The following is a 110,382-nucleotide window of genomic DNA, read 5'->3' on the forward strand; positions in this document are numbered from 1 at the left end:
ATACACCGTGGCGGAGAGGGCGTCCTCCTCGTCGCGGCGCTCCTTGAAGCTGAGCACCTCGGTATCACAGGCCGAATGGTCCAGTGCGTCGCACAGGCCGTCGAGGCTGGTTTTCCATGGGGGAACGGGGTTTTCGACGCCCCACTTGGCGGCCATGCGTGACCAGACCTGGTCGCGCGCCACGATGTCCCGCAGCGGGGCGATGTCGCTCATCCGGCCGTCCCCGGGTGCATGGCCGGCCGCGTCGTCACGATTGCGTTGGTGGTGACGCCCGGCTTGGGCAGTGCCACGCCGATCAGGCAGTCGCGCGTGATGATCTCGGCCAGTTGATCTTCGGTCCACCCATCGGTGCCCTCCGGGCGCATCGGCATCACCATGAAGCGGTGCTTCTGGTTGGAGTCCTCGACGCGGACCTCGATGTCGTCGGGGAGGTAGAGCCCGAACTCGGCCAGCACCTGACGGGGCCAACGCACCAGGCGCCGCCGGTAATTGGGCGTGCGGTACCACTCCGGTGAGTTCCCCAGGATCGGCCGGGGATAGCACGAGCACAGCGCGCAGACGATGACGTGATGCACCGTCGGGGTATCGGCGAGGATCTGGAACGCCACGAAATCGCTTGGCGTGCCGAAGCCGGTGGGTTCCAGCCAGTCGACGCCGACGGCCTTGCTGGCGGCCAGTGAATCATTGACGGCGAGTTCGGCGAACTCGGGATCGAGCCACGCCCGTGCGACGAGCCGGGCCGCCGGGGTGGGCCCGATCTGCTCGGCGAACTCGGTGAACCGCCGATGCTCCTCGGCGGTGAAAATGCCTTTCTCGATGCACAATTCGCGCAACGCGATCTCGAGGACCTCGAAGTCGGTGATCTCGTCGACCATGGGCTTCACGGTGCGGGCGTGATCGTGGTCATGATCGTGGTGGTGATCGGAGCCCTGATCAGACATGCAAATCCTTTCTGGCAAGGGTGATTCGAGCTAGGTGGCCGCTTCCAGCCAGCGTTCGGGGATTTCGGTGCGCAAGGTGTCCTGCTTGGTGCCGGTGTAGTCGTGCCACAGCTCGGACTGGTTGAACTCGACGACGTAGAACCACTCGGGCGGCGCCTCGGGGATGTCCCAGGTTTCGTCCTCTGGCGCCGGGCTCTCGTAGGCGAGTACGGCGATCTTGCCGGTCGCGCCGCGCACGTACTCCGGGGTGCGGGTGTAGAAGATCACCGGCAACTCGAGCACCCGCACGGCGTCACCGACTTTGAACTTCGGTGTCCCGGCCTTGCCGGCGTAGATCTGCGGATCGCCGATGCCGACGGCTTCGATGTGGTGCTTGTTGCGCTTGATGTTCGCGCCGTCGCCTTCGGATCTGGGCGTGGCTTCGAGGGTCTTGCCGTCGAGTCCGCCCTCGTAGCGCGCCTTGACCTCGGCCATTCGCTCCATGAGTTCGCCGAGGCTGATGTGGTGCTTCTCGACCAGGACCCGGGCGACCGACAGCAGCCAGCGGCCGTAATAGGGAAGACCGAGGTATTCCGCGCGGCCGACGTCGACGTTGCCGATGCGGCGCCGCTCCTCCGACAGCCAGATGCCGCGCCAGGCCAGCACCTCGCAGATGACGTACGTCATGTGTTCCCACAGTTCGTACTGCTTGTTGACGTACTCCATGGGCGCATCGGGCTCACCGCCGACGTCGTGCACGGGCTTGAGGTACGCCTGGATGCGGGCGGGGTCCAGCATGTCGGGGTAGGGAGCGTCGGGCAGCTCGGGATAGGACGATTTCAGGCGGGACACCAAGCCCAGTTGGGCTGCGCGCTCGGCCGCTGTGCTCATGGCAGCTCCTCGGGTTGTGCAGACGCCACAAACTGACGCGAGGGCCGGTCCGGCATCCAACACGTATCGAGGAACGAACGCACCCCCGCGTCCTGGCTCACATGACTACGTTTCGACCATATCCCCGCTTCGGCAGTTGCGTGCCGGTTTGCGCGCATTCGCCAAACGTATTGCCGCATAAACCGATTCACGCACCTTCGCGGGCGTGTGCAGGCGGCGCCGGCGACGACCGGTCCGTCGGTCGGTGTCCCCGGGTCCGGCCGGCACCGGCCGGACGAGTTCACCGAGATGAATGCCAGCAAATCATCTCTTTCCCCAACCGGCCTGACGTGTGATGCTGTGCTCGGCAGCCGCAGAGGAAGGCCGGGAGATGGACGTCAGCACGATCAGCGACGAGATGCGGGAACTGTTGGAGCGCGCGCTGGGCCCCCTGCCCGATCCGTGCGACCTACCCCTGCCACCCATGGGCCTCTCGGTCGAGGAGGAACGCGAGCAGCGTAAGCGCGACCTCGCCATCGCGTTCCGGGTGTTCGGCAAGTTGGGATTCTCCGAGGGCGTCGCCGGCCACATGACCGCCCGCGACCCGGAAAACCCGGATCTGTTCTGGGTCAACCCGTTTGGCATGAGCTTCAACCACATTCGCGTCAGCGACCTCATCTGCGTCGACCATCAGGGCCACGTCGTGCACGGCACGCGGCCGGTCAACGCAGCCGCGTTCACGATCCACGCGCAGGTGCACAACGCCCGGCCCGATGCGGTCGCCGCCGCCCACACGCACTCGCTGTACGGCAAGTCGTTCTCGGCCCTCGGCATCCCGCTCGAGCCCCTCACACAGGACGCCTGTCCCTTCTACGAAGACCACGGCCTGTATCTCGATTACCGTGGCGTGGTTCTCGCGGAAGAAGAGGGCAAGAACATCGCCGCGGCAATCGGCGGCAACAAGGCGGCCATCCTGCGCAACCACGGATTGATCACCGTCGGCACCTCGGTCTCGGCGGCCGCCTGGTGGTTCGTCACGATGGAGCGGTCGTGTCAGGCACAACTGCTGGCGATGGCTGCCGGGACGCCGACCGTCATCGACCACGACACCGCCAAACTGGTACACAGCCAGATCGGCAGCGACATGGTCGCCTGGTTCCAGTTCCGGCCGCTGTGGGAGCAGATCGTCGCGAGCCAGCCGGACGTCTTCGACTGATGGGATTCTTCCCGGGATTCACCGACGAGCGGCTGGCCGTCAACGGCGTCGAAATCCAGGCCGTCATCGGCGGCTCGGGTCCGCCGCTGCTGCTGCTCCACGGCGCACCGCAGTCGCACGTGATGTGGCACCACCTCGCGCCCCGATTGGCCGAGCGCTTCACCGTCGTCGCGACGGACCTGCGCGGGTACGGCGACAGCTCGAAACCACCCGGCGGCGGTGACCACGCCGACTACAGCTTCCGGACGATGGCGGCCGACCAGGTCGCGGTCATGAACCAGTTGGGGCACAACACCTTCGACGTGGTCGCCCACGATCGCGGTGCGCGCGTGACGCACCGGATGGTGCTCGACCATCCCGCGGCCGTCACCCGGGCCGCGCTGCTCGACATCGTCCCCACCAAGTACGTCTACGACCATGCCGACCGGGCCCTGGCCACCGCGTACTTCCACTGGTTCTTCTTCATCCAGCCCGCGCCACTTCCCGAGCTGATGATCGAGCCGACCGCCGCGGTGCTGCTCAAGGCCTTCCTCGGGGCTTTCGGCGGCGGCGAATTCTACGACCCCGCGGCCATGGCCGAGTACGAGCGCTGCTTCGCCACCCCGGAAGCCATTCACGCCATGTGCGAGGACTACCGGGCCGCGGCGAGCATCGATCTGGTGCACGACACCGCCGACGAAGGACGAAAGGTCGAGTGCCCGTTGCTGATCCTGTGGGGCGCACGCGGCGTCGTCGGTCAGCTGTACGAACCGGTCGAAGTGTGGCGGCAGTACGCCAGGGACGTTCGCGGCCAGGGCATCGACGCCGGCCACTACCTCGCGGAGGAGAACCCCGGCGACACGTTCGCCGCATTGGACGCATTCCTGACCTGACCGCGCGCCCAGCATCTTCATAACAAGATCTGAGCTGGTTCATTGCTGGGCCGGTCACTGTGGGCTCATGTCCACTACGTCTCGTACCCGGCGCTGCGGCGTCGTCGCCCTCGCGGGATTCGCCGCGCTGTCCCTGGCCGCCTGCGGATCCTCGAGCACACCGTCGGCCGGCTCGACCACCGCCAGTTCGTCGCCGTCGTCCGCCGCCCCCGCACCCGCAGGCGCGGGCGGCAAAGACCGCCTGTCAGGCCTGGTCAACTCGGTGTCCGGCGGCGCCGTGTCGATCACCGGGAAGGACGGGCCGGGCACCGTGGACATCACGTCTTCGACCCGCATCACGCAGCTCAGCCCCGGTCAGCTGACGGACGTCACGGCCGGCGACTGCGTCGCGGTCCGCCCGGTGAAGGGCAACGACAGCGGTTCCGCGGTGACGGCCGCCAACATCCTCGTCGGCCGGCCGGGCAACGCCCAGTGCGGCGAGAAGGGCGGAAAGCGCGAGCACGGCATCAACGGCACGGTCGCCGCGGTGAACGGCAACACCATCCAGGTCACCGACGCCGACAACGCCCAGATCACCGTGACGGTGACACCCGATACCCGCTACACCAAGACCGCCGGCGCGGACGCGAAGGCGATCGCCGCCGGGATGTGTCTGGGTGCGCGCGGCACCAAGGACGGCAACGGCGCCCTGCAGGCCACGTTCGCGATGGTGCGGCCCGCCGTCAACGGCGCGTGTGGCGGGGGCGGCGGGCACGAGCACCACTGAGTCATTCCGCGATCACCCCGGCGGCGCGAAGAACTCCAGGGCGATGCCGTCGGGGTCGCGGAAGCTCAGGCCCGAGCCGTAGGGCGCGTCGACCACGCCGCCGTGGGTGATGCCCTGCGCTTCGAGCTTGGCGGCCCAGTCGACGAGCTCGTCCCGCGAGGCGCAGCCGAAACCGACGTGGTCGAGGCCGGCCCGGAACTCGCTGAACGGGCCCGGCTCGATGGCGCGGTCGTGCTCGTGGATGCCGAACAACGTGCCGCCGGGCAAGGCCCACACCAGATGTCGGTAGCCGGCGTCGGTGTGTTCGTCGAGCACCGGATCCTCGCCGATCAGGGCGCGATACCAGGGACCGCTGACCGCCATGTCGCTGACCGTGACCGCGACATGGTTCAGAGCTGCGAACGCCATGAGATGCCTCCTGATCGTGAATGTTGCGTCATACCAACGGTTTTCCGCGCCGGGCGCGCGACCGCATGTCCCACAGGTACAGCTGGTAGCCGAACAGCCACACGTCGCGCGGAATCACCCGGTCGGCCAGGCGCAGCGCCGTCAGCAGCCGGCCGAACCAGCGCTCCTGGCTCGGTGTCCACGCCAGTTTCATGTGGGTGCGGAATTCGGCGGGCAGGAAACCCGTCGTCGCGAACAGGTTGATTGGCCCCGCCAGTTGCCGCAGCGGGGTGGGCAGGAACGCCAGCGACGCCACGCCGTGCAGGTGCGCGCGGACGGGCTCGTCGATCTGCAGCTCGTCGAGCGTGCGTTTCCAGTACTCGTCGAAGGCGACGCGGTCGGCCGGCCACATGCCGTCGCGGACCTGCAGCGTGGTGCCCAGCGTGCGGGCGTCCTGATAGACGGCGTCCGCGGCCTCGGGGCTGAGCGGTCCGTAGAGGAACTCGTGCTGGTCGACGTAGTAGCGGTAGAGGCACGACGCCACCCACAGCTGCAGCTTCGGGTCGAACGCGTGGTATTTCACCGGGCTGGACGCCGTCGACCGCACCAGCGCGTGCACCCGGTCCACCTCGCGGCGGATCAGCGCGCGGTCGTCGTCGGTGCCGTACACCGCGGCCGCCAGATAGGTACCGGTGGTGCGGGCGCGCTTGAACGGGTGCTTGTAGACGTTGCCGCTGTCCACGGGGCTCTCCAGCACGCCGTAGCCCACCCCGGGCAGGGCCAGTTGCATGATCACGTTGGCCGCCGGTGCGAGCGCCGCCGCGGGGTTGATGAGGTCGACAACCCGCTTCGGGTGCCGAGGTGGACCGAGCCGCATGCTGCCGAGTAAACACACTGTGAGACGCTGCCCGGCGTGTTTGACAGAAGCGCCCCGAGGGCGGCCGGTCTGGCGCTCGGCTACCTGGCGGATGTGTGCTGGGGCGATCCGCAGCGCGGTCATCCGGTAGCGCTCTTCGGTACGGCCGCGGCCGCCCTGGAACGCCGCACGTACCGCGACAACCGGCCGGCCGGGGCCGGTCACACGGCCGCGCTGCTGGTCGGTCTGGGGGCGCTGGGTTTCGGGCTGGAACGCGTCGCGCGCGGCCCGGTGGCGAAGACATTGGTCACTGCCGCGGCGACCTACACGGTGCTGGGGGGCACGTCGCTGGCCCGCACCGGCGCCGACATGGCGGCGCGACTGGACCGCGGCGACGTGGCCTCGGCCCGTGAGCTACTGCCGTCCCTGTGCGGCCGGGATCCGTCGGCGCTCGATGCGGACGGGCTGGCCCGCGCCGCGCTGGAATCGGTTGCGGAGAACACGTCCGACGCGCAGGTCGCGCCGATCCTGTGGGGCGCGGTCGCCGGGGTGCCGGGGCTGCTGGTGTACCGCGGCGCCAACACCCTCGACGCGATGATCGGTCACCGCAACCCGCGCTACACCCGGTTCGGTTGGGCGGCAGCACGATTCGACGACGTCCTCAACTACGTGCCGGCGCGCGTGACGGGGCTGTGCGTCATGGCGGCCTCCGGTCGGCCCGCCGCGGCGTGGCGCGCCTGGCGTGCCGACGCGCACAAACATCCGAGCCCCAATGCCGGTGTCGCGGAAGCGTCGTTCGCCGGTGCCCTGGGTGTGCGGCTCGGGGGCGCAACGCAGTACGCGCACCGGCTCGAGATGCGGCCGACGCTGGGCGTCGGGCCCGCGCCCGTGCCCGCCGATCTGCGCCGGGCGGTGCGACTGACCCGCCGGGTGCAGGCGCTGGCGGCCGTGCTGGCCGTCGGGATCAGCGGCGCCGGCCGTAGCGGTCGGCGAGTTTCCGCTCGGTCTTCTGCTCGGCGGTGAGCGGGGCGGCCGGTTCCTCAGCGTTCGGGCCGGGGTCGGGGCCGCCGGAAGTCTCGGTGCTCGAACCGGATTGGGCCTTCTCCAGGCGGCGCTGCCGGATTTCGGCCATCACGAAGTAGCCCAGCCCGATGGGTGCGACGATGCCGAACGCGATCCACTGGATGCCGTACGACAGGAACGGGCCGGCATCCAGATGGGGGAGCGCGATGACCCCGAGACCGCCCGGCTGGCCGTCGACGAGCTGCAGGTACTCCGCCGTCAGCGGCACCCCGGTCAGCTGCGAGATCTGCGTCGGGGCGATCGAATAGACCTGCTGGATGCCGTCCTGCTTGAACGGTTCCTTGCCCGACATGATCGGCTCGGCGTCGCGTAGGCGCCCGGTGATCGTGACCGTTCCCGTCGGCGGCGCGGCGAACGGCGGCACGCCCGGCCCGTCGCCCTGCTTGACGTAGCCGCGGTTCACCAGCACCGTCGGGCCACCGTCGACCGCGAACGGGGTCAGCACTTCGTACGACGGGTCGCCGTCGTCGGTCCGCAGCCGGACCAGCACCTGCGCCTCGGGGCGGTAGTGGCCCGTCGCCGTCAGCCGCCGCCACTGCGCGTCCGGGGCCGACGAATCCTGGTGTGGCAGGACCGAGATGAGGGGCGCGGGTTCGGTGTTCAGCGACGACGCGATCTGGTTGTTCTCCCGCGAGGTGCGGGTGTTCTTGCCCAGCTGCCACGGCGCGAGCACCGTGAAGCACAGGTAGGCGAACGCGATCACCGCGACGAACAGCGCCAGCCACTGCGGCCGGAGCAGGAACCCGAGCCGGCGCATCAGTCGCCTCGCTCCGCGAGTTGCTTGTCGACCCAGTCGTGCAGGCCCGGCAGCGCGGCCTCGATGACCGCGAAGGTCTCCTCGAAATCGTCGATGCCGCCGTAGTACGGGTCTTCGACGTCGAGCGCGTGGGCGCCCGACCGCGGGTCGAACGAGCGCATCATCCGGACCCGGTCCGGGTCGGCACCCAGGTCGCTCAGGATGCGGGTGTGGTTGCGGCCCATGGGAACGATCATGTCGGCGGCGAGATGGTCGTCGTCGATCGCCGCGGCGGCGTGCGCGGTGGGGTAGCCGTGCGCGCGCAGCACCCGCTCGGCGCGGCTGTCGGCCGGGTCACCCGCGTGCCAGCCGCCGGTGCCGGCGCTGGTCACCCGGACCAGGTCGGCCAGCCCGCGCTCGTTGATCTGGTGGGCGAACATCTTCTCGGCCATCGGCGACCGGCAGATGTTGCCCGAACAGATGAACGTCACGTGCACGGGGTCAGACACCCAGCACCTCCCGTAGCTCGGCGACGGTGGCGACCCGCCGGACCGTCGAATCGTCGGCGAAATCGGTTGCGCCGTAACCCCAGTCGACGACGACGGTGTCGATGCCGTGGTGCGCGGCGCCATGCACGTCGTGCGACCGGTCGCCGACCATCAGCACCTGTTCGGGTACCGGGGCCAGCTGGGCGAGGGCATGGGCGACGACATCGGCCTTGGCTGACCGGGTGCCGTCCACGCTGGCGCCGGCGACGACCTCGAAGTGCTCGTGGATACCGAAGTGCTCGACGATGCGCCGGGCGGTCGGTTCGGCCTTCGACGTCGCGACGGCCAGGCGTACTCCCGCGGCCCGCAGATCCGCCAGGAGATCCTCGATGCCGTCGAACATGCGGTTCATGGACCAGCCGCGGGTGGTGTAGTCGGCGCGGTAGGCGGCGATGGCGTCGGCGGCCTTCTCGCCGAGGCCCAGCGAGCCCAGCGTCACGTGCATCGGCGGGCCGACGATCCGTTCCACGAGGTCACCGTCGGGGATGTCGGCGCCGACAGCGCCGAGCGCATGACGGAAGCTGGCGACGATGCCCTCGGCGGAGTCGGTCAGCGTCCCGTCGAGGTCGAATAGCACCAACTGCGGGGTCACGGTGTCATTGTCCCTGATGTGTCTGGCCGCCTGCGCCGCGCATTAGGGTCTACCTGTGGAACTCGGGGCGCGCTATCACGGCGATCAGGCGGTGGCGCCCGGCATGCTCGACTTCGCGGTGAACGTCCGCGGCGCCGGTCCGCCGCAGTGGCTGGCCGACCGGCTCGCGGCCCGGCTGGCCGACCTGGGCAGTTATCCGGCCTCGTCCGACGTGGCCGCGGCCCGCGCAGCCGTGGCGGCCCGGCACGGCCGTGACCTCGACGAAGTGGCGCTGCTGGCGGGCGGCGCCGAGGGTTTTGCGCTGCTCCCGTTGCTGCAGCCCAGCCTGGCGGCGCTCATCGCGCCGTCGTTCACCGAGCCGCAAGCCGTCTTCGACGCCGCCGGAGTGCCCGTCACGCACGTGGTGCTGGCCGCGCCGTTCCGGCTGTCCGGCGCGGCGGTGCCGGCGGACGCGGACCTCGTGGTTGTGGGCAATCCCACCAATCCGACCGGCGTCCTGCACTGCCGCGACGAGATTCTGGCGCTGCGGGCACCGGGTCGCATCGTCGTCGTCGACGAGGCCTTCGCCGACGCGGTGCCCGGTGAACCGGAGTCGCTGGCCGGGCGGTCGCTGCCCGACGTCGTGGTGCTGCGCAGCCTGACCAAGACGTGGTCGCTGGCCGGGCTGCGGGTCGGCTACGCGCTGGGCGCGCCCGAGGTGCTGGCGCGGCTGACGGCGCAGCGGCCGCACTGGCCGCTGGGCACGCTGCAGTTGGAGGCGTTGACGGCGTGCAGCACGCCGGCCGCGGTCGCCGAGGCCGGGGCCGGGGCGCGCCGGTTGGCCGACCTGCGGGCCGAGATGGCGGCGGGTCTGACGGCGGCGGGGTTCGCGGTGGCCGACGGTGCCGCACCCTTCGTGTTGTTCTCGGTGCCGGACGCCGAGCTGGCCCGGAAGCACCTGGCGGAGAAGGGGATTGCGGTGCGCCGCTGCGACACGTTCGTCGGCCTGCCCGACGGCTACCTGCGCGCCGCGGTCCGCCCGGAATGGCCGGTCCTCGTCGAAGCCCTACAGGAGGTGCCCGGGTGAGTGTGCCGCTGCGTGACGTCATCGCCGCGCTGGACCGCGCCTACCCGCCGGCGCTCGCGCACAGCTGGGACTCGGTGGGCCTGGTGTGCGGTGACCCGTCGGAGGTCGTGGAGTCGGTGACCGTCGCGGTCGACGCCACCGCGGCCGTCGCCGCGTCGGTGCCCGACGGCGGACTGCTGCTGGCGCACCATCCGCTGCTGCTGCGCGGCGTCGACACCGTGGCCGCCGACACCGGTAAGGGCGCCCTGATCCACTCGCTGATCCGCCGCGGCGCGGCGCTGTTCAGCGCGCACACCAATGCCGATGCGGCCGCGCCCGGGGTGTCGGACGCCCTCGCCGAGGCGCTGGGCCTGCAGGTCGAGGGTGTGCTCGACCCCGCCGAGGCGCGCGCTGACCTGGACAAATGGGTCGTGTTCGTGCCGCACGTGAATGCCGACGCGGTCCGGGACGCGATGTTCGCCGCCGGTGGCGGCCAGATCGGCGACTACTCGCACTGCAGCTGGGCGACCATGGGCGTAGGCCAGTTCCTGCCGCACGAGGGCGCGACACCGACCATCGGCATGGTCGGCGCCATCGAGCAGGTCGCCGAGGACCGCGTCGAGGTGATCGCGCCGTCCCGGCTGCGGCGGGCGGTGCTGACGGCGATGCGCGCGGCGCACCCCTATGAGGAACCGGCGTTCGACGTGCTCACGCTGGCGCCGCTGCCGTCGGACGTCGGGATCGGGCGCATCTGCTCGTTGCCGGAGCCGGAACCGTTGTCGGCCTTCGCGTCCCGCGTCGCGCGCGGTCTGCCCACCACATCGTGGGGGGTGCGGGCAGCGGGCGATCCGGACGCCCTGGTGTCACGCGTCGCGGTATGCGGGGGCGCCGGCGACTCGCTGCTGGGGGCGGTGACGCGGTCGGGCGTCGATGTCTACGTGACGTCCGATCTGCGGCATCATCCCGCCGACGAGTACCGCCGCGCATCGGACGTGGCGCTGGTCGATGTGGCGCATTGGGCGAGTGAATTTCCGTGGTGCGAGCAGGCCGCCGGGGTCTTGCGTGCACAATTCGGTGATGCGTTGCCGGTGCGGGTCAGCCAGATCCGTACCGACCCCTGGAACGTCGAGATAACCTGCTGAGAGACGTGAAGATGAAAGCTGAAGTGTCGCAACAACGTTTGTTGCTCGAGGTGGCCGAAGTGGACGCCGCGCTGACCCGCCTGACGCACCGGTCGACGCACCTGGTCGAGCAGCAGCGCTTCGACGCCGTGCAGGCAGAGCACCGCGAGGCCAACGATCGGTTGGCGGCGCTGAGCATCGCCGTCGAGGATTTGGACGCGCAGATCGCCAAGTTCGAGTCCGAGATCGACGCCGTGCGTCAGCGTGAGGCCCGTGACCAGAAGCTGATGGACAGTGGTTCGGTCGGCGCCAAGCAGGTGGCCGAACTGCAGCACGAGCTCGAGACGCTGCAGCGCCGGCAGGCCGCTCTCGAGGAGCAGCAGCTGGAGATCATGGAGCGTCGGGAAGAGCTGCAGGGTGAGCGGAACGAGGAACTGGCCCTGATCGACGCGCTGCAGGGGGATCTGACCTCGGCGCAGGTCGAGCGCGACCAGGCGCTGGTGTCCATCGACGAGTCCCGCAAGGTGGCGGCCGACCGGCGCAAAGCGCTGCTGGACTCGGTGTCCCCGGAACTTGCCGAGATGTACGAGAAACAGCGCAAGCTGGGCGGCCCCGGCGCGGGGCTGCTCCAGGGCAGCCGCTGCGGCGCCTGCCGCATCGACCTGGATCGTGGTGAGCTGTCCCGGGTTTCGGCGGCCGCCCCCGACGACGTGCTGCGCTGCCCCGAGTGCGGGGCGATCCTGGTGCGGGTCAAGGACTTCCGTGCGGGAGAAACCGGTCTGTGAGAGTTCTGGTCGAGGCCGACGGTGGGTCGCGCGGCAACCCGGGACCCGCAGGCTATGGCGCCGTGGTGTTTTCGGCCGACCGGGCCGAGGTGCTCGCGGAGAGCAGTGCCTCGATCGGGGTGGCGACCAACAACGTCGCCGAATACCGGGGCCTGATCGCCGGTCTGGAGGCCGCGGCCGCCCTGGACGCCGATGACGTTGCGGTGTCGATGGATTCGAAGCTGGTGGTCGAGCAGATGTCGGGCCGCTGGCAGGTCAAGCATCCGGACCTGATCCCGTTGAACCGCGAGGCGGTGGCGCTCGCCCGGCGGTTCGGCCGGGTGAGCTACACGTGGATTCCGCGGGCCCAGAACTCCCACGCCGACCGGTTGGCCAACGAGGCCATGGATGCTGCGGCGGCGTCGGTGTCGGCGCCGTCGGTGCCGGCTGCCCAGCCGGAGCCGAAAGCTGCTGCGGCACAACCATCCGCGCCCGGTTGGACCGGTGCCGTCGGCGCGCCGACCCGGTTCCTGCTGCTGCGGCACGGGCAGACCGAATTGTCGGTGCACCGGCGCTACTCGGGCCGGGGTAACCCGCCGCTGACCGAACTGGGACGCGAGCAGGCCGCGGCGGCCGCGGCGTATATCGCTGGCATCGACGGCATCTCGGCGGTGATCAGCTCGCCGCTGCAACGGGCGCTGGACACCGCGAAGGCGGCGGCGAGTGCGCTGGGCCTCGATGTCACCGTCGACGACGACCTGATCGAGACCGACTTCGGTGCCTGGGAAGGCCTGACCTTCCGCGAAGCGGCCGAACGGGATCCGGAATTGCACCGCAGCTGGCTGGGGGACACCAGCGTAGCGCCGCCGGATGGGGAGAGCTTCGATACGGTGACGCACCGGATTCGCCGCGCCCGCAACCGGATCATCGCCGAGCACGGTGCGACGACGGTACTCGTGGTCTCGCATGTCACGCCGATCAAGACGATCCTGCGGCAGGCGCTCGATGCGGGGCCCGGCATCCTGTACCGCCTGCACCTGGATCTGGCGTCGCTGAGCATCGCGGAGTTCTTCGGCGACGGCGGTTCCGCGGTCCGGTTGGTCAATCAGACCGCTTATCTCTAAGCCGGTCTGTAGCTCCGGCGGTTTGCTGACTCACAGATTTGTCGTGTCAGGACAGAGCAGAGCGGGCGACGCTGGTTTTTTCGTCGGTTGCGGACATAGGTCGAAAGCTGTCGCCCACGCAGAATCTGCGTAGCAACATTTCAAACGGTTGTTGAACGCGCATCGGTCGCAGCTGGGCAGAGCTGCCGCGGGTCCGACCCGTCTGGCCGCGCACACCGCGGAACATGTTGGCACCAGTCCCGTTTTCGACCTCGAGGCAGGGGAGTGAATGGCCACGCTCATCGCCGGGCACGCTGCGACGACGACGGGAGCGGACCGCCTGCACTCGCTGGGCCGCAATCTTCGCGATCCCGGCGCATACCACGAGCTGGACCGGCAACTCGACCGCTTCCGCCGCCGCCTCGAACGCCAGCGCAGTGCCGGCACCGCGACCGAAGACGTGTTGGCCGGCGTCCAGCGGCTCCGTCGTGAGCTGAGCCGTCGCGCGGTGGCCCATGGTGCCGGGCGCGTGACTGCCATTCGCCACGCCGTCGATTCGTTGCGCGGCACCTCGTCGCGGGAGACCATCAAGGCCGCCATGACACTGCTGTGCCGGGACTTCGGATTCAGCCGCGTCATGGTCTCCACGGTCCGCGAGCACGATTGGCTGCCGCGGCATCTGCATGGCCGCGGTGCGACATCGCTGTCCTTCCATGGGTTCTCGGTGGGCGTGCCCGTCCGGTTCGAGGAAACCGAGGCAGAGGCCGCCCTGATCCGCGGGCGACACGGCGTCGTCGTGTCCCGCCCGACCGCGTCGGCCCGGCTGGACTACCTCGCGGCACCGATCACCGTCGGCGGCGCGGTGATCGGGATGCTGCACGCCGATTTCCCCGAAGCCCCCGGCACCACGGTCATGGATCAGTTCGATCTGCTCGAGGCATTCGCCGAATGCCTGGCCGTGGTGTACGAGCGGGCCGTTCTGGCAGAGAAGGTTTCGCAGCAGCGCGTCGAGGTCGACAAACTCTGCGCCACAATGGATCACCTCATGACGCGGCCCGCACCGGGTGGCGCTGTCGTGTCGGATGCAGGCGAGTGCGAGCCGGATGTCCAGCCGACGAGCGCGCCCGTCGTCGCGGCCGAGCTGACCCCGCGTGAGCGGGAGGTCATGTCCTACGTGGCGACCGGAGCCACCAATCGCGACATCGCGCGCTGTCTGGAGATCTCCGAGGGCACCGTCAAATCCCATCTCAAGCGCATCGCCGAGAAGTTCGGCACCACCAACCGCGCGGCCGCCCTCGCGATGTATCTGGCGATGGACGCCGGCGTGGGGAGCGGACCGTCGCGATGACGCGCCGTGCGATGGTGACCAGGCTCAATCAGATCGACGGACACCTGCGCAGCGTGCTCAACCTGCCGAGAGCGGACAAGGCGACCACTCTCGAGGAGGCCATTGCCAACTCGGCGGCGACCACGGAGGAAGTGCTGTTCGGCGACGACGGCGAGGGCATCGCACTGATGCCCGCCGTGGCGCAGCGGCTGCTGATGGCGTCGTTGCAGGCGCAGGTCGAGGCGCGCCTGATCAGCGGTGACGACTCCGGTGCCACCGCGCGCTCGGTGATCGACAGCATCCGGCGGTTGAAAGCGGCGCCGTCGCTGCAGGCACTCGAGCGCCAGGTGTGCGCCGAGCTCTGCCACACCATCGGGTTGAGCAGTGCGGTGCTGTCGTCCATCGCTCCCGACAAGTTCATCCCCGTGACATCGCACGGCACGCGCGGGACCGGAAAACCGGTGCCGCGCAATGCCGCTGCCGCCGAACAGGACTGCGTGCGGTTCCGGCGGGTCATCCACGCCGGCGGCGATGAGGCGCCGGCCAGCGAGGGCTTCTGCGACATACTGGGCGCTGCGGACTATCTGGTCGCCCCCATTGTCGTCGAGTCGAAAGTGGTGGCACTGGTCCACATGTTCCGCGCGCGGGGTGCCATCGCCGACGGTGACGTCGATACGCTGGGACTGCTGCTGGCGGTGTATTCGTTCGTCTACGAGCGGCTGTTGAATTCGGCGCGGGTCGAACAACTCCGGGTATCGATCATCGGAGCCGCCGCCCGCTTGGCTGAGGAAGCCGACCGCATCGCCGGAACCGCCGTCAGCCTGGACGCCGGCGGTGACGACGACGCGTTCGCGACGGACGCGGCGGTCGATGCGGTCACGGCGGCGTTGTCCAACCGCGAGCGTGAGGTGTTCGCCAGGATGGTGCGGGGCGACTCCAATGCGGAGATCGCCGAGGGGTTGGTCGTGTCGGTGGAAACCGTCAAGACGCACGTGAAACGCATCCTGCGCAAGATCGGTGCGGCCAATCGGTTGGAGGCGATCACGCTCTACATGGACGCGCAGTCCAGATTCGGTGAACAGGCGCGATAGCCGTGCGTGCTTTCGGCCTCCGTCGGGTTTTCGGGGCGCTTTCGATATTGCCGCTGTGGTGAATTAAAAAACTGGCCTGCATTTCTGTTCTGGTGCGAATTCAGCAATTATCTGATATGGCTTGACTGTGCTATTGCTGTGGAATTCCGGTTCCTCCGGCGCTGTGTGATGTAGAACACAATAATCACCCCGGTGGGGGACAACTCACAGGCCTGAATCCCTCCATCTGGAGGTGGCTGATGGCTGACCTGCATTGATAGCGTCTCCACCCATGTTGGCCGCAGCGATCGCTTATCGACCATACGTAGTGGATTCGGCGCAATGGTTGGAAAGTGCGGGCGGCAAATGGTGACGATTGCTCGCACAGCGGCGAAGCCGGTTACTTCACTGGGCGGCTTCTTCGCGATGACGTTCGACACTTTTGTGCAAATGTTTCAACCGCCGTTCGCATGGCATGAATACGTCATGCAGACGTGGTTCGTCGCACGTGTGTCCGTCCTGCCCGCGCTGCTGCTCACGATGCCCTTCGCGGTGCTGCTGACATTCACGTTCAACATTCTGCTGACCGAATTCGGCGCAGCCGACTTCTCCGGCACCGGCGCGGCGATCGGCACGGTCAACCAGATCGGCCCCATCGTCACGGTGCTGGTGGTGTCGGGGGCCGGCGCGACGGCGATGTGCGCCGACCTCGGGGCGCGGACCATCCGCGAAGAACTCGACGCGCTGCGCGTGATGGGCATCAACCCCATCCGTTCGCTTGTGGTGCCCCGCGTGCTGGCCGCCACCACGGTGGCGCTGGCGCTGTCGGCGACGGTGATCCTCGTCGGCCTGACCGGTGCTTTCCTGTTCTGCACCACCGTGCAGCACGTGTCACCGGGTGCGTTCGTCGGCGGCCTGAACCTGCTGACCGGACCGGGCGACATCATCGTCGCGCTCATCAAGGCGACGCTGTTCGGCATGGCGGCCGGCCTGATCGCTTGTTACAAGGGCACTTCCGTGCGCGGCGGCCCCGCGGGTGTGGGGAACGCCGTCAACGAGACCGTGGTCTTCACCTTCATGGTGCTGTTCGCCATCAACGTCATCGTGACCGCGGTCGCGATCCAGTACACGGTGTCGTGAGGGAGAGATGACTGTCGACGTCCCCAGCCGCAGATTCCCGCGGCTCGACAAACTGGCCAAGACCTCGGCCGCGCGCTGGAATCGCATCGGCGAGCAGGGTGCCTTCTATTCGCACACCATCGGGTCGATTCCCGATGCCGTCGTCAACTACCGTGCGGAGCTGCTACGGCTCATCGCCGCAACAGGTTTGGGCACCGGCGCGCTCGTCGTCGTCGGTGGCACGGTCGCGATCGTCGGCTTCCTGACGATGACGACGGGTGCCCTCGTGGCGATCCAGGGCTACAACCAGTTCTCCTCCGTGGGCTTCGAGGCGCTCACCGGGTTCGCTTCGGCGTTCCTCAATGTGCGGATGATCGTGCCGGCGACCACCGCCGTGGCGCTGTCGGCCACCATCGGCGCCGGCGCCACCGCGCAGATCGGTGCCATGCGGATCAACGAAGAGATCGACGCCCTCGAGGTGATCGGCATCCGCAGCATCACCTACCTCGCGTCGACCCGGGTCCTGGCCGCGGTGGTCGTGGTGATCCCGCTGTACTGCGTCGCCGTCATGATGGCGTTCTTCGCCGCGCGCATGGGCACCACGACCGTCTACGGGCAGGGCGCCGGTGTGTACGACCACTACTTCAACACGTTCCTCAACCCGACCGACCTCATCTGGTCGTTCGTCCAATGCGTCGCCATCACCGTCGTGATCATGTTGGTGCACACGTACTTCGGCTTCGCCGCATCCGGCGGTCCCGCCGGCGTGGGTGAGGCGGTCGGCCGTGCGGTGCGCCTGTCGATGGTGATCGCGGCCGTCGAGATCGTGTTCATCTCACTGGCCATCTACGGCCAGTCCGGCAACTTCAACATGGCGGGTTAGCCGGTGGAAGCGCGCAAGGGAGATCGCCGGATCTCGAACTCGTGGTGGGCCCTGATCCTGATCACGGCTGTGGTGCTGTTCATGGTGGTGACTACGGTCATCTTCACCGGTGCCGCGAAACCGTATGTGCCCGTGACGGTCATGGCGGACCGGGCGGGCCTGGTGCTGGAGACCAACGCCAAGGTCAAGATGCGCGGCGTGCTGGTGGGCCGGGTCAGCCAGATCGATGTGGGTCAGTCGGGGGCGACCCTGCAGCTCAAGCTGGACCCGGACCAGGTGAAGTACATCCCCGCCAATGTCGGTGCGCAGGTGAGTGTCACAACGGCGTTCGGCGCCAAGTTCGTCGATCTGGTTTATCCCTCGTCGCCCAGCGGCACCCGGCTGGCCGCCGGTGCGGTGCTGCACTCCGAACACACGACGACCGAGGTCGACACCGTCTTCGAGAACATCGTCAACCTGCTCGACATGGTGGACCCGGCGAAGCTGAACTCGGTGCTCAGCGCCGTCGCCGAAGGCGTCCGTGGCCAGGGTGAGCGAATGGGCCAGGCCACAACCGATCTCAACGAGGTGCTGACGGCGCTCAACGCGCGCTCGGACAAGATTCGTGACGACTGGCGGTCGTTCAAGCAGTTCAGTGACACCTACGGTGCGGCTGCCGACGACATCGTGAAGATCCTCAACGCCGCCAGTACCACCAGCAGCACGGTGACGGGCAAGGCCACGGCACTCGACAGCCTGCTGATGAACGTCATCGGATTCTCCGAGGCCGGAACGGATCTGCTGGGGCCGAACCGGGACAACCTCGTCGACGCCATCAACGGGCTGGAACCCACGACGAGCCTGCTGCTCAAGTACAGCCCCGGATACACGTGCTGGCTGGAGGGCACCAAGAAGTTCCTCGACACCGGCGCGTGGGGCGTGTTCGGCGGGGCCGACGGACGCTCGCTGATCCTCGATGCGACGCTGCTGCCCGGCAAGAACCCGTACGTGTTCCCCGACAACCTGCCGATCAACGCGGCCAAGGGTGGTCCCGGCGGGAAGCCCGGCTGTGGCTCGCTGCCCGACGTCGCCAAGAACTTCCCAGTGCGGCAACTGATCACCAACACGGGCTGGGGCACCGGGCTCGACATCCGGCCGAACCCGGGCATCGGCAGCCCCTGCTGGGGCCAGTGGTTCCAGAGCACCCGCGCAGTGCCGCAGACGCCGAGCATCCGGCAGTGCCTGCCCGGGCCCGCTCCCGGCCCGATCCCGTACCCCGGCGCGCCGCCCTACGGCGCACCGCTGTACGGACCCGGCGGGGTGCCGCTGTGGCCCGGCGTGCCGCCCGCGCCGCCGAATCCCGCTGACGCTCAACCGCAGTCGGCACCGGCGCCCGCGCAGGCCCCGCCACTGCCGGCCGAAGCCCCGGCGTTGCCCGCCGAGGCGGGCGGGAACTGACCGTGATGACCAATCAACGACCGAGACAGGAGGGAAGTCGTGGAGAACCTTAAGGGCACGCTCCTGCGCCTGTCCGTCTTCCTGTCGGTATGTCTGCTCGGCACCGTCGCCCTCTGGGCGGTCTTCGCCGACCTGCGGTTCGATGACGGGCACACCTACTTCGCCCGCTTCGTCAACGTCTCGAACATGAAGAAGGACAGTCACGTTCGCATCGCGGGCGTGGAGGTCGGCCAGGTCAAGAACGTGTCGATCAACCGCGATTCCACGGTGACGGTCGAGTTCACCGCGGACAGTTCCGTCGTACTGACCGAGGGCAGCCGTGCCGTGATCCGGTACGACAACGTCGTCGGCGACCGGTTCCTGGCGCTCGAGGAAGGTGCCGGCGGCACCAAGAAGCTCAACGCGGGGGACACCATCCCCGTCGACCGGACCCAGCCGGCGCTGGATCTCGATGCCGTCATCGGTGGTTTCCGTCCGTTGTTCTCGGCACTGAGCCCCGACAAGATCAACGATCTCAGTGGGCAGCTGATCCAGGCGCTGCAGGGGCAGGGGCCGTCGATCGGGTCGTTCCTGGCACAGGCCGCGGTGGTCACCAACACCCTGGCCGACCGCGACCAGTTGATCGGGCAGGTCGTCACCAACCTGAACACCGTGCTCAGTTCCTTCGGCGGCAAGAGCGACAAGCTCGACAAGGCCGTGGTGTCACTGTCGCAGTTGGTCGACCGCCTGGCACAACGCAAGACCGACGTCTCGAATGCCGTGGCCTACACCGATGCAGCGGCCAACTCGATTGCCGGCCTGCTGACCGAGGCCCGGCCGCCGCTGGTCAAGACAGTCCATGAAGTGGACCGGACCGCCGGACTCGTGCTCGCCGACCACGACTACTTCGACAACTTCATCAACACCCTGCCGGACAAGTACAAGGCGCTGACCCGGCAGGGCATCTACGGCGACTTCTTCAGCTTCTACCTCTGCGACGCGGTGCTCAAACTCAACGGCAAAGGCGGACAACCGGTTTACGTGAAGGTGGCCGGACAGAGCACGGGACGGTGCACACCCAGATGAAACCTTTTGCCGAGCGAAGTCATTTCGCCCTGGGCGCGATAGGCATCAGCGCCGTCGTGGTGGTCGCCACCGTCGCGCTGCTGTTCCAGAAGATTCCGTTCGTCAGTGGCACGACCACGTACTCCGGGTACTTCGAAGACGCCAGCGGCCTGCATACCGGTGCGCCCGTGGACATCTCGGGCTTTCCGGCCGGCCGGGTCGCGAGCATCGACCTCGACGGCCCGCGCGTGCTGATCAAGTTCACCGTCGACGACGACGTGCACCTCGGGGAGCGCACCGAGGCCGCGATCAAGACCAAGGGGCTGCTGGGCAGCAAGATGCTCGAAGTCGTTCCCAAGGGCGACGGCGACCTCAAGGGCACCATCCCGCTCGAGCGGACCGTGTCGGCGTACCAGCTGCCGGACGCACTCGGTGACGTGACCAATGCGATCAGCGGCCTGGACACCCATCAGCTGTCGGACTCGCTGGCCACGGTCTCGGAGGCGTTCGCGAACACCGCTCCGGACCTGCGGGACGCGGTCAACGGCATCGCGCGGTTCTCCAAGACGCTGAACGACCGGGACGCACAACTGCGCGGCCTGCTGGAAAACGCCTCGAAGGCGACGACGGTGCTGGCCAAGCGCAGCGACCAGGTGGTCAGCCTGGTCAAGAACACCAATGCGCTTCTGGTGCAACTGCGTTCGCAGAGCGCCGCGGTGAGCCGGCTGTGGAACAGCCTGTCTGCGGTCTCCCAGCAGTTGAAGGGATTGATCGCGGAGAACAAGACGCAGCTGCGGCCGGCGCTGGACAAGCTCAACGGTGTCGTGACGATGCTCGACAACCGCAAGGAGCGGTTGCAGGAGGCCGTCAAGCGACTCAGCCAGTACGCCATGGCACTGGGTGACGCGGTCGGGTCGGGCCCGTTCTTCAAGGCGTACATCGTCAACCTGTTGCCGGGCCAGTTCGTGCAGCCGTTCGTCGACGCCGCGTTCTCCGACCTCGGAGTGGACCCGAACACCAAACTGCCGTCCCAGCTTCAGGATCCGCAGACCGGACAGCCCGGCACCCCGCCGTTACCCGTGCCGTTCCCGCGCACCGGCCAGGCCGGCGACCCGCGTCTGACCATTCCGGACGCGATCACCGGAAAGCCCGGCGATACCGCTTGTGGCCCAACGGGAATTCCGTTGCCCGGGCCTGGCTGCTACCCCCTCCGCGAAACGCAACCGGCCCCGCCGCCCAGTGGGCCGCCACCCGGACCGCCGGCGCTCGCACCCGGGCAGACCGCCATGCCGGAACCGCCGAAGACCCCGCCAGTGCACGTGTCGGATCCCGTTGAGCAGCCAGGAGGACCGTCATGAGCAAGCTGTCCGCCCGCCTGCTCGTCGTCGCAGCCGCGGTGGCCCTCGTCGTGGGTGGCGGCTACTTCGCCGTGACGGCGTTCCAGCGCGCGTCGCGCAACGAAGTGGTGGGCTACTTCCAGAACACCAATCAATTGTTCAAGGGCGACGACGTCCTGATCCAAGGGGTGCCGGTCGGCAAGGTCGAGAAGATCGAACCGGGGCCGGAAAAGGTCAAGGTCACCTTCTGGATCGACGACAAGTACAAGGTGCCCGCCGAGGCCAAGGCCGTGATCCTGTCGCCACAGTTGGTGACGGGCAGGGCAATTCAGCTGATCCCGCCGTACCGGGGTGGGCCGACGTTGCGCGGCGGCGCCGTGATTCCGCTTGATCGGACCGCGGTGCCGGTGGAATGGGATCTGGTTCGTACCCAGTTGCAGCGGGTCGCCGATCTGCTCAAGCCTGATCAGCCGGGCGGGGTCAGCACGCTCGGTGGTTTCATCAATACCGCTGCCGACAATCTGCGGGGGCAGGGCGCCAGCATCCGGGAGTCGGTGATCCGGCTGTCGCAGGCGGTGTCGATCCTCGGCGACCACAGCAACGATCTGTTCTCGACGTTCAAGAACCTGTCGATACTGGTGTCGGCGCTGCAGGACAGCACCGGGTTGCTGGAGCGGCTCAACACCAACCTGGCCGAGGTGACCGGATTGCTCGCCGACGATCCGGGCAAGGTCGGGCAGGCGCTGCATGACATGAGCGCTGTGGCCGATGACGTGCGGTCCTTCGTCGCGGACAACCGGGAGGCCGTTGGGACGGCGTCGGACAAGCTTGCGTCGGTCAGCACGGCGATCGTGGGCAGTCTCGATGACATCAAGCAGGTATTGCACGTGGCGCCAACGGCATTGGCGGACCTGAACAACATCTACGAGCCGGCGGTCGGTTCGTTGACCGGCGTCCTCGCGGTCAACAACTTCGCCAACCCGGTGAGCTTCATCTGTGGCGCCATCCAGGCTGCGTCGCGTCTCGGCGCGGACCAGTCGTCGAAGTTGTGCGCGCAGTATCTGGCGCCCATCGTCAAGAATCGGCAGTACAACTTCCCGCCGCTGGGCGAGAACCTGTTCGTCGGTACCCAAGCGCGACCCAATGAGGTTACCTACAGCGAGGATTGGATGCGTCCCGACTATGTGCCGCCGTCGCGGCCCGCTGCCCCCGTGGCACAGCAGGCGGCTGCGGCGCCCGCGCCGGCGGCCCCCCAGACCGTGGCCACCGACGCCAACGCCGGCCTGGCCGGGATGATGACGCCGCCGGGAGGTGGGTCATGAGCCGCCTGCGTACCGCCGCGGGATGCACCCTCGCGGTCCTGACGCTGCTGGCCTCGGCCGGCTGCTCGGGGTGGCGCGGCGCCAACAGTCTGCCGCTGCCCGGCACCGAGGGTGGGGGACCCGGGGCGTTCGAGATCCAGGCGCAGATGCCGGATGTCACCAACCTGCAGGAGAATTCGCGGGTTCGCGTTTCCGATGTCACGGTCGGCACCGTCACCAAGATCGAGCGGCAGGGCTGGCACGCGTTGGTCACCATGCGGCTCAACGGCGATGTGAAGGTACCGGCCAACTCGACCATCAAGCTGGGGCTGACCAGTCTGCTGGGCACGCTGCACATCGAGCTCGGGCCGCCCAAAGATGGCCGGCCACAAGGACAGTTGCACCAAGGGTCGGTCATTCCGCTGGCGAGCAGCGGCAGCTTCCCGTCGGTCGAGCAGACGCTGTCGGCGGTGTCGATGGTGCTGGGCGGTGGTGGCATCGGCAACGTCCAGGACATCACCGAGGCCTTCAGCACGGCGTTCCACGGGCGTGCCGAGGACCTGCGCAGCCTCATCAAACAGCTCGACACGTTCACCGCCAACGTCAAGGACCAGACCCCTGACATCATCGCGGCGTCGGAGAGCCTGAACGTCGTCGTCGGCAAGCTGGCCGCGAGCCAGCCGGTCCTGGACAAGGCCATCGACACCGTCCCGGAGGCGCTGGCCGTACTCAACGGCGAGCGCGAGAACCTCGTCAAGGCCGCCGACAAGTTGAGCAAGTTCGCCGCGCTCGCGGCGGATACCGTGGACCGCTCAAAAGAGAACGTGATCAAGGAATTACGTGATCTGGGGCCGACGCTCGAGCAGCTCGCCAACGCCGGGCCGGCCATGACGCGGGCGTTGAGCTTCATCCCCACGGTGCCGTTCCCGAGCGACACCATCGAGAAGTGGCAGCGCGGCGACTACGCGAACCTCACCGCGATCGTCGACCTCACCCTCAGCCGCATCGACCAGGCCTTCTTCACCGGCACCCGCTGGGAGTGCGACCTGACGGAGCTGGAACTGCAGTGGGGCCGCACCATCGGCCAGTTCCCCAGCCCGTGCACCGCCGGCGGGCCGAACAACCCGGGCAATCCGCTGACCATTCCGTACCGCTGGGATCAGGGGCCGTAAATGCATCTCGACAAACGCGTGAGAATTCAGCTCGCGATCTTCGCCCTCGTCGCCCTGATCGCGGTGACGATGATGAGCCTGATCTATATGCAGTTGCCCGCCAAGCTGTTCGGCATCGGGCGCTACGTGGTCAAGATGGAACTGCCCGAGACCGGCGGCCTGTATGCCACCGGCAACGTCACCTACCGCGGCACCGTGGTGGGCCGGGTGCAGTCCGTCGGGCTCACACCCACCGGGGTACAGGCGGAGCTGTCGCTCAACTCCGGCACCGACATTCCGTCTGATGTGCAGGCCGACGTGCACAGCCAGATGGCGATCGGTGAGCAGTTCGTGTCACTGACGCCCCGTGGTACCGGCTCGCGGCCGCTCAAGGACGGTGACGTCATCCCGCTGGCGCACACGTCGGTGCCGCCGGACATCAACACCGTGATCGACTCGCTGACCAAGGGCCTGCAGGCCGTGCCCAAGGAGAACCTCAAGACGGTCGTCGACGAATCCGCCACGGCGGTGGGCGGTTTGGGACCGGAGCTCTCGCACATCGTCAAAGGCGGCAGCCAGCTGGCCATCGACGCACGCGCGAACCTGGACCCGCTGCTGAGTCTGATCGATCAGGTCAAACCCGTGCTCGACTCGCAGAACAACACCTCGGGTGCCATCCAGGCGTGGGCCGCGAACCTTGCCACGGTGACCGGTGAACTGCAGGCGCAGGACAAAGCCGTGGGCACACTGCTCGACAAGGGCGGCCCGGCATTCGGCGAGATGGGGCAGTTGTTCAACCGGCTACGGCCGACCTTGCCGATCGTGTTGCAGAATCTGGTGTCCATCAACAAGGTGGCGATCACCTACCAGCCGAACCTCGAACAGCTCCTCGTGCTGCTGCCGCGGACAACGGAAGCAGCGCAAGGCGTTACGTTGGCGAACCGCGACACCAAGCAGGCGTACAAGGGCGCGTACCTGAGCTTCAACCTGAACATCAACCTGCCGCCGCCATGCACCACCGGATACCTGCCGGCGCAGCAGATGCGCAACCCGGCGCTGGAGGATTACCCCGAGCTGCCGGCCGGTGAGCTGTACTGCCGGACCCCGCAGGACGGCATGTTCAACGTGCGTGGCGCCAAGAACCTGCCGTGCGAGACGGTGCCCGGCAAGCGCGCCGCCACCGTCAAGCAGTGCGAGAGCGATGAGCCGTACGTGCCGCTGGGCGACGGTTACAACTGGAAGGGCGATCCCAACGCCACCTGGACCGGGCAGGACGTGCCACAACTGCGGCCCGGCACGGCGCCGCCTGCCGGTGCACCACCGCCTCCGGTCGCCGTGGCCGAGTACGACCCGGCCAGCGGGTCGTACATCGGCCCGGACGGAAAGACCTACACCCAAGCCGATCTGGCCCACACGGCTCCGAAGGAGAAGACATGGCAAAGCATGATGACGCCGCAGCCGGGGAGCTGACCGACGGCGGCGCGGTCGCCGTCCTCGACCCCGACGTCGACGACGTGGAGGGCATCGACGAGGTGGAGGCCGGCGACTCGGTCGAGCCCGCCGGCGAGCCGACGAAGCCGAAGCCGGTGCGCCGGATCGCGGCGGTGGCCGGACTGATTCTGGTGGTCGCACTGAGCGCACTGGTCGGGTGGTTGGTGGTGCGGACGCACCGCGCCACGGCAGTCGACGAGCGGCAGAGCCAGATCGTCCAGGCCGCACGGCAGGGCGCACTGAACCTGACGACCATCGACTGGCAGCGGGCCGACGCCGACGTCCAGCGCATCCTCGACAGCGCGACGGGGGAGTTCTACGACGACTTCGCCAAGCGCTCAGCACCTTTCATCAAGGTCGTCAAAGAGGCGAAGTCGACGTCCACCGGCTCGATCACCGAAGCCGGGCTGGAATCGGAGTCGGGGGATTCGGCACAGGTGCTGGTCGCGGTGGCCGTCAAGACCGCCAACGTCGGTGCGCCGGATCAACAACCACGCGAATGGCGGATGCGCCTCGCGGTGCAGAAAGTCGGAGATGTGATGAAGGTGTCGAACGTGGAGTTTGTGCCGTGAAACTGATGAAGTCCCGCGGCAGTGACGTCGCCACTGAAAAGTCCGCTGAATCAACAGCTTCGGTCGATGAGCTCGACAACGACGTCGAGGTCGACGCCGCAGAAACCACCGACGCGGCGCCTGCCGCACGGCGGCGCCGCGTCGCGTGGGCGAACGTGGCCGTCTACGGACTGCTGCCCGCCGCCATCCTCGCACTCGGCGGGGCAGCCGGCTACCTGCAGTGGAAAGACGTGTCGCTGGCCCAAACCGACACGGCGAAAAAGGAATCCACGAAGGCGGCCACCGACGGCACCATCGCACTGCTGTCGTACAAGCCCGAGACGGTCGACAAAGACCTGGAAGCCGCCAAGAAGTACATGACCGGCAACTTCCTGGACTCCTACACCTCGCTCACCCGCGACGTGGTGATACCCGGGTCCAAACAGAAGAAGATCTCGGCCGTCGCCACCGTGCCGGCAGCCGCGTGGACCAAGGCGACACCCGACCATGCGGTCGTGATGCTGTTCGTGGATCAGACGATGATCATCGGCGACAGCGCCCCGACGAGTACCGCGTCGAGCGTGCGTGTGACTCTCGACAAGGTCGAGGGGCATTGGCTCATCTCGCAATTCGACCCGATGTGAGCACCATGATGCGACGGTGGACTTCAGGTTTGCTCGCCGCGGCGACGCTGGCCGTCCCGGTGACGCTCGCGCCGGCCGCCCAGGCCGACGCGACCGCGTACCTGATCGGCGTGACCGTGCGGCCCGGCTACAACTTTCCCAATGCCGATGCGGCACTGGGCTATGGCTACGGCATCTGCGACAAGGTGGCAGCCGGTCAGCCGTTCGCCCAGGTGATGAGTGACGTGCGAGGCGATTTCAACACCGACGACGACTACCAGGCGTCCTACCTCGTCTCGCAAGCCGTCAACGAACTGTGCCCCGGGCAGATCTGGCAGCTGCGGAACTCCGCGGCGCACTACCAGTCGGCGCCGGGCGTCCATCCCTGATGCGAAGGAATCCAACATGAGGTGTCGGCAATGGGTGCTGTCGGTGTTGACGGTCGTGCCGTTGGGCACCGCGCTCTGCGTACCGCTCGCGCACGCTGACAACGGCAACACCCTCATCCCGAACAACAAGCGGCTCAACGACTCTGTCGTGTCGAACGTCTACACCGTGCAGCACCAGGCGGGTTGCACCAACGACATCGCGGTGAATTCGCAGCTGCAGCAGGCCGCCGAACGGCAGGCCAAGGACATGATGGCCAACCGGAACCTGGACGGCGACATCGGATCTGACGGCTCCACGCCCCAGATGCGGGCCGAGCAGGCAGGTTACCGCGGCGGCCCGGTCGCGCAGACGGTGGCCACCAACCCGGCGCTCGCGATCAGCGGAGTCGAGTTGATCAACCAGTGGTACTACGACCCGGTGATCAAGCAGATCATGTCCAACTGCGCCAACAACCAGATGGGCGTGTGGTCCGAGAACAGCCTCGACCGCACCGTCGTCGTCGCCGTGTACGGCCAGTTGCCCGAACCGCCGCACCGCGACGAGAAGGAGGGCGGCGGTAACAACGGCTTCGACCCGAGTCCCGACTACGACGGCAGCGACGAGTTGGAGCAGGGCATCAACTGGTTCCCCTGGATCCTGCGCGGCGTCTTCCCGGCACCGGCGTACCCGGCGAACTAGGGCTCTTGTATCGCGAGTGTGCGCGCAGAGCGAGAAAATCGCCGAACTAGCGATCTGAGTGCACATTCGCGGGGCGAATCCTGGTCAGTTGCGCACGTGCAGCTTCTCGCCATGCGGCCCGAAGATGGCGATCGCCTCCACGGGGCCGTCGACGGTGCCGAACCAGTGCGGTGTCCAGGTCGAGAACTCCACGGCCTCACCGGGTTTGATGGTGAAGTCGCGGTCGCCGAGTAGCAGGCGAAGGTTCCCCGACAACACGTAGAGCCACTCCTGGCCGTCGTGCACCGGCAGCTCGGCCGGTGGCGTGCGCCGCCGTGCGCTGACGCGGATCTTGAACGTGTGCAGACCACCGGCAGGCCCGCCGCGGGTCAGCGGCCAGTAGGTGATGCCGCCGCGGGTGTGTGACGACCCACGCACCCGCGGGTCCTCCGCCTCGGGTGCGCGCATGATTTCGTCGGTGCTGATCGAGAGCGCCGCGGCGAGCCGGGGCAGATGGTCGAGCGCGAACCGGCGCTTGCCCGATTCCAGACGGCTCAACGTCGAGATGTCGATATCGGCGGCGCGCGCAACGTCTTCCAGCGTCATGCCGCGTTGCGTGCGCAGTTCCCGCAGCCGCCGCCGGACGCGCGCCTCGATGTCGTCGTCCTCCGGGTTTGCCTGCATGGCAAATCAGCTTGGCATTTTCGGCATCGCCCGGCAAGGTCGGTGTCATGAACAACGAATGGGAATGCGCCGTCGTCGGGGGCGGCGCGGCGGGGCTGAGCGCCGCGTTGGTGCTCGGCCGCGCCCGACGACGAACGCTGGTCATCGACGCCGGCGAGCAGAGCAATCGCGCGGCACACGGCATCGGGGGACTGCTGGGCCAGGACGGACGACCGCCTGCGGACCTGTACGCCGACGGCCGCCGCGAGCTCGCCCAGTACCCGTCGGTCCAGGTCGTCGACGGGCTGGTGACCGGCGCAACGGCGCACGACGGTCCCACGTTCCGGCTCGAACTCGCCGACGGATCTGTGCACCATGCCCAGCGGATACTCCTGGCCGGCGGCATGCACTACGAGGCACCCGACATCCCGGGGCTGACCGAGCACTGGGGGCGGTCGGTGTTCCACTGCCCGTTCTGCCACGGCTGGGAAGCGCGTGATCAGGCGCTGGCCGTCCTCGCCGACGGCGACCGGGCCGTGCACATGGCGCTGATGCTGCGCGGCTGGACCGACGACGTCGTCGTCGTGACGAACGGTCCGTCCGGACTCGACGACGACCAGTACCGCGCGCTGGCCGACGCCGGTGTGCAGGTCGACGAGCGCAAGATCGTCGAATTCGCCTCGCGCGACGGCGAATTGGCGTCCATCGTGTTCGCCGACGGCGACGAACTGAAACGCGAGGGCGCACTCGTGGCCAGCGCGCTCCGGCAGCGGACCGACCTGGCGGCACAACTCGGCGTGCGCATCGCCCCGCCCGGTCCGGTCGTCGTCGATGCCCTCGTGGTCGACCAGTTCGGCCGGACCTCGGTCCCCGGCGTCTTCGCCGCGGGCGACGTCTGCGCGCAGATGCCTCAGGTGGCCTCGGCGATCGCCGCCGGTTCCGCCGCGGCCGCCGGGATCGTGCAGAGTCTGCTGCACGACCAGTTCGGCCTTCCCGTCATGCCCTGGCCCGTCTTCGATCCGCAGGAGGAGTCCGATGTCCACAACTGAAACGCCGCAAGAGCACTGGGAAGGCCGGTACGCCGAGAAGCCGCAGATGTGGAGCGGCCGGGTCAACGCCAACTTCGCGAAGATCGCCGGCGAGCTGCCCCCGGGCCGCGCACTGGATCTGGGGTGCGGCGAGGGCGCCGACGCGATCTGGCTGGCCACCGAGGGCTGGGAGGTGGTGGCGGTCGACATCGCCACCAACGCCCTCGACCGGGCGCGCAGTACGGCCGAGGCCAGGGGAGTGGCCGGGCGCATCGACTTCCAGCACCACGACCTGTCACACAGTTTCCCGACGGGCAGCTTCGATCTGGTGTCGGCGCAGTTCCTGCATTCCACGGTCCGTCTGGAGCGCCGGCAAATACTGCAGCAGGCGGCAGCGGCTGTCGCTCCGGGCGGCACGCTGCTGATCGTCGACCACGGCGAGGCGCCGCCCTGGGCGTCCCAACACATCCATGACCACCACTTTCAGTCCGCGGACGAGGTCGTCGCCGAGCTCGACCTGCCCGACGAAGGCTGGCAGCCGCAGCACGTCGGTACTGTGGAACGCGAGGCGATCGGCCCTACCGGCGAAGCCGCCGTCTTGCGGGACAACCTGATCGTCCTGCGCCGCACGCACTGATCGGAGGGCACCAGGTGGTCAAACACCGGCTCGACATCCGACTGGCCGCGGAGTCGATGCTGTTGGTGACCGCCTGTCTGTGCCTGCTGTGGGGCAGCGTCGAAGCGGTCCAGGTCCTGACCGACGCCATGGGCAACTCACTGGCCACCTCCGGCGACTGGTCGCTGGGACCGGCCGCCGCACTGCTGGTGTACGGCCCGCAGAAGGTGTGGTCGGCCTGGGCGATCACGGTGCCGGTGATCGTGGTGTTCGGGCTCGGCCTGGCCGCGGTCCGCACCCGTCGGGACGGCCCGCGCTGGCTCAAGCAGGTGCTCCTGGTGTACGGCGCGGTCGTTGTGCTGGACTCGCTGGTCGCGGCGCTCTGACCAGCTGATATGGTGGTCCGCGCGGACGAGTTGGCCGGGCGGCCGCGGGACCGGAAGGTTTCGAGGAAAGTCCGGACTTCACAGAGCAGGGTGATTGCTAACGGCAATCCGAGGTGACTCGCGGGACAGTGCCACAGAAAACAGACCGCCGTCTGAGCCTGGTGCGAAGACGGTAAGGGTGAAACGGTGCGGTAAGAGCGCACCAGCATTCCGGGTGACCGGAGTGGCTAGGTAAACCCCACCCGAAGCAAGGCCAAGAAGGCCGCAACCTGGTTGCGGTTGCGCAGGTGCCCGAGGGCTGCTCGCCCGAGCCTGCGGGTAGGCCGCTTGAGGTACCCGGCGACGGTGTACCCAGATGGATGGTCGCCGCCTCGCCACCAGTAATGGTGGCGGGGAACAGAATCCGGCTTACAGGCCAGCTCGTCCGCCCCGCTACTTCTTCACCTTGCGCATCGCCCGCGCGAGGGCCTTGAGCGAGGCATCCAATTGCAGCCGGGCGTACTCGGCGACCTCGGCCTCCTGCTGGTACAGGATGCCGTAGGTGAAGGTGTCCTCGCCCGCGGCGTGGGCGGCCTCGGCCTGCTGCACCAGATGCCCGCGGCTGACGTAGCTGTCCTGGTGGTCGCCCAGGAGCGTCTGGATGTCCTTGGCGCAGTCGGCCACCTTCGACTCGCCCATGGCGGCGGCGGTGTAGCGAAGCCGCTTGGCGCCCTTGCGGATTCGGTGCAGCGCCTCCTCGCTGTCCTCGGCGCCGGCAGCCTCCGCGGCCTCGGCCCGCCGCACCGACTTGCGGACACGGCGGTAGGCGCCGCCGACGGTCACCGGCTGCGCATCCTCGCCGGCGGCGGCCGGTTGGGTGTTGTCGACGACGATCGCATCGAGCGCGTCGAGCAGCCGGAAGTACCGCTCCGACCGCATGGCCGCGAGCGACCGCCGCAGCCCGGACTGGTAGCGCCGCTGCGAACCGTCGACCAGGCGCTCGCGCACCTGTCCGCGCACCAGCTCCGGCGCCAGTCCCTTCAACGCATCGTCGTACCGCTGGGCGAGTACCTCCGCGTCGCGCGCCGTGCCCAGCACGGCGGCCAGCAGCTTGAGCTCCTCGAGCACCCACTCGCGGTCGCCCAGATTGCCGCTCTCCTGCAGCAGGCTGCGGATCTTGCGGATGGTGACGCGCATCTGGTGCACGGAATCGAAGGTGTCGGCGCGCACCGCGCGGTCCCAGTCGATCAGTTCGGACACGTGCGCCGCGATGGCGCGGTGCACCTTGTCCGTCGGCTCGGGCGATGGCGGTGGCGCATCCGCGCCCCGCGCCGCGGCGAGGACCTTGGCGAGCTTGGACCCGTGCCCGGCGGGCTTGGCGCCCGCGTCGAAGAGCCGGTTGGCCAGCCGGTCGAGCAGCTCGGGGCCCGACTCGGCGCCCTCCGCGCCGTCGCCGACCAGCTCCAGCTCCCACTCGCGCCAGGTCTGCAGCGAGTCGCCCGCCGTGGCGGTAACCCGGTCATCGCAGAATTCGGCCAGCTCGGTGTCGTCGGGCGCGTACAGCATCGAGACGGTGCGCTCGGTCTCGATGCGGGCGACGGGCTGCAGCGTGCGGTCGCGCACGATGGCCAGCACGATGTCGCGCAGTTCGTCGGGCACGCTCTCGCGGGCCGCGGTGATCGGCAGCCGAACCTCGGTGCGCGCGTCGGCGCCGGCGGGCAGCTTGAGGTGCCAGCCCGCGTCGGTGCCGCCGGTGCGCCGGCGCAGGGTGATCTTGTGTGCCGCCAGATCATGATCCGGGGTGTCGAAGTACACCGCGTCGAGATGCGCGACGGGCAGTTGCTCGACCCTGCCGACGGCGGACAATCCGTCGAACGACGGGGACACCGTGCTGTCGACCACCGCGAACTTGCGTTCAATCTCGGTGTGGCGGGACGGTTTACGCTTGCCAGCGGCCATGTTCACCTTCATTTGCGACCCGGGACGGGCAGTACCAACGCTGCCATCAGCCTGCCATATCGCTGTGCGTGACCGGCTGCCGATAACGTCTTGACCCATGACCGAATTCGAGACCCTGAAGTTCGCCCAGTCCGGTGCCATCGTGAATATCGTGCTCGACCGGCCCGAGGCGGCCAACGGCATGAACGACGCGCTCACGCGCGACCTCGCGGCCGCTGCCGCGCTGTGCGACACCGCCGCGGTGAAGGTCGTGACCCTGACCGGTGCCGGCCGATTCTTCTGCGCCGGTGGCGACCTCAAGGCGATGGCCGCCGCCGCGGATCCGGGAGCGTTCGTCAAGGGCATCGCCGACGACCTGCACCGCGCCATGTCGACGTTCGCCCGCATGGATGCCGTGCTGATCACCGCCGTCAACGGCGTCGCCGCCGGTGCGGGCTTCCCGCTGGGTGTCTCGGGCGATCTGGTGCTCGCCGCCGAGTCCGCGTCGTTCACCATGGCGTACACCAAGGCCGGTCTGAGCCCCGACGGCGGATCGTCGTACGTCCTGCCGCGGCTGATCGGGCTGCGCCGCACCCAGGAACTCATGATCACCAACCGCGTGCTCACCGCGGCCGAGGCCGCCGACTGGGGTCTGGTCACGCGCGTCGTGCCCGACGCCGAGCTGCCCGCCGCGCTCGACGCCCTGGCCGCCGACGTCGCCACGCAGGCGCGCGGCTCGAACGCCGCCGTCAAGCAGCTGCTGCTGACGACCTACGGCGCAGACTACGAGACCCAGCTGGAACGCGAGGGCCGGCTGATCGCCAAGTGCGCCGGGTCACCGGACGGCAAAGAGGGCGTCGGCGCCTTCGTCGGCAAGCGCAAGCCGGAATTCTCTTGACGACGAGTGTGAGGGCTGTGCAGGCATTTTCGCGGAATTGCCTGCACAGCCCTCACAGTCGTACTCAGTAGGAGTGTTCCTCGGCGGGGAACACGCTGGAAGCCACCTCGGCGGCGTATTGCCGTGCGGCACGGCCCAATTCGGCACCGACGTCGCCGAAGCGCTTGACGAACTTGGCGGTCTTGCCTGCCGTCATGCCCGCCATGTCCTGCCACACCAGCACCTGCGCGTCGCAGTTGGCGCCGGCGCCGATGCCGACGGTCGGGATGGTCAGCTTGCCGGTGATCTGGGTGGCCAGCTCGGCCGGCACCATCTCGAGGACGACGGCGATGGCGCCGGCCTCGGCGACGGCGATGGCGTCGTGGATGGTCTGGTCGCCGGCTTCACCGCGGCCCTGGACCCGGAACCCGCCGAGCCCATTGACGCTCTGCGGCGTGAAACCGATGTGGGCCACGACGGGGATGCCGGCCTGGGTCAGTGCGGCGATCTGCTCGACCATCCGCTCACCGCCCTCCAGCTTGACCGCGTGGGCGCCGGTCTCCTTCATGAACCGGGTCGCCGTCGCGAGCGCCTGCCGGGGGCTTTCCTCATAGCTGCCGAACGGCAGGTCGGCGACCACCAGCGCGTGCGGGGCACCCTTGACGACCGCGCGGGCCAGGGGGATCAGCTCGTCGATGGTGATGGGCAGGGTGGTGTCGTAGCCGTAGACCACGTTGGCCGCTGAGTCGCCGACGAGCAGGACGGGAATCTCGGCGTCGTCGAAAATGCGGGCAGAGGAGTAGTCGTAGGCCGTGAGCATCGCCCACTTGTGGCCTTCGGCCTTCCATTTCGCCAGGTGGTGGGTACGAATCTTGGTTCGCGGGGTCTTACAGACAGACTCCGGGGCAGCGCCGTAAACCTGATCAGACATCGTCGTCCTCAAATGTGTTGGTCGGTACGAACCTCGAGGCCCATATCGGGTCCCCGGGACGTTTGACGCCGTCAAGTCTGCCACCACCGCACCCCCAAGGTGAACGACACATGAAGTGGAATGCCTCACATCGGGTCAGCTGAGCCGCCTACGATCACGCCCATGCCCGGATACCAACGGCTCAGCGGACTCGACGCCAGCTTCCTCTATCTGGAGACCGCCCAGCAGCCGCTGCACGTGTGCGCGGTGCTGGAACTCGACGCCGCGACCATTCCGGGCGGCTACACCTTCGACAAGATGCGGCAGATGCTCAGCGAGCGCATCGCGGCCATGCCGCAGTTCCGCGAGAAGCTGGCCGACTCACCGCTCAACCTCGACCACCCCGTGTGGGTCGAGGACCCGGATTTCGACATCGACCGGCACGTGCACCGGATCGGGCTGCCGGGCCCGGGCGGGCGCGTCGAGCTGTCCGAGATCTGCGGCCACATCGCCGCGCTGCAGCTGGACCGCAGCCGCCCGCTGTGGGAGATGTGGGTGATCGAGAACATCGCCGGCACCGACGCCCACGACGGCGGGCGGCTGGCGGTGATGACCAAGATGCACCACGCCGGCATCGACGGCGTCACCGGCGCCAACCTGATGTCGCAACTGTGCACGCTGGAGCCGGACGCGCCGGCGCCAGAGCCCGTGGCGGCCGCCGGCACCGCGTCCGAACTCGAGATCGCGGTGGGCGGCGCGGTCAAGTACTTCACCCGGCCGCTGAAGCTGGCCAATGTATTGCCCTCGACGGCGACGACCGTCATCGACACCGTCCGCCGGGCAACCAAGGGACTCACGATGGCGGCACCGTTCGCCGCACCCAAGACGGCCTTCAACGTCAACGTCACCGCGCACCGCAACGTGGCCTTCGCCCAGCTGGACCTGGCGGACATCAAGACCGTCAAGAACCACTTCCACGTCAAGGTCAACGACGTCGTGCTGGCGTTGGTGTCGGGCGCGCTGCGGCGCTACCTCGCCGAGCGCGACGCGCTGCCGGAGTCGACCCTCGTGGCGATGTGCCCGGTGTCGGTGCGCGACAAATCCGACCGCCCGGGCCGCAACCAGGTGTCGGGCATGTTCGCCAAACTCGAGACCACCATCGAGGACCCGGCCGAGCGCCTGCGGGCCATCGCCGACTCGAGCACCGTTGCCAAACAACACAGTTCGGCCATCAGCGCGACGTTGCTGCAGGACTGGTCGCAGTTCGCCGCGCCGTCGGTGTTCGGGGCCGCGATGCGGGTGTTCGCGTCGACGGGCCTCGCGGAGGCCAAGCCCGTGCACAACCTCGTCGTCTCGAACGTGCCCGGGCCGCAGGATCCGCTGTACATGCTCGGCGCCGAGGTCAAGGCGATGTACCCGCTGGGTCCGCTGTTCCACGGCTCTGGGCTCAACATCACCGTGATGTCGCTCAACGGCACGCTCGACGTCGGCCTGATCTCGTGCCCGGAACTGGTTCCGGACCTGTGGGACATGGCTGACGAGTTCGCCGCCGCGCTGGATGAACTGGTTGCCGCCGCCGGCCACTGACGAGGTGGTCTCACGGCGCGCGGCAACGCCCTCATCAGGTCAGACCGGCCCACATGGCACCATGGTCGACCATGAACCTCAGACGGGGGAGTCTCGCCGCGGCAATGGTGCTCGTGCTGGCGACAGGCTGCAGCCAGGTGATCGACGGACGCGCCACGCGCGCGGTGCCGAAGCCGGGCGCGCCCCTGCAGTGGTCGCCGTGCCAGACCACCTCTCCGGACTCGCAGTCGCGCATCCCCAAGGGGGCCGAGTGCGCGATGCTGTCGGTGCCCGTCGACTACAGCAAGCCCGACGGCGACGTCGCGCAGCTGGCGCTGCTGCGGATCAAGGCGACCGGCGACAAGATCGGTTCCCTGGTGATCAACCCCGGCGGTCCGGGGGAGTCCGGCGTCAGCGCGGCGGTGTCGTTGCTCAACAACATTCCCGACTCGGTGCGCCAGCGTTTCGACCTCGTCGGCTTCGACCCCCGCGGTGTCGGGTCCTCCAAGCCCGCGGTGTGGTGCAACTCCGACGCCGACAATGACCGGCAGCGCGCCGACCCGCAGGTCGACTACTCGCCCGCCGGTGTCGCGCACATCGAGTCCGAGACCAAGGCGTTCGTGCAGCGCTGCGTCGACAAGATGGGCAAGGAGTTCCTCGAGAACGTCGGGACCGCCAACGTCGCCAAGGATCTGGATGCCATCCGGGCCGCGCTCGGCGACGACAAGCTGACGTACCTGGGTTACTCGTACGGCACCCGGATCGGCGCCCAGTACGCCGAGGACTACCCCGACAAGGTGCGCTCGATGATCCTCGACGGCGCCGTCGACCCCAACGCCGATCCGATCGAGGCCGACATCAACCAGGCCGCCGCGTTCCAGACCGCGTTCAACAACTACGCCGCCGACTGTGCCACCAACCCGGACTGCCCGCTGGGCACCGACCCCGCCAAGGTCAACGACGTCTACCACAGCCTGGTCGACCCGCTGGTCCAAAAACCCGCTCCCACAAAGGATCCGCGCGGTCTGAGCTACAGCGACGCGCTGGTCGGCACCATCCTGCCGCTGTACTCACCGGCGATGTGGAAGGACCTCACCGCAGGCCTCACCGAGCTGGCGGGCGGCCACGGCGACATCATGCTGCGGCTCGCCGACGCCTACATGGGTCGCGATGCCGACGGCCACTACGACAACTCGACCGACGCCCGGGTGGCGGTCAACTGTGTCGACGAACCGCCGATCACCGACCGCGCCAAGGTGATTGCCGAGGACAAGCGCACCCGCGAGGTGGCGCCGTTCATGAGCTACGGCCAGTTCACCGGCGACGCGCCGCTCGGCACCTGTGCGTTCTGGCCCGTGCCGCCGACGTCGAAACCGCACGAGATTTCGGTCAAGGGCCTGGCGCCGACGCTGGTCGTCTCGACGGTCCACGACCCCGCGACGCCGTACCAGGCCGGCGTGGACCTGGCCAAGGAGCTCGGTGGCAGCTTGCTGACGTTCGACGGCACGCAGCACACCGTGGTGTTCCAGGGCAACAGCTGCGTCGACGAACACGCGGCCGGCTACCTGGTCAACGGGACCGTGCCCGAGGCCGGCGCGAAATGCTGATTCGCGAAAAGTCCGGTGCTGCCGGGAGATAACTGTTCGGTCACCGTCTGATTGCCGGGTTGTCTCCCTCCGGAACCAGGCTTCGGCTCGGCTGCGCGCCGTGCGACCATGTGTGCCATGTGGCGGGCGGGCGGTCGTGGACGACGGTGTGCGGTAGGGGTCGTCGGATTGCTGGTGGCCATCAGCGCCGCGCCGGGATCGGTCGCGTACGCGGCCCCCGAATCGCTGCAGTCCTATTACGAACAGGCACCGGCCTGGGGCAGCTGCGAACCTGTCATCGGTGACACCACGGACCTGCCGACAGCGCGGTGCGCCAATATCAGCGTCCCCGTCGACTACGCGGATCCGCAAGGGCCACAAGCGAAGCTGGCCGTCATCCGCGTCCCGGCCTCGGGCCCGCGCCTCGGCGTGCTGCTGGTCAATCCCGGTGGTCCGGGAGCGTCGGCCGTCAACACCGTCGCGGGCATGGGCGCCGTCCTGTCCGACACCGAGATCGGCCGCAGCTTCGATCTCGTCGGCTTCGATCCGCGAGGCGTGGGGCATTCGACGCCGCAACTGCGGTGCCGCAGCGACGCCGAATTCGACGCCAACCGCCGTGACCCCATGGTCGACTACAGCCCGGCCGGGGTGGCGCACATCGAGGCCGTCAGCCGCCGCACGGCGCAGGACTGCCTGCAGCAGATGGGCAGCAGCTTCCTGGCCAATGTCGGAACCGCCTCGGCGGCAAGGGATATGGACGTGGTCCGGGCCGCGCTCGGCGAGACGCAGATCAACTATCTGGGCTTCTCCTACGGCACCGAGCTGGGTGCGGCCTACGCCGAACGGTTCCCGGACCGGGTGCGCGCCATGGTGCTCGACGGCGCCGTCGACCCCAATGCCGATCCCGTCACCGAGAACCTGCTCCAATTGGCCGGATTCCAAACGGCTTTCAACGACTATGCGACGGACTGCGCGCAGTCCGTCGGCTGCCCGCTGGGCACCGACCCGACGCAGTTCGTGGCGCGGTACCAGCAGTTGGTCAATCCGCTCGCCGTGCGCCCGGGCCTGACGTCCGATCCGCGGGGCCTGAGCTACTCCGACGCGATCACCGGCACCATCAACGCGCTCTATACGAAGAAGTACTGGAAGTTTCTGACCAGTGGGCTGATCGGACTGCAGCGCGGCGGCGACGCCGGCGATCTGCTGCTGCTGGCCGACGATTATCAGCACCGTGATCAGAACGGGCACTACGCGCCCCTGCAGGACGCGTTCACCGCGATCCGGTGCGTCGACGCGCCGTTCCCGACCGATCCCGCGACCTGGGCCGCCGCCGACCAGCGCGCGCGCCAGCTGGCGCCGTTCATGAGCTACGGCCAGTACACCGGCTACGCGCCGCGCGACGTCTGCGCCATGTGGCCGGTGCCCGCGACGTCCCGCCCGCACACGCCGGCGTCGCCCGGCCCGGGCAAGGTCGTCGTCGTATCCACCACGCACGACCCGGCCACGCCGTATCAAGCCGGTGTGAACCTGGCGAGCGAACTCGGCGCCTCGCTGATCAGCTTCGAGGGCACGCAGCACACCGTGGTGTTCAACGGCAACCGGTGCGTCGACACGGCCGTGGTGGCGTTCCTGACGCAGTCCGTGCTGCCGGCGGCGGGATTGCGGTGCTGAGCAGAGCGTCTCACCTGTGAAACATGCCGAACAGAGTCCACTTGGTAACACGGATTTAACAGCTGCTGCCTACGCTGCGGACATGGATCGCCAGAAGGAATTCGTGCTGCGCACGCTGGAAGAACGCGACATTCGCTTTGTCCGGTTGTGGTTCACCGACGTGCTCGGATACCTCAAGTCCGTGGCGATCGCGCCGGCCGAGCTGGAAGGCGCCTTCGAAGAGGGCATCGGCTTCGACGGATCCGCCATCGAGGGCTTCGCCCGCGTCTCCGAGGCCGACATGGTGGCCCGCCCGGATCCGTCCACGTTCCAGGTGCTGCCGTGGACCACCAAGAGCACCGGCAAGCACTACTCGGCCCGCATGTTCTGCGACATCACCATGCCCGACGGCTCGCCGTCGTGGGCCGACTCGCGGCACGTGCTGCGCCGGCAACTGGCCAAGGCCAGCGATCTGGGCTTCTCCTGCTACGTGCACCCGGAGATCGAGTTCTTCCTGCTGGAACCCGGCCCGAACGACGGCTCGGTGCCGGTCCCGGCCGACAACAACGGCTACTTCGACCAGGCCATCCACGACTCGGCCCCGAACTTCCGCCGCCACGCCATCGAGGCGCTCGAGTCCATGGGCATCTCGGTGGAGTTCAGCCACCACGAGGGCGCACCCGGCCAGCAGGAGATCGACCTGCGGTACGCCGACGCCCTGTCGATGGCCGACAACGTCATGACCTTCCGGTACCTGGTCAAGGAAGTCGCGATCAACGAGGGCGTGCGGGCCACGTTCATGCCCAAGCCGTTCAGCCAGTACCCGGGCTCGGCGATGCACACCCACATGAGCCTGTTCGAGGGCGAGACCAACGCCTTCCACAGCGCCGACGACCCGCTGCAGCTGTCGGACGTCGCGAAGTCCTTCATCGCCGGCATCCTGACGCACGCCAGCGAGATCAGCGCCGTCACCAACCAGTGGGTGAACTCCTACAAGCGTCTGGTGCACGGCGGCGAGGCCCCGACCGCCGCGTCGTGGGGTGCGGCCAACCGCTCCGCCCTGGTGCGGGTCCCGATGTACACGCCGCGCAAGGCCTCGTCGCGCCGTATCGAGGTGCGCAGCCCCGACTCGGCATGCAACCCGTACCTGGCGTTCGCGGTGCTGCTGGCCGCCGGCCTGCGCGGCATCGAGAAGGGCTACGAGCTGGGGCCGCAGGCCGAGGACAACGTCTGGAACCTGACGCCCGAGGAGCGTCGCGCGATGGGCTACAAGGAGCTGCCGAGCAGCCTCGGTGTGGCGCTGGCCGAGATGGAGAAGTCCGAACTCGTCGCCGAGGCCTTGGGGGAGCACGTCTTCGACTACTTCCTGCGGAACAAGCGCAGTGAGTGGGAGACCTACCGCAGCCACGTGACACCGTTCGAACTCAAGGAATACCTGTCGCTGTGACGCCGTGATGGTGCGCTAACGTCGGGTGGTGCCCAACCCCGCGACGCAGCGCCCCACACAGCCCAGCGTCGGGCGCCTCGGGTTGGTGGCGCCCACGGCGCGGGCGGACCTCGACCGGCTCGGCTGGAACACCGACGCGCACGTCCCATTGTTGTGGTCGCTGTCGCGCGCCCCTGACGCCGACAGCGCCCTGCGCGCCATGGTGCGCATCGCCGACGCCCTCGAGGGCGACTGGGCCGAGCTCAGCTCGCTGCTGGTGACCGACACGGCCCTGCGGGGGCGGCTGTTCGCCGTGCTGGGATCGTCGCTGGCCCTGGGTGATCACCTGGTGGCACACCCCGCTTCGTGGCGACTGCTGCACGGCGACATCACGCTGCCGTCGCGCGCCGAGCTGCTCGAGGACTTCGAACGGTTGGCAGCCGAAGTCGCCGGTACCCCAACGGCTTCCGCGGTGCTGCAGACCTACTACCGGGACCGCATCCTGGTGCTGGCGGCGCTGGACGTCGCGCCGACGGTCGAGAACGAGCCGGTGCTGCCGTATGTCACCGTGGGGGAGCACCTGTCCGACCTGGCCGACGCGGCGCTCGCGGCGGCACTGGTCGTCGCGACCCGCACGGTGTGCGGCGACGAGTCCGGTCCCCGGCTCGCGGTCATCGCAATGGGCAAATGCGGTGCGCGCGAACTGAATTACGTCAGCGACGTCGACGTCATCTTCGTGGCGGAGACGGCGGACTCGGTGACCACCCGGGTGGCCGGCGAGATGATGCGGTTCGCCGGCGAGACCTTCTTCGAGGTCGACGCGGCGCTGCGGCCCGAGGGCAAGGCCGGCCAGCTGGTCCGCACCCTGGAGTCGCACGTCGCGTATTACCAGCGCTGGGCCAAAACCTGGGAATTCCAGGCGCTTTTGAAGGCCCGCGCGGCCGTCGGTGACGCCGAGCTGGGTGAGCAGTACATCGACGCGCTGATGCCGATGGTCTGGACCGCTTGTGACCGTGAGGATTTCGTGCCCGACGTGCAGGCCATGCGGCGCCGCGTCGAGGATCTCTTGCCCGCCGGGGTGCGCACCCGCGAGCTGAAACTGGGCAAGGGTGGCCTGCGGGACGTCGAGTTCGCGGTGCAGCTGCTGCAGCTCGTGCACGGCCGCAATGACGATTCGCTGCACGTCGCCTCGACGGTCGACGCGTTGGCGGCGCTCGGCTCCGGCGGTTACATCGGCCGCGACGACACCGCGAATCTCACTGCGTCCTATGAGTTTCTGCGGCTGCTTGAGCACCGGCTGCAACTACAGCGACTCAAGCGCACCCACCTGCTGCCCGAGGACGGCGACGACGAGGCGTGGCGCTGGCTGGCGCGCGCGGCGCACATCCGGCCCGACGGTCAGCACGACGCGCTCGGCGTCCTGCGCGAGGACCTGAAGCGGCAGAACATGCGGGTGTCCCGCCTGCACGCCAAGCTCTTCTATCAGCCGCTGCTCGAAGTGGGAAACCAGTTCGGCCCGAGCCTGACCACCGCCGCGGCCGAAAGACAGTTGGCCGCACTGGGTTACGAAGGCCCGCAGAGCGCCCTGACGCACCTCGCCGCGCTGACGAGCGCCAGCGGTCGCCGCGGCACGGTGCAGCAGGTGCTGCTGCCGACGCTGCTGGACTGGCTGTCGGACACCCCGGATCCGGACGCGGGCCTGCTGGCGTACCGGCGGATCAGTGAAGAACTGGGGGACCAGCGCTGGTTCCTGTCCACCCTGCGTGACGAGGGTGCCGTCGCCAAAAGGCTGATGCGGGTGCTGGGCACGTCGGCCTATGTGCCGGAGCTGCTGATGCGGGCGCCGGAAGTCCTGCAGCAGTACGCCGACGGTCCGCAGGGGCCGAAACTGCTTGAAGTGGAACCGGATGCGGTGTTCCGCGCGCTGGTCGCCTCGGCCGGCCGGCACGCCGACCCGGTCCGCGCCATCGCCGCGGCACGCACCCTGCGCCGTCGCGAACTGGCGCGCGTGGCGTCGGCCGACCTACTGGGGCTGCTGCCGGTCGTCGACGTCTGCAAGGCGCTGACCTCGGTGTGGGTCGCGGTGCTGGAGGCCGCGCTCGATGCGGTGATCCGGGCGCGCTCGGGACCCGACGGGCCGCCGGCGCGCATCGCCGTCATCGGCATGGGCCGGCTCGGCGGCGGCGAACTGGGCTACGGGTCGGACGCCGACGTGATGTTCGTGTGCGAACCCGTCGCAGGCGCGGCCGGCGCGGACGAGTCCGCGGCCGTGCGCTGGGCGATCGGGGTCGCCGAACAGGTGCGGACGTTGTTGGGACAGCCCAGCAGCGACCCGCCGCTGGAGGTCGACGCCGGGCTGCGGCCGGAAGGCCGCAACGGCTCACTGGTGCGGACGTTGGCGTCCTACGAGTCGTACTACGCACAGTGGGCGCAGCCGTGGGAGATTCAGGCCCTCCTGCGGGCCCACCGGGTGGCGGGGGACCTCGAACTGGGTGAACGATTCCTGCTGATGGCCGACAAGACCCGGTACCCGCCCGGTGGCGTCTCGGCGGACGCGGTGCGCGAAATCCGGCGCATCAAGGCCCGCGTCGACGCCGAGCGGCTGCCCCGCGGTGCCGACCCCAACACCCACACCAAGCTGGGCCGCGGTGGCCTGGCCGACGTGGAATGGACCGTCCAGTTGCTCCAATTGCGTTATGCGCACCAGGTTCCCACGTTGCACAACACCTCGACGCTGCAGGCGCTGGACGCCATCGAGGCGGCCCAGCTGATCGAGGGCGACGAGGCCGACATCCTGCGGCAGGCCTGGCTGACCGCGACCCGCGCGCGCAACGCCCTGGTCCTGGTGCGCGGCAAGCCCACCGACCAACTGCCCGGGCCGGGCCGTCAGCTCAACGCGGTCGCGGTGGCGGCCGGGTGGCCGAGCGGCGACGGCGGCGCCTTCCTGGACAACTATCTGCGCGTGACCCGTCGTGCCAAAACCGTGGTGCGCAAGGTGTTTGGGGAGTAGGCAGCGTGAGTGATTTTCCGTTCGACGTGATCAGCGATGCGGAATACGAGCGTCAGCTGGCGGTGTACCGGCCGTTCACCGATGCGGTGCGCCGGCTGATCGACGCCGGCATCCGGACCGGTGTCGACGAGGCCACCATCGCCGAGGCGCAGGCCGCGATCGAATCGGTCACCGACCGGCTCGTGGCGGTGCAACACAACAGCACCTCCACGCTACGGAACGTCGACACCGGACGGCCGCTGGCCTACACGAATCCGGCTGTGGGCGTGCGCAATGCGATTGCCCCGCCGATGGAGATCCACCACGAGGGCGGGGAAGGCGACGGTCGGTGCTGGGCCGAGTTCGAACTGGGCCTGCCCTACGAAGGGCCGCCCGGCCTGGTGCACGGCGGCATCTGCGCCCTGGTGCTCGACCACATTCTCGGGGAGGCGGCCAGTGACGGGCTGACCAAGCCCCATTTCACGGGAACCATCACGTTGCGGTACGTGCGCGGGACCAAGCAGGGGCCGGTGCGGGCCGAGGCCTGGATCGACCGTGTCGACGGCGTCAAGACGTTCGCCCGCGGCACGCTGTCCGACGTCGATGGTGTGAGCGTCGAGGCCGACGGCATCTTCATCAGGCCCTCCTGGGCGCGCGAGTGAGGTTCTACGTCTCCCTGGCATTCCTCGACATCAGCGAGGTGACCGAGATCGCCCGGGCCGCAGACGAACTCGGCTACGACGGCATCGCCATCCCGGACCACGTGGTGAACCTGGAGACGCTGAGCACGCCCTACCCGTACACGCCCGACGGGCAGCGGCGCTGGCAGCCGTTCACGCACTGGCCGGACCCGTGGGTGCTCGTCGGTGCCCTGTCGCAGGTGACCAGCCGCGTGAAATTCGTGACGACGGTGTACATCCCGGGGATGCGCGACCCGTTCTCGGTCGCGAAGTCGGTCGGGACCGCGGCCTGCCTGTCCGGCGGCCGCGTGGAGTTCGGCGTCGGCGTGGGCTGGTGTGCCGACGAATTCGCCTTGATGGGGCAGACTTTCGAGCGCCGCGGTAAGCGTACCGACGAGATGCTGGAGCTGATCCGGCAGCTGTGGCAGCCCGGTTGGACATCGTTCGACGGGGAGTTCTACCAGGTGCCGCGGCTCGAGATGGAGCCGACGCCGCCGCCGGTGCCCGTCTACGTCGGCGGGCTCAGTGAGATCGCACTGCGCCGCGCCGCGCGCCACGACGGCTGGATCGGCGACTTGATCACCACCGACCAGGCCATCGCCGCGGCGACGCGGGTGCGCGAACTGCGGGTCGAAAACGGTTTACCGCTCGAGGGTTACGAGATCCTGACACCGCTTGCCGACGCCTATCTGCCGGAGCATTTCGAGCGCGCCGCGCGGGCCGGCATCACCGGCAACATCACGATGCCGTGGATGTTCTACAGCGGCCCGACGGCCACGCTGGCCGAGAAGATCGACGGACTCAAGCGGTTTCGCGTGGACCGGGGCCTGTAACTAGCGTTTGCGCAGCGCGTCCAGTGCGATGGCGCCACCGCCGGTGAACACCAGCAGGAACAGCGCGAAGCAGTAGAGCACCGCCGGCTCGCCGCCATTGGCGATGGGCAGCAGGCCCTTCGGCTGGTGCGCCATGAAGTAGGCGAAAGCCATTTCGCCGGAACCGATGAAGGCGGCGATGCGGGTGGCCAGACCGGTGAAGATCAGGATGCCGACGATCAGCTCTATGGCGCCGGCGTACCAGCCGGGGAAACTGCCGAAATCCGGTGCGGCCATGCCGGGATTGGTGTCGACGGGCCACTTGAAGAGCGTGGTGGCGCCGTGGAGCGTGAACAGGAAGCCGATGACCATCCGGAACACGGAGAGCACGATGGGAGCTACAGCGTCGAGCCGGGATTCGATGTCAGTCTGAGCCATGGCGACATCATATGAGGTTCCTGTGACGCGCCAGGTGCTGCGAGATTGCGGAATGGGAGCAAATTCTCGCGATTTGCCTCACAGCGCCGCGGCGACGGGTGCTGAGCCACCGGGTTGCCCCTCCCCGGAGGGAGAGGCAACCCGGTTACCGGTCATCCGATAGCGGCCCGGCCGTAGTTGTCGGCGTAGGCGTTCGCGACTCCGGGCAGGATCTCGACGATGGCGAAATACCGGTCCCACAGCGGTGTTTCGCGCAGCTCTTCGACCGCCAGCTCATACTCGTGCGGGTCGGCGGCCGTCAGCATCCAGACATCGGTGACCCGGGCGGTGTAGAACTCCGTGTCGTACCACGTGAAGTTGACCGCCTTGTGGCGGTCGAGGATCGGCTGCAGATGCAGAGTGAGTTCGTCGAACCGTTTGGCGACCGGGAATCCGAGCCACTCGGGATTCGTCTTGACCAACATGAAAACCGTGAACATGGGTGAACCTCGTTCTCTCGCTTGTGAATAGGGCTGGAGAGAAACGAAAAGGCCAACGAATCTCTCCGTTGACCTGTGAGGTTGTCAGCACCGCGAGCAGCGACGCTCGCGATGGTTAGGCTACCGTACTTGTTGGTGGTGGGCAAGCGGCGCGGCCGACGTCGTCACCCCGATACAGAACTGCCCCTCTCCCGGAGGAGAGGGGCAGTTCGTGTGCTCGCGACTCAGCAGTCGTAGTAGAGCGAGTATTGGATCATGGGAGTTTGGCGAATCTTGCTGTGTTGGCGCCGTTGGATACGTAGAGGTCAGGGCGTTGGCGGTGTTGGCGAGAGAATGCTCGCGCCGAAACTACTGCGGACGAACTGCGGACGGTAGGCCCCGGCGCAGGTCCAGCTCTGGCGATTGGAGAAGCCGTCTTGGCTGGCCTTGCCCGCACAGAAAGGAGTAAAGAACGCGGGTTTGACGCCGGGGCCACCTGGTCTACTGCGCGCGCACCCGGTACCGGTTGAGCACGGCCTGCTCGGCCAGGGTCCAGCCGAAAGTGGACGCCAAGCTGTACTGATATTCGACGTCGTCGACCTTCTTGGACATCAGGCCCTTGCCGTTGGCAGCCAGCCGCGCCGACGCGGTGCTGATGACTGCGGCGATCTCTTCGTTGGGTTCGGCGCCGGTGAATCCGCGTCCACGGGTGTACGCCTTTGCCATCACGGTGACGATTGGGACGACGGTGGCCACCTCCCCGGATTGCAGGGAGGTGACCGTCGTCGGATCAACAGGCACTGGGTTAGGCCTCGGTCAGCAGCGTGACTGCCTTGGCCTGCAGCAGTGCCGTATCCCAGCGAGAGACGACGCGGATGCCGATGCTGTCGTAGTCGCCCCAGGTCTGATCGAGGATCTTCACCTCGGCATCCACGTCGCGGGCGACGACCACCTTGGAGAAGTCGACCAGGCCGACGCGGTTCTTCGTGGACACGGCCGGGATGTTGTCGGTGACGATGACCGGCAGGCCGAACAGTCGCAGCTCGGTCCCGCCGGCGATGCCGCCATTGGGGTCGAACAGGTACTGCTTGCTGCCGGTGGCCGCGATCTTGTTCTTGCGCAATGTCGCCCAGGACGAGCTGGTCATCACCCAATGGGTCGGGCTGACCTTGTTGCCCTGCGCGGTGGCCAGGCCGTCGATGAGGCTGTCGGGGTCGGACAGGTTGAGCACACCGGTGGCGATGCCGGTCTGTCGGAAGATGCCCTTGATGGTGTTCGAGGTGCCGGCGCCATCCCACAGGGCCGCGTCGAGGGCATTGGCCACGTCGGTGACGAGCCGGGTGCGCAAGACTGCTTCGAGGCCGACGACGCTGGTACGGATCAGCTCATTGGAGAGCTTCACCAGAACCTTGAGGCCCTTCATGGTCGAGGGCAGCAGCGTCACTTCATCGAACGCAACGTCGCCATCGGTGATCTGGGCGCCTTCCGCGACGAACCCGGCGGTGACACCGTTGACGATGCGCGGCACACGGACGGGGCTCGAGCTGTCGAGGATGACGGGTCCGGCCGCGAGGAACGTGGAAGCCTGTTCGAGGGGCTGGACAAGCAGGCTGGATACCTGCGACTGGATCAGAGTTGAATTACCGCTTGTGACTTCGATGGCCATGTGAATGCCCTTAGGTGAGAGTGGATTTCAGCTGTTGGAAACCCGTGTCGCCAGGACATCGATGGGGTCGGTCCGCCAGGAACCGACCCCATCACTATACCCCCGAGGGGTACTACTTCGACATCAACTGAGCCTCGATGCCCTCCAACGTCGAGTGGATGTCGCGGAGCCGGTCCATTAGCTCAGTGTGTTGTGGGTCCTCGGGCTCGTAGTCGTCATTCGGCCCAACGCTGCTGGACACCTTCAGTCCCTCCGGCTTATAGCCGGCCGGAGCCACAACGGCGAACGTCGGCTGACCATCGACCTGCAGATGGACGGTGCTTCCATCGGCGAGTCTGAGCCACGTAGTACCACCCTGGTCGCGGGTGTAGTTATTCATGAAGTTGAAGACGTCAGCAACTGACTGGTCGTCGTCCAGGTCGTAGACGATCCCATTAAAGTGAAGCTGCAACACGGCGATACCCTCCCTGAGCCTGTTGCCGCAGGATCGCGGCAAGCTCGACGTTAGCGTGCCCTAGGCCCATTTCAGGTCCGATCCTTAAGCATCTGCAGCAGAGAGAACGAACCGCCACCCTGACCTCGGTTGCCCTGACCGATGTCACCGGTGGGCCGGCGGGACGCCAGGTGCGGTTTCGCTTCGAGTAGGGAGTCGATCGCGGCGGACATGTTGTCGGCGTCGGCGATATGGTCGGCATCGAATGGCAGGTCGGTGGGATCGGCCAATCTCCCTGTGGCTCGGACAAGTTCGGTGTGCAGCCGGTTTGCGAGGGAGTCTGCCTCACTCGCGCGTTGCCGGTACTTGCCGTTTTCCTGGCGCAGTTTCTCGACGTACTCGCGCGGGAAGGTCTCGGCATCCTCGGCAGGGTCCGATTCCAAATCGGACCCCTCGGGGGCCAGCTCCGAAACTTCCTCGGCGCCGGGAATATTCTCGCCGGCATCCTCGCCGGGTTCGGTTGTGGTGTCGGTGGTTTCACTCATGTTGCGCTCCTGTCTTTCTGCTTTCTTGTACTGCGTCAGCCAATTTGGTGGCCAGGTCTACTGCTTCGTGCTCGGTGAACATGTACGTCAGCGCGCCGGTGCGCAGCCGGATCGGCCGCTCACTACCGGGTGCCACAACCACGGACGGATCAAAGTTTCGCGCTGCAACTCTCATCAGAGCACCGTGTCCATGACGGGCGTTGCCGCGGTGACCTTCGCGATCTCGTCGTCGGAATAGCCAAGCTTGCCCAGTGCGTACGACTGCGGCAACAGACCCGCTTGGAAGAGTTTGACGACCGCGTCGGCTTCCTGTGCGACCGAACGTGTTGCCGCGTCGGCCCATTGCACCCGCACGCCATCGACCTGGTTGGGGTCGGCGCCGTCACGGACCGCGATCATCAGTCGGGCGACCTGCTCCCATGACCGGCCAAACGTCTGTTGCCGTGCCTCGGCCCTGGCTGTCAGCGACGACTCAGAGGCTCGCAGCGCATCCGCCGAAGCCGGGTTGTCGGTGAACACACCGACGTAGTGCGCGGGAAGTGTTGACACAGCCATGATCTGGCCCAGGATTACCCGCACCGATGCCTCGTAGCCGGCGAGGTCTGCTGCGGCGAGTTGGCCGAACTTGGCCTCGTTGTTCTCCGAGATCATGGCCCGGTGCCCTTCCGGGATTGGGTTGACCTCGGTCATGACCGGCTGGTTGTCGTCGTCGAGGACCGGGTTGCCCTCGTCGTCCAGCTCGGGCACTTCTGTCAGCTCGATACCGGTGGCCCAACGTCGCGGCCGGCCGACGTACTCGCTGGTTACCATCATGTCCGCCAACGACTTATTGAGGGCGTCCACAAGTGGCTTTAGGTCCTCGATCTCACTGAGGCCATAGTCGAACAGTGACGAGTAGTTGAAGTTCACGATGCGGTCGGTGTTGCGCAGGTTCACTACCGGGACGACGCCGAGCGGGTTGGGGAACTCCTCGACGGTCTTGAATCCGCTAGCGACGGCGCCGAGCTGGTCGGCCCGCTTGTGCACGATGACATCAGGCAGATACATCATCAGCTCGGTTGTCTTGCGCGCCTTGTCCTCCCACCGCTTCACCCCGGCGTACGGCTGCCGGGTACCCGGATCATTCAGGGTCGCAACCTGTTTCGCGGACTCGACGGTCACCTGCGGGCGGCCTTGGCCATCGGCCCAGACGATCACGTACGAGTCTCCGAGTAGCAGTGCTTCACGGTGCGCCACGCCGGCCTGCTGGTCGAGGTCGTTGCGCAACCAGTCCGCCCACACCGTCGCGTCTCCCGTGAATCCAGTGATTCGCAGCCGCTCGGCCAGCGCCGTGACCGCCAGCCTCGGAATGTTCGAGGCCATGATGCCGAACCGGCTGCCCAGTGCAGTCCGGGCTTCCGGCGACAGGAACGCCAACGGTTGCCGGCCTTCGTAATAGCGGTCCAGATCGGCGTACTGGGCCAACGGCTCATTGAGCCTCTGCAGAAGATCAACCAACAATGTCATGACGCAAAACTCCTTGCTCTCTTACGATTTCGTATCTGGTGGAATGCCGCCCGGTCATAGGCGACGATCGCGGCAACGGCCGCGTCGATCTTGCGAGGCGACCCCCGCTTGTCCTTACTGACGAGGTCACCCTGCGGCGTTGACTTCGCCACACAGTGCGCAATGTGCGCGGCCATTCTCGGATCCCCGTCGTGGGTAACCACATTGGTCACCACGGCCTGATACAGCCGGTCGGTGGCCGGCGCCATCCGAGCGGCGTGCGCGGTGTTCCACTCCAGCACCCGCTTCTCGCCGTGCCGCTTGGACCACGCTTCGATCTCCGAGCGCCACCCCCACGGATCGCACGCCAACTCGGCGACGTCGTACTTCGTGAACGCCACATCGACGGCGCGGTCGACGTCCTCGCGCGGCACACGCCAACGCGGGTCACCAGGGTTCTCCCACAACCCTTCAACCCACAGATGGCCGTCGAGGGTGCAGCCGACCAGCGCTGTCGAGTCGCCCGATGCCGACCCGTCGAACGCCAGGACCACACGCTCACGTGGACGCGGAGCCCGATCCAGCTTGCAGTCCTCCCACGCTCCCCACGGCAGCCACGCCTCAGCACCGGTGACCCACTGGCCCAGCCGCAACTGACGGAACACCGGCTCCCGCAGCGTCCGGCGGGCGGCCTCGAGCCCGTCTTCGGCGAGGAACGGTTCCTCGCACGCCATCGCCGGATTGGCCGTCAGCCACGCGCCTCGGTCGTCGGTCGGGCACCCGTCGGGAGCGGCGAACTCCTTGAGGTAGAACGCCGGATCATCACCAGCACGGCCGTGCTCGACCAACTTCCACATGATGCAGTCAGGGGATGTCGACGGGGTGCTGATCGCCAGCGTCAGGGACTCGGGGCGCTTGCCCGACACCGACGTGACGGCCTCCCACACCCCTTCCGTGACGACATGGAGCTCGTCGACAATCAGCAGCGACGGGTCATGCCCGTGGAGGGCACCCGGCTCAGCCGGCAGCGGCAACAACAGACCGTCGTTGTGCGGCACCACGATCCGGTCCGCGAATATCTGCGCGCGCTCGGCCAACTCCGGATTCAGCTCGATCATCCGCTTCGCCATGCGCAACGTGATGTTGGCCTGACGCTGATCGCTGGCGACCACCAGCACCTCGGCTGACGGTGGCCCCACGAACAACTCAGCGACCGCGAGCATGGCTGCCAGGCCCGTCTTCCCGTTAGCACGGGCCACCGATACCAGGCCAGTACGGATACCCGGACCGAACGCGCCCGTGATGATGTCCGTCTGAAACTGCCGCAGCCGCACCGGCTTACCCGCACCGACACCCTTCGGCACGACCAAGTACTCGGCGATGAACGCCAGCCGCCGACCGGCACGATCCTCGGGCAAGTGAGAGAAGTCCAACGGCTCGGCCCTCACCTGACCTTTTGGTCCAGCCTTCATGGCAAGCTCACAGGGTGGCTATTGAATTGAGACTGACCGGTGACGACTCGTCCGAGAGCTTGACCCACGAGGGCGACTGGTTCGACATCCTGCCCAGCGGCGCACTTGCGATCCACTACGGCGACGGAATCCGCAGTTCCGTCTACTACGCCCCGCACGCCTGGGAGTACGTCTCCTCGTCCAAAGCGCCCGGGGATCAGGGCAGCGCCTACGACGTCGCAAAGTCGATTTACTAGCACTGCATACCCCCTGGGGGTGTGTGACTGAAACTTTGCCTGGGCAGGGGTCGGCAGCGGCCGGCCGTGGGGGTGGGTCCCCTGGTGGCCTGTGGTCCGCGTGCGGCGCCAGCGTCTCGGTTGCATGGTCCGCAGAGGACTTGGACGTCCTGTAGGCGGATGGGCAAGCCAGCGGCCTTGCGTGCCCACGCTTCTGGGGTGTGGTCGGTCTGTAGGTCCTCGGTGCTTCCGCAGGTGAGGCAGAAGGGCTGCAGCCGTCGGGCTCGCTTCGACAACTTCGTCCAAGCGTGGTCGTAGCCACGGTCAGTCGCGGGTGCCTTGAGGTCGGTGGTGTGCTCGGTGCAGCGTGGTCCGGTGCATGGCTCGCCGCATTCGAGGCAGGCGGTGAGGGTCATCAGCTGACCATCCATTGCGCGATGCACCACACGTGGTCGGGGTTGCCGTCGAGGTCGGTGGGTGTGATGACGGGGCCGCGGACTCGCCATGTCCGTCCGTCGTACTTGATGGTGTCGATGAGGGACAGGCTGATGGTGTCGGGCGTGACGGGCATGAACACCTTGGCCGTGGCGCTGACAACTACGGTGCCGAGGTCTCGCTGCTCAATGGGTTGGCCGGCTTGGAATGAGCATCCGGTCACCGTGATCTCAGTGTCTTCGTAGATGGGCTCGTTGAACGTGGGGTTGGTGCCGACACGTGTGCGCTTGACCAAGGTGATGGTGTCGTTGCCGATCATGTGGGTCTCCTTGTGGGTCCAGATGTTGGGGTCCGGGAAAATGACGCGGCGCTTCATGAGGCGGCCTCGTGCTGTTTGCTGCAGGACAGGTGCGTGCTGCCTTGACCACATGTGACCGGTTCGGCGCACACGGTGCACGTTGGGTAGCTGGAGGCAGGTTTGCCGCCGATGGTTCGTCGCCGGTTGCGGACCGGCTTGGAGAACTGCCTGACTGGCATGGATGCGGGTGATGGGGTGCTCTGCGGAGCAAGGGAGCACTCATCTGTGCTCTGCTCCCTTGGTGGTTTCGGGCCGTATTGCACCCCTTCTGACGTGCAAGGGAGCAAGGGAGCAACGTCACGTGAGTTTGGGTTGCTCCCTTGGTCGTCTGCTCCCTTGGTTGGTAGCGTCCACCACCATGGGCCGTCGCCCCGGCCTCGGACCGCTTGGGCGCCGATGTTCTTCTTCGCGCGCTTTGCCTTGTCCTTGGAAAGTCCTGCCGCGTCTGCCGATGCGTAGACCTCGTTGGACATCATCGAGGTATTTGCTAGCAGGCGTGTAAGCCACGCGTCGGCGTCCTTGGGGTCATCGTCGCCGGGCCGTTCGGAGGGCCGGTTGATGATGTCGTCGACCGACGATTCCGACACGCCGAGTTCGACGACGCGAGCGACCTCGGCGACACCGTCGACGGTGGGGATCGAGACGCTTTCAAGGCGGAAGGCGAACGACTCGTTACCCGGTGCGTAGTTGCCCTTGTTCTGCGTCACGACGACGCGGTCGCCGTCTTCAGCGAACAGGAACACCGACCGCACCGCGTCACGGAAGGCGTGTGAGCCAGACATCTTGTCCGAGGCGTTTCCGCCACCCTTGCCGAAGTGACGCACGAACATCACGACCGTCTTCGTGGACTCGGCGAGGCGGGCCAGCGGGTCGAGCGCGGCGCGGACGTCCGACTCCCGATGTAGGTCCCCGGACATGGTCGACGAGATCGGGTCGAGGATGACCAGAGCGGCGCCGCTGGACTCGATCGCCGCCCTGATCGCGCCCACGTCCATCGGAATGCGTGGGGTGACTTCGCCGGTCTCTTCGTCGACCGTCGTCTCGATGGACAGTCGGCCGATCATCGTCAGGTCGGCGCCGGCGGCGATGAGCCGGGGCACCAAGACTGCCCCCCACGCGTCCTCACCAGACCAGATGAGCACCCGGCGCGGTGTGCCGTAGTACTCGCCTTCGAGGGTGCCGTTGGACAGCTGGGCGGCGACGTGGATGGCATAGGTGGTCTTGCCGGTACCGCCTCGGCCCGCCCATGCGGAGGCGGTACCGACTGGGACGCGGTCCTTCCACAGCCACACTTGCCGCTCAGGCTGGATATCGGATGCCCATTCGATGATGGCCTGACGGCTCGAGCTGTACCAATCGATCGCGTCGGTCATGCTGACTTCCTTCTCGGGACGTACAGGCCGGACTTCCGGCGGGTGATGGTGCGGGCGACAGCGGCCCAGTTCTCCCCAGCAGCAATGGCTTTGGATGCCTCGGCAAGGCGTTCTTGCCGGGTGTCGAGCAGCAGGGCGTAGTGCTCGGCAGCGGCGATGCACGCCATTGCCTTCACTGCGTCGCTGACGTGCTGCCATGCGGGTGTGCCGGGGAACGGCAGCGGTGGCAGGTCGAGCGCCTGCACGAACTGGTGGACGTCCCACCATGAGATTTGTTGGGACGCCGGGAAACCGGCCCCGAAGGGCCGGCCCCCCGTCGCGTCTTTCACCTGGCTGCCTCCGCGTGACGGTGGCACGGCTGGCCGTCCTCCCGAACCCGATTAAGGCATTTGGTGCCGTGTGCCGTCGGCCGTCCGCACCGGGGCGTGATCGCTCGCAAAGCCTTGATCCTGAGTCTGGTTTGGGCCAGATCGATGCGGTACTTCCACCTGTCTGGCAGCGGGCCCACGCGCTCGTGCTCGGGGATGACATTCCAGCCGGCGGTGCAGCGAAAATCGGGGGTGGAGCGATCTTCGATCCAGAATCCGAAGCTGGTGCCGTCGGCACCGATTTCGGTTGTCACCGCGTAGCATTCGAGGCCGCCACCAACGTCGCCGAGGTACGCGGAGCGACTGCGGTCGGTGCGGGCCTTAGTGAACGGGTCGCCCATCACTTCACCTCCGTGATCGTCGCAGTGAATTCCCGATTGGTGACCTCGCGGGTCTGCGGGTCGCGGCGGGTCGCTGTGACGGTGATGCGGTTGCCGTCGACCTCGGTGACGTAGACGCTCCAGCCACCGATCGGGAACGCTGTGGAGGCGTGGCCCATGCGTGCGGTGATGATCTCGGCGAGACCGTCGTCGAGCTGCTGGTCAGCTTCGACCAACAGGGTTGGGACGGTCAGCGGCTCGGTGTCGCAGTGCTCGAATGTGACGGTGCAGGAGTGGCAGGTGCAGCCACACCACACGTCCCCGGTGCAGGTGACCTTGTCGGAAGTAGCGTCTATCGTGGACATCACGGATTTCTCCTCAATTGACTGTTGGGTGGGTTCGTTCGCCCCGGAAGGTGTTCCAGCACCGGCCGGGGCGCATTTCGTTGAGTGGGTCATCAGGCGACTTCCGGTGAGTCGCCGCCGCGCCGGGTCGCCTGTTCCTGCTCGGCCAACCAGCGCTCGATCTCGCTGCGGCGGTAGACAATTCGGCCGCGGGGTCCGAGGGAGAACGATGCTGGACCTTGGTTGGTCGAGCGCCAAAACCTCAGAGTCCCGGGGTTAAACGGATACTGCTCACACGCTTGTTTCGTGGTGAGCAGGTCATCTACGGGCATTGCTAGTCCTTCCTCCGTCAAGAGGTTCTGCATCTGTGCAGCACCACTGCATCAGCACAGTAGTCGCAAACCACCGCTGCTGCAACCAACGCTGTACGCTGCATGCATGCAGCAGAATGGTGTGATCAACGACTCCGATGGCCCGTATTGGGCACTACCAGCCAGCCGGTTTGGTAAGCGTGTGCGCGCGCAACGCGAGGGTGCGGGATTCACTCAGCGCGAACTCTCTGAATCACTAGCTGAGTTAGGGGTAAAGCTGGATACGTCTGCAATTACCCGGATCGAGAACGGAAGTAGAGAGCCGCGACTCAGGGAAGCGCTAGCAATAGGCCACGCGCTCGGAATTGGCCTTGAGGCGATTCTGACATTTAATGACGACGACCCGATTGCTGACTTTTTCGGCGCCTACTATGCATTGAAGGCAGATGTTAAAGAGCTTGAACGATGGGCTAATACGGCTCTTTCTGACCTAAATGCATTGCAGAATGCAGTTATAAGAAGTGATGTCCAAGAGGCGATTGACCAGAGTGGGTCATCGGTCGATCTTGCGATGGTCGTAGATAAGTGCTCAGACGCGATCGACTATTTCGAGGATATGCGGATGTTCACTTCAAAGCTGAGAGAGATCGTGCGGGAAATAGCGCAGATTCCAGAGGACTCCATCGACCGTGTGCTTGCTCGCCTGAATCCGTCGTTTGCTTCGGAAGGAGACGACGATGCCCCAGACACGTAACCGCCGGTCAGGTGTTGAGGACCGCTGGACCAAGACTGTCCGCAGTAAGGCGGCCGACGGCACTACCGCCACCGAGACGGTTCCGTCGGCCGCTCACGGCAAGGGAAAGCGTTGGCGGGCAAGGTATGTCGATGCCGCGGGCAGGGAGCATGCGAAAGGCTTCGCCCGCAAGACCGATGCGCAAACATGGCTCGACGGGCAGACCGCAACTCTGGTGTCAGGGACGCACGTAGCACCGCGCGATGCGCAGATGACCGTGTCTCAGTGGTGCGCAACGTGGCTTGAGGGCTATAAGGTCAACCGAGATTCGACGGTTCGACAGGCCAAGACGCATATCCAGAAGATTGAGGCTGAATTCGGCGGACAGCGGCTATCTGAGGTCCGGCCGTCGCAGGTCAAAGCGTGGGTAGCGCGGCTGAGTAAGGCTCATGAGGCGAGCTACGTGCACGCCCTGCATTCTCGGCTCTCTCAGATTCTCGGTGATGCGGTTCAGGACGGGCTACTTGGCCGTAACCCGTGCTCTCGCAGGACATCTCCGCCGATGGGCAAACAGAAGCCCTACGTGGCCACCACGACGCAGGTGTGGGCGCTGTACGACGCTATGCCTGAGCATCTGAGGGTGGCGGTTCTACTCGGCGCATTCGCCGGCCTCCGTGTCGCTGAAGCCTGTGCACTGCGCAAAGGTGACGTTGACTTCATCAGGGGAGTGGTGACACCGGCCCAACAGTGGCCGGCCGAACCGCTCAAAACGGAGGGCAGCTCGGCGCCCATCCCCGTACCCAGCGAGTTCACGCTGATGCTGTCGGCGTCGGTGAAGCGGTGGCCGGGGGAGCATCTCGTCACCGACGGCTTAGGAGGCAAGGCTGGTCCGTGGGTCATCGACCGAGCAGTCAGGGATGCGAAAGCCGTACTCGCCGAGCGGGAGTCGTTGGCGCTGCCGGAGAAGTTCTCATTCCACGACTTACGGCACTACCTGGCGTCCCTGCTGATCGCCTCAGGCGCCGACATCAAGACGGTGCAGGCGCGACTCCGGCATGCATCGGCACGCACAACTCTCGACACCTACGGGCACTTGTGGCCAGATGCAGATGAGTCCACCCGGTCAGCAATCGGTGTGGTGATCGCTGAGCGGATGGACTCATCTGGAGGTACTGCGGACGGACTGCGGACGGTATGACCCTCTAACCCGCTGGAGAGCAGGTCAGAGGGTTAGCCGACTCAGCAGTCGTAGTAGAGCGAGAACTCGTACGGGTGAGGGCGAATCTGCACCGGCAGGATCTCGTTCTCGCGCTTGTACGAGATCCAGGTCTCGATCAGGTCCTCGGTGAACACGCCACCCTCGGTGAGGTAGTCGTGGTCTTCCTCGAGCTTGTCGATGACGCTGGCTAGCGAGGTCGGGGCCTGCGGGATGTTGGCGGCCTCGTCCGGCGGCAGCTCGTAGAGGTCCTTGTCGACCGGGGCCAGCGGCTCGATCTTCTTCTTGATGCCGTCGATACCGGCCATGAGCATCGCCGAGAAGGCCAGGTACGGGTTGCCCGAGCTGTCCGGGCAACGGAACTCGAGGCGCTTGGCCTTCGGGTTGTTGCCGGTGATCGGGATACGCACACACGCCGAGCGGTTGCGCTGGCTGTACACCAGGTTGATCGGGGCCTCGTAGCCCGGCACCAGACGCTTGTAGGAGTTCACCGTCGGGTTGGTGAACGCCAGCAGCGACGGGGCGTGGTGCAGGATGCCGCCGATGTAGTGGCGTGCCATGTCGGACAGGCCCGCGTAGCCGGACTCGTCGTGGAACAGCGGCTTGCCGTCCTTCCACAGCGACTGGTGGGCGTGCATGCCCGAGCCGTTGTCGCCGAACAGCGGCTTCGGCATGAAGGTGACGGTCTTGCCGTTCGCCCACGCGGTGTTCTTGATGATGTACTTGAACAGCAGCACGTCATCGGCCGCGGCGAGCAGCGTGTCGAACTTGTAGTTGATCTCGGCCTGGCCGGCGGTGCCGACCTCGTGGTGGCCGCGCTCCAGGGTGAACCCGGCGTTGATGAGGTTGGTCGACATCTCGTCGCGCAGGTCGACGTAGTGGTCGTACGGCGCGACGGGGAAGTAGCCACCCTTGGGGCGGACCTTGTAGCCGCGGTTGGGGGAGCCGTCGGCCTCGTAGGGCTCGCCGCTGTTCCACCAGCCCGACTCGGAGTCGACTTCGTAGAACGTGCCGTTGATCTTCGAGTCGAAGGCGACGGAGTCGAAGATGTAGAACTCGGCCTCGGCACCGAAGTAGGCGGTGTCGGCGATGCCGGTGCTCTTCAGGTAGTTCTCGGCCTTGCGTGCGACGTTACGCGGGTCGCGGGAGTACGCCTCACGCGTGAACGGGTCGTGCACGAAGAAGTTCAGGTTCAGCGTCTTGGCGGCGCGGAACGGGTCGATGCGCGCGGTGTTGGCGTCCGGCAGCAGCATCATGTCGGACTCGTGGATCGACTGGAAGCCGCGCACGGACGAACCGTCGAACGCGAGGCCGTCTTCGAAAACGCTCTCGTCGAACGCCGAAGCCGGGATCGAGAAGTGCTGGACAACACCAGGCAGATCGCAGAAACGGATGTCGACGTACTCGACGTTCTCGTCCTTGATCAGCTTGAAAATGTCGTCAGACGTCTTTTCTGCCACGTAAGTGATCTCCTTTACTGGTGTTACCCGCGGTTGAACCTAGGGACACGATGTTGCACGCCAATCAACCGTATGTTTCGCGGACGTTACGCGATCGGTGGTTCGTGGAACCGTCGATCACGCACCGCGCGGTTCGGTTGCACGAGCGCGCACGCCTATCCTGACACCATGGCAGGTGCTGATGAATTTCGGCTCGGTTCGTGGCTGTCCGGGCCCGAATCGCAGCGCCCCGTTGATGAGTCCACGTACCCGGGTAAGGACCTCGGCCTGCCTGAATCGGGCCCGGGTTCCCTCGCCCGATTCGGCCGTCGCTTCGCCGCGTTGGCGGTGGACTGGCTGATCTGCTACGGCCTCGGCACCCTCAGCGTGGTGTTCGGCGGACTGAGCGAATACGAGTACCAATACGTCTGGCACGGCACGCCCGCGGTGATCGCCTGGGTCGTCGTCGGCACGGTGTCGGTGCGGCTCTTCACCTTCACGCCGGGCCAGTTCGCACTGGGGCTGCGGGTCGTGTCCGTCGGCCGGAGCCAGTACGTCGGACTCGGCCGCGCCTTCGTGCGCATGCTGCTGGTGTTGCTGGCCGTGCCCGCGCTGCTCACCGATGCCGACGGCCGCGGGCTGCAGGACCGGCTGACCAGCACCGCCGTCCTGCGCCGTTAACCCGGCTGATCGAGCAGCGCGCGTCCGTCGCCCTCGACCAGGCTCAGGTCGGGCTGCCGCCCGGACGCGATCATCAGCAGTTCCTGGATCGGCCCGCGGATCGTCGGGCCGCGGCCACGCGACCAGGTGATGTCGGTCGCTTCCAGTCGGACGCTTCGGAGCAGCCGACTCGTGCCCATGAGCGGTGCGAGCAGGCGCACCCGCTCCGTGGCGACGAGCGCCGCCTCGGGATCCATTGCCCACGAGCGGCCGAGCGGGCGGACGATGTCCTGGTGGTGCAGCAGCGCGTCGATGAGCGGCTCGACCGTTGTCGTCGTGGGTACGTGGTGCGTGCTTGAGGAGAACGTCGCGAAGTCGGACAGGACGCTGCCGGCGGTCTGTTCGGCTCCCAGCCGTTTCACCTCGCGGAAGATCATGGTGTTGTAGCTCCGGCCGAGGTTGCGCATCGTCATCTCGGCCAGTTGGCGCCAGCCGATCTGCGGCGTGGAGATCACGTGGGCCGCGACGTCCAGCACGGTCCAGCCGGGGCAGAGCGTGTCATGGCTCCAGTCGCCGTCGTCCAGCTCCGCCAGCGTTGTCGCCAGTGCCGCGCGCTCGGTGTGGATGTGCCGCCACAGCGTTGCTTTGTCCACGGTCCCGCCTCTTCCCGGTGAGGGATTTGTGCACGATTTTCCGCGCTGACCGCGGAAAATCGTGCACAAATCCCTACTTACGACGCGCGGTGCGCTGCATGCCCTTCATCTTGGCGCCCGCGGGCAGCGGGCCCTTGGGCAGGCCGCCGGGGCCCAGCTTGGTACCGAGGGCGGCCAGGCGCGACTCGAGCGCGTCCATCTGCTTGGTGGTGATGTTGGCGGGCAGCTTGGTCAGGTGCCGTTCCAGCTTGGCCAGCGGCACCTGGTCCTCTTCGTTGCCGACCACGATGGTGTAGATCGGCACCTCGCCGACCAGTCGTGCGGTGCGCTTCTTCTCCTGCGCCAGAAGCGGTTTCAGGCGCTGCGGCGAACCCTCGCCGACGAAGATCACACCCGGCCGGCCGACCACGCGGTGCACGGCATCGAAGCTGCCGGTGGCGGCGACGCCCTGCGTGACGCGCCACTGGCCGCGCATGTTGTCCAGCGCCCAGGCCGCCGCGCCGGTCTGGCCGTCAGCCTTGCTGTAGACCGACTTCTGCGCGCGTCGGCCGAAGATGATGAACGCGACCAGCGCGCCGAGCAGCACACCCAGGATGGGCAGCGTGATCCAGCTGAAGATGCCGCCGGAGTACGCGGCCATCGCGACGGCGAGGCCCACGATCAGGACGAACGCGCCGATCATGTACGGCAGCAGCCGCTTGTCCTCTTTGCGCTGAATCTGGAACGCCTGCCAGAGCTGGGCGCGGCGCTGCTTCGAAGCGGCCTTGCGCGCCGCCTTCGCCTCGGCCTTCGCGGCCTTCACAGCGGCAGGATTGGTGGTCTTCGCCATGCCACCAGGATAGATTCAGGAAACCGGTGGCCGTAACCGGGCAGCCTGGGCGTACAGCTTGCCGGCCCGGTAGGACGACCGGACCAGCGGTCCGGCCAGGACACCGGCGAACCCGAGACCCTCGGCGAACTGCTGGTGCTCGACGAATTCCTCCGGTCGCACCCACCGCTCGACGGGGTGGTGCCGCGGCGACGGACGCAGGTACTGCGTGATGGTGACGATGTCGCAGCCCGCGTCGTACAGGTCCTGCAGGGCCACCCGGATTTCCTCGGGCGTCTCACCCATGCCGAGGATCAGGTTGCTCTTGGTCACCAGGCCGTAGTCGCGGGCGGCAGTGATGACGCCGAGGCTGCGCTCGTAGCGGAACGCCGGGCGGATGCGCTTGAAGATGCGCGGCACGGTTTCGACGTTGTGCGCGAACACTTCTGGGCGCGAGTCGAAGACCTCTTCGAGCAGTGCGGGCACACCGTTGAAGTCGGGCGCCAGCAGCTCGACACCGGTGTTCGGGTTGAGCGCGTGGATCTGGCGGACGGTCTCGGCGTACAGCCAGGCGCCGCCGTCGGGCAGGTCGTCGCGGGCCACGCCGGTGATGGTGGAGTACCGCAGGCCCATGGTGTGCACGCTCTCGGCCACCCGGCGCGGCTCGTCCCGGTCCAGTTCGGCGGGCTTGCCGGTGTCGATCTGGCAGAAGTCGCAGCGGCGGGTGCACTGCTCGCCGCCGATCAGGAAGGTGGCCTCGCGGTCCTCCCAGCATTCATAGATGTTGGGGCAGCCGGCCTCTTCGCAGACGGTGTGCAGGCCCTCCCGCTTGACCAGGCTCTTGAGGTCCTTGTACTCGGGACCCATCTTGAGCTTGGTCTTGATCCACGGCGGCTTGCGCTCGATGGGCGTCTCCGCGTTGCGGACCTCCAGGCGGAGCAGCTTGCGGTTACCGGGATCGACGCTCATGGTGTCGATGTTAGTGCCGCGGCGCCGAGCGCCTTGACGGACGGAGCGCCGAGTACGTCGCACACTGCCTCGGCCACCCGGTCGATGACGTCCTCGGGCGCGATCTCGCGGCCCAACTCCTTCGTCAGCGACGTGACGCCCGCATCGGCGATGCCGCACGGGACGATGCCGCCGAACGCGCTCAGGTCGCAGTTGCAGTTCAGCGAGAAGCCGTGCAGCGTCGTGCCGCGGGCGACGCGGATGCCGATGGCGGCGATCTTGCGTTCGGGCCGCAGGTCGTCGGCCGGCAGCCAGACACCGGACCGGCCGTCCACCCGGATGGTCTGCAGGCCCAGTTCGCCGCACACCGTCATCAGCGCATCCTCGAGCAGCCGAACGAATCTCACGACGTCGAGCGGCTGTGCCAGGCCGATGATCGGGTAGCCCACCAGTTGCCCGGGGCCGTGCCAGGTGATCTTGCCGCCGCGGTCGGTGTCGATGACGGGGGTGCCGTCGATCGGCCGCTCGTGCGGTTCGGTGCGGCGGCCGGCGGTGTAGACGGGCGGGTGTTCGAGCAGCAGCAGCGTGTCGTTGCCGCGCTCGTCGGAGCGGGCGGCGGCGAGCTCGCGCTGCAACTCCCAGGCGTCGTTGTAGTCAATGGTGCCGAGACGGCGCACGTCGATCGGGCCGCAGGCAGATCGGATCGTCACTGAACTGACGCTACGCCTGCCGGAGTCAGGCCGCGTTGGGGGCGGTGACGTACGACAGCGCCTCGCCGATGGTCCGCTGGTGGAACTCGAAGCCGGCGTCCTCGAGCGCGGCCGGGATGGCCCGCTGGCCGCCGAGCAGTCCCTCCTCGGCGAACTCGCCGAGTGCGGCCCGCAGCGCGAAACCGGGCATCAGCAGCGGGGTGGGGCGGTGCAGCGCGCGTCCCAGCGCCTCGGTGAACTCGCCGTTGGTCACCGGCGCCGGGCCCGTCAGATTCAGCGGGCCGGACAGGTCGTCGTGATTGAGCGCGAACAGCAGGGCCCGCACCTCGTCCTCCAGCGTGATCCACGGCATGTACTGGCGCCCGCTGCCCAGCCGGGCACCCAGGCCGAGCCCGAAGACCGGGCGGAGCCGGGCCAGCATGCCGCCGGCCGGTGCCAGCACGAGGCCGGTGCGCGCGAGCACGACGCGGACGCCGGCGTCGGCGGCCGGCCGGGTGGCGGCCTCCCAGTCCAGACAGAGCCGGGCCAGGAAGCCGGTGCCGGCGGGGGATCGCTCGTCGGCGATGCGGTCGCGCGTATCGCCATAGAAGCCAACGGCACTGGCGTTGATGAGCACGGGCACCCCGGCGTCGACGACAGCGTCGGTCAGCACCTCGGTCGGGACGATCCGGCTGTCACGCAGGCTCTGCTTGAACGCTCCCGACCAGCGGCGCGCCCCGATGCTCACGCCGCACAGGTTGACCACGGCATCGACGTCACGCAGCGTGCGCCAGTCGAAGTCGCCGGCGTCGGGGTTCCAGTACACCTCGTCGGCGTTGGCCGGCTGCCGGCGCACGATGCGCACCACCCGATGGTCGGTCGCGCGCAGCGCCGACACCAGTGCGGAACCGATGAGTCCCGACGAGCCCGCGATGGCAATGACCGCGTGCGCCATGGGATTACAGCCCCAGGTCGGCCTCGAACGCACCCTCTTCGAGACGACGTTTGATGGTGGTCACGAACCGTCCGGCGTCGGCGCCGTCGATCAGGCGGTGGTCGTAGGTCAGCGGCAGGTAGCAGACCGACCGGACACCGATCGACTCGTTGCCGCTGTCGTCCACGACGACCCGCGGCCGCTTGACGATGGCGCCGGTGCCGAGCATGGCCGCCTGCGGCGGGACCAGGATCGGGGTGTCGAACAGGGCGCCCTGGCTGCCGATGTTGGTGATCGTGAAGGTGCCACCGGCCAGCTCGTCGGGCCGCAGGTTGCCCGAGCGGGCGCGGTCGGCGATGTCGACGATCGCCCGCGCGAGGCCACCGAGGGACAGGTCACCGGCGTTGTGCACCACCGGCGACAGCAGGCCCTGCTCGGTGTCCACCGCGAAGCCGAGGTGCTCGGCGTCGTAGTAGGTGATCTCCTTGGTTTCCTCGTTGTAGCTGGCGTTGACGTTCGGGTGGATCTTCAACGCGTCGATCACCGCGCGGGCGATGAACGGCAGGTAGGTCAGGTTCACACCCTCGCGCTCGGCGAACGAGTTCTTGGCGCGCGCCCGCAGCGAGACGATGCGGGTCATGTCGACCTCGTGGGTCTGCGTCAGCTGCGCCGTGGTCTGCAGCGACTCGCGCGTCTTCTTGGCCGTGATCTGCCGGATCCGGGTGGCCTTCTGCGTGGTGCCACGCAGGTGGGCCAGGGCCGGAGCCGGTGCGGCGGCCGCGGCCTTCGCCGCCGGAGCTGCGGGGGCCGGGGCGGACGAAGCGGCGGCAGGTGCGGGGGCCGGGGCCTTGGCGGCCTCCGCCGCGGCGAGCACGTCCTGCTTGCGGATGCGACCACCGACACCGGTGCCCTGCACCGATGCGAGGTCAACGTTGTTCTCGGCAGCCAACTTTCGCACCAGCGGGGTGACGTACGGGCTGGCGTCGTCCGACGGGGCGGACGACGCGGCCGGGGCCGCAGCAGCCGGAGCCGCGGGCGCCGGCGCGGCCGGGGCGGGAGCGGGTGCGGGGGCCGGCGGCGGGGTCGGTGCGGCCGGAGCCGGGGGAGCCGGCGGTGGCGTCGGCGCGGCGGCAGGCTCGGGGGCGGGTGCCGGTGCCGGGGCCTCGGGGGCCGGGGCAGCGGCCGGGGCCGAACCGGCGGCACCGATCTTGGCGAGCTCGCCACCGATGGACACGACGTCGTCCTCGTCGGCGGTGATGGACAGCAGCACGCCGGCGATCGGCGACGGGATTTCGGTGTCGACCTTGTCGGTGGACACCTCGACCAGGGGCTCGTCGACCTCGACGGAGTCGCCGACCTTCTTGAGCCAGCGGGTCACCGTGCCCTCGGTGACGGACTCGCCGAGCGTCGGCATCACGATCGAGGTGGCGTCGGTCGCGTCGGAAGCGGCCGGGGCGGGGGCCGATGCGGGTGCCGGCGCGGGAGTTTCGGCGGCCGGAGCCGGGGCTTCGGCGGCGGGCTCGGGAGCCGGGGTGGGCTCCGGCTCGGGCGCCGCTGCGGGCTCGGGAGCGGACGGAGCCGGGGCCTCGCCGGCCTCACCGATGACGGCGAGCTCGCCGCCGATCTCGACCACGTCGTCTTCCTGCGCGACGATCTTGGTCAGGACACCGGCTGCCGGCGACGGGATTTCGGTGTCGACCTTGTCGGTGGACACCTCGAGCAGGGGCTCGTCGACCGCGACGGTGTCGCCCTCCTGCTTGAGCCATCGAGTGACGGTCCCCTCGGTAACGCTCTCACCGAGTGCGGGCATCTGGACGGAGATGGCCATTACGTTGACTCCTCGAAAAGTCGCTCGTCACTTCGAATGTCTACAGGGCCCATCCTGTCATGCTCGCGCAGTCGAGGAGGGGCGGGTCGGGACTTTGTCCCGCTGTGTTGACACCCTCGCTGAGCAGGCTACTGTCGCAATCGAACCAGTACCGGCGGTACGGGATACTTTGAGGTCAGGCGGGTGTGGCGATGCAGTTTGTGGACAGTGCCGACGGGACGCGGATCGCGACCTACGACGAGGGCAACCCCGACGGCCCGGTGATGGTGCTGGTGCACGGCTGGCCCGACTCGCACGACATGTGGGACGCCACGGTGCCGCACCTCGCCGACACCTACCGGGTGATCCGCTACGACAACCGCGGCTCGCGCAATTCCGGTGTGCCCAAGAAGGTTTCGTCGTACACCATGGCGCACTACGCCGACGACTTCGCGGCCGTCATCGCCGCGCTGGCGCCCGGTCAGAAGGTCCACGTCCTGGCCCACGACTGGGGCTCGGTCGGTATCTGGGAGTACCTGTCGCGACCGGAGTCGGTGGACCGCGTCGCGTCGTTCACCTCGACCTCGGGGCCGAGCGCCGACCACACCCGGCGCTTCATCATGGAGGGTCTGAAGCGGCCGTATCAGCCGGCGCGGTTCCTGCAATCGGTGTCGCAGTTTCTGCGGCTGACATACCAGGGCTTCTTCTCGATCCCGCTCGTGGCGCGAGTGCTGGTGCGCGCCAGCGTGCCGACCATCATTCCGCTCCTGCTGAAGTGGCTGGATGGCATGTCCGACAACCAGATTCGGCATTCGGACACCTTCGCGACCGACGCCGCGAACAGCCTCAAGGTGTACCCGGCCAACTACTGGCGCACCCTGTTCAAGGGCCGGCGCGACCACTACGTCACGGTGCCCGTGCAGGTGATCGTCAACCGCGGCGACCAGTTCGTGCGCCCGTACCTGTACAACGAGACGCCCCAATGGGTCTCGCAGTTGTGGCGCCGGGACATCGAGTCGGGACACTGGTCGCCGATGTCACATCCGGAGCTGCTCGCCACCGCCGCCCGCGAACTCGCCGAGCATGTCGCCGGCGCCGCGCCCACGCCAGAGCTGCAACTGGCTCAGGTCGGCAGCAAAGCCGGCTAGGGCGGCTTATCGGGGCGGCTCGCCGTTGACGTTGACGTTGTGCGTGACTTCGCCCTCGTGGTTCACGTTCACGTTGACCGTGGGATTGCAGGCCGGGTTCTGGAACGCGACGCTGTCGCACGGCATGCCGTTGTTGTAGAACAGCCCGCCGCCGTTGTTGTCGCCGTTGTTGTATCCGGGGTCGCACTGATCGTCGCCGCCCAGCCGGTCGATCACATTCCGGAAGGGACACAACTGGTCGGCGATGATGTCCTCGTCTTCGGGATCGGCAAGCGCCTGTGCGGCACCGCTCACCCCGGCTAATTCCATGCCGATAACAGTGGCTGTGACGGCAGCCAGCTGAATGTACTTATTCATGCAGGAACGGTACGCCTCGGACAAGCTCGGCGGCAGAAAAATTCGGTAACTGCCGTCGTTTCAGCTACCGCCGAGCTGTCGTTGTGTGCGTGATCAGCCGTTGGCGGCGATGTCCTCCAACACGGCGAACATCGTGCGGGTCGGGACGCCGGTGCCACCCTTGCCGGTGTAGCCCCACGGGCCGCCGGTGTTGTACGCCGGGCCGGCGACGTCGAGGTGTGCCCACTGCACGCCGTCGGCGACGAACTCGCGCAGGTACACCCCGGCCACCAGCATGCCGGCGTTGCGCGCGCCGCTGACGTTCGCCAGGTCGGCGACCGTCGACTTCAGGTCGTCCTTCAACTCCTCGGGCAGTGGCATCGCCCACGCGTTCTCGCCGACCTGCTGCGACAGCTTCGCGACCCGGTCGCGGAACTCGTCACTGCCCATCACGCCCGGGGTACGCGTGCCGAGCGCGACCAGCTGCGCGCCGGTCAGCGTCGACGTCTCGATGAGGTAGTCGGGGTTGTCCTCGCAGGCGCGGACGATGGCGTCGGCCAGGATGAGCCGGCCCTCGGCATCGGTGTTGAGCACCTCGATGGTGGTGCCGCCGTACTGCGTCAGGACATCGCCAGGCCGCTGCGCCGTCGACGACGGCATGTTCTCGGCCATCGGGACGGTCGCGGTGACGTCGACCGCCAGCTTCTGACGCGCCGCCAGCACGACGGTCGCGATGACGGCTGCGGCACCGCCCATGTCGGAGGTCATGTGGTGCATGTTGGCGGCCGGCTTGATCGAGATGCCGCCGGTGTCGAAGGTGATGCCCTTGCCCACCAGGGCCACCTTCTTGGCGTTCTTCTTGCCGGAACGGTAGGTCAGCCGCACCAGGCGCGGCCCGCGGGACGAGCCCTTGCCAACACCCACGATGCCGCCGTATCCGGCGTCCTCCAGTTCCTTCTTGCCCAGCACCTCGACCTCGAGGCCCGCCGACTTACCCAAAGCCTTTGCGCGCTTGGCGAATTCGCCCGGGTACAGGTGGCTCGGCGGGGTGTTGACGAAGTCGCGGGCCGTCGCCACGGCAGTCGCGACGTCGACGCCGCGGGCCGCTGCGGTCTCGGCGTCGTCGGCGGTGGACAGCACCGTCAGCGCCGTGAGGCCCGCCTCCTTCGGGGCGGTCTTCGCGCTGCGGAATTCGGAGAAGCGGTAGGCGCCGAGGATCAGGCCTTCGACGGCTGCGGCCACGTCCACTTCGGACAGGGTGGTCACGACGGTCTCGGTGCCGTTGAGGGCGCGGGCCGCCACGCCGGCGGCGCGGCGGATGACGTCGGCCGGCCACTCGTCGCGGTCCTTGCCGAGGCCGACGGCCAGCACGCTGGCCACCGGCAGCGACGGCACGAGCACGCGCGTCACCTGCTCGGTCGAGCCCTTCGCGCCCAGGGTCTTCAATGCCACCTCGATCTCGCCGGTGGCTTCGGCGTCCAGGAACGGGTTGGCCAGAACCGTGGCCTCGTCGTTCTCGCCGGTGATGACCGGCACGATCAGCACCGCGGCGTCCAGATCGGACGGCAGGGCGGATGCGACGGTGACGGCGGGGGACTGGTAACCGGGTGCGCTGCTCACCGGTCCCACCCTAGTCATCAGGCCTGCCGGGCCGCCCGCTCAGCCTCCGGGCACAGCTCGAATGCGGTCACCGGGTCGTTGAAGCCCTTGAGTACCAAGGGCTCCCGCGGCGCCACCGGCCATCTGCCCGGCATGTCGTACCACGGCGCGGCCACCAGGATCTGCCCCGGCTCGGCTGCGGCCACCAGGCGGGCCGCCAGATTCACCGGATTGCCGAAGTAATCACCACCGGTGGCCACCACCGAGCCGAAACTCAGACCGGCCCGCACGCTGATGTTGGCCATCTTCGGCCGTGGATGGTGCACCAGGTCCATGGCGACCCGCGCCAGCGACTCGGGTGTGGCACTGACCCACATCACCGCATCGCCGATGAACTTGACCACCCGGCCGCCGTCGGCATGCACCACGTCGTTGGTGATGGCGTTGAACTCGTTGAGCAGGCTGGTCAGGTCGGCCGGCGTGAGCCGTTGCGTGAGCTGCGTGAAATTGGACAGGTCGGCAAACCCGACACCGCAGTCCACTGTCAATGGCTCGTGGTGGGCGACGGCATCGAAATACGTTCGGGCAGCGAACAAATGGTGGCGGTGAAAAGAATCGATCATGCCGCCGATGCGCGGAATGAAGGCGGCCGCCGATCGGTAGGCCTGCGCCGTCACGAGTTCGTCGTGGCTGTGGGCCAGGTCGAGCTCCGGCAGACCGGCGCGGCTCATCGACGCCAGCGCCTCGGCCACCCGCGCCACACTGGCGCCGATCACCCGGAGGAAGCCCGTCGCGGCGTCGTCGCCGATCGCCGTCCGCAGGTCGGCCCAGGTGCGCAGCGCCTCGATGTCGTTGTCGGTGAGCGTCGGTGTGTTCGGGTCGGCAACCGTCAGGCCCAGCACCGCCCAGGCCTGCTCGACGTCGGCCAGCGGCAACCCGAGCGCCTCGGCGGCGGCGGTCAGGCTGTGGCTGGGCTGCCCCGACCACTGCACGACGTCGCCGGCCAAGCCGAACAACCGCCCCTGGCGCTCGGCTGCGACCATCTGCTCCGCGGTGAAGCCCAGGCCGTCCAGATACTCGATGAGCGGCGCGCGCCGGCGGGCATCGGCGATGCCCGCGGCTTCCAGGGCGTCGAAATCGACCACGAAACGAGTCTGCCAGCTACCGGGGGACCGGCGGGGCGATCTGACCATCGATAACGCCTCGGATCACAGCCACATACCGACGGCGATCCGAGGCGCAAGCACTAGGCTGACTGGCCGTGAGCGAACTGTTGCAGGGCCCGCTGGAAGACCGTCACCGCGAACTCGGGGCGAGTTTCGCCGAATTCGGGGGCTGGTTGATGCCGGTGTCGTACGCCGGCACCGTGGCCGAGCACAACGCCACCCGCGAGACCGTCGGGCTCTTCGACGTCAGCCACCTCGGCAAGGCACTCGTGCGTGGCCCCGGCGCCGCCGAGTTCGTCAACTCCGCCTTCACCAACGACCTGCGTCGCATCGGCCCGGGCAAGGCGCAATACACGTTGTGCTGCAACGAGTCCGGCGGCGTGATCGACGATCTGATCGCCTACTACGTCTCCGACGACGAGATCTTCCTGGTGCCCAACGCGGCCAACACCGCCGCGGTGGTCGCCGAGCTGCAGCGCGTCGCCCCGCCCGAACTGACCATCACCGACGAGCACCGCTCCTACGCCGTGCTCGCGGTGCAGGGGCCGAAGTCCACCGAGGTGCTCACCGCGCTCGGGCTGCCGACCGACATGGACTACATGGGCTACGCCGACGCCGAGTACAACGGCGTCCCGGTCCGGGTGTGCCGCACCGGCTACACCGGTGAGCACGGCTACGAACTGCTGCCCGAGTGGGACCGCGCGGGCGTGGTCTTCGACGCGCTCGTCGCCGCGGTCAAGGATGCCGGCGGTGAACTCGCCGGGCTGGGCTCGCGCGACACCCTGCGCACCGAGATGGGCTACCCGCTGCACGGACATGAACTGTCGCTGGACATTTCGCCGCTGCAGGCCCGCTGCGGCTGGGCCATCGGCTGGAAGAAGGACGCCTTCTGGGGCCGCGACGCGCTGCTCGCGGAGAAGGAAGCCGGGCCGAAGCGGACGCTGCGCGGCCTGAAGGCTGTCGGACGTGGCGTGCTGCGGGCCGGTTTGACAGTGTTGGACGCCGGGGCGAGCGAAGCGACGGGGGAGGTACCTGCCAAGCCGGTGGGCATCACCACGTCGGGCACCTTCTCGCCGAGCCTCAAGGTCGGCATCGCGCTGGCGCTGCTCGACACCGCGGCCGACATCGCCGACGGCGCGCGGGTGACCGTCGACGTCCGCGGCCGGGCGCTCGAATGCGAGGTCGTGGCGCCGCCGTTCGTGGCGGCCAAGACGCGTTAGCCGCGGCGAAAACGCGCTAGCCACGGGCGATACAATCGGCATATGACCGATGGCCCCCTCGAATTCACCGTTTCGCGCGCGAGCAACCCGGCGAGCGACGAGGTAAGGGCTCAGGTTCTGGCCGACCCCGGATTCGGGCGGTTCCACACCGACCACATGGTGGCCATCGACTACACCGTCGACCGTGGCTGGCACGACGCACGGGTCACCGAATACGGGCCCATCGAGCTCGATCCGTCGGCGATCGTCCTGCACTACGCGCAGGAGGTCTTCGAGGGTCTGAAGGCGTACCGCTGGAATGACGGCTCGATCGTGTCGTTCCGTCCGGAGGCCAACGCCGCCCGGCTGCAGTCGTCGTGCCGGCGCCTGGCCATCCCGGAGCTGCCCGGCGACGTCTTCGTCGAGTCACTGCGCCAGCTGATCGCCGTCGACAACGAATGGGTGCCGGCCGCCGGTGGTGAGGCGTCGCTGTACCTGCGGCCGTTCATCATCGCCACCGAGCCCGGCCTGGGCGTGCGCCCCGCCAACGAGTACCGCTACCTGGTGATCGGTTCGCCCGCCGGCGCGTACTTCAAGGGCGGCATCAAGCCGGTGTCGGTCTACCTGTCCACCGAGTACGTGCGGGCCAGCCCGGGCGGCACCGGCGCGGCCAAGTTCGGCGGCAACTACGCCGCCTCGCTGCTGGCGCAGGCGCAGGCCGCCGAGATGGGCTGCGACCAGGTGGTCTGGCTGGACGCCATCGAGCGCCGGTACGTCGAAGAAATGGGTGGCATGAACCTGTTCTTCGTGTTCGGCAGTGGTGGCTCGGCACGACTGGTCACCCCCGAGCTGTCCGGCTCGTTGCTGCCCGGCATCACGCGGGACTCGTTGCTGCAGTTGGCGGTTGACGCCGGCTTCGCCGTCGAGGAACGCAAGATCGACATCGACGAGTGGCAGAAGAAGGCCGCCGCGGGGGAGATCACCGAGGTGTTCGCCTGCGGCACCGCCGCCGTCATCACGCCCGTCGCGCATGTGAAGTACGGGCACGGCGAATCGGCCGGCGAGTTCACCATCGGCGACGGCCAGCCCGGTGAGGTCACCATGGCGCTGCGCGACACCCTGACCGGCATTCAGCGCGGCACCTTCGCCGACACCCACAACTGGATGACCCGCCTGGGCTGACCCACGGCCAGCGTGAAGAAGATCGCGAGATTTAAATCTCGCGATCTTTTTCACATTCGGCGGCTAGTGGACGGCCAGCCCGAGGGCAGTCAACGTGGTCGTGACTTCGACGGCCGCACCCAGTACGTCGCCGGTGATCCCACCGAACCGGCGGACGCAGTGCGCCACCAGTAGTGCGGTGATTCCCAGCGCGACGAGCACGGCCACCGGACCCTGCCACAGCCGCGGCGTCGCCCACGCGGACGCCGCGGCCACCGCCACCGTCCACGCCGCGACCACCCACACCGGCTGACTGCCGGCGACCATCGCGCCCAACGTGCTGCCCGGCGCGGCCGGTACCGACGTGCGGCAGGCCGCCAGCGCGGCGACACGGCCTGCGGTGACAGCGACGACGACCGCCACCGGGCTCAGCGCGGCGAACGTCATGCTCTGCGCGCCGATCGCCACCACGATCGCGGCCACCCCGAACGGACCCGCGGTGCCACCGCGCATGACGGCCAGCGCCCGTTCGGGCGGTCCGTAACAGCCGAGGCCGTCGACGGTGTCGGACAGCCCGTCGATGTGCAGGCCCCGGGTCAGTAGAAGTAGTACCGCCACCGCGAGCAGCCCGGCGAGTGGGCCGGTCACGTACACCTGCCCGGCGCCCCACACGACGGCCGCGGCGATACCACCGAGAACGATGCCGACCGCTGGCAGTGCGGTCAGTGTGCCCCGCCCGAACGGCCGGTCACTGCGCACCGGCAGGACGGTGCTGAACGCGAAAGCCGAAGCGAGGGAACCGATCACAGTCAGTGTGCGGGTTTGTCGGTGACGTTCGCCTCGCCGAACGTGGCCATCGACGCCAGCGTCGCGACCGCGGCCCGCAGCACGGGCAGCGCCACCGCCGCGCCGCTGCCTTCGCCGAGGCGCATGCCGAGGTCCAGGATCGGGGTCAACTGCAGGCGCTGCAGCGCCACCGCGTGAGCGGGTTCGGTCGACAGGTGGCCGGCCTGCCACCATGCCTTCGCGCCGGGGGCCAGCCGGTCGGCAACGAGCGCCGCGGCGGTCACCACCATGCCGTCGAGCAGCACCGGGGTGCGCCGGAGGGCGGCCTGGGCCAGGAAGCCCGCCATGGCGCCCAGGTCCGCACCGCCGCAAACGGCAAGCAGCGCAACGGGATCGGCCTTCACCTGGCGCGCGCGGAACAGCGCGTCGCGGATGGCCGCGGTCTTGCGGGCCCAGCCCTCGTCGTCGACGCCGGTGCCGCGGCCCACCACGGCGACGGGTTCGGTCGCCGTCAGGGCAGCGACCAGAGTCGTTGCCGGAGTGGTGTTTCCGATGCCCATGTCGCCGGCGATGAGCAGGTCGGCGCCGGCGTCGACCTCCTGATCGGCAATGGTGCGGCCCGCCGCGATCGCCGCGATGGCCTCCTCGGTCGACAGCGCGTCCTCGACGGCGATGTTGCCGCTGCTGCGTCGCACCTTGTGGGCGCCGATCGCGGGGGAGTGGGCCTCGCCGTCGACGGCGATGTCGGCCACGCGCACGGTCGCGCCGGCCACCTCGGCCAGCACGTTGATGGCGGCGCCGCCGGCGTCGAAGTTCGCCACCATCTGCGCGGTGACCTCGGACGGGAACGCCGAGACGCCGGACGCCGTCACCCCGTGGTCGCCGGCGAACACCACGATGCGGGCGCGCTCGAATTGCTTTGGGGGACAGACGCCTTGGCACGCCGACACCCAGACCGACAGATCCTCGAGGCGTCCCAGGGAGCCCGGCGGCTTGGTCAGGGTCAGCTGGCGCGCGAGGGCGGCCTCCCGCACATCGGCGTCCGGTTTGGTGAGGTCGGGGAACTGGGCGCGGGGATCGCTCATCGGGGCTCCTTGACGGTGAGAGGCTGGCCGGCCACCACCAGCACCACGCGGTCGCAGACGGCGGCCAGGCGCTGGTTGAGCGAGCCCAGCTCGTCGGCGAACCGGCGGCCCGACTCCGTGGCGGGGACGACGGTCAGGCCGACCTCCGGGCTGACCAGGGCCAGTGGCGCGGTGAATTCGTGGACCGCAGAGGTCAATTCATCGATGTCGGTCCGAAGGGAGGCGCCGGACCGAGCCCCTTCCCATGCGGCGCGCCGGTCCATGGCGGCGACCAGCCAGCCGCCGATGTCGTCGACCATGGTGGCGGCAGCCGAGTCACGCAAAGTCGTTGCCACGTCGGCGGATTCGACGGTCGACCAGTGTGCCGGCCGGCGGTTCCGGTGTGCCGAAACCCGGGCCGCGAAGTCGGCGTCGCCGTCGACGGACCCGGTCGCGACATAGCGCACGGATCCGTTCGGACCCGCCGTACGGGTGATCCAATCCTCGGCCCACTGCGACTTGCCCGACCGGATGCCGCCGAGCACCAGGGTGCGCACCGGGTTCAGTCGACCTTGTCTCCGCGGTTGACCTGCGGCTTCGGCACGCGCATCCGGCGCAGCTGCGAGGCCCGGCTGGACGCGTAGAAGCCCAGCTTCCAACCACTTTCGGTGTTGCCCGGGAACTTCGCGTCGACCCGCTTGTTGATGCGCCGGCTCAGCAGCACACCGTCGATGGCCATGATCACCATCAGGCCCAGCATCGCGACCGAGAGCAGGCCCTGGGTCTGCACGGGCGGCAGCGCCATCATGAAGAACACCAGCACCAGCGCCGACGGCATGAACAGCCCCAGCACGTTGCGCCGGGAATCGACGAGATCGCGGACGTAGCGCTTGACCGGACCCTTGTCGCGGGGCAGCAGGTAGGCCTCGTCGCCGGCCATCATCTTGGCGCGGCGCGCATCCATGTCGGCGCGGCGGGCCACACGGTCGGCCTTGCGCTCTTCCTTGGTCTTCGAGTTGCGCAGTTCCTTGCGGCGCTTGCGCGCCTCGGCCGTCGTCATCGGCGCCGGTGCGACCGGGCCGCGCTTACGGTTCGCGCTCTGCTTGGGGGTCGGGCGGCCCTTGGGCGCCGTGGTGCGGGCCCCGGCGTCGTCGCCCGAGTCGACGGTCACGTCGACGTCGTCAGCATTGCCGCTCTCGTCTCCGGAGTCGGCGTTGTCCTTCTTGCGGCCCAGCAGATTCACGGTGTCAGGTTACTTCGGTGGCCGGGCTCGGCCGTCATGCACCCGAGCTGTGGGCGGCTTAACCTGCTCCGATGAGAGTTCTGGTCGCCCCCGACTGTTACGGCGACAGCCTCACCGCGGTCGAGGCCGCGGCGGCGATCGCCGCGGGCTGGGCCGCCGCGCGGCCGACCGACACGCTGGTGCTCGCCCCGCAGTCCGATGGCGGCCCGGGCTTCGTCGACGTCCTGGCCGAACGGTTGGGCGGGCTGCAGACCGCGACGGTGCGCGGCCCGCTGGATCGCGACGTCACCGCGCACTGGGTGTTGCACCAGGACACCGCCTACATCGAGTGCGCGCAGGCCTGCGGATTGGCACAGCTCGGCGGGCCGCCGACGGTGCGGACCGCGCTGGATGCCACCAGCTTCGGCGTGGGCCAGCTTGTCGACGCGGCGCTGACGGCGGGCGCGCAGAAGGTGGTCGTGGGCCTCGGCGGCAGTTCGTGCACCGACGGCGGTCTCGGTCTCGTCGCGGCGCTGGGCGGGCTGACGCCGGCATGTCAGCGACTGGCCGGTGTTGAGCTCATCGTCGCGTCCGACGTCGAGCACCCACTTTTGGGGCCGATGGGTGCGGCGGCGGTGTTCGGTCCGCAGAAGGGGGCCGATCCCGCCACGGTGGAGCTGCTGGAGCAGCGGCTCACGGCGTGGGCCCGCGAACTCGAATCGGTGGCCGGCCGGGACGTCGCCGTCGAACCGGGAGCCGGCGCTGCCGGCGGCCTGGGCGCGGCGCTGCTGGCGCTGGGCGGACGGCGCGAGTCGGGCGCGACGGTCATCGCCACACACACCGGGCTGGCTGCGGACCTGGCTGCCGCCGACCTCGTCATCACCGGTGAGGGCCGGTTCGACGACCAGTCGCTGCACGGCAAGGTGATCAGCGCGCTGGTGGGCCAGGCCGCCGGCACGCCTGTGCTGGTGCTGGCCGGGCAGGTGACGCTGGACCCTTCGGCGCTGGCCGCCGCCGGGATCGCGGCCGCGTATTCGATCACCGACCACGCCGGCTCGGTGGAACTGGCCATGAGCGATGCGGCCAACCAGCTGACCGGATTAGCTACGGGCGTAGCCGCTGAACTCGGGAATACCGGCCCGACAAGGTACCGTTGATGGTGCCTGGATAGTGCCAGGCAATCGATGCACCAGGGAGATGCAATGACTGTTGAGGACGCGACCAGCACCGGTACCTCGACCGAGACCCACGGCGTGATCTTGTCGGACGCGGCGGCCGCCAAGGCCAAGGCTCTGCTGGACCAGGAAGGCCGTGACGACCTCGCGCTGCGTATCGCCGTGCAACCGGGCGGCTGCGCCGGCCTGCGTTACAACCTCTTCTTCGATGACCGCACGCTCGATGGTGACCTCACCACCAACGTGGGCGGCGTCAACCTGACCGTCGACCGGATGAGTGCCCCGTACGTCCAGGGCGCCACCATCGACTTCGTCGACACCATCGAGAAGCAGGGCTTCACCATCGACAACCCGAACGCCACCGGCTCCTGCGCCTGCGGCGATTCGTTCAACTGAGATAGCCGACCGTGCTGGTCCGGCGGTCTCCTACAGGGAGTCCGCCGGACGCGGCAGGTACGAGCAGACCAGGGTCTCGCGCGGCTGCACCAGCAGCTGTGCGACAGCCTGCAATTCGTTGTTCTTCGGTCCCGAACCGCGCGGCAGCCGGCCCGACGGCGCCACCTTCATGGTGAACAGCACCTGCGCCTGATTCGGTGACAGCATCACGATCTTGTCGATCGACGTCACATCCGCCTGACCGAACTGCTTGCGGAACGCATCACTGGCCAGATTCGCCACCGTGAAATCCGTGGCGTGATCCTTGATGCCGTCATACAGGCCGCACAGGGCATGGCGTGCCACGGTCTGCTTGTCCTGCTGTAACAGCGCGTTGAGATAGCCCTGGATGGCGGACTTCGCGGAGGCGTCGGTCAGGCCGCGATCGCTGGTGCTGCGCACCGCGAAGATGATGCCGCCGATGACGGCGACGACCGCAAGCACAGCGCCGACGACCAGCAGGATTCGCTTGGTGTTGTTACCGCCGCCCGACGGGTATTCCACGGCCGGTGGGAGAGTCGTCGGGTACGACGTCGGCGGGCCGCTGTAAGGGGCACCGTAGGTGGAGTTCCCCGGACCCGGCTGCGGGGGGATCGATTCCGGGTACGGATATGCGCCGTCCATGTTGTCCACAGGCTAGCGCACCCGGGCAGGGCAGCCCGGACCTCAGCCTGGGTAAGCTCGCCGAATGACCATTGCCGTGACCGGATCGATCGCGACCGACCATTTGATGCGCTTCCCCGGCCGATTCGCCGAGCAGTTGCTGGCCGAACACCTGCAGAAGGTGTCGCTGAGCTTCCTGGTCGACGACCTGGTGGTGCACCGCGGCGGCGTCGCCGGCAACATCGCCTACGCCATCGGCATCCTGGGCGGCAGCCCGACGCTGGTCGGCGCGGTGGGCAAGGACTTCGACGATTACCGCGGCTGGCTGACGTCGCACGGCGTCGACTGCTCGCAGGTGCTGGTGTCCGACTCCGCCTACACCGCACGATTCGTTTGCACCACCGACGAGGACATGGCGCAGCTGGCGTCGTTCTATCCGGGTGCCATGTCGGAGGCGCGCAACATCAAGCTTGCCGATCTCGTCGCCGCTCAGGGTGAGCCCGAGCTCGTGATCATCGGGGCCAACGACCCCGAGGCCATGTTCCTGCACACCGAGGAATGCCGGAAGCTGGGTCTGCCGTTCGCCGCGGACCCCAGCCAGCAGCTGGCCCGCCTGTCGGGCGAGGAGATCCGCCGCCTCATCGACGGCGCTAGCTATCTGTTCACCAACGACTACGAGTGGGACCTGCTGCTGCAGAAGTCCGGCTGGTCCGAGGCCGAGGTGATGAGCCAGATCGAGCTGCGCGTCACCACGCTGGGGGAGAAGGGCGTCGACATCGTCGGTGACGGCTCGTTCGTCCACGTCGACGTCGTGCCCGAGAACGAGAAGGTCGACCCGACCGGTATCGGTGACGCGTTCCGCGCCGGCTTCCTCACCGGCCGCGGCGCCGGCCTGAGCCTGGAGCGGGCCGCTCAGCTGGCCTCGCTCGTTGCCACCCTGGTGCTCGAGGCCCCGGGTCCGCAGGAGTGGACCTGGGACAAGACCACTGCGCTGCCGCGGCTGTCGGCCGCGTTCGGCGCCGAAGCGGCCGACGAGATCGCCGCAGCGCTCGCTTAAGCACTACGCCGAAAGTGCGGGAAATGACCGAACTCAGTGCGAATTCGCGGTCGTTTCCCGCACTTTCGTCGTAGTGGTCAGAGTTCGACGGGGTAGACGGGCTCGCTGATCCGCGGCGTGACGCTGCCCTCGATGAAGATGGCGTGCCACAGCATGAAGATCAGCACCGTCCACAGCCGGCGGCTGTGATCGCTGACGCCGCCCCGGTGCTCCTCGAGCATCTGGCGGACGGCGTCGAGGTCGATGAGATGCCCGGCCTGCGACGCGTCGACGGTCGCGTAGGCCCACTCCAGCAGTTCGCCCGAGCGCAGCCAGTGCCGGATCGGCACCGGGAACCCCAGCTTCGCGCGGTGCAGCACGTGCGCCGGGACGATGGGCTCGAGGGCCCGCCGCAGTGCGTACTTGGTCGTGGTGCGGGTGATCTTCTGGTCGTACGGCAGCTTGGACGCGACCGCGAACACCTCGGGATCGAGGAACGGCACCCGCAGTTCCAGGGAATTGGCCATGGTCATCTTGTCGGCCTTGACCAGGATGTCGCCGCGCAGCCAGGTGAACAGGTCCAGATGCTGCATGCGCGCCACGGGGTCCCAGCCCGCGGACTCGGCGTAGATCGGCGCCGTCACGTCGGTGTGGGTCCACTCCGGGTTGAACTGCGCCAGCGTCGCCTGCAGTTGCTCGTCTGAGAAGCTGCGGGCGTTGCCGTAGTAGCGCTCCTCGAGCGTCAGCGACCCGCGGTGCAGCAGGCTCTTGCCGCGCATGCCGTCGGGCAGTGACTTCGAGGCCTTGCCGAGCCCGCGCCGCAGTCCCCGCGGGACGCGGTCGAAGGCCTTGAGCGACAACGGTTCCCGGTAGATGGTGTAGCCGCCGAACAGCTCGTCGGCGCCCTCGCCGGAGAGCACCACCTTGACGTGCTTGCGGGCCTCGCGGGCGATGAAGAACAAGGGCACCAGCGCCGGGTCGGCCACCGGCTCGTCCAGGTACCAGACGATCTCGGGCAGCGCCGCGACGAACTCGGCCTGGCTGACGACCTTGGTCACGTGCCGCGCCCCGATGGCCTCGGCGGAGGCGACGGCGACGTCGACCTCCGAAAAGCCTTCGCGCTCAAAGCCCGTCGTGAAGGTGATCAGCTTGGGGTTATGCCGCATCGCCAGCGCGGCGATCGCGGTCGAGTCGATGCCGCCGGACAGGAACGCGCCGACGGTGACGTCGGCCCGCATGTGCTTGGCGACCGAATCCTCCAGAACGGCGGTGATCTCGTCGTACCGGGCCTGCTCCCGCCCTGTGACAAATGGCACAGCGGCGAACTTCGGCTTGAAGTAGCGCGTCACCTCGGGCTGCCGGCCCGGGCGAATGCGGGCGTAGCTGCCCGACTCCAGCCGCCGGATCCCGCGCTGCAGGGTCTCGGGTTCGGGCACGTACTGCAGCACCGTGTAGTGCTGGACGGCGCGTTCGTCGATGCTCAGGTCGACGCCGGCGCGGGCCGCCAGGTCGAGAATGCACTTCTTCTCGCTGCCCACGATGGTGCCGCCCGGGCCCGTCGCCAGATACAGCGGCTTGATGCCGAACGGGTCCCGCGCGCAGAACAACTCGCGGGTCTCGGTGTCCCACAGCGCGAAGGCGAACATCCCGCGCAAGCGGTTCAGCGCCGCGGTGCCCCAGTAGTGGTAGGCAGCGACGATCGCCTCGCTGTCGCCCTCGGTGGCGAACTCGGCACCGAACTCGGCGCGCAGTTCCTCCCGCAGCTCGAGGTAGTTGTAGATCTCGCCGTTGAACACCAGCGCGTAGCGGTTCGGGGCTTCGGGCGGACCCCAGCGCAGCGGCTGGTGGCTGTGCGCGATGTCGATGATCGACAGCCGGTTGAAGCCGAACACGACGGTGTGATGACCATCGCTCGGATCGCTGTCGTCGGCCCAGGCGCCCGACTCGTCCGGACCCCGGTGGCGCATCGGATGCGTGGCATCCGAGACCGCGTTCACCAGGTCAGTGGAATGGTCGGCAACAGGGTCGGCCAGGTAGGCCAGCAGTCCGCACACGGCGCCAGTATGCCTGTTCAGGCAGGTGAACTCAGAACCGACGTTGCCGATTGGCCGGTCGCTTCGCTCGGCGCCGCGGGCGTGGTCTACGCTGCGTAGTATTCGACCGGCTTGACCGACTCCTAGGAGGGCCTCAACGTGACCGCTCGCGGGCTCCGTTTGGTGGCGTTGTCCGCCATTCTCGGCGCGTCGACGCTGCTGCTCAGCGGATGCAGCTGGCAAGAAGTCTTCGGCCTGGGTTGGCCGACCGGCATCACGCCAGAAGCGCACGCAAACCGTGACCTCTGGGTGTGGTCGGTTATCGCTTCGTTCGTCGTCGGCGCCATCGTTTGGGCGCTGATCTTCTGGGCGATGGCGTTCCACCGCAAGAAGAAGACGGACACCGAGCTGCCGCGCCAGTTCGGCTACAACATGCCGCTGGAACTGGTGCTGACCGTCGTGCCGTTCCTCATCATCTCGGTGCTCTTCTACTTCACCGTCGTGGTGCAGGAGAAGATGATGGACCACAGCAAGCCTGCTGAGGTCACCATCGACGTCACCGCGTTCCAGTGGAACTGGAAGTTCGGCTACCAGAAGGTCGCCTTCAAGGACAACACCTTCTCCTACGACGGCGCCGACGCCGCCCGCAAGGAAGCCATGAAGTCCAAGCCCGAGGGCAAGGACGAGCACGGCGAGGAGAAGGTCGGCGCGATCCGCGGCGAGAACCCCGAGGACCGCAGCTACCTGAACTTCGACAAGGTCGAGACCATCGGCACCAGCACCGAGATTCCGATCCTGGTCCTGCCGAAGGGCAAGCGCATCGAGTTCCAGATCGCCTCGGCTGACGTCATCCACGGCTTCTGGGTGCCGGAGTTCCTGTTCAAGCGGGACGTCATCCCGAACCCCGAGGCCAACCACTCGGACAACATCTTCCAGGTCAGCGAGATCGAGAAGACCGGTCCGTTCGTGGGCCGCTGCACCGAGATGTGCGGCACGTACCACTCGATGATGAACTTCGAGGTGCGCGTCGTGGAGCCGGAGCAGTTCAAGGCTTACCTGCAGTACCGCATCGACCACCCGAAGGCGACCAACGCCGACGCCTTGGTGTCGATCGGCCTGCCGCCGGTGGCCCAGACGACCCATCCGTTCGACTCTCGCCGCGGCGAGCAGGTCGGTTCGCCGGCTCAGGCGAGCAAGTAGGGGATACGCCATGCATATCGAAGCCCGACTTTTCGAGATTCTGACTGCCTTCTTCGCCTTGGCGACCGTCGGCTACGGCGCGCTGACCGCGCTGTACGCCAACGGTGGCATCGAGTGGGCCGGCACCACCGCGCTGGTGCTGACCACCGGTCTGTCGCTGATCATCGGCACGTTCTTCCGGTTCGTGGCCCGTCGCCTCGACACCCGGCCCGAGGACTACGAAGACGCCGAGGTCTCCGACGGTGCCGGCGAGCTGGGCTTCTTCAGCCCGCACAGCTGGTGGCCGCTGCTGATCGCCCTGTCGGCCTCGACCACCGCGGTCGGTATCGGCCTGTGGCTGCCCTGGCTGATCGTCGCCGGCGTCTGCTTCGTGCTGGCCACCGTCGCCGGCCTGGTTTTCGAGTACTACACCGGCCCCGAGAAGCACTGACACCTACGGCCCCTGTGACCTGATCGCTCTGCGGTCAGGTCACAACCGTATGTCAGATGGTCCTCTGGCGCCGTCCGGTACGGCCATGCCGGGCCCATGTTGGGTAATGTCTGCCAAAGGCTGGACTGTCGCCGCAAGCGGCGTTCACCAGCTACAGCGACACAGTGGTCGAGAGGGATAGGCGTACGTGAGCGGGTCACATTCCCCGGGCTCGGATGATGCGGCCCGGGAGTCATCGGGAGTCGGTGAAGGCACCGGCGAAACCGAGATCTATTCGCAGGCCTACTCTGCGCCCGAGTCCGAGCACTTCACCATCGCGCCGTACGTGCCGCCGGAGCCCGCGCTGTACGACTACGACAGCTACGAGGCCAAGTCCGAAGCCGACGACACCCCGCCGCCGCGGTGGCCGTGGGTCGTCGGCGTCGTGGCGATCATCGCGGCCATCTCGCTGGTGGCGTCCGTCGCCATCCTGGTGACCCGCAACACCGATTCCGAGAATGTGGCGACGCCGTCGACCAGCACCACGTCGGCGCCGCCGTTCCAGGACGAGTTCACCACCACGACCACGCCGCCGCCTCCGCCCACGACAACCGAGGCGCCCCCGCCGCCACCACCTCCGCCGCCCCCGTCGACGGTGACCGTGACGCAGCCGCCGCCACCTCCGCCGTCGGAAGAGCCGCCGCCTCCGCCGCCCAGCTCCGCCGCGGCCGCGCCGCCGGCGACGACGTCCGCGCCGCCGACCGGGCCGCGCTATGTCACGTACCGAATTTGGGGCACGAAGGCGCCGCTGGACCGCATTTCGGTGACGTACACCGACGCCGCGGGACGCCAGCGCACCCAGCAGAACGTCTACATCCCGTGGATGATCACTCTGACACCGATCTCGATGTCCGACGTGGGCTCGGTGCAGGCCTCCAGCCTGCTGCGGCTGAGCCACCTGAACTGTTCGATTGTGACGAGCGACGGCCAGACGCTGGCCTCGCAGACCAACGATGATTGGCAGACGAGCTGTTAAATGCCGTACAACGCTGAGACTTCAACCCGGTCGCGAGTGACCGGCGGTAGCCCCGACCAGTTGGACCGTCTTCTGCTCGGCGGCTCGGTGGCCGTGTGGCTCGCTGCCCTGGGCGCCGGCGTGGCCGCCGTCGTCGCGATGGTCGACCTCGGCACGCGGCACCCGTCGGGTGCCGCGTCGTCGCACACGCCGTGGCTGCTGTACTCGGTCATCGCGGTATCCGCGGCGGTGATCGTGGGCGCCATTCCGCTGTTGTTGCGCGCCCGTCGCGGTGGGGCAGCGCCGCTGCTGCTGCTCGGCGGCGGGCCGTCCGAGGCCGACGACCGTCGTCCCGCCGGTGAGCTCCCGCAGAGTGCCCTGCGCTCCTTCGACGATCCGGTCGTGCGCCGCTACTCGGCGTCGCCGGCGACGAGCATGCTGGGCTTTCCGGTGGCGGCGGTGGATCAGCTGTGGCTGCGCTGCACGCTCGGGATCGCCGCGGCCATGGGGGGCGCGACACTGTTCGTCTTCCTGGGCGCGTACATGCTGGCCGACCGACACGACGAGTTGGCCTGGATCCTGTACGGCCTGGCCTTGATCATCACGGCTGCCATGGTGGCCATTCCCTGGTACTGCCTGCGCAGCCTGCACGCCGTGCTGGAGGCGTCAGCCGAGGACGCCCGGGCGGCCTAGCGTTCCGCGAACGCACGGATGGTGCGTCGCGCGGTCTCACTGAGATACGCGGGTGTCACCGCGTCTACGGTGAACAGGGCGCGGAAATAGACCGGGCCCGCGGCCATCTCCAGCACCGCGCGCGGGTCGGTGCCCGGCGGGATTTCGCCGCGGGCGATCGCGCGGTCGACGACAGCTCCGCTGCACCGGAAGCGTTCCTCCCAGAACCTGGTCTGTGTGGTTCGCACGTCGTCGCTGTCGTCGGCGCCCGTCAGCGCGGCGTAGAGGACGGCGCGGATGGCCCGGTCGGACAGTGCGGTGACGATGTCCGAGAGCAGCTGCTCGAGGTCTGTCTGCAGTGACCCGGTGTCCGGCGTCGCGACGTTGCTCTCCGTGAAGCGCGCCAGCAGGTCGGCCACCAGAGCGGCCTTCGTCGGCCACCGGCGGTAGACGGTCGTCTTGTTCACCTGCGCCCGCTTGGCCACATCGGACAGTTGCAGGTTGTCGTAGCCGATCTCGGTCAGGAGTTCGAGGGTCGCCGCGTGGACGGCGGCAACCACACGCGCGGACCGGCCACCTGGTCGCGGCCGGGGGACTGCGGAGTCTTGACTGGGCATCGCACTCCATCATATAAAAGCAACTACAGATGCTTTTAGTGTAGGAGGTGTTCGCATGCCGGACCAGACGCTCACCATCGACGCCGTGATCGGGGGGCGTGCGGTAGCTCGCGACGAGGTGCTCGCCTGGGAGGCCAGGCGCCTGCCGAAGGCCGCCGGCAAGATCGGTCTGCCGGTGCCCGCCGGGGATATCGCCCGGCAGCGAACAGCTTTCGCCGACGCCAAGCTGGCTCTGGGCGCCGACGACATCCGTCGTCGCTTGGCGCGTGACGTCCGGGCGGCCGGCGTGGTGGCCCGTGGTACGACGCGGTTGTCGTTCGGACGTCGTGCGACGAGTGTGTGCGACCTGTACGTGACCGGCGGCAGCGCCCGCGCGTTCGTGGACTGGTTCACCGACGACGGCCGAGCCGACTACGCGCGCAGCATGATCGCCGCCAACCCCGACCACTTCCTCATCGACACCGCCCCGGACGGCCGGCAGGAGGTCATCGAGACGACCGGCGGAAGTCCATTGGCGACGCGGTTCTTCGTCGACTACGACGACACGTCACCGCTCGTGACGCCCCGTGACCCCGCGTTCCCCGTCGAGGCGGCGGGGGTCGCGCGTACCGAGGGCGGCTTGGCGATCGGCGGCGTCCGGCATGAATTCCGCGACGAAGCGGGCGGCTTCCATGCCCGGCTGTGCGTCGAATTCCCTTGGCTCACCGCGCCGTACCTGATCGCACAGCATCGCTGGCACCTGGCGTGCGAGTTCAGCAACTGGATCGAGGCGGCGTTCGCGGCAACCGGATAGGCGTGGGTCACCGGGGTAGGGGAGTGGACCCGAAAACGACTTCGGCCCGGTCTGGTGAAAAACCAGACCGGGCCGAAACCGTAGATCGAACTAGTGATGCCCGTTGGAACCGTTGGGCGAAATCTCGTCCTGGTATTCCTTGAGGGCGGTGAGTGCCTTGTGCTCGGCGGCGTGTTCGGCGTCGGCCAGGGCAGCCTGCTCGACGGCGGAGTCGGCGAACAGGAAGCTGCCGGTACCGGGCGAGCCGGCAGAGCCGAGCTTGTTCATGCGCTTGGGCAGTGCGGCACCCTGGTACTCCAGCGGGATCGGGTGGCCGTGGTCGTCGACCGGTCCCAGGGGCTGGTGCAGTTCGACGTAGGCGCCGTGCGGCAGTCGCTTGATGATGCCGGTCTCGATACCGTGCTCGAGGACGGCGCGGTCGCTGCGCTGCAGGCCGACACACCAGCGGTAGGTCAGGTAGTAGACCACTGCGGGCAGGACGACCATGCCGATGCGGCCGATCCAGGTGGTGGCGTTCAGGGAGATGTCGAACTTGAGCGCGATGATGTCGTTCATCGCGGCCAGGGTCAGCACCATGTAGAACGCGATGGCCATGGCACCGATGGCGGTGCGGACCGGCACGTCACGCGGACGCTGCAGCAGGTTGTGGTGCGCATCGTCGCCGGTGAACTTCTTCTCCAGGAACGGCCAGGCGATCAGCAGACCGAACACCAGACCCATGATCACGGCGACACCCATGACGGCCGGGATGGTGTGGCCGAACGGGTAGAACTCCCAGGCCGGCCAGATACGCGCCAGGCCTTCGGTCCACATCATGTAGAAGTCGGGCTGGCTACCGGCGGACACCTGCGAGGGCTTGTAGGGGCCCAGCTCCCAGATCGGGTTGATCTGCAGCAGACCACCCATGATGCCCAGGATGCCGGTGACCATGGCGAAGAACGCGCCACCCTTGATCGCGAACACCGGCATGACGCGCACGCCGACGACGTTCTTCTCGGTGCGGCCGGGGCCGGGGAACTGGGTGTGCTTCTGGAACCACACCAGCGCCACGTGAGCGCCGATGAGGGCCAGGATGATGCCCGGGATCAGCAGGATGTGCAGGGCGTACATCCGCGGGATGATGATGTTGCCCGGGAAGTCGCCACCGAACAGGGCCCAGTGCATCCAGGTGCCGATGACCGGGATGCCCAGGGTGATCGACGACAGCGCGGCGCGCAGACCGATACCCGAGAGCAGGTCGTCGGGCAGCGAGTAGCCGAAGTAGCCCTCGAACATCGCGAGGATCAGCAGCACCGAGCCGATCATCCAGTTGGCCTCACGCGGGCGGCGGAACGCACCGGTGAAGAAGATGCGGGCCAGGTGGACCATGATCGACGCGGCGAACATCAGCGCGGCCCAGTGGTGAATCTGGCGGACGAACAGGCCACCGCGGACCTCGAAGGAGATTTCGAGGGCCGATTCGTAGGCGCGCGACATCTGGACGCCACGCAGCGGCTGGTAGACGCCGTTGTAGATGACCTCGGTCATCGACGGGTCGAAGAACAGCGTCAGGTACACGCCGGTGAGCAGCAGCACGAGGAAGCTGTACAGCGCGATCTCACCGAGCATGAAGGACCAGTGCGTCGGGAAGACCTTGTTCAGCTGCCGGCGTACGGCGGCCGACGGGTGGTACCGCGAGTCGATCGCATCGCCTTGTGCGGCAGCGATGTCAGCGAGCTTGGGACTCATGATTTGCGCTCCCAGAATGCCGGTCCGACGGGTTCGATGAAGTCGCCGTTGGCGACCAGGTAGCCCTCTTTGTCAATCGTGATCGGCAGCTGCGCCAGGGCGCGGGCCGCCGGACCGAAGATCGGCCGCGCGAAGTGCAGCGCGTCGAACTGCGACTGATGGCAGGGGCACAGGATGCGGTAGGTCTGCTGCTCGTACAGCGACGAGGGGCAGCCCAGGTGCGAGCACACCTTGGTGTACGCGAAGAAGTCACCGAAGTTGAAGCTCTCCTGGCCCTTGCGCTTGACCACGCGGGACAGGTCCTCGGGCTTGATGCGGATGAGCATCACCGGGTTGCGCACACCGAGTGCGATCTCCGACAGCTTCTCGTGCGACTCGAGGGTGGTGCCGTCGCCGTCGGACTCACGCCACGGGAACACCGTCTCCATGCCGCCCGCGTCGATGTCCTCGGGGCGCATCTTCACGAAGGGGGACTCGCCCGGCAGGCCGGTGGCCCGAGCCAGGTAGATGGTCTCGCCGTGGAAACGCGGGGTCCAGCCGGACGTCCACAGGACGGCCTTCTTGCCCTCGGCGGTCGGGACGACCGGCTTCCACGGGTTCTTGATCAGACCGCCGATGAAGGCGACCGCGGTGCCCAGGCCGAACGCGCCCAGGCCGACGCCGAGCGACAGGCCGATCAGCTTGCGGCGCTTGAGGGTCGAGCCCTCGAGCGCGTCGGTCAGGTTGGCCGCGACGGTGGCGCGGTGGACCTCGGGGGAGGCGCCGTCGTGGCGGTCCTGGATCGAGATTTCCTCGGGGATGAACTTCTTCTGGAAGAGCACCGCACCGATGCCGATCGCCAGGATCGACAGGCCGAAGGTCAGGCCGTACAGCGGGGTCGCCAGCGAGTAGATGAACTCGCCCTCGGACTCGAACGGCTTGTACTCCCACGGCCAGAACAGGAACACCAGCAGCAGGGCCAGGCCGGACAGGCCGCCGAGCAGCAGCCAGGCCGCGACCTGACGCTCGGCGCGCTTCTCCGCCTTGGTGCCCTCGACGGGCCAGCGCGGCTCCTTGAAGACGGTCGTGACGCCGTCGATCTTCCCGCCCAGTTCGACGAGCTCCTCGCGCGACATCTCGCGCAGTTCGTCGTCACTGGGAATGTTCACGTTCTCGCTCATGCGCGAGCTCCGATCCACATAGCCGCGCCGATCACGGCGACCATCCCGATAATCCACATCGCCATGCCCTCGGGCGCGGGGCCGAAGCCACCGAGGCCGTAGCCGCCCTGGCTGCGGGCGTTCGCCGACTCGTGGACGTAGGCGACGATGTCGCGCTTCTCCTCCGGGGTCAGCTGACGATCCGAGAACTTGGGCATGTTCTGCGGGCCGGTGAGCATGGCGGTGTACACCTGCGCCGGCACTTCGGCGGCCTTGCCGAGGTCAGGCGCGTACTTGCCCGACGACAGCGCGCCGCCCTTGCCGGTGAAGTTGTGGCACGACGCGCAGTTCAGACGGAACAGGTCGCCACCACGGGCGACGTTCTCACCGATGAACGAGTGCTGGTTGATCTGACCGTTGGCGTCACGCGGGACCTGAGGTCCGCCGCCGTTGGCCTGGATGTAGGCACCGAGGGCGTCGATCTGGTGCTCGTCGAACGCCGCGTCCTTACGGGGCGCCTGCGCCTCACCGCGCATGGCGGGCATGCGGCCGGTGGACACCTGGAAGTAGACGGCCGCGTCGCCGACACCGATGAGGCTCGGGCCGCGGTCGGTCACACCCTGCAGGTTGGCGCCGTGGCAGGAGACGCACGACGTTTCGAACAACTGCTTGCCGGTGCGCAGCAGAGCCAGCTGCGACTCGTCTGCCTTCGCGACCTGAGGCCGCGGAGTCAGGGTGGCCGCCAGGCCACCAGCGACTAGAAGTCCGAGCAGCAGCAGCATCGCTGCCGAGAGGCGCCGGTGTAGCCGGCGACGGGACTTGCTGGTCATCGAACCCCTTCTCATAGGAAGCATCGGCGAGCCGATCAGCGAACGAAGTAGATGGTGGCGAACAGGGCGATCCACACGATGTCGACGAAGTGCCAGTAGTAGGACACGACGATGGCAGCGGTGGCCTGGGCCGGCGTGAACTTGCTCATCTTCGTGCGGGCCAGCAGGTACACGAATGCGACCAGACCACCGATGACGTGCAGACCGTGGAAACCGGTCGCCAGGTAGAACACAGACCCGTAGGCACTGCTCGGAATCGTGGTGCCCTCTTCGACGAGCATGAAGTACTCGAACGCCTGGCCACCGACGAAGAACGCGCCCATCAGCAACGTGATGACGTACCACCGGCGCAGGCCGAAGACGTCACCGCGCTCGGCGGCGAACACGCCCATCTGGCAGGTGAACGACGACGCGATCAGCACCAACGTCACCGGAACGGCCTCGGCCAGGTTCAGGTGCGTGGGGGGAGGCGGCCATACGCCGCCTGCCTGGGCGCGCGCGGTGAAATACATTGCGAACAGTCCAGCAAAGAACATCAGCTCACTGGAAAGCCACACAATGGTGCCGACACTGACCATATTCGGCCGGTTCAGCGAATGCACCCGCGACGTGATCGCGGTTCCGGAGGTACCTACAGCGCTCGTCACAGCGGTAAGTATGACGCTTTGTAGTTGTTGAACTCCACCCGGGTGCCGACATTGGCCATAATCGGGTCCGTGCCAACCACCGATCCTCATCAGGAACCGACCACCGACGGGCCGTTGTGGCCCCAGATCCTGGGCCGGCTGACCACCGGCCAGAACCTTGCCGCGGGTCAGGCGGGGTGGGCAATGGACCAGGTCATGACGGGTACCGCCACCCCGGCGCAGATCGCTGCATTCGCCATTGCCATGAAGATGAAGCGACCGACCTCCGCCGAGGTGTCCGAGCTCGCCGATGTGATGTTGCGACACGCCCGAAAAGTGCCCGCCGACGCACTCGCCGCGATCGGTAGCGATGTGGTCGACATCGTCGGCACCGGTGGTGACGGCTCCAACACCGTCAACTTGTCCACGATGGCGTCGATCGTCGTCGCCGCGTGCGGGGTGCCCGTGATCAAGCACGGGAACCGGGCGGCGTCGTCGTTGTCCGGCGGCGCCGACACTCTCGAGGCCCTGGGCGTGCGGATCGACCTGTCGCCGGGTGACGTGGCCCGCTCGGTCGCCGAAGTGGGTATCGGGTTCGCGTTCGCCCCGCAGTTCCATCAGTCCTATCGGCACGCTTCCTCCGTGCGGCGGGAGATCGGGGTGCCGACGGTCTTCAATCTCCTGGGGCCGCTGACGAATCCGGCGATGCCGCGCGCCGGTCTGATCGGCTGCGCCTGGGCCGAACTGGCCGAGGTGATGGCCGGGGTGTTCGCCGCGCGCGGCTCCAGCGTCCTGGTCGTGCACGGCGACGACGGGCTCGACGAGCTGACCACCACGACGACGAGCACCATCTGGCGGGTGCAGGCGGGCACCGTCGAGCGGCTGACGCTCGATCCGAAGGCATTCGGTTTCGCCCGCGCCGAGCTGAGCGAGTTGCGCGGCGGTGACGCCACGGCGAACGCGGAGTCGGTGCGCGCGGTCCTTGCGGGTCAGACCGGCCCGGTCCGGGATGCCGTGGTACTCAACGCCGCAGGCGCCATGGTGGCTCATGCCGGGCTATCCAGCGACGCCCAGTGGGTGCCGGCGTGGGAGCGGGGTCTGGCCCGCGCCACCGAGGCGATCGATTCGGGTGCTGCCGAGCAGCTGCTCGCGCGGTGGGCTCGGTTCACCCAGAAGGTCTGACCGCTGCGCCTGCTGTGCCGCCGCCCGGGCCGACCGGGCGGTGGCGGCCCACTCGGCCCACCGTCCCGCCGCGGTGATCGGTAGGCAGTAGCCGACCTCCGGCCCGGCGCCGGAATCGGTGCGCACGATGCGCACACCGGGCGCGGCGAGCCAGCGCACGATCAGCGCGACCTCCTCGACGGGCGCGCCGCCCAGTGGCCGCTCCGATGTCAGGATCACCTGTGCCGCAGCGGATATCGCGTCGACGACGGGCATCGGGGGGACTCGCCGCGGCGCATTGCCTGCGGCTGCCAACTGGCCGTACCGGACCACGACGAGATGCCAGCCGCCGGCGCCGTCGGGCCGGGCGGCCACGAGTTCGGGCAGTGCCGTCAGCGCGCGCAGGCGCTGGCCGCGCCACAATCCGTCGATGACGGTCGCGGCGTGGTCCCGGAGCCGCGCCGCGCTCTCGAAACGGCCCTCGGCCGCCAGCTCGTCGATGTGTTTCAGTGCCGTGCAGAGCGCGGAATCATCAACGCCGGCAATGTTTTCCGCGGCCCGGTCGGCGAATTCGGCGTAGGCGCCGGCGGTGATGCCGCGGGGCGCCGGACATGGCGACAGTTCCCGCTCCGGACACTGCGGCCCGTGCTGGGCGGCCCGTGCCAGCCGCGTCGTACAGGTCCGCACGCCCGTGAAGCGGGCCAGCAGCAGCGCCGCGTCGACGGCGTCGGCATGCGCCCGGAACGGGCCGACCGCCCGGTCGTGGCGCGGTGCGCGCACCACGCTGAACCGGGGGAAGGCCTCGTCGGTGAGCACCACCCACCACCACTTGTGCGGTGCCTTCGAACGCCGGTTGTAGGGCGGCGCGTGCGCGGCGAGCAGCCGCAGTTCGCGCACCCCGGCCTCCAGCTCGTGCGCGCACTCGACGTGGTCGACGCGAATGGCAAGGGACGCCATCTCTTTCATACGGGCGCGGGGATCGGCGCCGGTGAAGTACTGCCGCACCCGGCGGCGCAGATCGACCGCGGTGCCCACGTACAGCACCTCCTCGGACGGTCCGCGGAACAGATAGACGCCGGGGGAGTTCGGCAGTGCGTCGGCGAGCTTGCGGTTGCGGCGCTGTGCCTTGGTGACGTCCGGGAGATAGCCGCGCAGCTCGGCCACGGTGTGCACGCCCTGATTGCCGATGCGCTCGAGCAGTCCGTGCAGGACGTCGACGGTGGCGCGGGCGTCGTCGAGGGCGCGGTGTGTGGGTGTGGTGGTGGCGCGGAACAACCGGGCCAGCTCCGAGAGCCGCACACTCGGCGCCTCGTCGCGCGTCAGGACCCGGCGGGCCAGCTTGACGGTGCACAACACCGGCGGGTTGGGCCAGGGCAGCTGCGCCCGCTCGGCCGCGGCCCGCAGGAATCCGATGTCGAAGCCCGCGTTGTGGGCGACCAGGACCGCGCCGCGGCAGAACTCCAGGAATGTGGGCAGCACCGATTCGATGCGCGGGGCGTCGCAGACCATGGCCGTGGTGATGCCGGTCAGCTGCACGATCTGCGGCGGGATGGCGCGACCCGGGTCGATCAGGGTGGCCAGTTCGCCGATGATCTCGCCGCCGCGCACCTTGACCGCGCCGATCTCGGTGATGGCGTCCCAGCCGCCTCCGGTGTCGTCCGCCCGGGCGCGGCCACCGGTGGTCTCCAGGTCGACCACCACGAATGTGGTGTCGCGCAGCAACGCCTCATCGAGGTCGAAAGCCAACTGGTCGGTGGCGCTGCCGGAGCCCATGACGTGACAGTAGGGGCCGGCACCGACAAGAAATCCCATCGATGTCATTCCGTTATCCGGTTGCTGATCACCCGCACTTTTTTGTCGGTGGACGTCGCTAGCGTGCGCCTCAACCGATGAAGGAGTCAGAGATGAAGTTCGACAACGGGCCGGTCAAGATCGACTGCGACGACTGCGCGGTGCGCGGTCCCGGCTGCGGTGACTGCGTGGTCAGTGTTTTGCTGGGCGTGCCCGAGACACTGCTGGACGACGAGCGCCGCGCGCTCGAGGTGCTCGCCGATGCCGGCATGGCGCCGCGGCTGCGGTTGGTTCCGATCGGCCGACCCAAGGGAGGGGTGGGTACTCAAAACGAGACAAAGTCAAGCACTACGGGCGTAGCGTGACGACCCTCACATTGTGATGCTGGTTAACGGGATCGGGGGACGGGCTGATAGATTGGCCATTCCCGTTGGACAACGCCGATGCCGTTTCGTAACCTATTCGAGACCTCACTGAGTTCGAAGCGGCTCGAACCCGCAGTTGAAGGACGCGAAATCTTGAGTCTCCACCGCACGCACCGCACCATTTGCGGTCTTAAACGACCAGTAGCCGGTGCGATCGCGGGGCTCACCATACTTGGTAGTGCCTTTGCGGGCAACGTCCAGGCCGATCCGGCGGACGACGCCGTAGCAAAGCTCAACGAGCTCTCGCGCCAGGCTGAGCAGACCACTGAGGCCATGCACGCCGCGCAGCTCGATCTGGACAAGAAGCTGGCTGCTGCCAAGGCCGCCGACAGCAAGCACGAGGCTGCGGCCGCTGCCGCGGAGGTCGCCAAGAACGACCTGGCTACCTACCAGGACTCGGTCGACAAGATTGCTGCAGCGCAGTACATGGGTGGCCGCACCGACGGCATCGACGCCATCCTCACCGCCGATTCCCCGCAGGGCCTGATCGACCAGCTCTCGGTCCAGCGCGTGATGGCCGGCGAGATGGCCGTGCAGATGGCCAACTTCCACAGCGCCTCCGACTCCGCCACCAAGGCCGAGGCCGACTCGGCCAAGCTGGCGTCCGAAGCCAAGACCGCGGCCGAGCAGGCCGCCGCCGTGCGTGCCGATCTGCAGTCCAAGCAAAGCAAGCTGCAGGTGCAGATCGCCATCGTCAAGTCCCGCTACACCGCGCTGACGCCGAGCCAGCGGCAGGCGCTGGCCGCCCTTCCGCCGGCTCCGGCCGCCGCGCCGCCCGCCCCGGCCCCGGACGGCCTCCCGCCGAACCCGGACGCGGTGCCGCCGGCCCCCGGCCAGGATCCGTCCATCAACGCCGCCGGCCCCAACCCGCCCGTCGAGGGTGCGCCCGCCCCGTCGGATGGCAGCGGCACTGCTGCCGGCGCCATCGCGGTGCAGGCCGCGCTGACCCGCATCGGCGACCCCTATGTCTGGGGTGCCGCGGGTCCCGGCCAGTTCGACTGCTCAGGTCTCGTGATGTGGGCGTTCCAGCAGGCCGGCATCTCGCTGCCGCACTCGAGCTACGCGCAGGCCGCCGGCGGACAGCCGGTGTCGCGCGACCAGATGCAGCCCGGTGACGTCGTGAGCTACTACTCCGACGCCTCGCACGTGGGCATCTACATCGGCGACGGCATGATGGTCCACGCCTCGACGTTCGGTGTGCCCGTGCGGGTGGCGCCGGTCGACAACGCGCCGATCTACAACGTGCGTCGCTACTGAGCGTCTCCCGTCGCGTAGTTCTCGGCCTTCTCGCCGCAGAGTCGGCTGCGGCCGCATTCGTGCTGAGCCGCGGCCATGCGGCTGACGTGCCGGCCGCCGCACCACCGTCCGTGCCACCGACGGCGCCACCGATGCCGACGGCGCCGACCACCATCCGGCTGGCCGATGGCCGGACCGCCGAACTGCTGGTCCTCGATCCCGGCTCGACGCTGCCGGGGCGCATCACCGCCGAACTCGACGGCGCGGCCGCCGCGGTCACCGCGTTCTGGGGTGCCGACTGGCGCCGTCAGATCACCATCGTGACCACCGGCACCGACGAGGAGTTCCGGGCACTGGCCGGCGGGAAGGAAGAATTCGCCGCGGCCACCACCGTCGACCGCATCGTGTTCGCGCCCGGCGCCGCCGCGATGGGGCCCGGGGCGCTGCGAATCGTGTTGCGCCACGAGCTTTTTCACTACGCCTCCCGGCCCGTCACGGCCGCCGACGCGCCCTGGTGCCTGACCGAGGGCGTCGCCGACTACGTCAGCCGCCCGCGCACCCCGCGACCGGCGCCGGCCGGCATGGCGGTGCTACCCACCAATGCCGACTTCCAGATCGTCGGGCCGGCGCTGTCGCTGGCCTATGACCGCGCCTGGTGGTTCGCCCGGTTCGTCGGCGCGCAGTTCGGCGATCCGGTGCTGCGCCGGCTGTATCTGGCGGCGTGCGGTGCCGGGCATCCCGACCTCGACACCGCGCTGACCGCCACCCTCGGCACGGACCGCGACGCGTTGACCGCTGTGTGGCAGCGGTGGCTCGCGGCCCGGGGCTGACGCGATAGCCTGACCGCGATGTCTCGGGTGCTGCTGTTGACCAACGATTTTCCGCCCCGCCGCGGTGGCATCCAGTCGTATCTGGAGAGTCTGGTCGGCGAGCTGCTCGTCCGCGGGTCGCACGAGCTGACGGTGTACGCCCCGAAATGGAAGGGCGCGCCGGAATACGACAAGGCCGCCGCGGCCGCCGGGTACGAGGTGGTCCGCCACCCGACGACGTTGATGGTGCCCGAGCCGACCGTCGCGCTGCGGATGCGTCGACTCATCGCCGAGCACGACATCGACACCGTGTGGTTCGGCGCGGCCGCGCCGCTGGCGCTGCTGGCCCCGCTGGCGCGCGATGCCGGGGCGACCCGGGTGGTGGCCAGCACGCACGGGCACGAGGTGGGGTGGTCGATGCTGCCGGTCGCGCGAAACGCGTTGCGGCACATCGGAAACAACACGGACGTGGTGACCTTCGTCAGCCACTACACGCGGAACCGGTTCGCCGCGGCCTTCGGCCCGGATGCCGCGCTGGAATACCTGTCACCCGGCGTCGACGTCGACCGCTTCGTCCCCGATGAGGTGGCCCGCGCCGAGCTGCGGGCCCGGTACGGGCTGGGGCAGCGGCCGGTGATCGTCTGCCTGTCCCGTCTGGTGCCGCGCAAGGGACAGGACATGCTGATCCGGGCGCTGCCCGTCATCCGGCAGCGGATCGACGGTGCCGCGCTGGTGATCGTCGGCAACGGGCCGTACCGCGACGATCTGCAGAAGCTCGCGCGCCGCTACGACGTCACCGACCACGTGGTGTTCACCGGCGGCGTGCCCGGCGACGAGTTGCCGGCCCACCACGCGATGGCCGACGTCTTCGCCATGCCGTGCCGGACCCGGGGCAACGGGCTCGATGTCGAAGGCCTGGGGATCGTCTTCCTCGAGGCCTCGGCGTGCGGCGTGCCGGTGGTCGCCGGTGACTCCGGCGGCGCACCGGAGACCGTCGTGGAAGGCAAGACCGGCCATGTGGTCGACGGCCGCGACGTCGAAGACATCGCCGCCGCCATCACCGACGTCCTGGCCAACCCGGATCTGGCCGCCGCGATGGGCGCCGCCGGCCGTCAGTTCGTCGTCGACAACTGGCAGTGGAAGCTCAAGGGCGAGCGGCTATCCGAGCTGTTGTAGCGCTCTTGTAGCGCTGCTCAGCTGTAGAGCGCCGCGATCTCGGCCGCGAACTTCTCGGCGACGACCTTGCGCTTGACCTTCAGCGTCGGCGTCAGCTCGCCGGTGTCCTCGGTGAAGTCGACCGGCAGAATCCGGAACTTCCGGATGGCCTCGGCCTTCGACACCGTCTGGTTGGCGTCGTCGACGGCCTTCTGGATCTCGGCGACCAGCGCCGCGTCCTCGGCCAGATCGCCCACCGATGCGCCGGCGTCCTTGTTGTTGCGCTGCTTCCAGCCCTCGAACGCCTCGGGATCGATGGTGATGAGGGCGGCGATGAACGGCTCCTGGTCACCCACGCACATGGCCTGGCTGATCAGCGGGTGCGCCCGCATGACGTCTTCCAGCGGGGCCGGGGCGACGTTCTTGCCGCCCGCGGTCACAATGATCTCCTTCTTGCGCCCGACGATCGACAGGTAGCCGTCGTCGTCGATGGCGCCGAGGTCACCGGTGTGGAACCACTCGTCGGTGAACGCCTCGTCGGTGGCGGTCGGGTTGTTCCAGTAGCCGCTGAACACCACGCCGCCGGACAGCAGCAGCTCGCCGTCCTCGGCGATGCGCATGCTGTTGCCGGGCACCAGCTTGCCGACCGTGCCGACCTTCAACTCGCCGACCCGGTTGACGGTGATGGCGGCGCTGGACTCGGTCAGGCCGTAGCCCTCGTAGATGGTGACGCCGACGCCGCGGTAGAAGTGGCCGAGCCGGGCGCCGAGCGGGGCGCCGCCGGAGATGGCGCCGACGCAGTTGCCGCCGAGCGCGGCCTTGAGCTTGCCGTAGACCAGCTTGTCGAACACCGTGTGCTTCAGGTTGAGCAGCAGGCCCGGACCGCCGGGGGTGTCCTGCGCCTTGCTCCATTCGATGGCCGTGTCCGCGGCGATCTGGAAGATCTTGCCCTTGCCGTCGTTGCGGGCGTTCTGCTCGGCGGTGTTGTAGACCTTCTCGAACACGCGCGGCACCGACACCACGAGCGTCGGCTTGAACACCCCGAGGATCGGCACCAGGTTCTTGATGTCGCTGGTGAAGCCGAGGGTCACCTGGTTGCTGAAGCCGGCCACCGCGACCGCGCGGGCCAGCACGTGCGCCAGCGGCAGGAACACCAGCAGCTTCTGGCCCTTGGCGAGCAGGTCGGGGAAGCAGGCCTTGACGCCGCGCAGCTCCGACAGGAGGTTGGCGTGGGTCAGCTGGCAGCCCTTGGGGCGGCCGGTGGTGCCGGAGGTGTAGATCAGGGTGGCCGGATCGCTCGACTTGATGCCGGCCAGGCGGGCGTCCAGCTCGGCGCGGTCGACGCCGGCGCCGGCGGTTTCCAGCTGGTCGAGGGCTCCGCCGTCGATGACCAGCACCTCACCGAGCGCGGGCACCTCCGACCGGATGGACTCGATCTTGGCGGCGTGGGCGTCGGCCTCGGCGAACGCCAGCACGGCGCCGGAGTCGGCCAGCACGTGCCGGATCTGATCGGCGGCGGAGGTCTCGTAGATGGGCACCGTCACCGCGCCGATCGACAGGATCGCGAAGTCGATGATCGGCCACTCGTAGCGGGTCGCCGACAGCAGCACCACGCGGTCGCCGGGCTTGACGCCCTTGGCGATCAGGCCGAGCGCGGTGGCCCGGACCTGGGCGGCGACGTCGGCACTGGTGACGTCGGTCCAGGTGTCTCCGACCAGGCGCTGGATGGCTACGTGTTTGGGGTCATCGCGCTCGAGGGAGTACACCGGGGCGACGACGTTGTCGTATTCGCCGATGGTGAACGATGCGGGAACGCTGAACTCACGCACGGATGTGGCCTTTCGGGTCAGAGCAAAGCAGTACTGGCAGCAGTGCCGTGACAGCAATGCCGTGCTCAGCGTAGTCGGGTGCTTCATCACACTGTGGAGGCGTATGTGAAGCTGGTCGGGATGAACAGCATCCAGATCGCCGACGAGACCTTCGTGTGCGCCGACCCAGCCGCTGTCGGTGCCGCCGTGGCGAACCAGAGCAGCTGGCGGCGCTGGTGGCCGGACCTCAAGCTGACGGTCGTCGAAGACCGCGGTCCGGCGGGGCAGCGGTGGACCGTCACCGGTGCACTGACCGGGACCATGGAGGTGTGGCTGGAGACCGTCATGGACGGCGTCGTGCTGCACTACTTCCTGCACGCCGAGCCGACGGGCGTGTCCGGTGCCGCGCTGGCCGAGCTGAACCTGGCAGACCTCAACCATCGTCGCCGGGTGGCCGGCAAGAACATGGCTTTCGAGATCAAGACCGATCTCGAGCGGTCGCGCCCGGTGGGCGTATCCCGGTTGGCCTGAGCCCCGGCATCGCCCGGCCAGGGCCGGGCGCTGGCGGTACATTGAGAACTCGGCAGACGGGCGCGCGACGCCCGCGCCGGCATCGTCAACTCGGGAAGTGGACACGTGGCTGACAAGACTGCGCAGACCATCTACATCGACGCCGACCCGGCGACCGTGATGGACGTCATCGCCGACATCGGCTCATATCCCGACTGGGTCGCCGAGTACCCGGAGACCGAAGTCCTGGACGTCTACGCCGACGGCTACCCGAAGACCGCCCGGATGGTCCTCGACGCCACGGTCCTCAAGGACACCATGGTGTTCACGTACCAGTGGCCCGCCGACCGCAAGTCGGTGAGCTGGTCCCTGGTGTCCAGCACCCTGCTCAAGGCGCTCGAAGGCACATACCGCTTGTCGCCCAAGGGTTCTGGCACCGAGGTGACCTACGAACTGTCGGTCGATCTGATGATTCCGATGATCGGATTGCTCAAACGCAAGGCAGAGCGCCGCCTGACCGACACGGCGCTCAAGGACCTCAAGAAGCGAGTCGAGTCTGAGTGACGCGGACCCTGCTGGGCGTGCCAGGATCAGTCTGTTCGTCGGTAAGGGTGGAGTAGGCAAGTCGACGGTGGCCACGGCCACCGCGGTGCGTGATGCCCGCGCCGGGCAGCGGGTCCTCATCGTGTCGACGGACCAGGCCCACTCCACGGGTGACGTGCTCGGCGCGGACGTCCCGCCGACCGGACTCCGGACGCCCACGCAGGTGCCCGTCGACGACGGCGCCGGCGTCGTGCTCGATGCCCTGGCGCTCGACACCCTGGCGCTGCTCGAGGCCAGGTGGCGTGAGGTGGCCGCGGTGCTGGTCGCCCGGTTCCCGGACTCCGATGTGGGAGACGTTGCACCGGAGGAACTTTCGGCGCTACCCGGGATTCAGGAGGTGCTGGGGCTGCACGAGGTCGCCGAGCTGGCGGCGTCGGGCAACTGGGACCACGTGATCGTCGACTGCGCCTCGACGGCCGACGCGATGCGGATGCTGACGCTGCCCGCCGCGTTCGCCCTGTACCTGGAGAAGGCCTGGCCGCGGCACCGGCGGCTGTCGGTCGGTCTGGCCGACGCCAAGACCGTCGCCATGGTCACGCTCGTCGAGCGACTCGCCGCCGCCACCGAGGCGCTGGGGGAGTTGCTCGACCAGCCGGACGTCACCGCGCACCTGGTGCTCACCCCGGAACGGGTGGTGGTGGCCGAAGCGGTGCGGACGCTGGCGTCGCTCACCCTGATGGGCGTGCACGTGTCGGAGCTGATCGTGAATCAGGTTCTGATCCAAGACGATTCGTACGAGTACGTGAACCTGCCCGCGCACCCGGCCTTCGACTGGTACGCCGAGCGCATCGCCGAGCAGCGCAGCATGCTCAGCGACCTGGATGCCGCCGTCGGCGATGTGCGCCTGGTGCTGGTGCCGCACCTGGCCGGCGAACCCATCGGGCCGAAGGCACTGGGGGAACTGCTCGAGGCGTCACGGCTGCGGCACGGCGCCGCGCCGCCCGCGCCGCCGCGCCCCGTCGTCGACCGCGAATCGGGCTCAGGATTGGATGCCGTCTACCGGCTGCGGATAGAATTGCCGCAAATCGACCCGGGGTCTCTGACGCTGGGCCGCGTCGACGACGACCTGATCATCGGCTCGGGTGGCACCCGGCGCCGGGTCCCGTTGGCATCAGTCCTGCGCCGCTGCATCGTCATCGGCGCGTCGTTGCGCGGCTGTGAACTGACCGTCCGTTTTCGCCCTGACCCGGAGGTGTGGCCCAAGTGACGCACACCGATTTCGGGGCAGACGCTCTGGGCGACCTACCGGTGGACCTGCGGCTGCTGGCCCAGGCGCTTCTCGACAAGATCGATCCCGTCGTCCGGCTGTCCGTGGCCATGCTCGCCGACGGCGAGAACCCGAGCGACTGCAACCAGGTGTGGTGCCCGGTGTGCGCACTGGTCGCCCTGGCCAACGACGAACAGCACCCGATGCTGACGGCCATCGCCGAACACAGCACGACTTTTCTCGACGCGGTGCGCGCCGCGCTCGCCGACAAGGGGCCCGTCGGCCCGCACCCCGAGCCGCCGACGGACCCGTCCGGTCCGGCTGGCAGGCACCGCCAGCCCGACGATCCGGACGGCCCACCAGGGCCGGGTCGCTACCAGTCCATTCCGGTATCTGTGGAGGAATGACCAGTCCGCTGCGGGCTGTGGTCGGGCCGACAGTCGGTGGGTAAAGTTGTCGGGGGCACCGTCCGGGGGCCCTCAGCGGGAGGTTCGATGTTCTTCTGGTTCTACAAGTACATCTTGATGGGCCCGTTGCTGCGCCTGCTGGGCCGTCCGAAAGTGACGGGGCTGGAATACGTTCCCGACGAGGGTCCCGTTCTGCTGGCCAGTAACCACCTGGCCGTCGTCGACAGCTTCTATCTGCCGCTGGTGCTGCGCCGCCGGATCTTCTTCCTGGCCAAGGCCGAGTACTTCACCGGTACCGGCATCAAGGGCAAGCTGATCAAGTTCTTCTACTCGTCGACCGGCCAGGTGCCGATCGACCGCACCAACGCCGATTCCGCGGCCGACGCGCTGGCCGCCGCCGCCAAGATCCTCGACCAGGGCAAGCTGCTCGGCATGTACCCCGAGGGCACGCGTTCGCCCGACGGCAAGCTCTACAAGGGCAAGACCGGCCTGGCCCGCATCGCACTCGAGACCGGCATCCCCGTCATTCCCGTCGCCATGATCAATACCGACGTCGTGAACCCGCCGGGAAGCAAGATGTGGCACTTCGCGCGCGTCGAGGTGAAGTTCGGCAAGCCAATGGACTTCCGCCGCTTCGAGGGCCTGGCCGGTAACCGCTTCATCGAGCGCGCCGTCATCGACGAGGTCATGTACGAGCTGATGCGGCTGTCCGGCCAGGAGTACGTCGACCTCTACGCGGCCGACGTCAAAGAGGGCAAGACACCGCCGCCCGCGATCAAAGCCGGCTGAACACGCCACAACGCTGAGCCGAGGATTGCCGTCACCAAACGGCAGTCCTCGGCTTACGTGATTTCGTGGGCCGGCACGCCGCGTCGCCAACGTGACGCGGTGGCGGAAAATCGGCTCTCGGACCGCCGTGTCGTCACCGTCGCGCCGGCCGGGCCCCCGGCGCGGTCAGTTCGTCGCCGAGACCGGTGCGACGTGCTCGGCCGCGTCGGCTGACGGCGTGCCGCGGCCGGTGATGGTGCCCGCCGCGGCGATGACGGCCAGTGCCCACCACACGTACGAGCTGCCGATCACCTGACGCCACACCGTCGCGTCGACCTCGTGGTGCTCGGGCAGCAGCCGGATCGGCGTGAAGATCAGCAGGAACGCGCCGAGCGCGCTCACCACGGCGAGAGTGGCACTGCGTTCGCGGTAGGCGATCACGGTGATGGTCACCATGGTCGGCAGGGCCCACACCCAGTGATGCGACCACGACACCGGCGACACCACCAGGCCGAACATCGCCACGCACATGAGAGCCAGCACCGGCTGGCCGGCGCGGAGCACCCGATGGGCCGCCCACACCGTCAGCGCCAGCACCGCGAAGCACAGCAGCACCCAGAGCACGAATCGCGGCGTCGCCGACATCCCGAACCGCGCCAGCGTGCCGGAGATGTTCTGGTTGGTGTTCAGCGTCGCGGTGCCGATGCGGTCGGTGTTGCGGACCGTCTTGGTCCAGTACTCCCACGAGTCGCCCCAGGCCAGCGCGAACGCGACAAGCGTGACCACGACCGACGACGCCACCGTGGTGAGCAGCGCGCGGAAATCGCGGCGCAGCAGGAAGTACAGCAGGAAGACGGCCGGGGTCAGCTTGAGGGCGATCGCCACCCCGAGCAGGAGGCCGCGCGGCCACGGCGTACGGCGGGGAACGCAGTCGGCGATCACCAGCGTCATGAGGACGACGTTGATCTGACCGAAGTTGAAGTTGGACCGCACCGGTTCGAGGAACAGCACGGCCGGCCCGACGATCGCGACGGCAAGCCAGCAGCGGCGGGCCAGGGCCGATCCGCCGAGCCGCGACTGCGGCCAGACGTCCAGGCGGGTCAGCACGATCACGATGGACACCAGCAACAACACGAACGTCGTCACCGTGATGGCCACGCTTGCCGCGGGCAGGGGGAGCCAGGCGAACGGCGCGAACATGATCGCGGCCAGCGGCGGGTACGTGAACGGCAGGTCGATGCCGGCCTCGGTGCGGAAGATGGTGCTCTCGCTGTACAGCGGCGTGTTGTTCAGCCAGGCGCGGCCGCCCATGCGGTACACGTCGATGTCGATCCGGTACGGCGTATGACCCAGCAGCCGCCAGGCGCCCCATACCAACGTCAACATGGCCAGCAACTGCAACAGCAGCCAGGCCAGCCGTTGACCGGAGGCGGGCCACGACCAAGTTCCCATACGCATCTCGCCGGACAGCCTATCGGGGGGACCGGCGCGTCGACGCCCTGCGGGGCAGTGACACGCATGCACGGGCGTAAGTTTCTGCCCGTGCGGTCGCCCTTACCTACGGAGTTCGTATCGAGTGGGCGGCTGCCACTGTTGTGGTGCCTGATTGCGTTCATCCTGACGTTTTTCGTCACCCGCACCGTGGTCCGGTATATCCGGGCCCACGCCGACAACCCGGCGCCGCGCAAGTGGTGGCAGCCGCGCAACATCGGGCACGGCGGCCTGCACATCCATCACGCGGTGATCGGCGTGGTGCTGGTGATGGTGTCGGGCGTGACGATGGTGACGCTGGCGGTCGACGGCGGCGTCCCCGAATTCACCGTGGCGGCAATCTTTTTCGGTATCGGTGCGGCCCTGGTCCTGGACGAGTTCGCGCTGATCCTGCACCTGTCCGACGTGTATTGGGCCGAGGACGGCCGTACCTCGGTCGACGCGGTCTTCGTCGCCATCGCGGTGGCCGGCCTGCTGATCCTGGGGTTCAACCCGCTGTCGTTCTTCGACATCACCGTCTGGCGTGACGACCAGGACGTGGCGGCCCGCGTCATGGTCGTCGCGCTGGCCCTCATCACGCTCGCGATGGCCGTCATCGTGCTGCTCAAGGGCAAGGTGTGGACCGGTCTGATTGGGATGTTCATCACACCGCTGCTGGTCATCGGCGCAATCCGGCTGTCGCGACCGCACGCGCCGTGGGCCCGCTGGCGGTACACGAGCCGGCCGCGCAAGATGCACAAAGCGCTGGAACGCGAGCGGTGGCTGCGCCGGCCGGTGGTGCGGGCGAAGCTGTGGTTACAGGATGCGATCGCCGGTATGCCAAAGTTTCCCGACGACGCGGACGTGGACCAACAGCTCGACCGCGAGATCCACGCGGCACCCGCGCCGCCGGACCGAACGCCGACCGAGGTTGCCTGAATGAAGTTTTTTTACGACACCGAGTTCATCGACGACGGTCGCACCATCGACCTGATCTCGATCGGTGTGGCCGCCGAGGACGGGCGCGAGTACTACGCCGTCTCCTCGGAGTTCGACCCCGATCGGGCGGGCTCCTGGGTGCGCAAGAACGTGCTGCCGAAGCTGCCGTCACCGTCGTCGCAGGTGTGGCGGTCGCGGCGGCAGATTCGTGCCGAGCTCGAGGACTTCTTCAACATCGACGGTGACGAGCCGATCGAATTGTGGGCCTGGGTCGGCGCGTACGACCACGTGGTGCTGTGCCAGCTGTGGGGCCCGATGGCCGACCTGCCGCCGGCGATGCCGCGCTTCACCCGCGAACTGCGGCAGTTCTGGGAGGACTGCGGCAGCCCGCGGATGCCACCGCGGCCGCGCGATTCCCACGACGCGCTGGTCGACGCGCGACACAACCTGCACCGCTACCGGCTGATCGCCGAGATGATGACGGCGCCCCGGTAGCTCAGGTCACCAGGCGCGGAACGGCACGCTGGTGACGGTGGCGTCGTTCGGGCCGAACTGGACCGTCAGCTGCAGCGTCCACAGTCCCGGCCGCGGCGCGGTGGCATACGTGCTGTGCCAGTGACCGTCGGGACCCGCCGTGAAACGCACCGGCAGAGAGGCGATCTCGGCGCTCGACAGAGTGCCCCGCAGCCCGGTGGCGCCGGGCACCGCGACGTCGATCGGGATGGCGCCGTGCCGCGTGGTGTCCAGATGCACCTGTGCCTGCCGGTCCTCATCGAGTGCGGCGGTGGCGGTGAACGCGGGGCCGTACGTGGTGCGGGCGGGCGGCTCGCCGGTGAGCACCGTGGTCATGATCAAGACCAGCACCGCGAGCGCGGTCTCCCACGGTACGGTTCGGCGCAGCCGCTCCGGGGTGAGCCGGCGCCGGCCGAGGTAGGCCAGGGCGGCCATGAGCGTCACCAGGAAAACCTTGGCGCACAAGGCCATTCCGTAGCCGGTCGACCAGAGTGACTCGATCGGCGACACCTGCCGCCAGGCCTGATACTCGCCGGTGAGCAGGACCGCCGCGACGCAGCCGAACGCCACTCGGGACCACCGCTGCAGCTCGTCGCTGTGCCGGGCGGGCAGGACCACCAGCGTCAGCACGGCCAGCCCGCCCAGCCACAGCGCCATGGCCAGCAGGTGCGCCGTGGTGACGGTGGTGGCGAGCCACGGGTCGGGGCCGGCCGCGGCGTGCCCGGACGCGGCGACGCCGGCCGCGAGCGCCGTCGCGATCACGACGAACAGCGCGGTCCCGGCGCGGGTGGTCGCCGCCAGCAGCACGAGCAGGGCCGCCTGCACGTAGAGCTGGATATCGGGACCGGTGGTGACGGCGTTGATGACGGTCGCGGCGGCCAGCAGCAGCCAGCCGATGCCGGCCAGGATGCGGGTGCGACGCAGGGCGAGCGCCCATCCCCACACCAGCCGGGCCGCCGCGAGCACACCGACACACAGCACGAGGCCGGCATACGTCAGACCGCGAGCGACATCCGACGCTACCGACGACGACGCGACCGGACGAACCTCCGGCGGCGCGTCCGGCGCCTGCTGCACACCGAAACTCACCGACCCGGACACCTCGTGCCCGTCTGCCGACATCAGCCGCCACGTCGCGGTGTAGCTGCCGCGCGGCAGGTCCGGCGGCAGGTCCAGTTCCACGGCGGTGTTGCCCGACCGCTGCCGCACCTCCCGATCGACCCGCGCGCCGGAGTTCGAAATCACCTGAACCGCACCGGGAATCAGGCGAACCGGCTCATCGAAGCTCAAGGTGACCCGGCTCGGCGCGGTCGGCAGGGTGGCGCCGTCCACCGGATCGCTGGAGACCAGGACGGCGTGCGCGTGTGCGAGGGGAGCCGGCAGCAGGAGCGCGAGCAGCGCCGCGAGCAGCGCTGCGACCGGTCTGAGTTTTCTAGTCGTGACTCGTCTTTCGTCGGGAGGCTGCCAGGCTAGCGATCGCCACCAGCAACGCGACCACCGACACGGCCAGCGCCGTCACGCCCGGCCACGTCGGCGCCGCAGCCGCCGGAGCCGCGGCCGCGGGCCGGTCGTGGTCCCCGCCGCCGGCGGGCTTGAGGTGCAGGGCCGGCGCCGGGTGCTCGGGCTCGGGCTGGCCCGGGTTGGCCTTCTCGTTCCAGTTGACGGTCTTGCCGTCGCTGTAGGTCTGGACCGCGGGAAGCGTCAGCGTGTTGACCTTGGGCAGCGGGCCGGCCGAGATGGCGAAGACGTTGAACTGATGCGGCGGGATCGGAGCGTCCGGCGCGGTGGCCTTCCACTCGACCGACGAGACGTACTCGGTGACCTCGGCGCCGTCGTCGTCCTTCTGCGGAGCGGGAAGCTTCTTCTTGGTGATGGTCGCCGTCCAGCCGGCCTTCTGCTGCGTGCTGACCGAGATGATCGGCTGGTCATCGGGCAGCACGACGAGCAGGCCGGTGGTGGACGCGGTGTCCGACTCGGTCGGCACGCGGAAGTTCAGCACGCCCCAGCCGCCCTGGGTGGCGTCGCCGGTCACCTTGACGTGGGCAGCGGCCGGTGCGGCCAGCGCGACGGCGCAGGCCGTCGTCGCGGTGACGGCGGCGAGGGTCTGGATCAGCTTGGGCATGTTGTCCTTTCGAGAGGGTCAGACGGCCATGACAGCGAAGGCGGCGCTCATGCCGAGCGCCATGAGCAGGTCGGCGTACGGGCGCTTCGGCCCTCGCACCAGCAGGTAGAACCACCACAGCGCGGCGGCGCAGAATCCGATCGCGAGCACGATGCAGACCACGGTGAACCAGCCCGGGGGAGTCACGGCGATGGCGCCGTGACCGAGGTGGGCGCTGTGGTGACCGGAGGTTTGAGCTGTCGCCACGGGGACGCCGGCATTCGGCGCCATCAGCAGGCCCATCAGTGCCATCGCGGCCATCATGGTGCAGTGGTAGACGGGGTGCGGTAGCTCGAAGCCGAACAGGGCGAGGTAGGCGAAGTACAGCGCGCCGGCGGTGAACACCAGCACGTACAGCAGCGGCGACACCTGCATACCGGCCGGCCACAGCATCGCGATCATGCCCACCGAGGCCAGCGCATGCAGCACCGCGACGCCGCGTTGTCCGGGTACCCGCCGTCCGGCACCCACGAACAGCAGCGCGGCCACCGCGAACACGGCAGTCAGCGCCCAGCGCAGGGCGGAATCGGCGATCACGCTGTCATTAGTCGTACGGAACGGGGATTCAGTTCCCGGCGGGCTTGAACCGCATGTCGGGTTGCGACCGCTCCAGCGGTGTCAGCACCACACCCAGCCAGCAGACGGCCAGGACCGCGGCAGCGACGAAACCGGCCAGCGGCCACCACACCGCGACTCGCGCCGGTGACGTCTGGCACCACCAGACCGCGCCGAACCCGGCGGCCGTGGCCACGCCCGACAGGTACAGCGCCGCACAACACACGCGAAACCGCTTGCGCCACAGCGCCGTTGCCGATGCAATCGCGGCCAGGGTGAACAGGATGGCGACGACCTTCAGCACCCACCGATGCGATTCCGACCAGCTGACCCCGGCAGACAGCACCAGCACGACGACCGCGACGGCGGTGGGGTAGCGGCGGGCGGGACCGATCCAGACCTCGTCGAACACCCGGCGCCCGATGGCGCTCAGGGTGTGCTCGAGGTCGATCGCGTGGCGGGTGGACAAGCCGAACTCCGTTCAGTCTGTTGACCAGTTTCGCAGAGTTGGTCGGGCAGGTGGCGGCCCGGGTTCCGCGGCGACTCAGCCCGCGCTCTGGTCCTGGTTGCCTGCCCGCAGCAGGTCGTCGCGGGCCCGGGCGACCCGGGAGCGGATGGTGCCGACGGGGCAGCCGCAGATTTCGGCGGCCTCGGCGTAGGACAGGCCCAGCACCTGGGTCAGCAGCAGCGCTTCCCGGCGGTCGGCGTCGACGCCGTCGAGCAGCATGCGGATTTCGACGATGTCCTCGAACCGGGCGGTCGGCTGGTGCATGTCGATGACGGTCTCGGGCTCGATGGCGGCGCTGCTGCGTGGCCGGCACTGCTTGCGCCGGATGTGGTCGACGACGACGCGGCGGGCGATCGACAACAGCCAGGTGCGGGCCGTCGACCGGCCGCGGAACCGGGGCAGTGAGCCGAGGGCGCGCAGGTAGGTCTCCTGCGTCAGGTCGTCGGCGCTGCCGGGCTCGTCGAGATAGGCGACAGTGCGCCAGACATCGCGCTGGGTAGCCTTGATGAACTGCTCCAATGCGGCGCGATCGCCCCGGCCGGCCGCCAATGCGAGGCGGGTCACCTCGTCGTCGTCGCCGCGGCTGTTCACAGGCCGACCATATGCGACGGTTGCCGGGAACTCACAGCCGGGCACGTCCGACCATTGATTTGGTAGCCCGCACAGCGCAGGACACGACCGGGGGACAATAGGAGGATGATGACGGCCAGCACAGCGGTCGGCAGCGCGGTCGACGCTGCCGCAGCTGCCGACGACAGTGCGGCCGCGCGCCGGGTGCAGCTCGACGTGACCGGCATGACGTGCGGCGCCTGCTCCGCGCGGGTCGAGCGGACGCTCAACAAGATGCCGGGTGTCCGCGCCTCGGTGAACTTCGGCACTCGCGTGGCCACGGTCGACGCCCTTCCCGAGGTCGCCGATTCCGAGCTGTGCGACGCGATCCGCAAGGCCGGCTACGACGCCGAGCCCCGCTCCGGGGCGATCGCCGGCGACCGCGACGACGAGGACCTCTCGCACGCTCACTATCTGCTGCGCCGCCTGCTGGTGGCCGCGGTGCTGTTCGTTCCGCTCGCCGATCTGTCGGTGATGTTCGCCGTCGTCCCCAGCACCCGTTTCACCGGCTGGCAGTGGGTGCTCACCGCGCTGGCGCTGCCGGTCGTCACGTGGGCCGCCTGGCCGTTCCACCGCGTCGCGCTGCGCAATGCCCGCAACCGCGCGGTTTCCATGGAGACCCTGATCTCGGTCGGTGTGTCCGCGGCCACGGTCTGGTCGCTCTACACGGTGTTCTTCGGACACCACGCCACCGAGGCCACCGGCATCTGGCAGGCCCTCGTCGGCAGTGACGCGATCTACTTCGAGGTCGCGGCCGGCGTCACCGTGTTCGTGCTGGCGGGCCGCTATTTCGAGGCCCGCGCCAAGTCCAAGGCGGGTAGTGCGCTGCGGGCGCTCGCGGCGCTGAGCGCGAAGAACGTCACGATCCTGCTCGCCGACGGTACCGAAATGGTGATCCCCGCCGAGGAACTCGCCGAACAGCAGAAGTTCGTGGTGCGCCCCGGTCAGACCATCGCGGCCGACGGACTCGTGGTCGAGGGCTCGGCCGCCGTCGACACCAGCGTGATGACGGGCGAGGCCAAGCCGGTGCGCGCGACGCCCGGCAGCAGCGTCATCGGCGGCACGATCGTGCTCGACGGACGCCTGATCGTCGAGGCCGCCGCGGTCGGCGCCGACACCCAGTTCGCCGGCATGGTGCGGCTGGTCGAGGAAGCGCAGGCGCAGAAGGCCGAGTCGCAGCGCCTCGCCGACCGTATCGCCTCGGTGTTCGTACCGTGCGTCTTCGCCATCGCCGCGCTGACCGCGCTGGGCTGGGCCCTGGCCGGCGCCGGTCCCGACAAGGTTTTCGCCTCCGCGTTGGCGGTCCTGGTGATCGCGTGCCCGTGTGCGCTGGGTCTGGCCACGCCGACGGCGATGATGGTGGCGTCCGGACGCGGCGCCCAGCTCGGCATCTTCCTCAAGGGGCACCGTTCGCTGGAGGCGATCCGGGCCGTCGACACCGTCGTCTTCGACAAGACGGGCACCCTGACCACCGGGCACCTGGCCGTCACCGCGGTCACGGCTGCCGACGGCTGGGAGTCAGACGACGTGCTGGCCCTCGCCGCGGCGGTGGAGTCGGCGTCCGAACACGCGGTCGCGGTGGCCATCACCACGTCGGCGCCTGAGCATGCGGAAGTCGTTGATTTCCAGGCTGTTCCCGGTCGCGGCGTCGTGGGCACCGTGGGGGAGCGCGCGGTGCGCATCGGCAAGCCGGCCTGGGCGGCCGGCCGGGCCGTGGTGCCCGCGGCCCTCGCGGAAGCGCGGCGCGGCGCGGAATCCCGCGGCGAGACAGTGGTTTTCGTGGCCGTCGACGACGAGCTGTGCGGTGCCATCGCGGTCGCCGACGCGGTGCGCGAATCGGCGGCGGGTGCCATCGCGGCACTGCACGAGCGTGGGCTGAAGACCATCCTGCTGACCGGTGACAACCCGGCGGCCGCCGCCGCGGTGGGTGCCGCGGTGGGGATCGACGACGTCATCGCCGATGTGCTGCCGGACGGCAAGGTCGACGTCATCCAGCAGCTGCGCGACCGCGGCCGCATGGTCGCGATGGTCGGTGACGGTATCAACGACGGCCCGGCGCTCGCCTGCTCGGATCTGGGCCTGGCCATCGGCCGCGGCACGGACGTCGCGATCGGCGCCGCCGACATCATCCTGGTCCGCGACAGCCTGGATTCGGTGCCGCAGGCCCTCGACCTGGCCAAGGCGACCATGCGCACCATCCAGTTGAACCTGGTGTGGGCCTTCGGCTACAACATCGCCGCCATCCCGGTGGCGGCGGCCGGCCTGCTCAACCCGCTGATCGCCGGCGCGGCGATGGCCTTCTCGTCGTTCTTCGTGGTGTCGAACAGCCTGCGGCTGCGCAACTTCAAGTGATTTGTGCACGATTTTCCGCGCGTGACGCGGTGTTCTGTTTCGGGACATCGCTGACACATGGATGTCTCGGGACATCGCTGACACCTGAGTGAGGTTGTGGACCCATCGTGGTTCATGGCCCAGAAGGTGACGGCGATGGATATTCGTGCCGCGACGGCGTTGGCCGGGCAGGTCGAGAATGTGGCGGCGTTCTGCCGGGATCAGCAGATCAGTCGGCAGACGTTCTACAAGTGGCGAAAACGGTTCGGGCAGCTGGGGCTGGCCGGACTCGAACAGCGGTCACGTCGGCCGGTGTCGTGTCCCGGACAGACCGCGGCCGCGGTCGAGGAGCTGGTGCTGCGCCGCCGCAAAGAACTGTTGGAGGCCGGCCGGGATCACGGCGCGCACTCCATCCACTGGACCCTGCAGCGTGAGGGCCATGCTGATGTGCCTGCACCGGCTACGATCTGGCGGATCCTGACGCGCCATGGTGCGATCACCCCGCAGCCGCGTAAACGCCCCAAGTCAGCGACCAAACGGTTTGTCGTTGATCGCCCGAACGACTGCTGGCAATCAGACTGGACCGAATGGGCACTGACCGACGGCACCGCGGTGGCCATCGCGGGCAGCCTTGATGATCATTCTCGCTACCTGGTCGGGTTGGCCGCCGCGGCCGGGCCCGGCACCGGTGAGTTGGTGTGGTCGGTGGTGCTGGCCGGTATCGGTGAGTGTGGGATTCCGTCAATGTCGTTGTCGGACAACGGACTGATGTACACCGGGCGGCGGCTCGGGTTTGAAACGACGTTCGAGGCCAACCTACGCGCCCTGGGAGTCAAAACGATCAACTCCACTCCCTATCACCCGCAGACCTGCGGCAAGATCTGTGAAGACTTGGACTTGGCGCTGTACCGGCTCGGTCTGACCCCGGCCAAGGTATGACCACGGTGTCC

115 protein-coding genes, 1 other RNA gene and 1 pseudogene (1 of these 117 running past the window's edge) are annotated in these 110,382 nt (G+C 68.1%); 63 read left to right on the forward strand and 54 right to left on the reverse strand.

What is annotated here, in order from left to right:
• The 3 genes in view from ACJH6I_RS12795 to ACJH6I_RS12805 are tightly spaced (at most 30 nt apart) and all read right to left on the reverse strand, a layout consistent with a single transcriptional unit that may run on beyond the window.
• Window positions 1-213: the 5' portion of a thiocyanate hydrolase gene (locus ACJH6I_RS12795; protein ID WP_318985236.1), read on the reverse strand. 129 nt of this gene lie to the left of the window's left edge; only the first 213 of its 342 coding nucleotides appear in the window; it begins with the start codon at window positions 211-213; the stop codon falls past the left edge of the window.
• Window positions 210-941, reverse strand: coding sequence for a thiocyanate hydrolase subunit gamma (scnC, locus tag ACJH6I_RS12800; protein WP_318985235.1), 732 nt, complete (start codon window positions 939-941; stop codon window positions 210-212). The genes ACJH6I_RS12795 and scnC overlap by 4 nt, the downstream gene beginning before the upstream one ends.
• Before the next feature lie 30 nt (window positions 942-971).
• A complete protein-coding gene (locus ACJH6I_RS12805) occupies window positions 972-1,811 on the reverse strand; it encodes an SH3-like domain-containing protein (RefSeq protein WP_318985234.1) in 840 nt (279 codons plus the stop codon).
• 397 nt (window positions 1,812-2,208) lie between these two features.
• Here ACJH6I_RS12805 and ACJH6I_RS12810 point away from each other — a divergent pair, with 397 nt between their 5' ends.
• The 3 genes from ACJH6I_RS12810 to ACJH6I_RS12820 all read left to right on the forward strand — a co-directional run bounded on the left by ACJH6I_RS12810 (window position 2,209) and on the right by ACJH6I_RS12820 (window position 4,644).
• Complete coding sequence (locus tag ACJH6I_RS12810; RefSeq protein WP_406784189.1) at window positions 2,209-3,006, forward strand: class II aldolase/adducin family protein; 798 nt, start codon at window positions 2,209-2,211, stop codon at window positions 3,004-3,006.
• Window positions 3,006-3,878, forward strand: a complete 873-nt coding sequence (locus tag ACJH6I_RS12815; protein ID WP_318985232.1) for an alpha/beta hydrolase — start codon at window positions 3,006-3,008, stop codon at window positions 3,876-3,878. Before ACJH6I_RS12810 ends, ACJH6I_RS12815 begins: the two co-directional genes overlap by 1 nt.
• Window positions 3,879-3,945: 67 nt before the next feature.
• Window positions 3,946-4,644 carry a DUF5666 domain-containing protein gene (locus tag ACJH6I_RS12820; RefSeq protein WP_318985231.1) on the forward strand — a complete coding sequence of 233 codons (699 nt, stop codon included), beginning with the start codon at window positions 3,946-3,948 and terminating at the stop codon, window positions 4,642-4,644.
• 12 nt (window positions 4,645-4,656) lie between these two features.
• Here the strand turns inward: ACJH6I_RS12820 and ACJH6I_RS12825 are convergent, their stop codons facing one another.
• Window positions 4,657-5,052, reverse strand: coding sequence for a VOC family protein (locus ACJH6I_RS12825; RefSeq protein ID WP_318985230.1), 396 nt, complete (start codon window positions 5,050-5,052; stop codon window positions 4,657-4,659).
• A 28-nt stretch (window positions 5,053-5,080) separates the two neighbouring features.
• Entirely contained in the window at window positions 5,081-5,908 is an 828-nt protein-coding gene (locus tag ACJH6I_RS12830; RefSeq protein ID WP_318985229.1) for an oxygenase MpaB family protein, read from the reverse strand.
• Window positions 5,909-5,944: 36 nt separating this feature from the next.
• On the opposite strand from ACJH6I_RS12830, the gene ACJH6I_RS12835 reads away from it, so the two are divergent.
• Window positions 5,945-6,910, forward strand: a complete 966-nt coding sequence (locus tag ACJH6I_RS12835; protein ID WP_212812141.1) for a cobalamin biosynthesis protein — start codon at window positions 5,945-5,947, stop codon at window positions 6,908-6,910.
• Here ACJH6I_RS12835 and ACJH6I_RS12840 read toward each other — a convergent pair.
• From ACJH6I_RS12840 to ACJH6I_RS12850, 3 genes are read right to left on the reverse strand one after another with little or no spacing between them, the layout of a single operon-like run.
• Window positions 6,852-7,727 (reverse strand): SURF1 family protein, encoded by an 876-nt coding sequence (locus ACJH6I_RS12840; RefSeq protein ID WP_318985228.1) that lies wholly within the window; start codon window positions 7,725-7,727, stop codon window positions 6,852-6,854. The two genes, ACJH6I_RS12835 and ACJH6I_RS12840, sit on opposite strands and share 59 nt — an antisense overlap.
• The gene (locus ACJH6I_RS12845) at window positions 7,727-8,215 is read right to left on the reverse strand and encodes a low molecular weight protein-tyrosine-phosphatase (protein ID WP_212812139.1); all 489 of its coding nucleotides are present in this window, start codon (window positions 8,213-8,215) and stop codon (window positions 7,727-7,729) included. Before ACJH6I_RS12845 ends, ACJH6I_RS12840 begins: the two co-directional genes overlap by 1 nt.
• Window positions 8,208-8,846, reverse strand: a complete 639-nt coding sequence (locus ACJH6I_RS12850) for an HAD-IA family hydrolase (RefSeq protein ID WP_212812138.1) — start codon at window positions 8,844-8,846, stop codon at window positions 8,208-8,210. The genes ACJH6I_RS12845 and ACJH6I_RS12850 overlap by 8 nt, the downstream gene beginning before the upstream one ends.
• Window positions 8,847-8,901: 55 nt before the next feature.
• On the opposite strand from ACJH6I_RS12850, the gene cobC reads away from it, so the two are divergent.
• The 18 genes from cobC (at window position 8,902) to ACJH6I_RS12940 (ending at window position 27,281) form a co-directional block, all read left to right on the forward strand.
• The gene (cobC, locus tag ACJH6I_RS12855) at window positions 8,902-9,912 is read left to right on the forward strand and encodes an Rv2231c family pyridoxal phosphate-dependent protein CobC (RefSeq protein ID WP_318985227.1); all 1,011 of its coding nucleotides are present in this window, start codon (window positions 8,902-8,904) and stop codon (window positions 9,910-9,912) included.
• The gene (locus ACJH6I_RS12860; RefSeq protein ID WP_318985226.1) at window positions 9,909-11,033 is read left to right on the forward strand and encodes a Nif3-like dinuclear metal center hexameric protein; all 1,125 of its coding nucleotides are present in this window, start codon (window positions 9,909-9,911) and stop codon (window positions 11,031-11,033) included. The genes cobC and ACJH6I_RS12860 overlap by 4 nt, the downstream gene beginning before the upstream one ends.
• Before the next feature lie 11 nt (window positions 11,034-11,044).
• The gene (locus ACJH6I_RS12865; protein ID WP_138248607.1) at window positions 11,045-11,797 is read left to right on the forward strand and encodes a zinc ribbon domain-containing protein; all 753 of its coding nucleotides are present in this window, start codon (window positions 11,045-11,047) and stop codon (window positions 11,795-11,797) included.
• Window positions 11,794-12,900, forward strand: coding sequence for a bifunctional RNase H/acid phosphatase (locus ACJH6I_RS12870; RefSeq protein ID WP_138248562.1), 1,107 nt, complete (start codon window positions 11,794-11,796; stop codon window positions 12,898-12,900). Before ACJH6I_RS12865 ends, ACJH6I_RS12870 begins: the two co-directional genes overlap by 4 nt.
• Before the next feature lie 268 nt (window positions 12,901-13,168).
• The gene (locus ACJH6I_RS12875; protein WP_318985225.1) at window positions 13,169-14,227 is read left to right on the forward strand and encodes a LuxR C-terminal-related transcriptional regulator; all 1,059 of its coding nucleotides are present in this window, start codon (window positions 13,169-13,171) and stop codon (window positions 14,225-14,227) included.
• Window positions 14,224-15,297 carry a LuxR C-terminal-related transcriptional regulator gene (locus ACJH6I_RS12880; RefSeq protein WP_318985224.1) on the forward strand — a complete coding sequence of 358 codons (1,074 nt, stop codon included), beginning with the start codon at window positions 14,224-14,226 and terminating at the stop codon, window positions 15,295-15,297. Before ACJH6I_RS12875 ends, ACJH6I_RS12880 begins: the two co-directional genes overlap by 4 nt.
• Window positions 15,298-15,642: 345 nt before the next feature.
• Entirely contained in the window at window positions 15,643-16,416 is a 774-nt protein-coding gene (locus ACJH6I_RS12885; protein WP_138248565.1) for an ABC transporter permease, read from the forward strand.
• A gap of 7 nt (window positions 16,417-16,423) precedes the next feature.
• The gene (locus ACJH6I_RS12890; RefSeq protein ID WP_318985223.1) at window positions 16,424-17,278 is read left to right on the forward strand and encodes an ABC transporter permease; all 855 of its coding nucleotides are present in this window, start codon (window positions 16,424-16,426) and stop codon (window positions 17,276-17,278) included.
• 3 nt (window positions 17,279-17,281) lie between these two features.
• Complete coding sequence (locus ACJH6I_RS12895; protein ID WP_318985222.1) at window positions 17,282-18,715, forward strand: MCE family protein; 1,434 nt, start codon at window positions 17,282-17,284, stop codon at window positions 18,713-18,715.
• Between the two features lie 39 nt (window positions 18,716-18,754).
• The gene (locus ACJH6I_RS12900; RefSeq protein ID WP_318985221.1) at window positions 18,755-19,780 is read left to right on the forward strand and encodes an MCE family protein; all 1,026 of its coding nucleotides are present in this window, start codon (window positions 18,755-18,757) and stop codon (window positions 19,778-19,780) included.
• Complete coding sequence (locus ACJH6I_RS12905) at window positions 19,777-21,117, forward strand: MCE family protein (protein ID WP_318985220.1); 1,341 nt, start codon at window positions 19,777-19,779, stop codon at window positions 21,115-21,117. Before ACJH6I_RS12900 ends, ACJH6I_RS12905 begins: the two co-directional genes overlap by 4 nt.
• On the forward strand, window positions 21,114-22,418 hold the full coding sequence (locus ACJH6I_RS12910; RefSeq protein WP_318985219.1) for an MCE family protein: 1,305 nt from the start codon (window positions 21,114-21,116) through the stop codon (window positions 22,416-22,418). Before ACJH6I_RS12905 ends, ACJH6I_RS12910 begins: the two co-directional genes overlap by 4 nt.
• The gene (locus tag ACJH6I_RS12915; RefSeq protein WP_318985218.1) at window positions 22,415-23,569 is read left to right on the forward strand and encodes an MCE family protein; all 1,155 of its coding nucleotides are present in this window, start codon (window positions 22,415-22,417) and stop codon (window positions 23,567-23,569) included. Before ACJH6I_RS12910 ends, ACJH6I_RS12915 begins: the two co-directional genes overlap by 4 nt.
• Window positions 23,570-25,018, forward strand: a complete 1,449-nt coding sequence (locus ACJH6I_RS12920) for an MlaD family protein (protein ID WP_318985217.1) — start codon at window positions 23,570-23,572, stop codon at window positions 25,016-25,018. It begins immediately after the preceding gene.
• Window positions 24,982-25,611 (forward strand): mammalian cell entry protein, encoded by a 630-nt coding sequence (locus ACJH6I_RS12925; RefSeq protein ID WP_318985216.1) that lies wholly within the window; start codon window positions 24,982-24,984, stop codon window positions 25,609-25,611. Before ACJH6I_RS12920 ends, ACJH6I_RS12925 begins: the two co-directional genes overlap by 37 nt.
• Window positions 25,608-26,234, forward strand: coding sequence for a hypothetical protein (locus ACJH6I_RS12930; protein ID WP_318985215.1), 627 nt, complete (start codon window positions 25,608-25,610; stop codon window positions 26,232-26,234). The genes ACJH6I_RS12925 and ACJH6I_RS12930 overlap by 4 nt, the downstream gene beginning before the upstream one ends.
• 8 nt (window positions 26,235-26,242) lie before the next feature.
• Window positions 26,243-26,602, forward strand: a complete 360-nt coding sequence (locus tag ACJH6I_RS12935) for a DUF732 domain-containing protein (protein WP_318985338.1) — start codon at window positions 26,243-26,245, stop codon at window positions 26,600-26,602.
• 16 nt (window positions 26,603-26,618) lie between these two features.
• Window positions 26,619-27,281: a CAP domain-containing protein gene (locus ACJH6I_RS12940; protein ID WP_318985214.1), complete on the forward strand. Its 663-nt coding sequence runs from the start codon at window positions 26,619-26,621 to the stop codon at window positions 27,279-27,281.
• An 84-nt stretch (window positions 27,282-27,365) separates the two neighbouring features.
• Here the strand turns inward: ACJH6I_RS12940 and ACJH6I_RS12945 are convergent, their stop codons facing one another.
• Window positions 27,366-27,944 carry a helix-turn-helix domain-containing protein gene (locus tag ACJH6I_RS12945; RefSeq protein WP_406784146.1) on the reverse strand — a complete coding sequence of 193 codons (579 nt, stop codon included), beginning with the start codon at window positions 27,942-27,944 and terminating at the stop codon, window positions 27,366-27,368.
• A 47-nt stretch (window positions 27,945-27,991) separates the two neighbouring features.
• On the opposite strand from ACJH6I_RS12945, the gene ACJH6I_RS12950 reads away from it, so the two are divergent.
• The 4 genes from ACJH6I_RS12950 to rnpB all read left to right on the forward strand — a co-directional run bounded on the left by ACJH6I_RS12950 (window position 27,992) and on the right by rnpB (window position 30,380).
• Window positions 27,992-28,972 carry an NAD(P)/FAD-dependent oxidoreductase gene (locus tag ACJH6I_RS12950; protein ID WP_406784147.1) on the forward strand — a complete coding sequence of 327 codons (981 nt, stop codon included), beginning with the start codon at window positions 27,992-27,994 and terminating at the stop codon, window positions 28,970-28,972.
• Window positions 28,959-29,588, forward strand: a complete 630-nt coding sequence (locus ACJH6I_RS12955) for an SAM-dependent methyltransferase (protein ID WP_406784148.1) — start codon at window positions 28,959-28,961, stop codon at window positions 29,586-29,588. Before ACJH6I_RS12950 ends, ACJH6I_RS12955 begins: the two co-directional genes overlap by 14 nt.
• 14 nt (window positions 29,589-29,602) lie before the next feature.
• Window positions 29,603-29,953 (forward strand): hypothetical protein, encoded by a 351-nt coding sequence (locus ACJH6I_RS12960; protein WP_346414468.1) that lies wholly within the window; start codon window positions 29,603-29,605, stop codon window positions 29,951-29,953.
• 26 nt (window positions 29,954-29,979) lie between these two features.
• An RNA gene (gene rnpB, locus ACJH6I_RS12965) (RNase P RNA component class A) lies at window positions 29,980-30,380 on the forward strand.
• A 5-nt stretch (window positions 30,381-30,385) separates the two neighbouring features.
• On the opposite strand, the gene ACJH6I_RS12970 is transcribed toward rnpB, so the two are convergent.
• Window positions 30,386-31,891, reverse strand: a complete 1,506-nt coding sequence (locus ACJH6I_RS12970) for a CHAD domain-containing protein (protein WP_406784149.1) — start codon at window positions 31,889-31,891, stop codon at window positions 30,386-30,388.
• Window positions 31,892-31,988: 97 nt separating this feature from the next.
• On the opposite strand from ACJH6I_RS12970, the gene ACJH6I_RS12975 reads away from it, so the two are divergent.
• A complete protein-coding gene (locus tag ACJH6I_RS12975) occupies window positions 31,989-32,768 on the forward strand; it encodes an enoyl-CoA hydratase/isomerase family protein (RefSeq protein ID WP_406775012.1) in 780 nt (259 codons plus the stop codon).
• A gap of 64 nt (window positions 32,769-32,832) precedes the next feature.
• Here ACJH6I_RS12975 and panB read toward each other — a convergent pair whose 3' ends face one another.
• Window positions 32,833-33,678: a 3-methyl-2-oxobutanoate hydroxymethyltransferase gene (gene panB / locus ACJH6I_RS12980; protein ID WP_020104426.1), complete on the reverse strand. Its 846-nt coding sequence runs from the start codon at window positions 33,676-33,678 to the stop codon at window positions 32,833-32,835.
• A gap of 162 nt (window positions 33,679-33,840) precedes the next feature.
• Between panB and ACJH6I_RS12985 the strand changes: the two genes are divergently transcribed.
• The 7 genes from ACJH6I_RS12985 (at window position 33,841) to ACJH6I_RS13015 (ending at window position 44,387) form a co-directional block, all read left to right on the forward strand.
• Complete coding sequence (locus tag ACJH6I_RS12985) at window positions 33,841-35,244, forward strand: wax ester/triacylglycerol synthase family O-acyltransferase (RefSeq protein WP_318985207.1); 1,404 nt, start codon at window positions 33,841-33,843, stop codon at window positions 35,242-35,244.
• A gap of 71 nt (window positions 35,245-35,315) precedes the next feature.
• Entirely contained in the window at window positions 35,316-36,830 is a 1,515-nt protein-coding gene (locus ACJH6I_RS12990) for an alpha/beta hydrolase (protein ID WP_318985206.1), read from the forward strand.
• Window positions 36,831-36,938: 108 nt separating this feature from the next.
• Entirely contained in the window at window positions 36,939-38,480 is a 1,542-nt protein-coding gene (locus ACJH6I_RS12995) for an alpha/beta hydrolase (RefSeq protein ID WP_406784150.1), read from the forward strand.
• 82 nt (window positions 38,481-38,562) lie between these two features.
• Window positions 38,563-39,906 (forward strand): type I glutamate--ammonia ligase, encoded by a 1,344-nt coding sequence (gene glnA, locus ACJH6I_RS13000; RefSeq protein ID WP_406775014.1) that lies wholly within the window; start codon window positions 38,563-38,565, stop codon window positions 39,904-39,906.
• 28 nt (window positions 39,907-39,934) lie between these two features.
• Window positions 39,935-42,895 (forward strand): bifunctional [glutamine synthetase] adenylyltransferase/[glutamine synthetase]-adenylyl-L-tyrosine phosphorylase, encoded by a 2,961-nt coding sequence (locus ACJH6I_RS13005; protein WP_406784151.1) that lies wholly within the window; start codon window positions 39,935-39,937, stop codon window positions 42,893-42,895.
• A 5-nt stretch (window positions 42,896-42,900) separates the two neighbouring features.
• Complete coding sequence (locus ACJH6I_RS13010) at window positions 42,901-43,536, forward strand: PaaI family thioesterase (protein WP_406784152.1); 636 nt, start codon at window positions 42,901-42,903, stop codon at window positions 43,534-43,536.
• Window positions 43,533-44,387: a TIGR03619 family F420-dependent LLM class oxidoreductase gene (locus tag ACJH6I_RS13015; RefSeq protein WP_406784153.1), complete on the forward strand. Its 855-nt coding sequence runs from the start codon at window positions 43,533-43,535 to the stop codon at window positions 44,385-44,387. Before ACJH6I_RS13010 ends, ACJH6I_RS13015 begins: the two co-directional genes overlap by 4 nt.
• Here ACJH6I_RS13015 and ACJH6I_RS13020 read toward each other — a convergent pair whose 3' ends face one another.
• From ACJH6I_RS13020 to ACJH6I_RS13055, 8 genes are all read right to left on the reverse strand, one after another.
• On the reverse strand, window positions 44,388-44,804 hold the full coding sequence (locus tag ACJH6I_RS13020; protein ID WP_064859256.1) for a DoxX family protein: 417 nt from the start codon (window positions 44,802-44,804) through the stop codon (window positions 44,388-44,390).
• 152 nt (window positions 44,805-44,956) lie between these two features.
• On the reverse strand, window positions 44,957-45,283 hold the full coding sequence (locus ACJH6I_RS13025; RefSeq protein ID WP_406784154.1) for a darcynin family protein: 327 nt from the start codon (window positions 45,281-45,283) through the stop codon (window positions 44,957-44,959).
• Between the two features lie 480 nt (window positions 45,284-45,763).
• Window positions 45,764-46,063, reverse strand: coding sequence for a hypothetical protein (locus ACJH6I_RS13030; RefSeq protein ID WP_406784155.1), 300 nt, complete (start codon window positions 46,061-46,063; stop codon window positions 45,764-45,766).
• 4 nt (window positions 46,064-46,067) lie between these two features.
• Window positions 46,068-46,928, reverse strand: coding sequence for a phage major capsid protein (locus ACJH6I_RS13035; RefSeq protein ID WP_345975579.1), 861 nt, complete (start codon window positions 46,926-46,928; stop codon window positions 46,068-46,070).
• A gap of 112 nt (window positions 46,929-47,040) precedes the next feature.
• Window positions 47,041-47,382 carry a hypothetical protein gene (locus ACJH6I_RS13040; RefSeq protein WP_406784156.1) on the reverse strand — a complete coding sequence of 114 codons (342 nt, stop codon included), beginning with the start codon at window positions 47,380-47,382 and terminating at the stop codon, window positions 47,041-47,043.
• Between the two features lie 71 nt (window positions 47,383-47,453).
• Window positions 47,454-47,906 (reverse strand): hypothetical protein, encoded by a 453-nt coding sequence (locus ACJH6I_RS13045; protein WP_406784157.1) that lies wholly within the window; start codon window positions 47,904-47,906, stop codon window positions 47,454-47,456.
• 174 nt (window positions 47,907-48,080) lie between these two features.
• The gene (locus ACJH6I_RS13050) at window positions 48,081-49,412 is read right to left on the reverse strand and encodes a phage portal protein (RefSeq protein ID WP_406784158.1); all 1,332 of its coding nucleotides are present in this window, start codon (window positions 49,410-49,412) and stop codon (window positions 48,081-48,083) included.
• Window positions 49,409-50,863, reverse strand: coding sequence for a terminase large subunit domain-containing protein (locus ACJH6I_RS13055; protein WP_406784159.1), 1,455 nt, complete (start codon window positions 50,861-50,863; stop codon window positions 49,409-49,411). The genes ACJH6I_RS13050 and ACJH6I_RS13055 overlap by 4 nt, the downstream gene beginning before the upstream one ends.
• Window positions 50,864-50,877: 14 nt before the next feature.
• Here ACJH6I_RS13055 and ACJH6I_RS13060 point away from each other — a divergent pair, with 14 nt between their 5' ends.
• Complete coding sequence (locus ACJH6I_RS13060) at window positions 50,878-51,099, forward strand: hypothetical protein (protein WP_406784160.1); 222 nt, start codon at window positions 50,878-50,880, stop codon at window positions 51,097-51,099.
• Between the two features lie 394 nt (window positions 51,100-51,493).
• On the opposite strand, the gene ACJH6I_RS13065 is transcribed toward ACJH6I_RS13060, so the two are convergent.
• The 6 genes from ACJH6I_RS13065 to ACJH6I_RS13090 form a co-directional block, all read right to left on the reverse strand.
• Window positions 51,494-51,889: a hypothetical protein gene (locus ACJH6I_RS13065; RefSeq protein ID WP_406784161.1), complete on the reverse strand. Its 396-nt coding sequence runs from the start codon at window positions 51,887-51,889 to the stop codon at window positions 51,494-51,496.
• Window positions 51,886-53,244, reverse strand: a complete 1,359-nt coding sequence (locus tag ACJH6I_RS13070; protein WP_406784162.1) for an AAA family ATPase — start codon at window positions 53,242-53,244, stop codon at window positions 51,886-51,888. Before ACJH6I_RS13070 ends, ACJH6I_RS13065 begins: the two co-directional genes overlap by 4 nt.
• Window positions 53,241-53,573 (reverse strand): DUF2742 domain-containing protein, encoded by a 333-nt coding sequence (locus tag ACJH6I_RS13075; protein WP_406784163.1) that lies wholly within the window; start codon window positions 53,571-53,573, stop codon window positions 53,241-53,243. The genes ACJH6I_RS13070 and ACJH6I_RS13075 overlap by 4 nt, the downstream gene beginning before the upstream one ends.
• Entirely contained in the window at window positions 53,570-53,953 is a 384-nt protein-coding gene (locus ACJH6I_RS13080) for a hypothetical protein (RefSeq protein ID WP_406784164.1), read from the reverse strand. Before ACJH6I_RS13080 ends, ACJH6I_RS13075 begins: the two co-directional genes overlap by 4 nt.
• Window positions 53,953-54,297, reverse strand: coding sequence for a hypothetical protein (locus ACJH6I_RS13085; RefSeq protein ID WP_406784165.1), 345 nt, complete (start codon window positions 54,295-54,297; stop codon window positions 53,953-53,955). Before ACJH6I_RS13085 ends, ACJH6I_RS13080 begins: the two co-directional genes overlap by 1 nt.
• A 92-nt stretch (window positions 54,298-54,389) precedes the next feature.
• The gene (locus ACJH6I_RS13090; protein WP_406784166.1) at window positions 54,390-54,641 is read right to left on the reverse strand and encodes a helix-turn-helix transcriptional regulator; all 252 of its coding nucleotides are present in this window, start codon (window positions 54,639-54,641) and stop codon (window positions 54,390-54,392) included.
• A 73-nt stretch (window positions 54,642-54,714) separates the two neighbouring features.
• Here ACJH6I_RS13090 and ACJH6I_RS13095 point away from each other — a divergent pair, with 73 nt between their 5' ends.
• Window positions 54,715-55,341: a helix-turn-helix domain-containing protein gene (locus ACJH6I_RS13095; protein WP_406784167.1), complete on the forward strand. Its 627-nt coding sequence runs from the start codon at window positions 54,715-54,717 to the stop codon at window positions 55,339-55,341.
• Complete coding sequence (locus ACJH6I_RS13100; RefSeq protein ID WP_406784168.1) at window positions 55,325-56,518, forward strand: tyrosine-type recombinase/integrase; 1,194 nt, start codon at window positions 55,325-55,327, stop codon at window positions 56,516-56,518. Before ACJH6I_RS13095 ends, ACJH6I_RS13100 begins: the two co-directional genes overlap by 17 nt.
• Window positions 56,519-56,559: 41 nt before the next feature.
• Here ACJH6I_RS13100 and glnA (ACJH6I_RS13105) read toward each other — a convergent pair whose 3' ends face one another.
• Window positions 56,560-57,996, reverse strand: coding sequence for a type I glutamate--ammonia ligase (gene glnA, locus ACJH6I_RS13105; RefSeq protein ID WP_073698180.1), 1,437 nt, complete (start codon window positions 57,994-57,996; stop codon window positions 56,560-56,562).
• Window positions 57,997-58,164: 168 nt separating this feature from the next.
• Here glnA (ACJH6I_RS13105) and ACJH6I_RS13110 point away from each other — a divergent pair, with 168 nt between their 5' ends.
• Window positions 58,165-58,656 (forward strand): RDD family protein, encoded by a 492-nt coding sequence (locus tag ACJH6I_RS13110; RefSeq protein WP_406784169.1) that lies wholly within the window; start codon window positions 58,165-58,167, stop codon window positions 58,654-58,656.
• Here the strand turns inward: ACJH6I_RS13110 and ACJH6I_RS13115 are convergent.
• The 6 genes from ACJH6I_RS13115 to sucB form a co-directional block, all read right to left on the reverse strand.
• Window positions 58,653-59,288, reverse strand: coding sequence for a maleylpyruvate isomerase family mycothiol-dependent enzyme (locus tag ACJH6I_RS13115; protein WP_406784170.1), 636 nt, complete (start codon window positions 59,286-59,288; stop codon window positions 58,653-58,655). The genes ACJH6I_RS13110 and ACJH6I_RS13115 overlap by 4 nt on opposite strands.
• 73 nt (window positions 59,289-59,361) lie before the next feature.
• Window positions 59,362-60,117, reverse strand: a complete 756-nt coding sequence (locus tag ACJH6I_RS13120) for a DUF4191 domain-containing protein (protein ID WP_212812118.1) — start codon at window positions 60,115-60,117, stop codon at window positions 59,362-59,364.
• Window positions 60,118-60,132: 15 nt separating this feature from the next.
• Entirely contained in the window at window positions 60,133-61,065 is a 933-nt protein-coding gene (gene lipA, locus ACJH6I_RS13125; RefSeq protein WP_318985182.1) for a lipoyl synthase, read from the reverse strand.
• Complete coding sequence (gene lipB, locus ACJH6I_RS13130; RefSeq protein WP_406784171.1) at window positions 61,062-61,754, reverse strand: lipoyl(octanoyl) transferase LipB; 693 nt, start codon at window positions 61,752-61,754, stop codon at window positions 61,062-61,064. Before lipB ends, lipA begins: the two co-directional genes overlap by 4 nt.
• 25 nt (window positions 61,755-61,779) lie before the next feature.
• On the reverse strand, window positions 61,780-62,688 hold the full coding sequence (locus tag ACJH6I_RS13135) for a TIGR01777 family oxidoreductase (protein WP_212812116.1): 909 nt from the start codon (window positions 62,686-62,688) through the stop codon (window positions 61,780-61,782).
• Window positions 62,689-62,692: 4 nt separating this feature from the next.
• On the reverse strand, window positions 62,693-64,495 hold the full coding sequence (gene sucB / locus ACJH6I_RS13140; RefSeq protein ID WP_406784172.1) for a 2-oxoglutarate dehydrogenase, E2 component, dihydrolipoamide succinyltransferase: 1,803 nt from the start codon (window positions 64,493-64,495) through the stop codon (window positions 62,693-62,695).
• 191 nt (window positions 64,496-64,686) lie between these two features.
• On the opposite strand from sucB, the gene ACJH6I_RS13145 reads away from it, so the two are divergent.
• Window positions 64,687-65,622, forward strand: a complete 936-nt coding sequence (locus ACJH6I_RS13145; protein ID WP_212812115.1) for an alpha/beta fold hydrolase — start codon at window positions 64,687-64,689, stop codon at window positions 65,620-65,622.
• Between the two features lie 6 nt (window positions 65,623-65,628).
• Here the strand turns inward: ACJH6I_RS13145 and ACJH6I_RS13150 are convergent, their stop codons facing one another.
• From ACJH6I_RS13150 to ACJH6I_RS13160, 3 genes are all read right to left on the reverse strand, one after another.
• A complete protein-coding gene (locus ACJH6I_RS13150; protein WP_406784173.1) occupies window positions 65,629-65,979 on the reverse strand; it encodes a hypothetical protein in 351 nt (116 codons plus the stop codon).
• A gap of 93 nt (window positions 65,980-66,072) precedes the next feature.
• Window positions 66,073-67,596, reverse strand: coding sequence for a leucyl aminopeptidase (locus tag ACJH6I_RS13155; RefSeq protein WP_371824532.1), 1,524 nt, complete (start codon window positions 67,594-67,596; stop codon window positions 66,073-66,075).
• On the reverse strand, window positions 67,596-68,750 hold the full coding sequence (locus ACJH6I_RS13160) for an adenylate/guanylate cyclase domain-containing protein (RefSeq protein WP_406784174.1): 1,155 nt from the start codon (window positions 68,748-68,750) through the stop codon (window positions 67,596-67,598). Before ACJH6I_RS13160 ends, ACJH6I_RS13155 begins: the two co-directional genes overlap by 1 nt.
• A 68-nt stretch (window positions 68,751-68,818) precedes the next feature.
• On the opposite strand from ACJH6I_RS13160, the gene gcvT reads away from it, so the two are divergent.
• Window positions 68,819-69,943 carry a glycine cleavage system aminomethyltransferase GcvT gene (gcvT, locus tag ACJH6I_RS13165; protein WP_318985178.1) on the forward strand — a complete coding sequence of 375 codons (1,125 nt, stop codon included), beginning with the start codon at window positions 68,819-68,821 and terminating at the stop codon, window positions 69,941-69,943.
• A gap of 42 nt (window positions 69,944-69,985) precedes the next feature.
• Window positions 69,986-71,104 (forward strand): branched-chain amino acid aminotransferase, encoded by a 1,119-nt coding sequence (locus tag ACJH6I_RS13170; protein ID WP_020103558.1) that lies wholly within the window; start codon window positions 69,986-69,988, stop codon window positions 71,102-71,104.
• Between the two features lie 63 nt (window positions 71,105-71,167).
• Here ACJH6I_RS13170 and ACJH6I_RS13175 read toward each other — a convergent pair whose 3' ends face one another.
• The 4 genes from ACJH6I_RS13175 to ACJH6I_RS13190 are packed head-to-tail and all read right to left on the reverse strand — an operon-like array spanning window position 71,168 to window position 74,176.
• Window positions 71,168-71,890 carry an adenosylcobinamide-GDP ribazoletransferase gene (locus ACJH6I_RS13175; protein ID WP_406784175.1) on the reverse strand — a complete coding sequence of 241 codons (723 nt, stop codon included), beginning with the start codon at window positions 71,888-71,890 and terminating at the stop codon, window positions 71,168-71,170.
• A gap of 2 nt (window positions 71,891-71,892) precedes the next feature.
• Window positions 71,893-72,954 carry a nicotinate-nucleotide--dimethylbenzimidazole phosphoribosyltransferase gene (gene cobT / locus ACJH6I_RS13180; protein WP_406784176.1) on the reverse strand — a complete coding sequence of 354 codons (1,062 nt, stop codon included), beginning with the start codon at window positions 72,952-72,954 and terminating at the stop codon, window positions 71,893-71,895.
• Window positions 72,951-73,490, reverse strand: a complete 540-nt coding sequence (locus ACJH6I_RS13185) for a bifunctional adenosylcobinamide kinase/adenosylcobinamide-phosphate guanylyltransferase (RefSeq protein WP_406784177.1) — start codon at window positions 73,488-73,490, stop codon at window positions 72,951-72,953. Before ACJH6I_RS13185 ends, cobT begins: the two co-directional genes overlap by 4 nt.
• A 5-nt stretch (window positions 73,491-73,495) precedes the next feature.
• Window positions 73,496-74,176: a DUF3043 domain-containing protein gene (locus ACJH6I_RS13190; protein WP_212812107.1), complete on the reverse strand. Its 681-nt coding sequence runs from the start codon at window positions 74,174-74,176 to the stop codon at window positions 73,496-73,498.
• Between the two features lie 71 nt (window positions 74,177-74,247).
• Here ACJH6I_RS13190 and ACJH6I_RS13195 point away from each other — a divergent pair, with 71 nt between their 5' ends.
• Both ACJH6I_RS13195 and ACJH6I_RS13200 read left to right on the forward strand, forming a co-directional pair.
• Window positions 74,248-75,312, forward strand: coding sequence for a glycerate kinase (locus tag ACJH6I_RS13195; protein WP_406784178.1), 1,065 nt, complete (start codon window positions 74,248-74,250; stop codon window positions 75,310-75,312).
• Between the two features lie 45 nt (window positions 75,313-75,357).
• Complete coding sequence (locus tag ACJH6I_RS13200) at window positions 75,358-75,726, forward strand: iron-sulfur cluster assembly accessory protein (RefSeq protein WP_020103564.1); 369 nt, start codon at window positions 75,358-75,360, stop codon at window positions 75,724-75,726.
• 30 nt (window positions 75,727-75,756) lie between these two features.
• Here ACJH6I_RS13200 and ACJH6I_RS13205 read toward each other — a convergent pair whose 3' ends face one another.
• The gene (locus ACJH6I_RS13205) at window positions 75,757-76,389 is read right to left on the reverse strand and encodes a hypothetical protein (protein ID WP_212812105.1); all 633 of its coding nucleotides are present in this window, start codon (window positions 76,387-76,389) and stop codon (window positions 75,757-75,759) included.
• Window positions 76,390-76,453: 64 nt separating this feature from the next.
• Here ACJH6I_RS13205 and ACJH6I_RS13210 point away from each other — a divergent pair, with 64 nt between their 5' ends.
• Window positions 76,454-77,425, forward strand: a complete 972-nt coding sequence (locus tag ACJH6I_RS13210; RefSeq protein WP_406784179.1) for a carbohydrate kinase family protein — start codon at window positions 76,454-76,456, stop codon at window positions 77,423-77,425.
• A 77-nt stretch (window positions 77,426-77,502) separates the two neighbouring features.
• Here ACJH6I_RS13210 and asnB read toward each other — a convergent pair whose 3' ends face one another.
• Window positions 77,503-79,458, reverse strand: a complete 1,956-nt coding sequence (gene asnB, locus ACJH6I_RS13215; protein ID WP_406784180.1) for an asparagine synthase (glutamine-hydrolyzing) — start codon at window positions 79,456-79,458, stop codon at window positions 77,503-77,505.
• Between the two features lie 138 nt (window positions 79,459-79,596).
• On the opposite strand from asnB, the gene ACJH6I_RS13220 reads away from it, so the two are divergent.
• From ACJH6I_RS13220 to ACJH6I_RS13235, 4 genes are all read left to right on the forward strand, one after another.
• Window positions 79,597-80,637, forward strand: coding sequence for a cytochrome c oxidase subunit II (locus ACJH6I_RS13220; RefSeq protein ID WP_212812102.1), 1,041 nt, complete (start codon window positions 79,597-79,599; stop codon window positions 80,635-80,637).
• A 10-nt stretch (window positions 80,638-80,647) separates the two neighbouring features.
• Window positions 80,648-81,067, forward strand: a complete 420-nt coding sequence (locus ACJH6I_RS13225) for a cytochrome c oxidase subunit 4 (protein WP_020103569.1) — start codon at window positions 80,648-80,650, stop codon at window positions 81,065-81,067.
• A 187-nt stretch (window positions 81,068-81,254) separates the two neighbouring features.
• The gene (locus ACJH6I_RS13230; protein WP_212812101.1) at window positions 81,255-82,082 is read left to right on the forward strand and encodes a hypothetical protein; all 828 of its coding nucleotides are present in this window, start codon (window positions 81,255-81,257) and stop codon (window positions 82,080-82,082) included.
• The gene (locus ACJH6I_RS13235; protein WP_346414656.1) at window positions 82,083-82,754 is read left to right on the forward strand and encodes a DUF2561 family protein; all 672 of its coding nucleotides are present in this window, start codon (window positions 82,083-82,085) and stop codon (window positions 82,752-82,754) included. It abuts the gene before it with no gap.
• On the opposite strand, the gene ACJH6I_RS13240 is transcribed toward ACJH6I_RS13235, so the two are convergent.
• Window positions 82,751-83,350 carry a TetR/AcrR family transcriptional regulator gene (locus tag ACJH6I_RS13240; protein WP_318985173.1) on the reverse strand — a complete coding sequence of 200 codons (600 nt, stop codon included), beginning with the start codon at window positions 83,348-83,350 and terminating at the stop codon, window positions 82,751-82,753. The two genes, ACJH6I_RS13235 and ACJH6I_RS13240, sit on opposite strands and share 4 nt — an antisense overlap.
• Window positions 83,351-83,405: 55 nt before the next feature.
• On the opposite strand from ACJH6I_RS13240, the gene ACJH6I_RS13245 reads away from it, so the two are divergent.
• Window positions 83,406-84,143 carry a hypothetical protein gene (locus ACJH6I_RS13245; RefSeq protein WP_406784181.1) on the forward strand — a complete coding sequence of 246 codons (738 nt, stop codon included), beginning with the start codon at window positions 83,406-83,408 and terminating at the stop codon, window positions 84,141-84,143.
• Window positions 84,144-84,233: 90 nt separating this feature from the next.
• Here the strand turns inward: ACJH6I_RS13245 and ACJH6I_RS13250 are convergent, their stop codons facing one another.
• From ACJH6I_RS13250 to ACJH6I_RS13265, 4 genes are read right to left on the reverse strand one after another with little or no spacing between them, the layout of a single operon-like run.
• Window positions 84,234-85,871, reverse strand: a complete 1,638-nt coding sequence (locus tag ACJH6I_RS13250) for a cytochrome bc complex cytochrome b subunit (protein ID WP_212812097.1) — start codon at window positions 85,869-85,871, stop codon at window positions 84,234-84,236.
• A complete protein-coding gene (locus ACJH6I_RS13255; RefSeq protein WP_064985845.1) occupies window positions 85,868-87,031 on the reverse strand; it encodes a ubiquinol-cytochrome c reductase iron-sulfur subunit in 1,164 nt (387 codons plus the stop codon). The genes ACJH6I_RS13250 and ACJH6I_RS13255 overlap by 4 nt, the downstream gene beginning before the upstream one ends.
• A complete protein-coding gene (locus tag ACJH6I_RS13260) occupies window positions 87,028-87,864 on the reverse strand; it encodes a cytochrome c (RefSeq protein ID WP_346414655.1) in 837 nt (278 codons plus the stop codon). The genes ACJH6I_RS13255 and ACJH6I_RS13260 overlap by 4 nt, the downstream gene beginning before the upstream one ends.
• 11 nt (window positions 87,865-87,875) lie before the next feature.
• Window positions 87,876-88,487 carry a heme-copper oxidase subunit III gene (locus ACJH6I_RS13265; protein WP_064985843.1) on the reverse strand — a complete coding sequence of 204 codons (612 nt, stop codon included), beginning with the start codon at window positions 88,485-88,487 and terminating at the stop codon, window positions 87,876-87,878.
• Window positions 88,488-88,538: 51 nt separating this feature from the next.
• Between ACJH6I_RS13265 and trpD the strand changes: the two genes are divergently transcribed.
• Window positions 88,539-89,648: an anthranilate phosphoribosyltransferase gene (gene trpD / locus ACJH6I_RS13270; RefSeq protein ID WP_406784190.1), complete on the forward strand. Its 1,110-nt coding sequence runs from the start codon at window positions 88,539-88,541 to the stop codon at window positions 89,646-89,648.
• Here trpD and ACJH6I_RS13275 read toward each other — a convergent pair.
• Window positions 89,586-91,448 (reverse strand): annotated as a pseudogene (locus ACJH6I_RS13275) (DEDD exonuclease domain-containing protein); the annotation flags it as partial. The gene trpD and the pseudogene ACJH6I_RS13275 sit on opposite strands and share 63 nt — an antisense overlap.
• 68 nt (window positions 91,449-91,516) lie before the next feature.
• Here ACJH6I_RS13275 and ACJH6I_RS13280 point away from each other — a divergent pair.
• The 4 genes from ACJH6I_RS13280 (at window position 91,517) to ACJH6I_RS13295 (ending at window position 95,064) form a co-directional block, all read left to right on the forward strand.
• Window positions 91,517-91,783, forward strand: a complete 267-nt coding sequence (locus ACJH6I_RS13280) for a hypothetical protein (protein ID WP_244872601.1) — start codon at window positions 91,517-91,519, stop codon at window positions 91,781-91,783.
• 153 nt (window positions 91,784-91,936) lie between these two features.
• A complete protein-coding gene (gene ripC / locus ACJH6I_RS13285; protein ID WP_318985170.1) occupies window positions 91,937-93,100 on the forward strand; it encodes a peptidoglycan hydrolase RipC in 1,164 nt (387 codons plus the stop codon).
• 131 nt (window positions 93,101-93,231) lie between these two features.
• Complete coding sequence (locus ACJH6I_RS13290) at window positions 93,232-93,909, forward strand: peptidase (RefSeq protein WP_318985169.1); 678 nt, start codon at window positions 93,232-93,234, stop codon at window positions 93,907-93,909.
• An 18-nt stretch (window positions 93,910-93,927) separates the two neighbouring features.
• Entirely contained in the window at window positions 93,928-95,064 is a 1,137-nt protein-coding gene (locus tag ACJH6I_RS13295; RefSeq protein WP_212812092.1) for a glycosyltransferase family 4 protein, read from the forward strand.
• A gap of 17 nt (window positions 95,065-95,081) precedes the next feature.
• On the opposite strand, the gene ACJH6I_RS13300 is transcribed toward ACJH6I_RS13295, so the two are convergent.
• Window positions 95,082-96,872 (reverse strand): long-chain fatty acid--CoA ligase, encoded by a 1,791-nt coding sequence (locus ACJH6I_RS13300; RefSeq protein ID WP_318985168.1) that lies wholly within the window; start codon window positions 96,870-96,872, stop codon window positions 95,082-95,084.
• Between the two features lie 120 nt (window positions 96,873-96,992).
• Here ACJH6I_RS13300 and ACJH6I_RS13305 point away from each other — a divergent pair, with 120 nt between their 5' ends.
• From ACJH6I_RS13305 to ACJH6I_RS13325, 5 genes are all read left to right on the forward strand, one after another.
• Window positions 96,993-97,382, forward strand: coding sequence for a polyketide cyclase / dehydrase and lipid transport (locus ACJH6I_RS13305; protein WP_212814877.1), 390 nt, complete (start codon window positions 96,993-96,995; stop codon window positions 97,380-97,382).
• 105 nt (window positions 97,383-97,487) lie between these two features.
• Window positions 97,488-97,925 carry an SRPBCC family protein gene (locus ACJH6I_RS13310; RefSeq protein ID WP_020103587.1) on the forward strand — a complete coding sequence of 146 codons (438 nt, stop codon included), beginning with the start codon at window positions 97,488-97,490 and terminating at the stop codon, window positions 97,923-97,925.
• Window positions 97,918-99,171 (forward strand): ArsA family ATPase, encoded by a 1,254-nt coding sequence (locus ACJH6I_RS13315; RefSeq protein WP_346414670.1) that lies wholly within the window; start codon window positions 97,918-97,920, stop codon window positions 99,169-99,171. Before ACJH6I_RS13310 ends, ACJH6I_RS13315 begins: the two co-directional genes overlap by 8 nt.
• Entirely contained in the window at window positions 99,168-99,578 is a 411-nt protein-coding gene (locus ACJH6I_RS13320) for a hypothetical protein (protein ID WP_082934667.1), read from the forward strand. Before ACJH6I_RS13315 ends, ACJH6I_RS13320 begins: the two co-directional genes overlap by 4 nt.
• An 87-nt stretch (window positions 99,579-99,665) precedes the next feature.
• On the forward strand, window positions 99,666-100,367 hold the full coding sequence (locus ACJH6I_RS13325) for a 1-acyl-sn-glycerol-3-phosphate acyltransferase (protein WP_020103590.1): 702 nt from the start codon (window positions 99,666-99,668) through the stop codon (window positions 100,365-100,367).
• A 165-nt stretch (window positions 100,368-100,532) separates the two neighbouring features.
• Here ACJH6I_RS13325 and ACJH6I_RS13330 read toward each other — a convergent pair whose 3' ends face one another.
• Window positions 100,533-101,798, reverse strand: a complete 1,266-nt coding sequence (locus ACJH6I_RS13330; protein ID WP_346414654.1) for a glycosyltransferase 87 family protein — start codon at window positions 101,796-101,798, stop codon at window positions 100,533-100,535.
• Between the two features lie 66 nt (window positions 101,799-101,864).
• Here ACJH6I_RS13330 and ACJH6I_RS13335 point away from each other — a divergent pair, with 66 nt between their 5' ends.
• Window positions 101,865-102,755, forward strand: coding sequence for a hypothetical protein (locus tag ACJH6I_RS13335; protein ID WP_064858739.1), 891 nt, complete (start codon window positions 101,865-101,867; stop codon window positions 102,753-102,755).
• Window positions 102,756-103,250, forward strand: a complete 495-nt coding sequence (locus ACJH6I_RS13340) for a polyadenylate-specific 3'-exoribonuclease AS (protein WP_346414653.1) — start codon at window positions 102,756-102,758, stop codon at window positions 103,248-103,250.
• 6 nt (window positions 103,251-103,256) lie between these two features.
• Here ACJH6I_RS13340 and ACJH6I_RS13345 read toward each other — a convergent pair whose 3' ends face one another.
• The 5 genes from ACJH6I_RS13345 to sigC form a co-directional block, all read right to left on the reverse strand.
• A complete protein-coding gene (locus ACJH6I_RS13345; RefSeq protein WP_406784191.1) occupies window positions 103,257-104,678 on the reverse strand; it encodes a copper resistance CopC/CopD family protein in 1,422 nt (473 codons plus the stop codon).
• Window positions 104,679-104,700: 22 nt separating this feature from the next.
• Window positions 104,701-105,390, reverse strand: a complete 690-nt coding sequence (locus tag ACJH6I_RS13350; protein WP_406784182.1) for a YcnI family protein — start codon at window positions 105,388-105,390, stop codon at window positions 104,701-104,703.
• Between the two features lie 18 nt (window positions 105,391-105,408).
• Complete coding sequence (locus ACJH6I_RS13355) at window positions 105,409-105,966, reverse strand: DUF5134 domain-containing protein (RefSeq protein WP_406784183.1); 558 nt, start codon at window positions 105,964-105,966, stop codon at window positions 105,409-105,411.
• A gap of 28 nt (window positions 105,967-105,994) precedes the next feature.
• The gene (locus ACJH6I_RS13360; RefSeq protein WP_406784184.1) at window positions 105,995-106,453 is read right to left on the reverse strand and encodes a hypothetical protein; all 459 of its coding nucleotides are present in this window, start codon (window positions 106,451-106,453) and stop codon (window positions 105,995-105,997) included.
• A 75-nt stretch (window positions 106,454-106,528) separates the two neighbouring features.
• Window positions 106,529-107,083: an RNA polymerase sigma factor SigC gene (sigC, locus tag ACJH6I_RS13365; protein WP_029105716.1), complete on the reverse strand. Its 555-nt coding sequence runs from the start codon at window positions 107,081-107,083 to the stop codon at window positions 106,529-106,531.
• A 105-nt stretch (window positions 107,084-107,188) separates the two neighbouring features.
• Between sigC and ACJH6I_RS13370 the strand changes: the two genes are divergently transcribed.
• Both ACJH6I_RS13370 and ACJH6I_RS13375 read left to right on the forward strand, forming a co-directional pair.
• Window positions 107,189-109,453, forward strand: coding sequence for a heavy metal translocating P-type ATPase (locus ACJH6I_RS13370; protein ID WP_406784185.1), 2,265 nt, complete (start codon window positions 107,189-107,191; stop codon window positions 109,451-109,453).
• A gap of 135 nt (window positions 109,454-109,588) precedes the next feature.
• The gene (locus ACJH6I_RS13375) at window positions 109,589-110,371 is read left to right on the forward strand and encodes a helix-turn-helix domain-containing protein (RefSeq protein WP_406784186.1); all 783 of its coding nucleotides are present in this window, start codon (window positions 109,589-109,591) and stop codon (window positions 110,369-110,371) included.
• Window positions 110,372-110,382 lie beyond the last annotated feature (11 nt).

Origin of the sequence: Mycobacterium sp. SMC-13, from assembly GCF_045311035.1 — a bacterium.
GTDB lineage: Bacteria > Actinomycetota > Actinomycetes > Mycobacteriales > Mycobacteriaceae > Mycobacterium.

What these genes read in the sequence shown, in the direction of transcription:
- scnC (WP_318985235.1), bottom strand. Translation starts at nt 941, where the DNA reads ATGTCTGATCAGGGCTCCGATCACCACCACGATCATGACCACGATCAC.
- ACJH6I_RS12805 (WP_318985234.1), bottom strand. Translation starts at nt 1,811, where the DNA reads ATGAGCACAGCGGCCGAGCGCGCAGCCCAACTGGGCTTGGTGTCCCGC.
- ACJH6I_RS12810 (WP_406784189.1), top strand. Translation starts at nt 2,209, where the DNA reads ATGCGGGAACTGTTGGAGCGCGCGCTGGGCCCCCTGCCCGATCCGTGC.
- ACJH6I_RS12815 (WP_318985232.1), top strand. Translation starts at nt 3,006, where the DNA reads ATGGGATTCTTCCCGGGATTCACCGACGAGCGGCTGGCCGTCAACGGC.
- ACJH6I_RS12820 (WP_318985231.1), top strand. Translation starts at nt 3,946, where the DNA reads ATGTCCACTACGTCTCGTACCCGGCGCTGCGGCGTCGTCGCCCTCGCG.
- ACJH6I_RS12825 (WP_318985230.1), bottom strand. Translation starts at nt 5,052, where the DNA reads ATGGCGTTCGCAGCTCTGAACCATGTCGCGGTCACGGTCAGCGACATG.
- ACJH6I_RS12830 (WP_318985229.1), bottom strand. Translation starts at nt 5,908, where the DNA reads ATGCGGCTCGGTCCACCTCGGCACCCGAAGCGGGTTGTCGACCTCATC.
- ACJH6I_RS12840 (WP_318985228.1), bottom strand. Translation starts at nt 7,727, where the DNA reads ATGCGCCGGCTCGGGTTCCTGCTCCGGCCGCAGTGGCTGGCGCTGTTC.
- ACJH6I_RS12865 (WP_138248607.1), top strand. Translation starts at nt 11,045, where the DNA reads ATGAAAGCTGAAGTGTCGCAACAACGTTTGTTGCTCGAGGTGGCCGAA.
- ACJH6I_RS12875 (WP_318985225.1), top strand. Translation starts at nt 13,169, where the DNA reads ATGGCCACGCTCATCGCCGGGCACGCTGCGACGACGACGGGAGCGGAC.
- ACJH6I_RS12880 (WP_318985224.1), top strand. Translation starts at nt 14,224, where the DNA reads ATGACGCGCCGTGCGATGGTGACCAGGCTCAATCAGATCGACGGACAC.
- ACJH6I_RS12885 (WP_138248565.1), top strand. Translation starts at nt 15,643, where the DNA reads ATGGTGACGATTGCTCGCACAGCGGCGAAGCCGGTTACTTCACTGGGC.
- ACJH6I_RS12890 (WP_318985223.1), top strand. Translation starts at nt 16,424, where the DNA reads ATGACTGTCGACGTCCCCAGCCGCAGATTCCCGCGGCTCGACAAACTG.
- ACJH6I_RS12905 (WP_318985220.1), top strand. Translation starts at nt 19,777, where the DNA reads ATGAAACCTTTTGCCGAGCGAAGTCATTTCGCCCTGGGCGCGATAGGC.
- ACJH6I_RS12910 (WP_318985219.1), top strand. Translation starts at nt 21,114, where the DNA reads ATGAGCAAGCTGTCCGCCCGCCTGCTCGTCGTCGCAGCCGCGGTGGCC.
- ACJH6I_RS12915 (WP_318985218.1), top strand. Translation starts at nt 22,415, where the DNA reads ATGAGCCGCCTGCGTACCGCCGCGGGATGCACCCTCGCGGTCCTGACG.
- ACJH6I_RS12920 (WP_318985217.1), top strand. Translation starts at nt 23,570, where the DNA reads ATGCATCTCGACAAACGCGTGAGAATTCAGCTCGCGATCTTCGCCCTC.
- ACJH6I_RS12925 (WP_318985216.1), top strand. Translation starts at nt 24,982, where the DNA reads ATGGCAAAGCATGATGACGCCGCAGCCGGGGAGCTGACCGACGGCGGC.
- ACJH6I_RS12935 (WP_318985338.1), top strand. Translation starts at nt 26,243, where the DNA reads ATGCGACGGTGGACTTCAGGTTTGCTCGCCGCGGCGACGCTGGCCGTC.
- ACJH6I_RS12940 (WP_318985214.1), top strand. Translation starts at nt 26,619, where the DNA reads ATGAGGTGTCGGCAATGGGTGCTGTCGGTGTTGACGGTCGTGCCGTTG.
- ACJH6I_RS12945 (WP_406784146.1), bottom strand. Translation starts at nt 27,944, where the DNA reads ATGCAGGCAAACCCGGAGGACGACGACATCGAGGCGCGCGTCCGGCGG.
- ACJH6I_RS12950 (WP_406784147.1), top strand. Translation starts at nt 27,992, where the DNA reads ATGAACAACGAATGGGAATGCGCCGTCGTCGGGGGCGGCGCGGCGGGG.
- ACJH6I_RS12955 (WP_406784148.1), top strand. Translation starts at nt 28,959, where the DNA reads ATGTCCACAACTGAAACGCCGCAAGAGCACTGGGAAGGCCGGTACGCC.
- ACJH6I_RS12970 (WP_406784149.1), bottom strand. Translation starts at nt 31,891, where the DNA reads ATGGCCGCTGGCAAGCGTAAACCGTCCCGCCACACCGAGATTGAACGC.
- ACJH6I_RS12975 (WP_406775012.1), top strand. Translation starts at nt 31,989, where the DNA reads ATGACCGAATTCGAGACCCTGAAGTTCGCCCAGTCCGGTGCCATCGTG.
- panB (WP_020104426.1), bottom strand. Translation starts at nt 33,678, where the DNA reads ATGTCTGATCAGGTTTACGGCGCTGCCCCGGAGTCTGTCTGTAAGACC.
- ACJH6I_RS12985 (WP_318985207.1), top strand. Translation starts at nt 33,841, where the DNA reads ATGCCCGGATACCAACGGCTCAGCGGACTCGACGCCAGCTTCCTCTAT.
- ACJH6I_RS12990 (WP_318985206.1), top strand. Translation starts at nt 35,316, where the DNA reads ATGAACCTCAGACGGGGGAGTCTCGCCGCGGCAATGGTGCTCGTGCTG.
- ACJH6I_RS12995 (WP_406784150.1), top strand. Translation starts at nt 36,939, where the DNA reads ATGTGTGCCATGTGGCGGGCGGGCGGTCGTGGACGACGGTGTGCGGTA.
- glnA (WP_406775014.1), top strand. Translation starts at nt 38,563, where the DNA reads ATGGATCGCCAGAAGGAATTCGTGCTGCGCACGCTGGAAGAACGCGAC.
- ACJH6I_RS13020 (WP_064859256.1), bottom strand. Translation starts at nt 44,804, where the DNA reads ATGGCTCAGACTGACATCGAATCCCGGCTCGACGCTGTAGCTCCCATC.
- ACJH6I_RS13025 (WP_406784154.1), bottom strand. Translation starts at nt 45,283, where the DNA reads ATGTTCACGGTTTTCATGTTGGTCAAGACGAATCCCGAGTGGCTCGGA.
- ACJH6I_RS13035 (WP_345975579.1), bottom strand. Translation starts at nt 46,928, where the DNA reads ATGGCCATCGAAGTCACAAGCGGTAATTCAACTCTGATCCAGTCGCAG.
- ACJH6I_RS13045 (WP_406784157.1), bottom strand. Translation starts at nt 47,906, where the DNA reads ATGAGTGAAACCACCGACACCACAACCGAACCCGGCGAGGATGCCGGC.
- ACJH6I_RS13050 (WP_406784158.1), bottom strand. Translation starts at nt 49,412, where the DNA reads ATGACATTGTTGGTTGATCTTCTGCAGAGGCTCAATGAGCCGTTGGCC.
- ACJH6I_RS13055 (WP_406784159.1), bottom strand. Translation starts at nt 50,863, where the DNA reads ATGAAGGCTGGACCAAAAGGTCAGGTGAGGGCCGAGCCGTTGGACTTC.
- ACJH6I_RS13065 (WP_406784161.1), bottom strand. Translation starts at nt 51,889, where the DNA reads ATGAAGCGCCGCGTCATTTTCCCGGACCCCAACATCTGGACCCACAAG.
- ACJH6I_RS13070 (WP_406784162.1), bottom strand. Translation starts at nt 53,244, where the DNA reads ATGACCGACGCGATCGATTGGTACAGCTCGAGCCGTCAGGCCATCATC.
- ACJH6I_RS13080 (WP_406784164.1), bottom strand. Translation starts at nt 53,953, where the DNA reads ATGGGCGACCCGTTCACTAAGGCCCGCACCGACCGCAGTCGCTCCGCG.
- ACJH6I_RS13085 (WP_406784165.1), bottom strand. Translation starts at nt 54,297, where the DNA reads ATGTCCACGATAGACGCTACTTCCGACAAGGTCACCTGCACCGGGGAC.
- ACJH6I_RS13090 (WP_406784166.1), bottom strand. Translation starts at nt 54,641, where the DNA reads ATGCAGAACCTCTTGACGGAGGAAGGACTAGCAATGCCCGTAGATGAC.
- ACJH6I_RS13095 (WP_406784167.1), top strand. Translation starts at nt 54,715, where the DNA reads ATGCAGCAGAATGGTGTGATCAACGACTCCGATGGCCCGTATTGGGCA.
- ACJH6I_RS13100 (WP_406784168.1), top strand. Translation starts at nt 55,325, where the DNA reads ATGCCCCAGACACGTAACCGCCGGTCAGGTGTTGAGGACCGCTGGACC.
- ACJH6I_RS13110 (WP_406784169.1), top strand. Translation starts at nt 58,165, where the DNA reads ATGGCAGGTGCTGATGAATTTCGGCTCGGTTCGTGGCTGTCCGGGCCC.
- ACJH6I_RS13120 (WP_212812118.1), bottom strand. Translation starts at nt 60,117, where the DNA reads ATGGCGAAGACCACCAATCCTGCCGCTGTGAAGGCCGCGAAGGCCGAG.
- lipA (WP_318985182.1), bottom strand. Translation starts at nt 61,065, where the DNA reads ATGAGCGTCGATCCCGGTAACCGCAAGCTGCTCCGCCTGGAGGTCCGC.
- ACJH6I_RS13135 (WP_212812116.1), bottom strand. Translation starts at nt 62,688, where the DNA reads ATGGCGCACGCGGTCATTGCCATCGCGGGCTCGTCGGGACTCATCGGT.
- sucB (WP_406784172.1), bottom strand. Translation starts at nt 64,495, where the DNA reads ATGGCCATCTCCGTCCAGATGCCCGCACTCGGTGAGAGCGTTACCGAG.
- ACJH6I_RS13145 (WP_212812115.1), top strand. Translation starts at nt 64,687, where the DNA reads ATGCAGTTTGTGGACAGTGCCGACGGGACGCGGATCGCGACCTACGAC.
- ACJH6I_RS13150 (WP_406784173.1), bottom strand. Translation starts at nt 65,979, where the DNA reads ATGAATAAGTACATTCAGCTGGCTGCCGTCACAGCCACTGTTATCGGC.
- ACJH6I_RS13155 (WP_371824532.1), bottom strand. Translation starts at nt 67,596, where the DNA reads ATGACTAGGGTGGGACCGGTGAGCAGCGCACCCGGTTACCAGTCCCCC.
- ACJH6I_RS13160 (WP_406784174.1), bottom strand. Translation starts at nt 68,750, where the DNA reads ATGGTCAGATCGCCCCGCCGGTCCCCCGGTAGCTGGCAGACTCGTTTC.
- ACJH6I_RS13170 (WP_020103558.1), top strand. Translation starts at nt 69,986, where the DNA reads ATGACCGATGGCCCCCTCGAATTCACCGTTTCGCGCGCGAGCAACCCG.
- cobT (WP_406784176.1), bottom strand. Translation starts at nt 72,954, where the DNA reads ATGAGCGATCCCCGCGCCCAGTTCCCCGACCTCACCAAACCGGACGCC.
- ACJH6I_RS13195 (WP_406784178.1), top strand. Translation starts at nt 74,248, where the DNA reads ATGAGAGTTCTGGTCGCCCCCGACTGTTACGGCGACAGCCTCACCGCG.
- ACJH6I_RS13200 (WP_020103564.1), top strand. Translation starts at nt 75,358, where the DNA reads ATGACTGTTGAGGACGCGACCAGCACCGGTACCTCGACCGAGACCCAC.
- ACJH6I_RS13205 (WP_212812105.1), bottom strand. Translation starts at nt 76,389, where the DNA reads ATGGACGGCGCATATCCGTACCCGGAATCGATCCCCCCGCAGCCGGGT.
- ACJH6I_RS13210 (WP_406784179.1), top strand. Translation starts at nt 76,454, where the DNA reads ATGACCATTGCCGTGACCGGATCGATCGCGACCGACCATTTGATGCGC.
- ACJH6I_RS13225 (WP_020103569.1), top strand. Translation starts at nt 80,648, where the DNA reads ATGCATATCGAAGCCCGACTTTTCGAGATTCTGACTGCCTTCTTCGCC.
- ACJH6I_RS13235 (WP_346414656.1), top strand. Translation starts at nt 82,083, where the DNA reads ATGCCGTACAACGCTGAGACTTCAACCCGGTCGCGAGTGACCGGCGGT.
- ACJH6I_RS13240 (WP_318985173.1), bottom strand. Translation starts at nt 83,350, where the DNA reads ATGCCCAGTCAAGACTCCGCAGTCCCCCGGCCGCGACCAGGTGGCCGG.
- ACJH6I_RS13245 (WP_406784181.1), top strand. Translation starts at nt 83,406, where the DNA reads ATGCCGGACCAGACGCTCACCATCGACGCCGTGATCGGGGGGCGTGCG.
- ACJH6I_RS13250 (WP_212812097.1), bottom strand. Translation starts at nt 85,871, where the DNA reads ATGAGTCCCAAGCTCGCTGACATCGCTGCCGCACAAGGCGATGCGATC.
- ACJH6I_RS13255 (WP_064985845.1), bottom strand. Translation starts at nt 87,031, where the DNA reads ATGAGCGAGAACGTGAACATTCCCAGTGACGACGAACTGCGCGAGATG.
- ACJH6I_RS13260 (WP_346414655.1), bottom strand. Translation starts at nt 87,864, where the DNA reads ATGCTTCCTATGAGAAGGGGTTCGATGACCAGCAAGTCCCGTCGCCGG.
- ACJH6I_RS13280 (WP_244872601.1), top strand. Translation starts at nt 91,517, where the DNA reads ATGAAGGAGTCAGAGATGAAGTTCGACAACGGGCCGGTCAAGATCGAC.
- ACJH6I_RS13290 (WP_318985169.1), top strand. Translation starts at nt 93,232, where the DNA reads ATGCCGACGGCGCCGACCACCATCCGGCTGGCCGATGGCCGGACCGCC.
- ACJH6I_RS13295 (WP_212812092.1), top strand. Translation starts at nt 93,928, where the DNA reads ATGTCTCGGGTGCTGCTGTTGACCAACGATTTTCCGCCCCGCCGCGGT.
- ACJH6I_RS13305 (WP_212814877.1), top strand. Translation starts at nt 96,993, where the DNA reads ATGAACAGCATCCAGATCGCCGACGAGACCTTCGTGTGCGCCGACCCA.
- ACJH6I_RS13325 (WP_020103590.1), top strand. Translation starts at nt 99,666, where the DNA reads ATGTTCTTCTGGTTCTACAAGTACATCTTGATGGGCCCGTTGCTGCGC.
- ACJH6I_RS13330 (WP_346414654.1), bottom strand. Translation starts at nt 101,798, where the DNA reads ATGGGAACTTGGTCGTGGCCCGCCTCCGGTCAACGGCTGGCCTGGCTG.
- ACJH6I_RS13335 (WP_064858739.1), top strand. Translation starts at nt 101,865, where the DNA reads ATGCACGGGCGTAAGTTTCTGCCCGTGCGGTCGCCCTTACCTACGGAG.
- ACJH6I_RS13340 (WP_346414653.1), top strand. Translation starts at nt 102,756, where the DNA reads ATGAAGTTTTTTTACGACACCGAGTTCATCGACGACGGTCGCACCATC.
- ACJH6I_RS13350 (WP_406784182.1), bottom strand. Translation starts at nt 105,390, where the DNA reads ATGCCCAAGCTGATCCAGACCCTCGCCGCCGTCACCGCGACGACGGCC.
- ACJH6I_RS13370 (WP_406784185.1), top strand. Translation starts at nt 107,189, where the DNA reads ATGATGACGGCCAGCACAGCGGTCGGCAGCGCGGTCGACGCTGCCGCA.
- ACJH6I_RS13375 (WP_406784186.1), top strand. Translation starts at nt 109,589, where the DNA reads ATGGATATTCGTGCCGCGACGGCGTTGGCCGGGCAGGTCGAGAATGTG.